Annotated in this window: 109 protein-coding genes and 2 riboswitches (1 of these 111 cut by a window edge); of the genes, 60 read left to right on the top strand and 49 right to left on the bottom strand. The window is 71.6% G+C overall.

The genetic code is table 11. From position 1 onward, the window contains the following. Positions 1–55: 55 nt before the first annotated feature. Entirely contained in the window at positions 56–877 is an 822-nt protein-coding gene (locus tag AB0B33_RS35975) for a maleylpyruvate isomerase family mycothiol-dependent enzyme (protein ID WP_360780221.1), read from the bottom strand. 82 nt (positions 878–959) lie between these two features. Here AB0B33_RS35975 and AB0B33_RS35970 point away from each other — a divergent pair, with 82 nt between their 5' ends. The 8 genes from AB0B33_RS35970 to AB0B33_RS35935 all read left to right on the top strand — a co-directional run bounded on the left by AB0B33_RS35970 (position 960) and on the right by AB0B33_RS35935 (position 12,604). Continuing rightward, on the top strand, positions 960–1,751 hold the full coding sequence (locus tag AB0B33_RS35970) for an Abi-alpha family protein (RefSeq protein ID WP_247017725.1): 792 nt from the start codon (positions 960–962) through the stop codon (positions 1,749–1,751). Between the two features lie 3 nt (positions 1,752–1,754). Beyond that, complete coding sequence (locus tag AB0B33_RS35965; RefSeq protein ID WP_247017727.1) at positions 1,755–2,990, top strand: DUF445 domain-containing protein; 1,236 nt, start codon at positions 1,755–1,757, stop codon at positions 2,988–2,990. 91 nt (positions 2,991–3,081) lie between these two features. After that, a complete protein-coding gene (locus AB0B33_RS35960; RefSeq protein WP_360780216.1) occupies positions 3,082–6,111 on the top strand; it encodes a patatin-like protein in 3,030 nt (1,009 codons plus the stop codon). Between the two features lie 217 nt (positions 6,112–6,328). Continuing rightward, entirely contained in the window at positions 6,329–6,838 is a 510-nt protein-coding gene (gene ectA / locus AB0B33_RS35955; RefSeq protein ID WP_360780213.1) for a diaminobutyrate acetyltransferase, read from the top strand. Positions 6,839–6,853: 15 nt separating this feature from the next. After that, positions 6,854–8,107 (top strand): diaminobutyrate--2-oxoglutarate transaminase, encoded by a 1,254-nt coding sequence (gene ectB, locus AB0B33_RS35950; RefSeq protein ID WP_360780210.1) that lies wholly within the window; start codon positions 6,854–6,856, stop codon positions 8,105–8,107. A gap of 13 nt (positions 8,108–8,120) precedes the next feature. Beyond that, positions 8,121–8,513, top strand: coding sequence for an ectoine synthase (locus tag AB0B33_RS35945; protein ID WP_003071625.1), 393 nt, complete (start codon positions 8,121–8,123; stop codon positions 8,511–8,513). A gap of 31 nt (positions 8,514–8,544) precedes the next feature. Continuing rightward, the gene (gene thpD / locus AB0B33_RS35940) at positions 8,545–9,447 is read left to right on the top strand and encodes an ectoine hydroxylase (protein ID WP_360780207.1); all 903 of its coding nucleotides are present in this window, start codon (positions 8,545–8,547) and stop codon (positions 9,445–9,447) included. Between the two features lie 388 nt (positions 9,448–9,835). Then, complete coding sequence (locus AB0B33_RS35935; protein WP_360780204.1) at positions 9,836–12,604, top strand: BTAD domain-containing putative transcriptional regulator; 2,769 nt, start codon at positions 9,836–9,838, stop codon at positions 12,602–12,604. A gap of 304 nt (positions 12,605–12,908) precedes the next feature. On the opposite strand, the gene AB0B33_RS35930 is transcribed toward AB0B33_RS35935, so the two are convergent. The 6 genes from AB0B33_RS35930 to AB0B33_RS35905 all read right to left on the bottom strand — a co-directional run bounded on the left by AB0B33_RS35930 (position 12,909) and on the right by AB0B33_RS35905 (position 17,627). Continuing rightward, the gene (locus tag AB0B33_RS35930; RefSeq protein ID WP_247017739.1) at positions 12,909–13,574 is read right to left on the bottom strand and encodes a DUF4190 domain-containing protein; all 666 of its coding nucleotides are present in this window, start codon (positions 13,572–13,574) and stop codon (positions 12,909–12,911) included. Between the two features lie 250 nt (positions 13,575–13,824). After that, positions 13,825–14,706: a hypothetical protein gene (locus AB0B33_RS35925; protein WP_247017741.1), complete on the bottom strand. Its 882-nt coding sequence runs from the start codon at positions 14,704–14,706 to the stop codon at positions 13,825–13,827. Then, a complete protein-coding gene (locus AB0B33_RS35920) occupies positions 14,703–15,179 on the bottom strand; it encodes a hypothetical protein (RefSeq protein WP_247017743.1) in 477 nt (158 codons plus the stop codon). The genes AB0B33_RS35925 and AB0B33_RS35920 overlap by 4 nt, the downstream gene beginning before the upstream one ends. A gap of 56 nt (positions 15,180–15,235) precedes the next feature. Beyond that, a complete protein-coding gene (locus AB0B33_RS35915) occupies positions 15,236–15,631 on the bottom strand; it encodes a hypothetical protein (protein WP_360780199.1) in 396 nt (131 codons plus the stop codon). A 13-nt stretch (positions 15,632–15,644) separates the two neighbouring features. Beyond that, positions 15,645–16,385, bottom strand: coding sequence for an OmpA family protein (locus AB0B33_RS35910; RefSeq protein WP_360780197.1), 741 nt, complete (start codon positions 16,383–16,385; stop codon positions 15,645–15,647). 414 nt (positions 16,386–16,799) lie between these two features. Further along, complete coding sequence (locus tag AB0B33_RS35905; protein ID WP_360780194.1) at positions 16,800–17,627, bottom strand: SGNH/GDSL hydrolase family protein; 828 nt, start codon at positions 17,625–17,627, stop codon at positions 16,800–16,802. Between the two features lie 270 nt (positions 17,628–17,897). Here AB0B33_RS35905 and AB0B33_RS35900 point away from each other — a divergent pair, with 270 nt between their 5' ends. Then, the gene (locus AB0B33_RS35900) at positions 17,898–18,557 is read left to right on the top strand and encodes a DUF3159 domain-containing protein (RefSeq protein ID WP_360780192.1); all 660 of its coding nucleotides are present in this window, start codon (positions 17,898–17,900) and stop codon (positions 18,555–18,557) included. Between the two features lie 101 nt (positions 18,558–18,658). On the opposite strand, the gene AB0B33_RS35895 is transcribed toward AB0B33_RS35900, so the two are convergent. Together AB0B33_RS35895 and AB0B33_RS35890 are read right to left on the bottom strand one after the other, a co-directional pair. Beyond that, on the bottom strand, positions 18,659–19,624 hold the full coding sequence (locus tag AB0B33_RS35895; protein ID WP_360780189.1) for a BadF/BadG/BcrA/BcrD ATPase family protein: 966 nt from the start codon (positions 19,622–19,624) through the stop codon (positions 18,659–18,661). Next, a complete protein-coding gene (locus tag AB0B33_RS35890) occupies positions 19,621–20,667 on the bottom strand; it encodes an SIS domain-containing protein (protein WP_247017756.1) in 1,047 nt (348 codons plus the stop codon). Before AB0B33_RS35890 ends, AB0B33_RS35895 begins: the two co-directional genes overlap by 4 nt. A 148-nt stretch (positions 20,668–20,815) precedes the next feature. Between AB0B33_RS35890 and AB0B33_RS35885 the strand changes: the two genes are divergently transcribed. Then, positions 20,816–21,571 (top strand): GntR family transcriptional regulator, encoded by a 756-nt coding sequence (locus tag AB0B33_RS35885; protein WP_247017758.1) that lies wholly within the window; start codon positions 20,816–20,818, stop codon positions 21,569–21,571. A gap of 42 nt (positions 21,572–21,613) precedes the next feature. After that, positions 21,614–23,146, top strand: coding sequence for an MFS transporter (locus AB0B33_RS35880; protein WP_360780184.1), 1,533 nt, complete (start codon positions 21,614–21,616; stop codon positions 23,144–23,146). Here the strand turns inward: AB0B33_RS35880 and AB0B33_RS35875 are convergent. Continuing rightward, positions 23,143–24,093, bottom strand: a complete 951-nt coding sequence (locus tag AB0B33_RS35875) for a threonine/serine dehydratase (protein ID WP_360780181.1) — start codon at positions 24,091–24,093, stop codon at positions 23,143–23,145. The two genes, AB0B33_RS35880 and AB0B33_RS35875, sit on opposite strands and share 4 nt — an antisense overlap. Before the next feature lie 148 nt (positions 24,094–24,241). Between AB0B33_RS35875 and AB0B33_RS35870 the strand changes: the two genes are divergently transcribed. Further along, entirely contained in the window at positions 24,242–24,988 is a 747-nt protein-coding gene (locus AB0B33_RS35870) for a hypothetical protein (RefSeq protein ID WP_360780178.1), read from the top strand. A gap of 387 nt (positions 24,989–25,375) precedes the next feature. Here AB0B33_RS35870 and thiE read toward each other — a convergent pair whose 3' ends face one another. Beyond that, positions 25,376–26,041 (bottom strand): thiamine phosphate synthase, encoded by a 666-nt coding sequence (gene thiE, locus AB0B33_RS35865; protein WP_360780175.1) that lies wholly within the window; start codon positions 26,039–26,041, stop codon positions 25,376–25,378. 31 nt (positions 26,042–26,072) lie between these two features. Next, positions 26,073–26,178, top strand: a riboswitch (TPP riboswitch). Between thiE and thiO the strand changes: the two genes are divergently transcribed. The 4 genes from thiO (at position 26,172) to AB0B33_RS35845 (ending at position 28,795) form a co-directional block, all read left to right on the top strand. After that, positions 26,172–27,245 (top strand): glycine oxidase ThiO, encoded by a 1,074-nt coding sequence (thiO, locus tag AB0B33_RS35860; RefSeq protein ID WP_360780171.1) that lies wholly within the window; start codon positions 26,172–26,174, stop codon positions 27,243–27,245. (Overlaps the previous riboswitch by 7 nt.) Further along, complete coding sequence (thiS, locus tag AB0B33_RS35855) at positions 27,245–27,445, top strand: sulfur carrier protein ThiS (RefSeq protein WP_247017772.1); 201 nt, start codon at positions 27,245–27,247, stop codon at positions 27,443–27,445. The genes thiO and thiS overlap by 1 nt, the downstream gene beginning before the upstream one ends. A gap of 1 nt (position 27,446) precedes the next feature. Then, a complete protein-coding gene (locus AB0B33_RS35850; protein ID WP_247017774.1) occupies positions 27,447–28,205 on the top strand; it encodes a thiazole synthase in 759 nt (252 codons plus the stop codon). A 161-nt stretch (positions 28,206–28,366) separates the two neighbouring features. After that, the gene (locus AB0B33_RS35845) at positions 28,367–28,795 is read left to right on the top strand and encodes a MarR family transcriptional regulator (protein WP_247017776.1); all 429 of its coding nucleotides are present in this window, start codon (positions 28,367–28,369) and stop codon (positions 28,793–28,795) included. Position 28,796: 1 nt separating this feature from the next. Here the strand turns inward: AB0B33_RS35845 and AB0B33_RS35840 are convergent, their stop codons facing one another. Further along, positions 28,797–29,156 carry a helix-turn-helix domain-containing protein gene (locus AB0B33_RS35840; RefSeq protein ID WP_360780166.1) on the bottom strand — a complete coding sequence of 120 codons (360 nt, stop codon included), beginning with the start codon at positions 29,154–29,156 and terminating at the stop codon, positions 28,797–28,799. A gap of 94 nt (positions 29,157–29,250) precedes the next feature. Between AB0B33_RS35840 and AB0B33_RS35835 the strand changes: the two genes are divergently transcribed. Next, complete coding sequence (locus AB0B33_RS35835; protein ID WP_360780163.1) at positions 29,251–30,090, top strand: NAD(P)H-binding protein; 840 nt, start codon at positions 29,251–29,253, stop codon at positions 30,088–30,090. Here AB0B33_RS35835 and AB0B33_RS35830 read toward each other — a convergent pair. After that, positions 30,087–30,890, bottom strand: coding sequence for an ion transporter (locus tag AB0B33_RS35830; RefSeq protein WP_247017782.1), 804 nt, complete (start codon positions 30,888–30,890; stop codon positions 30,087–30,089). The genes AB0B33_RS35835 and AB0B33_RS35830 overlap by 4 nt on opposite strands. Positions 30,891–30,976: 86 nt before the next feature. After that, complete coding sequence (gene thiD, locus AB0B33_RS35825) at positions 30,977–31,804, bottom strand: bifunctional hydroxymethylpyrimidine kinase/phosphomethylpyrimidine kinase (RefSeq protein ID WP_360780159.1); 828 nt, start codon at positions 31,802–31,804, stop codon at positions 30,977–30,979. A 114-nt stretch (positions 31,805–31,918) separates the two neighbouring features. Here thiD (AB0B33_RS35825) and AB0B33_RS35820 point away from each other — a divergent pair, with 114 nt between their 5' ends. After that, entirely contained in the window at positions 31,919–32,929 is a 1,011-nt protein-coding gene (locus AB0B33_RS35820; RefSeq protein WP_360780156.1) for a phosphatidylinositol-specific phospholipase C domain-containing protein, read from the top strand. Here the strand turns inward: AB0B33_RS35820 and AB0B33_RS35815 are convergent. Further along, positions 32,926–33,849: an NADP-dependent oxidoreductase gene (locus AB0B33_RS35815; protein WP_247017788.1), complete on the bottom strand. Its 924-nt coding sequence runs from the start codon at positions 33,847–33,849 to the stop codon at positions 32,926–32,928. The genes AB0B33_RS35820 and AB0B33_RS35815 overlap by 4 nt on opposite strands. 91 nt (positions 33,850–33,940) lie before the next feature. Between AB0B33_RS35815 and AB0B33_RS35810 the strand changes: the two genes are divergently transcribed. The 3 genes from AB0B33_RS35810 (at position 33,941) to AB0B33_RS35800 (ending at position 35,320) form a co-directional block, all read left to right on the top strand. Continuing rightward, complete coding sequence (locus AB0B33_RS35810; RefSeq protein WP_360780153.1) at positions 33,941–34,336, top strand: helix-turn-helix domain-containing protein; 396 nt, start codon at positions 33,941–33,943, stop codon at positions 34,334–34,336. 91 nt (positions 34,337–34,427) lie between these two features. After that, positions 34,428–34,592: a hypothetical protein gene (locus tag AB0B33_RS35805; RefSeq protein WP_360780151.1), complete on the top strand. Its 165-nt coding sequence runs from the start codon at positions 34,428–34,430 to the stop codon at positions 34,590–34,592. Beyond that, a complete protein-coding gene (locus AB0B33_RS35800) occupies positions 34,589–35,320 on the top strand; it encodes a DUF6338 family protein (RefSeq protein WP_360780148.1) in 732 nt (243 codons plus the stop codon). Before AB0B33_RS35805 ends, AB0B33_RS35800 begins: the two co-directional genes overlap by 4 nt. Here the strand turns inward: AB0B33_RS35800 and thiD (AB0B33_RS35795) are convergent. The 3 genes from thiD (AB0B33_RS35795) to AB0B33_RS35785 all read right to left on the bottom strand — a co-directional run bounded on the left by thiD (AB0B33_RS35795) (position 35,263) and on the right by AB0B33_RS35785 (position 38,759). Then, entirely contained in the window at positions 35,263–36,063 is an 801-nt protein-coding gene (gene thiD, locus AB0B33_RS35795) for a bifunctional hydroxymethylpyrimidine kinase/phosphomethylpyrimidine kinase (protein WP_360780145.1), read from the bottom strand. The two genes, AB0B33_RS35800 and thiD (AB0B33_RS35795), sit on opposite strands and share 58 nt — an antisense overlap. After that, positions 36,060–37,694, bottom strand: coding sequence for a phosphomethylpyrimidine synthase ThiC (gene thiC, locus AB0B33_RS35790; RefSeq protein WP_281506218.1), 1,635 nt, complete (start codon positions 37,692–37,694; stop codon positions 36,060–36,062). Before thiC ends, thiD (AB0B33_RS35795) begins: the two co-directional genes overlap by 4 nt. Then, positions 37,688–37,809, bottom strand: a riboswitch (TPP riboswitch). Its footprint overlaps the gene before it by 7 nt. A 38-nt stretch (positions 37,810–37,847) precedes the next feature. Continuing rightward, entirely contained in the window at positions 37,848–38,759 is a 912-nt protein-coding gene (locus AB0B33_RS35785) for a trypsin-like peptidase domain-containing protein (protein ID WP_360780142.1), read from the bottom strand. Between the two features lie 203 nt (positions 38,760–38,962). Here AB0B33_RS35785 and AB0B33_RS35780 point away from each other — a divergent pair, with 203 nt between their 5' ends. Next, positions 38,963–41,128: a glycoside hydrolase family 15 protein gene (locus AB0B33_RS35780; RefSeq protein WP_360780139.1), complete on the top strand. Its 2,166-nt coding sequence runs from the start codon at positions 38,963–38,965 to the stop codon at positions 41,126–41,128. Between the two features lie 42 nt (positions 41,129–41,170). On the opposite strand, the gene AB0B33_RS35775 is transcribed toward AB0B33_RS35780, so the two are convergent. Then, the gene (locus AB0B33_RS35775; protein ID WP_247017800.1) at positions 41,171–41,749 is read right to left on the bottom strand and encodes a peptide deformylase; all 579 of its coding nucleotides are present in this window, start codon (positions 41,747–41,749) and stop codon (positions 41,171–41,173) included. Between the two features lie 154 nt (positions 41,750–41,903). Here AB0B33_RS35775 and AB0B33_RS35770 point away from each other — a divergent pair, with 154 nt between their 5' ends. Both AB0B33_RS35770 and AB0B33_RS35765 read left to right on the top strand, forming a co-directional pair. Further along, complete coding sequence (locus tag AB0B33_RS35770) at positions 41,904–42,212, top strand: DUF3263 domain-containing protein (protein ID WP_003101701.1); 309 nt, start codon at positions 41,904–41,906, stop codon at positions 42,210–42,212. After that, on the top strand, positions 42,209–42,847 hold the full coding sequence (locus AB0B33_RS35765; RefSeq protein WP_360780135.1) for a LytR C-terminal domain-containing protein: 639 nt from the start codon (positions 42,209–42,211) through the stop codon (positions 42,845–42,847). Before AB0B33_RS35770 ends, AB0B33_RS35765 begins: the two co-directional genes overlap by 4 nt. Before the next feature lie 70 nt (positions 42,848–42,917). Here AB0B33_RS35765 and AB0B33_RS35760 read toward each other — a convergent pair whose 3' ends face one another. Continuing rightward, positions 42,918–45,185, bottom strand: a complete 2,268-nt coding sequence (locus AB0B33_RS35760; protein ID WP_360780131.1) for an AAA family ATPase — start codon at positions 45,183–45,185, stop codon at positions 42,918–42,920. A gap of 5 nt (positions 45,186–45,190) precedes the next feature. After that, positions 45,191–45,592: a nitroreductase family protein gene (locus AB0B33_RS35755; protein WP_360780129.1), complete on the bottom strand. Its 402-nt coding sequence runs from the start codon at positions 45,590–45,592 to the stop codon at positions 45,191–45,193. Positions 45,593–45,792: 200 nt separating this feature from the next. Here AB0B33_RS35755 and AB0B33_RS35750 point away from each other — a divergent pair, with 200 nt between their 5' ends. Then, the gene (locus tag AB0B33_RS35750) at positions 45,793–45,951 is read left to right on the top strand and encodes a hypothetical protein (protein ID WP_360780127.1); all 159 of its coding nucleotides are present in this window, start codon (positions 45,793–45,795) and stop codon (positions 45,949–45,951) included. Positions 45,952–45,959: 8 nt separating this feature from the next. On the opposite strand, the gene pssA is transcribed toward AB0B33_RS35750, so the two are convergent. Both pssA and AB0B33_RS35740 read right to left on the bottom strand, forming a co-directional pair. Next, on the bottom strand, positions 45,960–46,916 hold the full coding sequence (gene pssA / locus AB0B33_RS35745) for a CDP-diacylglycerol--serine O-phosphatidyltransferase (RefSeq protein ID WP_360780124.1): 957 nt from the start codon (positions 46,914–46,916) through the stop codon (positions 45,960–45,962). 3 nt (positions 46,917–46,919) lie between these two features. After that, positions 46,920–47,645, bottom strand: a complete 726-nt coding sequence (locus AB0B33_RS35740) for a phosphatidylserine decarboxylase (protein ID WP_360780121.1) — start codon at positions 47,643–47,645, stop codon at positions 46,920–46,922. Positions 47,646–47,905: 260 nt separating this feature from the next. Here AB0B33_RS35740 and AB0B33_RS35735 point away from each other — a divergent pair, with 260 nt between their 5' ends. Then, a complete protein-coding gene (locus AB0B33_RS35735) occupies positions 47,906–48,121 on the top strand; it encodes a hypothetical protein (protein WP_360780118.1) in 216 nt (71 codons plus the stop codon). Between the two features lie 39 nt (positions 48,122–48,160). Here the strand turns inward: AB0B33_RS35735 and AB0B33_RS35730 are convergent, their stop codons facing one another. Continuing rightward, positions 48,161–48,445 carry a GlsB/YeaQ/YmgE family stress response membrane protein gene (locus AB0B33_RS35730; protein WP_360780115.1) on the bottom strand — a complete coding sequence of 95 codons (285 nt, stop codon included), beginning with the start codon at positions 48,443–48,445 and terminating at the stop codon, positions 48,161–48,163. A 72-nt stretch (positions 48,446–48,517) separates the two neighbouring features. Here AB0B33_RS35730 and AB0B33_RS35725 point away from each other — a divergent pair, with 72 nt between their 5' ends. Then, positions 48,518–49,078, top strand: a complete 561-nt coding sequence (locus AB0B33_RS35725; protein WP_247017817.1) for a helix-turn-helix domain-containing protein — start codon at positions 48,518–48,520, stop codon at positions 49,076–49,078. Then, positions 49,075–50,328 carry an MFS transporter gene (locus tag AB0B33_RS35720; RefSeq protein ID WP_360780112.1) on the top strand — a complete coding sequence of 418 codons (1,254 nt, stop codon included), beginning with the start codon at positions 49,075–49,077 and terminating at the stop codon, positions 50,326–50,328. The genes AB0B33_RS35725 and AB0B33_RS35720 overlap by 4 nt, the downstream gene beginning before the upstream one ends. Here AB0B33_RS35720 and glp read toward each other — a convergent pair. Continuing rightward, on the bottom strand, positions 50,282–51,475 hold the full coding sequence (glp, locus tag AB0B33_RS35715; RefSeq protein WP_247017819.1) for a gephyrin-like molybdotransferase Glp: 1,194 nt from the start codon (positions 51,473–51,475) through the stop codon (positions 50,282–50,284). The genes AB0B33_RS35720 and glp overlap by 47 nt on opposite strands. A gap of 73 nt (positions 51,476–51,548) precedes the next feature. On the opposite strand from glp, the gene AB0B33_RS35710 reads away from it, so the two are divergent. The 5 genes from AB0B33_RS35710 to groL all read left to right on the top strand — a co-directional run bounded on the left by AB0B33_RS35710 (position 51,549) and on the right by groL (position 56,648). Then, positions 51,549–52,226, top strand: a complete 678-nt coding sequence (locus AB0B33_RS35710) for a TIGR00266 family protein (RefSeq protein WP_160700589.1) — start codon at positions 51,549–51,551, stop codon at positions 52,224–52,226. After that, the gene (locus AB0B33_RS35705; protein ID WP_247017821.1) at positions 52,226–52,849 is read left to right on the top strand and encodes an AIM24 family protein; all 624 of its coding nucleotides are present in this window, start codon (positions 52,226–52,228) and stop codon (positions 52,847–52,849) included. The genes AB0B33_RS35710 and AB0B33_RS35705 overlap by 1 nt, the downstream gene beginning before the upstream one ends. A 112-nt stretch (positions 52,850–52,961) precedes the next feature. Continuing rightward, entirely contained in the window at positions 52,962–53,168 is a 207-nt protein-coding gene (locus AB0B33_RS35700; RefSeq protein ID WP_003085446.1) for a cold-shock protein, read from the top strand. Between the two features lie 64 nt (positions 53,169–53,232). Continuing rightward, complete coding sequence (locus tag AB0B33_RS35695; RefSeq protein ID WP_360780107.1) at positions 53,233–54,738, top strand: serine/threonine-protein kinase; 1,506 nt, start codon at positions 53,233–53,235, stop codon at positions 54,736–54,738. A gap of 281 nt (positions 54,739–55,019) precedes the next feature. Continuing rightward, positions 55,020–56,648: a chaperonin GroEL gene (gene groL / locus AB0B33_RS35690; RefSeq protein ID WP_043776303.1), complete on the top strand. Its 1,629-nt coding sequence runs from the start codon at positions 55,020–55,022 to the stop codon at positions 56,646–56,648. 53 nt (positions 56,649–56,701) lie between these two features. On the opposite strand, the gene AB0B33_RS35685 is transcribed toward groL, so the two are convergent. The 3 genes from AB0B33_RS35685 to AB0B33_RS35675 all read right to left on the bottom strand — a co-directional run bounded on the left by AB0B33_RS35685 (position 56,702) and on the right by AB0B33_RS35675 (position 58,644). Continuing rightward, the gene (locus tag AB0B33_RS35685; RefSeq protein ID WP_247017825.1) at positions 56,702–57,025 is read right to left on the bottom strand and encodes a hypothetical protein; all 324 of its coding nucleotides are present in this window, start codon (positions 57,023–57,025) and stop codon (positions 56,702–56,704) included. Between the two features lie 128 nt (positions 57,026–57,153). Next, entirely contained in the window at positions 57,154–57,366 is a 213-nt protein-coding gene (locus AB0B33_RS35680; protein ID WP_247017827.1) for a PspC domain-containing protein, read from the bottom strand. Positions 57,367–57,714: 348 nt separating this feature from the next. Next, entirely contained in the window at positions 57,715–58,644 is a 930-nt protein-coding gene (locus tag AB0B33_RS35675; RefSeq protein ID WP_360780102.1) for an o-succinylbenzoate synthase, read from the bottom strand. Between the two features lie 75 nt (positions 58,645–58,719). Here AB0B33_RS35675 and AB0B33_RS35670 point away from each other — a divergent pair, with 75 nt between their 5' ends. Continuing rightward, the gene (locus AB0B33_RS35670; protein ID WP_360780099.1) at positions 58,720–61,509 is read left to right on the top strand and encodes a BTAD domain-containing putative transcriptional regulator; all 2,790 of its coding nucleotides are present in this window, start codon (positions 58,720–58,722) and stop codon (positions 61,507–61,509) included. A 98-nt stretch (positions 61,510–61,607) separates the two neighbouring features. Here the strand turns inward: AB0B33_RS35670 and AB0B33_RS35665 are convergent, their stop codons facing one another. Together AB0B33_RS35665 and AB0B33_RS35660 are read right to left on the bottom strand one after the other, a co-directional pair. Next, the gene (locus AB0B33_RS35665) at positions 61,608–62,444 is read right to left on the bottom strand and encodes a DUF72 domain-containing protein (RefSeq protein ID WP_360780096.1); all 837 of its coding nucleotides are present in this window, start codon (positions 62,442–62,444) and stop codon (positions 61,608–61,610) included. Positions 62,445–62,745: 301 nt separating this feature from the next. Then, complete coding sequence (locus AB0B33_RS35660; protein WP_247017837.1) at positions 62,746–63,507, bottom strand: DUF4253 domain-containing protein; 762 nt, start codon at positions 63,505–63,507, stop codon at positions 62,746–62,748. A gap of 251 nt (positions 63,508–63,758) precedes the next feature. Here AB0B33_RS35660 and AB0B33_RS35655 point away from each other — a divergent pair, with 251 nt between their 5' ends. Then, the gene (locus AB0B33_RS35655; RefSeq protein ID WP_360780094.1) at positions 63,759–64,391 is read left to right on the top strand and encodes a hypothetical protein; all 633 of its coding nucleotides are present in this window, start codon (positions 63,759–63,761) and stop codon (positions 64,389–64,391) included. 142 nt (positions 64,392–64,533) lie between these two features. After that, on the top strand, positions 64,534–65,664 hold the full coding sequence (locus AB0B33_RS35650; protein WP_360780090.1) for a PrsW family intramembrane metalloprotease: 1,131 nt from the start codon (positions 64,534–64,536) through the stop codon (positions 65,662–65,664). Here the strand turns inward: AB0B33_RS35650 and AB0B33_RS35645 are convergent. Both AB0B33_RS35645 and AB0B33_RS35640 read right to left on the bottom strand, forming a co-directional pair. Further along, positions 65,661–66,224 (bottom strand): TIGR03086 family metal-binding protein, encoded by a 564-nt coding sequence (locus tag AB0B33_RS35645; RefSeq protein WP_360780087.1) that lies wholly within the window; start codon positions 66,222–66,224, stop codon positions 65,661–65,663. The two genes, AB0B33_RS35650 and AB0B33_RS35645, sit on opposite strands and share 4 nt — an antisense overlap. Then, positions 66,221–67,867, bottom strand: a complete 1,647-nt coding sequence (locus AB0B33_RS35640) for a DNA repair helicase XPB (protein ID WP_247017845.1) — start codon at positions 67,865–67,867, stop codon at positions 66,221–66,223. The genes AB0B33_RS35645 and AB0B33_RS35640 overlap by 4 nt, the downstream gene beginning before the upstream one ends. 75 nt (positions 67,868–67,942) lie before the next feature. Here AB0B33_RS35640 and AB0B33_RS35635 point away from each other — a divergent pair, with 75 nt between their 5' ends. Then, positions 67,943–68,560 (top strand): hypothetical protein, encoded by a 618-nt coding sequence (locus AB0B33_RS35635; RefSeq protein WP_247017847.1) that lies wholly within the window; start codon positions 67,943–67,945, stop codon positions 68,558–68,560. 3 nt (positions 68,561–68,563) lie between these two features. Here AB0B33_RS35635 and AB0B33_RS35630 read toward each other — a convergent pair whose 3' ends face one another. Next, a complete protein-coding gene (locus tag AB0B33_RS35630) occupies positions 68,564–69,529 on the bottom strand; it encodes an ABC transporter substrate-binding protein (protein WP_247017849.1) in 966 nt (321 codons plus the stop codon). Between the two features lie 185 nt (positions 69,530–69,714). On the opposite strand from AB0B33_RS35630, the gene AB0B33_RS35625 reads away from it, so the two are divergent. The 6 genes from AB0B33_RS35625 (at position 69,715) to mdlC (ending at position 78,259) form a co-directional block, all read left to right on the top strand. Next, a complete protein-coding gene (locus AB0B33_RS35625; RefSeq protein WP_360780083.1) occupies positions 69,715–72,453 on the top strand; it encodes a nitrate- and nitrite sensing domain-containing protein in 2,739 nt (912 codons plus the stop codon). A gap of 13 nt (positions 72,454–72,466) precedes the next feature. Beyond that, positions 72,467–73,144 carry a copper homeostasis protein CutC gene (locus tag AB0B33_RS35620; RefSeq protein ID WP_360780080.1) on the top strand — a complete coding sequence of 226 codons (678 nt, stop codon included), beginning with the start codon at positions 72,467–72,469 and terminating at the stop codon, positions 73,142–73,144. A gap of 88 nt (positions 73,145–73,232) precedes the next feature. Then, the gene (locus AB0B33_RS35615; protein ID WP_360780077.1) at positions 73,233–73,778 is read left to right on the top strand and encodes a hypothetical protein; all 546 of its coding nucleotides are present in this window, start codon (positions 73,233–73,235) and stop codon (positions 73,776–73,778) included. A gap of 46 nt (positions 73,779–73,824) precedes the next feature. After that, positions 73,825–74,787 carry a hypothetical protein gene (locus AB0B33_RS35610; protein WP_360780074.1) on the top strand — a complete coding sequence of 321 codons (963 nt, stop codon included), beginning with the start codon at positions 73,825–73,827 and terminating at the stop codon, positions 74,785–74,787. Between the two features lie 166 nt (positions 74,788–74,953). Next, positions 74,954–76,600, top strand: coding sequence for a S53 family serine peptidase (locus tag AB0B33_RS35605; protein ID WP_360780071.1), 1,647 nt, complete (start codon positions 74,954–74,956; stop codon positions 76,598–76,600). A gap of 72 nt (positions 76,601–76,672) precedes the next feature. After that, positions 76,673–78,259, top strand: a complete 1,587-nt coding sequence (mdlC, locus tag AB0B33_RS35600; protein ID WP_360780069.1) for a benzoylformate decarboxylase — start codon at positions 76,673–76,675, stop codon at positions 78,257–78,259. Between the two features lie 78 nt (positions 78,260–78,337). Here mdlC and AB0B33_RS35595 read toward each other — a convergent pair whose 3' ends face one another. The 4 genes from AB0B33_RS35595 to AB0B33_RS35580 are packed head-to-tail and all read right to left on the bottom strand — an operon-like array spanning position 78,338 to position 81,828. After that, positions 78,338–79,198 carry an ABC transporter ATP-binding protein gene (locus tag AB0B33_RS35595; protein WP_247017862.1) on the bottom strand — a complete coding sequence of 287 codons (861 nt, stop codon included), beginning with the start codon at positions 79,196–79,198 and terminating at the stop codon, positions 78,338–78,340. 20 nt (positions 79,199–79,218) lie between these two features. Then, positions 79,219–80,052: an ABC transporter permease gene (locus tag AB0B33_RS35590; protein ID WP_247017864.1), complete on the bottom strand. Its 834-nt coding sequence runs from the start codon at positions 80,050–80,052 to the stop codon at positions 79,219–79,221. Further along, positions 80,049–80,819 (bottom strand): ABC transporter permease, encoded by a 771-nt coding sequence (locus AB0B33_RS35585; protein WP_247017866.1) that lies wholly within the window; start codon positions 80,817–80,819, stop codon positions 80,049–80,051. The genes AB0B33_RS35590 and AB0B33_RS35585 overlap by 4 nt, the downstream gene beginning before the upstream one ends. Before the next feature lies 1 nt (position 80,820). Beyond that, positions 80,821–81,828, bottom strand: a complete 1,008-nt coding sequence (locus AB0B33_RS35580; protein ID WP_360780064.1) for an ABC transporter substrate-binding protein — start codon at positions 81,826–81,828, stop codon at positions 80,821–80,823. Between the two features lie 717 nt (positions 81,829–82,545). Between AB0B33_RS35580 and AB0B33_RS35575 the strand changes: the two genes are divergently transcribed. From AB0B33_RS35575 to AB0B33_RS35550, 6 genes are all read left to right on the top strand, one after another. Continuing rightward, entirely contained in the window at positions 82,546–85,713 is a 3,168-nt protein-coding gene (locus tag AB0B33_RS35575; protein WP_360780242.1) for a nitrate- and nitrite sensing domain-containing protein, read from the top strand. Between the two features lie 20 nt (positions 85,714–85,733). Continuing rightward, a complete protein-coding gene (locus tag AB0B33_RS35570; RefSeq protein ID WP_103355284.1) occupies positions 85,734–86,195 on the top strand; it encodes a roadblock/LC7 domain-containing protein in 462 nt (153 codons plus the stop codon). A 25-nt stretch (positions 86,196–86,220) separates the two neighbouring features. Further along, positions 86,221–87,000: a DUF742 domain-containing protein gene (locus AB0B33_RS35565; protein WP_247017869.1), complete on the top strand. Its 780-nt coding sequence runs from the start codon at positions 86,221–86,223 to the stop codon at positions 86,998–87,000. Then, on the top strand, positions 86,981–87,589 hold the full coding sequence (locus tag AB0B33_RS35560; protein WP_247017872.1) for an ATP/GTP-binding protein: 609 nt from the start codon (positions 86,981–86,983) through the stop codon (positions 87,587–87,589). Before AB0B33_RS35565 ends, AB0B33_RS35560 begins: the two co-directional genes overlap by 20 nt. Positions 87,590–87,991: 402 nt before the next feature. Continuing rightward, complete coding sequence (locus AB0B33_RS35555; protein WP_247017874.1) at positions 87,992–88,408, top strand: roadblock/LC7 domain-containing protein; 417 nt, start codon at positions 87,992–87,994, stop codon at positions 88,406–88,408. 6 nt (positions 88,409–88,414) lie between these two features. Then, positions 88,415–89,638 (top strand): DUF742 domain-containing protein, encoded by a 1,224-nt coding sequence (locus AB0B33_RS35550; protein ID WP_360780060.1) that lies wholly within the window; start codon positions 88,415–88,417, stop codon positions 89,636–89,638. Here the strand turns inward: AB0B33_RS35550 and AB0B33_RS35545 are convergent. Both AB0B33_RS35545 and AB0B33_RS35540 read right to left on the bottom strand, forming a co-directional pair. After that, positions 89,635–90,222: a hypothetical protein gene (locus AB0B33_RS35545; protein WP_360780057.1), complete on the bottom strand. Its 588-nt coding sequence runs from the start codon at positions 90,220–90,222 to the stop codon at positions 89,635–89,637. The genes AB0B33_RS35550 and AB0B33_RS35545 overlap by 4 nt on opposite strands. 49 nt (positions 90,223–90,271) lie before the next feature. Beyond that, positions 90,272–92,509 (bottom strand): helicase-associated domain-containing protein, encoded by a 2,238-nt coding sequence (locus AB0B33_RS35540; protein ID WP_360780054.1) that lies wholly within the window; start codon positions 92,507–92,509, stop codon positions 90,272–90,274. A gap of 89 nt (positions 92,510–92,598) precedes the next feature. Here AB0B33_RS35540 and AB0B33_RS35535 point away from each other — a divergent pair, with 89 nt between their 5' ends. Together AB0B33_RS35535 and AB0B33_RS35530 are read left to right on the top strand one after the other, a co-directional pair. Further along, positions 92,599–92,784: a hypothetical protein gene (locus AB0B33_RS35535; RefSeq protein ID WP_247017882.1), complete on the top strand. Its 186-nt coding sequence runs from the start codon at positions 92,599–92,601 to the stop codon at positions 92,782–92,784. 98 nt (positions 92,785–92,882) lie between these two features. Beyond that, positions 92,883–94,271, top strand: a complete 1,389-nt coding sequence (locus tag AB0B33_RS35530; protein WP_360780051.1) for an NAD-dependent malic enzyme — start codon at positions 92,883–92,885, stop codon at positions 94,269–94,271. A gap of 265 nt (positions 94,272–94,536) precedes the next feature. Here AB0B33_RS35530 and AB0B33_RS35525 read toward each other — a convergent pair whose 3' ends face one another. Further along, positions 94,537–94,947: a PIN domain-containing protein gene (locus tag AB0B33_RS35525; RefSeq protein WP_360780048.1), complete on the bottom strand. Its 411-nt coding sequence runs from the start codon at positions 94,945–94,947 to the stop codon at positions 94,537–94,539. Next, positions 94,935–95,063 carry a hypothetical protein gene (locus AB0B33_RS35520; RefSeq protein WP_360780045.1) on the bottom strand — a complete coding sequence of 43 codons (129 nt, stop codon included), beginning with the start codon at positions 95,061–95,063 and terminating at the stop codon, positions 94,935–94,937. The genes AB0B33_RS35525 and AB0B33_RS35520 overlap by 13 nt, the downstream gene beginning before the upstream one ends. A gap of 62 nt (positions 95,064–95,125) precedes the next feature. On the opposite strand from AB0B33_RS35520, the gene moaC reads away from it, so the two are divergent. Together moaC and AB0B33_RS35510 are read left to right on the top strand one after the other, a co-directional pair. Continuing rightward, positions 95,126–95,596 (top strand): cyclic pyranopterin monophosphate synthase MoaC, encoded by a 471-nt coding sequence (moaC, locus tag AB0B33_RS35515; RefSeq protein ID WP_247017887.1) that lies wholly within the window; start codon positions 95,126–95,128, stop codon positions 95,594–95,596. Beyond that, the gene (locus tag AB0B33_RS35510; protein WP_360780042.1) at positions 95,593–96,513 is read left to right on the top strand and encodes a molybdenum cofactor biosynthesis protein MoaE; all 921 of its coding nucleotides are present in this window, start codon (positions 95,593–95,595) and stop codon (positions 96,511–96,513) included. The genes moaC and AB0B33_RS35510 overlap by 4 nt, the downstream gene beginning before the upstream one ends. Before the next feature lie 368 nt (positions 96,514–96,881). On the opposite strand, the gene AB0B33_RS35505 is transcribed toward AB0B33_RS35510, so the two are convergent. From AB0B33_RS35505 to moaA, 3 genes are all read right to left on the bottom strand, one after another. Continuing rightward, entirely contained in the window at positions 96,882–97,520 is a 639-nt protein-coding gene (locus AB0B33_RS35505; protein ID WP_281506219.1) for a transglycosylase family protein, read from the bottom strand. Positions 97,521–99,006: 1,486 nt separating this feature from the next. Next, complete coding sequence (locus AB0B33_RS35500; protein WP_360780037.1) at positions 99,007–99,267, bottom strand: MoaD/ThiS family protein; 261 nt, start codon at positions 99,265–99,267, stop codon at positions 99,007–99,009. A gap of 1 nt (position 99,268) precedes the next feature. Further along, positions 99,269–100,276: a GTP 3',8-cyclase MoaA gene (moaA, locus tag AB0B33_RS35495; RefSeq protein ID WP_360780034.1), complete on the bottom strand. Its 1,008-nt coding sequence runs from the start codon at positions 100,274–100,276 to the stop codon at positions 99,269–99,271. Between the two features lie 149 nt (positions 100,277–100,425). On the opposite strand from moaA, the gene AB0B33_RS35490 reads away from it, so the two are divergent. From AB0B33_RS35490 to AB0B33_RS35470, 5 genes are read left to right on the top strand one after another with little or no spacing between them, the layout of a single operon-like run. Continuing rightward, positions 100,426–100,905 (top strand): MarR family transcriptional regulator, encoded by a 480-nt coding sequence (locus AB0B33_RS35490; protein ID WP_247025486.1) that lies wholly within the window; start codon positions 100,426–100,428, stop codon positions 100,903–100,905. Positions 100,906–100,938: 33 nt separating this feature from the next. After that, positions 100,939–101,343: a helix-turn-helix transcriptional regulator gene (locus AB0B33_RS35485; protein WP_285476866.1), complete on the top strand. Its 405-nt coding sequence runs from the start codon at positions 100,939–100,941 to the stop codon at positions 101,341–101,343. After that, on the top strand, positions 101,340–102,149 hold the full coding sequence (gene modA, locus AB0B33_RS35480) for a molybdate ABC transporter substrate-binding protein (protein ID WP_360780030.1): 810 nt from the start codon (positions 101,340–101,342) through the stop codon (positions 102,147–102,149). Before AB0B33_RS35485 ends, modA begins: the two co-directional genes overlap by 4 nt. Positions 102,150–102,207: 58 nt before the next feature. After that, positions 102,208–102,975 (top strand): ABC transporter permease, encoded by a 768-nt coding sequence (locus AB0B33_RS35475; protein WP_360780027.1) that lies wholly within the window; start codon positions 102,208–102,210, stop codon positions 102,973–102,975. After that, entirely contained in the window at positions 102,972–104,039 is a 1,068-nt protein-coding gene (locus tag AB0B33_RS35470; protein ID WP_360780024.1) for an ABC transporter ATP-binding protein, read from the top strand. The genes AB0B33_RS35475 and AB0B33_RS35470 overlap by 4 nt, the downstream gene beginning before the upstream one ends. 10 nt (positions 104,040–104,049) lie before the next feature. On the opposite strand, the gene AB0B33_RS35465 is transcribed toward AB0B33_RS35470, so the two are convergent. Next, the gene (locus AB0B33_RS35465; RefSeq protein WP_360780021.1) at positions 104,050–105,831 is read right to left on the bottom strand and encodes a multicopper oxidase domain-containing protein; all 1,782 of its coding nucleotides are present in this window, start codon (positions 105,829–105,831) and stop codon (positions 104,050–104,052) included. A 194-nt stretch (positions 105,832–106,025) separates the two neighbouring features. Between AB0B33_RS35465 and AB0B33_RS35460 the strand changes: the two genes are divergently transcribed. Both AB0B33_RS35460 and AB0B33_RS35455 read left to right on the top strand, forming a co-directional pair. Further along, positions 106,026–106,820 (top strand): HAD-IIA family hydrolase, encoded by a 795-nt coding sequence (locus tag AB0B33_RS35460; RefSeq protein ID WP_247017896.1) that lies wholly within the window; start codon positions 106,026–106,028, stop codon positions 106,818–106,820. A 37-nt stretch (positions 106,821–106,857) separates the two neighbouring features. Continuing rightward, positions 106,858–107,658 carry a metallophosphoesterase gene (locus AB0B33_RS35455; RefSeq protein WP_360780017.1) on the top strand — a complete coding sequence of 267 codons (801 nt, stop codon included), beginning with the start codon at positions 106,858–106,860 and terminating at the stop codon, positions 107,656–107,658. Here the strand turns inward: AB0B33_RS35455 and AB0B33_RS35450 are convergent, their stop codons facing one another. The 4 genes from AB0B33_RS35450 to AB0B33_RS35435 all read right to left on the bottom strand — a co-directional run. Then, complete coding sequence (locus AB0B33_RS35450) at positions 107,659–108,033, bottom strand: YccF domain-containing protein (RefSeq protein ID WP_360780014.1); 375 nt, start codon at positions 108,031–108,033, stop codon at positions 107,659–107,661. Then, a complete protein-coding gene (locus tag AB0B33_RS35445; RefSeq protein ID WP_360780011.1) occupies positions 108,033–108,785 on the bottom strand; it encodes a PhzF family phenazine biosynthesis protein in 753 nt (250 codons plus the stop codon). Before AB0B33_RS35445 ends, AB0B33_RS35450 begins: the two co-directional genes overlap by 1 nt. A gap of 61 nt (positions 108,786–108,846) precedes the next feature. Next, complete coding sequence (locus AB0B33_RS35440) at positions 108,847–110,256, bottom strand: hypothetical protein (protein ID WP_360780009.1); 1,410 nt, start codon at positions 110,254–110,256, stop codon at positions 108,847–108,849. A gap of 14 nt (positions 110,257–110,270) precedes the next feature. After that, positions 110,271–110,776, bottom strand: the 3' portion of a protein-coding gene (locus AB0B33_RS35435; protein WP_360780006.1) for a hypothetical protein. It continues 46 nt past the right edge of the window; the window shows 506 of its 552 coding nt (coding positions 47–552); its start codon lies off the right edge, out of view — the gene reads right to left on this strand; its stop codon occupies positions 110,271–110,273.

The following is a 110,776-nucleotide window of genomic DNA, read 5'->3' as shown; positions in this document are numbered from 1 at the left end:
ATTTCCAGTTTAAAGTGCGGCCCCCAGGTGCGCACTTTCACGTGAAAGTGCGCGGTCAGGCGATGATCGATGTCATCGTCAGCATCTGGGCGCAAACGTTTTCGTCGCCGGTTGTGCGGACGCGGCCGGTGTCGGCGGGGGTGCGGGTGCAGAGCCGCCAGAACGTGTCCAGGTCCGTCGTCACCGTGGCCAGCGGGGTGCGGGACGGCGGTGCGCCGCGGTCGAGGACCCAGCCGTCGCGCTCGCGGCGGGCGTGCCACTTGCCGGCGCCGGTGACCGTGTAGCCGACCTGCTTGCCGACGCGGGCCTCGACGTCCCGCAGCGTGTGCGGCAGCGCGCGGACGAACGTGTCGGCGATCGGCTCGGCGTACTCGGCCTCCAGCGGCGTGTGTTCCAGCGCCTCGCGGATCTGCACGTGGTGGACCCAGAACTCCGAGTAGTCGCGGGCCGCGTCCAGCCAGCGCGGCGCCGGCTCGGCACCCGCCCAGCTCACCGGCTCACCGAGGACGTCGAGGTCGAGCTTCGCCCAGTGCTCGGTGGTCTGGCCCATGAACTCGTACATCATCGTGAGCAGGACGTCCGTCGAGAGCCGGCGGCAGGCGACGACCCATTCTTCGTTGATCCGGTCGACGAAGCGGGGGAAGGACTCACCCGCGCGGGGGCTTTCCGCGGTGTGCCCGTCGCGGCTCCGGGAGAGCCGGCCGACCTTGTCTCCCAGCAGGTGGGCGGCGATGTCCTTGACCGTCCAGCCGGCGCACGGGGTCGGGCGCTCCCAGTCTTCCTCGGTCAGCGCGCCGAGCAGCGTCATCAGCGCTTGCTCTTCCTTCGAGAAGTACGGGAGGACGTCGATCGGCGGGCCCCAGCGCGTCGGACTCATGGCGCACATCATGCCGGTGGTCACACCACCATCCGGCCTACCCACAGGTAGCATCACCGCGTAAGCAGAGGGGAGTGGGCTCGTGAACGCAGAGCGACCGAACGGCCGGGGCACCGGCGACGAGGTGGCCGACCTGGCCCGCCGCGCCGGTCAGCTGGCCGGCTGGGCCGCGCGCACCGGGTTCGCGCTCGGCCGCAAGCTCCCCGGCGTCGAGACCGCCGAACGCGGGGTCCGGCAGGTGGAGCGGCAGCTGCTCACCGAGCTGCGCCGCCGGCTCGACGAGGTCGACGACCCGTACCACGCGGCGCTGACGGCGGCGTCGGCGATGAACCGCCCCTCGGTGCCCGGGACGGTCGAGGCCACCGTGACGATCGTGCCCGCGCGCGACAACGCCGCCGAGCCGCTGCGCGCCGCGATGGCCGAGCTGCTCAACCACTCCATCGGCTTCGGCCGCGAGCGCGCCCGCGAGTACTTCTACGCGATCATCCTGCGCCAGCTGACCCCGGACGAGGCCCGCATCCTTTCCGCGTTGTCGGACGGCTCGCCGTTCCCCGCGGTCGACGTCGTCGAGCGCACCGGCATCGGCGGCACCGGCCGGGTCGCGCTGCGCAACGCGTCGACGGTCGGCAAGGCGGCCGGGGTGTCGCTGCCCGACCAGGTCCCCGGCTACGTGACGCGGCTGATCGGGCTGGGCCTGGTCGACCTCGACGAAGAGGTGCCGTCGCTGGAGACGCAGTACGAGATCCTGCTGACCGACGAGACCGTGCGCGACGCCGAGAAGCACGTCAAGCGCGCGAAGTTCGTCCGGCGGACGATCCACATCTCGCGCCTCGGCGCGCAGTTCTGGCAAGCCTGCGACCCGAGTCTCGGGTAGCGCATGGGGGCCTTCCTCAGCGGCATCGTCGCCGACTTCGCGCAGCACTGGCCCCTCTACGTCTCGATCCCGGTCGTCGCCGCGCTGATCGGCTACGGCACCAAGCTCGTCGCGATCCGGATGATGTTCCAGCCGGTGGAGTTCATCGGCGTCAAGCCGTTCCTCGGCTGGCAGGGCATCGTGCCCAAGCGCGCCGCGCGGATGGCGAGCATCGCATGCGACACGATGACCGAGCAGCTGATCAAGCCGGCCGAGGTCGTCGCGCGGCTGGACGCGTCCCGCATCGCCCAGGAGATCGAGAAACCGCTGCTCGCGGGCGTCGAGGACATCGTCCGCGAGGTGGCGGGGCACTACCAGCCGGGCCTGTGGGAGTCCCTGCCGGTGCGCGTGCAGCGCCTGGTGATCGAGCGCGTCCAGCACGAGTCGCCGCGGATGGTCGCGGCGGTGCTCGACCTGATCAAGTCCGATGTGGACAGTGTGTTCGACCTCAAGGGCATGGTGGTCACCAGCCTGGTCAAGGACAAGCGCCTGCTCAACCGCATCTTCCAGGAGGCGGGCGCGAAGGAGTTCAAGTTCATCGCGCGCTCGGGCCTGGTGTTCGGCGGCGCGATCGGCGTGATCCAGATGGTGGCGTGGGTGCTGTTCAAGTTCCCGCCGATCATGCCGATCTTCGGCTTGTTCACCGGCTGGTTCACGGACTGGCTGGCCCTGCGGATGATCTTCTACCCGATCGAGCCGCGCCGGTATTTCGGAGTCCAGTGGCAGGGCCTGTTCCTGAAGCGGCGGGCGGAAGTCGCGGAGGCGTACGGGTCGCTGATCGCGAAGGAGATCATCACCCCGCACAACGTCATCGAGGCCATCCTGCACGGCCCGCTGTCGGACCGGGTGCTGGCCCTGATCCAGCGCCAGCTCGACCGCGAACTCGGGAGCGTCGCGAAGCCGCTGCTGGTGTTCGCGGTGGGGAGCCGCAAGTACCAGGACGTGAAGCTGGCGATCGCTTCGCAGATCATGTCCCGGCTGCCGGAGACGATGCGCTACATCGAGGACTACGCGACGGACGCGATGGACATCCGCAACGTGCTGGTGTCGAAGATGAAGCAGCTGTCCCCGAAGGAGTTCGAGCGCCTCCTGCGCCCGGCCTTCGAGCAGGACGAGTGGATCCTGATCGCGACCGGCGCGGTGCTGGGCTTCGCGGTCGGTGAGGCGCAGGTGCTGGTGCTGGAGCACCTGGCCGCCTGATTCCACCCGAACGGCCGTACACCCGGACGTATCCCGGTGCTCACTTCGAGCCTCTACTCTGCGTCAGGACCACGACCGGGCGGGGGAGCCCATGACTGCCGAACCTTGGCCGCAGGAGATCCGGCTGGCGGTGACCATGGTCGGGGGCTCCAGCCTCGCGATCTGGATGGGCGGGGTCGCCACCGAGACCTCGCAGCTGCTCCGGGAATCGCGCGGGGACGCCGAACCCGGGCGGTACCGCAAGCTGCTCGACGTCCTGCGCGCGACCGTTTCGCTCGACGTCCTGACCGGGACCAGCGCCGGCGGGGTCAACGCCGCCTGCCTGGGCCTCGCGGAAGCTTTCCGTTCCACGCCCGGGGTTCTGCGCGACACCTGGATCACCACCGCCTCGCTGGAGAACCTGATCCGGGACGCGCGCGAGCCGGCGCCGCGGTCGGTGCTCGACGGGGACCGCGTGCTGCTCGGTGACCTCGAAGCGGTGCTGCGCGAGATCACCGCGAACGGCGTGCCGCCCGCCGAGGAACCGGACGTCACCGTGCTGCTCACCGGCACGATGATCGACGGGGAGACCACCCGGTTCGACGACGCGCTCGGGAACCTGGTGCGGGACACCGAACACCGGATGCTCTTCCGGTTCTGCGGTCCACTGTGGACGAACGGGGTGGAGGCGCCGCTCGCGCTGGCGGCGCGCTCCACCGCGTCCTTCCCCGGCGCGTTCGAACTCTCGCGGCTGCCGATCGGCACCGCGGGCACCGACCGGCTGCACCCCGACATGACGCCCTACACCGAGCTGACCCGCTCGCACTGGCTGACCGACGGCGGGGTGCTGCTGAACAAGCCGTTGCGGCCGGCGCTGCGCGAGATCTTCGAACGCCCGTCGCAGACGGACGTCCGGCGGCTGCTGCTCTACGTCGTGCCGACCGGCGAACGGGACGCCGACGCCGTCGCGTGCGACCCGGCGAACCCGCCGCTGCTGTCGAACGCGCTGGCCAAGGTCGTCAACACCGTGATGAGCCAGTCGATCAGCGCCGAGCTGGACGACCTGACCCGGCACAACGACGCCGTGCTGCGCGCCAGGGACACCCGGGTTTCGCTGGCCGCGCTGGGGTTGCGCGGCGGGCCCGGCTGCCTGGTCGACGCGCGGATCGCCACCGCCTACCTCGAGCGGCGGACCGCCGAAGACGCCGCCGAGCTGGTCCGGGTCGCCGCGCGGCGGTACGCGCTGTCCGAAGCGGACACCCCCGACCGCGACTGGGCGTCCGGGATGTCGCGGCAGCTGCGCGCGATCGCCGTCGCCGGGCTGAGCAGCGGCGTTCCGGCCGGGCCGCCGGCCGAGAGCCTCGCGGTCGCCGATCTGGTCGGGTACCGGACGACCGCGCTCGACGACGCCGTCGCGACCGGGTTGCAGCTGGTCAACGCCGGGTTCCGGCTCCAGCCGGACGCCGCTCGCGCGCAGGAGCTCAACGACGCTCGCGCCCAGCTGCACGCCGCTCGCGCGACCGCCGGGCGCGGGGTGCGGCTCGGGCAGTGGGTGGCCGCGCACACCGGGCCCGGCGCGAGCAGCACCCTCGAGGTGTGGATCCGCGAGCTGGCCGAGGAGTGGGCCGGGCTGGGCCGCTCGGCCGCCGTCGCCGAGGCCTGGCCGAAGGTGGTCGCGGGCTTGCGCGCGGCCGCGCCGACGCTGCGGGAGCTGACCGCCGCCGGGGACGACGCCGGCACGGTGACCACCCTGCTGGACTGGCTCGAGCTGCGGCCCGACGTGGCCGACGACGTGGTCCAGGCCCGGCTGGTGGCACTGCACGTGGCCACGCGCGGGCTGCTCGCGCAGGCGCCGTCGGTCGACCAGCGGGTCGACCTGGTGCAGGTCAGCGCCGATTCTCGGACGTTGCTGGATATGACGCGCAGCCGGTCCGGGGACAAGCTGACCGGGATGCAGGCGAGCTACTTCGGCGCGTTCTACAAGGCGTCGTGGCGGGCCAGCGACTGGATGTGGGGCCGCGTCGACGGCGCCGGCTGGCTCGTCCAGTGCCTGCTCGACCCGGGCCGCCTCGAGACGCTGCGGGACGTCCTCGGGCGGGAGCGGTTCCGCGACGAGCTCGTCGCCGCGTTCGGCCCGGACTGGCGCCCGCCCGGCGAGCAGGACCGCTGCACGCCGGCCGAAGCGGCGCAGCTGCGCGACCAGCTGACCGCCGAGCTGGCGTTCCTCGGCCTCGACGCCGACCTGAAGCCGGCCGAGTTCGGCGCCGAACGGCCGGTCAGCCTGCCGGTCACGGCGATGGTGCTGGCCCGGCCGCGGCAGGCCGAGATCGCGGCGGAGGAGCTGCCGGTCGTCACGCTCACCTCGCGCTGCGACGCCGACGACCGCCGGGACATCGGCGACGCGCTGGCGAAGGAGCGGACCCCGCTCGACGTCGGCGGCGCGCAGGCGCAGTTCCAGGCCTGCCGCGTCTCGGCGGAGCGGCTCGCCGGCGAACAGGGCACCGCGCGGCTCACCCGCACGCTGGTCGCCCTCGGCGCGGCGACGGTGAACGCGGGGACGGTCGCGTTCCGCCTGCCCGGTGGCTGGCCGCGCACGGTCGCGGGCATCCTGCGCACGGTGGCCAGGAGCACGGCGAAGGTCTCGCAGGGCGCGTCCCGGCTCGGCACCGCGGGCTCGCTCGCCGCCGGCGTCCTCGCGCTGCTGGCCGGCCTGGTGCTCGGCAACGACGGCGGCGCGGTGCTGCAGTGGATCGGCCTCCCGGTGCTGGCCGGCGCAGTCGTCTACCTGGCGACGGCGCTGCTCACGATGGGCCACCTCGCGCGGAAGCTGTTCGCCGTGCTCGGGGTGCTGGTGGTGGCGGCACTGCTGCTGGCCGCGTTCCTGCCCCCGCTGGCCCAGCCGTTCTTCGGCTGGCTCGGCAGCGTCGTCGCGGGCTGGCGGCGCGGGGAGGGCGCGGTGTGGTGGCTGGTGGTGTCGGGTCTGCTGATCCTGCCCGCGGTGGTGATGCCGCTGAGCGGGATCGTGCGACGGCTGCCGCACCGGCGGGCGGCGCGGCAGCTGCCGGTGGCCGCGTCGAGCGGGCGGCACAGCGGGGGCGACCGGCGCCGCCGCCTGACCGTTCGCGGTCGCGCGGACACCTGATCCGGCCCGTCGCCTTGCGATCACCCGGCTTTGGGTTCATGGTGCGACTAGGTCGCCGGCACGCACCGGCGGCCCAGGCGCGCGTGTGCCCCGGGACCGTCCACTTCAAACATGTTTGTGGGACTCCTCACCGGGTACCCCGCGTCGTCGCAGGTCATACGGGGGTCGTGAGCTGCGTCGCTGGCGAGGCGAAAATTCTCTGTTACGTTTCCTGAGTATGTCCGTAACGCACTTGATCGAATCCCCGACCAAGGCGGACGGCGCGCAGCTGTGGCGAATCGCGCGCGATTCCGCCAAGCTCGATCTCAACTCGCCGTACGCATACATGCTGTGGTGCCGCGATTTCGCCGAGTCCTCGGTGGTCGCGCGTGAAGACGGCAAGGCGGTCGGATTCGTCATCGCCTACCGCAGGCCGGACGAGCCCGACGCCGCGCTCGTCTGGCAGGTCGCGGTCGACGCGTCGCAGCGCGGAAAGGGCCTGGCCGGGGCCCTGCTCGACGCGCTCTACACGAGACTCGTCGCCGACGGCGTGCGTTACCTCGAGACCACCATCACCCCGGACAACGAGGCGTCCATCCGGCTCTTCGCGTCGTTCGCGAAGCGGTGGAACGCCGCGATGGAAACCAGTGTGCTGTTCGCCGGGGAAGATTTCCCCGAAGCCGGGCACCTGGCCGAAGAGCTTTACCGCATCGGTCCGCTGACGCCACGCAAAGATCCGGGCGAGTAGGAGAAAAGAAACGTCATGAGCATCTTCGAAGAGCTCGAATCCGAAGTACGCAGCTACAGCCGCGGCTGGCCGGTCGTGTTCGACCGCGCGCAGGGCAGCCACCTCTACGACGAGAACGGCAAGGCCTACCTGGACTTCTTCGCCGGGGCTGGCGCGCTGAACTACGGGCACAACAACCCGCGGCTCAAGCAGGCGCTGATCGACTACATCCAGCGCGACGGCGTCACCCACGCGCTGGACATGTTCACCGTGGCCAAGCGGGACTTCCTGCAGACCTTCCGCGACAAGATCCTCGACCCGCGCGACCTGAACTACAAGGTCGTGTTCCCCGGTCCGGGTGGCGCGAACGCCGTCGAAGCCGCGCTGAAGCTGGCGCGCAAGGTGACCGGCAAGGAATCGGTCATCAACTTCACGAACGCCTTCCACGGCATGACGCTGGGCGCGTTGTCGGTCACCGGCAACTCGATGAAGCGCGGCGGCGCCGGCGTTCCGCTGGTGCACGCCACCCCGATGCCGTACGACGCCTACTTCGACGGCGCGATGCCGGACTTCCTGTACTTCGAGAAGCTCCTCGAAGACTCCGGCAGCGGGCTCAACGAGCCGGCCGCGGTGATCGTCGAGGGCGTGCAGGGCGAAGGCGGCATCAACGCCGCGCGCCTGGAGTGGCTGAAGGGTCTCGACGACCTCTGCAAGCGCCACAACATCCTGCTGATCCTCGACGACGTCCAGATGGGCTGCGGCCGCACCGGACCGTTCTTCAGCTTCGAGGACGCCGGGATCAAGCCGGACATCGTCTGCCTGTCGAAGTCCATCGGCGGCTACGGCATCCCGATGGCGCTGACGCTGATCAAGCCGGAGCTCGACGTCTGGGAGCCGGGCGAGCACAACGGCACCTTCCGCGGCATCAGCCCCGCGTTCGTCACCGCGACCGAGGCGATCAACGCCTACTGGAGCGACGACGAGCTCGAGAAGTCCACCAAGGCGAAGGGCGAGCGCATCGCCGCCGCGTTCTCGGGCATCGTCGAGGCGTACCCGGACGCGAACCTGGTCGCCAAGGGCCGCGGCCTCGCGCGCGGCCTGGAGTTCGAGAACGGAGACCTCGCCGGCCGCGTCTGCGCGGAAGCGTTTGCGCGCGGCCTGCTGATGGAAACCTCCGGTCCCGGCGGCGAAGTCATGAAGCTCCTGCCGCCGCTGACCCTGACCGACGACGAACTGACCCAGGGCCTGTCGATCATCGACGAGTCCATCAAGGCCGTCCTGAAGAAGTAGAGGAGCCACGCCCGTGCTCGTTCGCACGCTCGACGAAATCACCGACACCGACGCCGACATCAAGACCGAGAACTGGCGCAGCAAGCGGATCATCCTGGCCAAGGAGGGCGTCGGTTTCTCGGTGCACGAGACCACGCTGTACGCGGGAACGGTGAACGACTTCTGGTACGCCAACCACATCGAGGCGGTGTTCATCACCTCCGGTGAAGGCGAGATCGAAGACCTGGCCACCGGCAAGGTGTACGAGCTCAAGCCAGGAACGCTGTACCTGCTCAACGACCACGACAAGCACCAGGTCCGGCCGAAGACCGAGATCAAGTGCGTCTGCGTGTTCAACCCCCCGGTGACCGGCCGCGAGGTGCACGACGAAAACGGCGTATACCCGCTGATCACCGAGGACGCGTAAAACACCGGAGAGGAAACTGGAGGCGAAGCCCGTGACGCTGATGGACACCCGGGTCGACGACACCTACCCGACCCGGATCACCGGTACTCCGGCGCACCTGCCGCGCGTGCACCCCACGGTGTGGGGTACCGAAGCCGACGGCCCGATCGACGCCGCCACGCTGGCGAACCACGAGACCAACGGCTACACCGTGGTCGAGGACATGCTCTCCGTCGGGGAGGTCCAGGCGTACTGGCAGGAGCTGGTCCGGCTGTCTTCCGATTCGGAGCTCGCCAGGGACGAGCGGGTGATCACCGAGGCGAAGACCGGTGAAGTCCGGTCGATCTTCGACGTCCACGAGATCTCCGCCCTGATCGCCGAACTGGTGCGCGACCCGCGCGTGCTGGACCGGGCCCGGCAGCTGCTCGGCTCCGAGGTGTACATCCACCAGAGCCGCGTCAACTACATGCCGGGGTTCAAGGGCACGGGCTTCTACTGGCACTCGGACTTCGAAACCTGGCACGCGGAGGACGGCATGCCGTCCCCGCGCGCGGTCAGCTGCTCCATCGCGCTGACCGACAACTACCCGTTCAACGGCGGCCTGATGATCATGCCGGGCTCGCACCGGACGTTCGTCCAGTGCGCCGGTGAGACGCCGGAGGCGAACTACAAGGCCTCGCTCAAGGACCAGCGGGTGGGCGTGCCGAACGAGGACGACATCACCCGGATGGCGGCCGAGCACGGCATCGACCAGTTCACCGGCCAGGCGGGCTCGGCCCTGTGGTTCGACTCGAACATCATGCACGGCTCCGGGAACAACATCACCCCGTACCCGCGCTCGAACATCTTCCTGGTGTTCAACAGCGTGGAGAACGCGTTGCAGGAGCCGTTCGCGGCGAGCGCCCCGAGGCCGGCCTTCATCGCCGGCCGCGACTCGACGCCGATCTCGCGGTAGGCACAGCCCGCCGGTGACCGGCCCGGTGCGCTTTGTTACCGTGTCGCCACCGCGCGGGCGTGTGGTCCGCGCAACAGACGTCTTCGACGGCGAACGGCGGCGGGTGCTTCGCTCGGGGTGAGCACACCCGCCCGATCGCCGGCGAAGACGACGGGCGGACCGCGCCCCCTGGCGGCCCGGCCGGAGGTTTAACACGACCCCGTACCAACGGATCGGGACCGTTGGTACGGGGTCGTTCCACGTCCGGGGGATGTCGCAGGACGTGGACACCCGCGCTGCGGAATCCGCAGAACCGCCAAAACTCCTGGTACCGGACCTGCTCGGCACCCTGTCACCACGGTAAGTTGATTTCCGCGGCAAGGCGGAACCCGGGGAGGTGGGCGCGAGCATGGCCCCGATCCGGTTCCGGCTGCTCGGGCCCGTGCAGCTCCTCCACGGCGACCAGCCCGTCCCGATCGGCGGCCCCGGTGTCCGCGGCCTGCTCGCGCTGCTGGCCCTCAAGCCCGGGAAGGTCGTCGGGCTCGACGACATCATCGACGCGCTCTGGGGCCACGACCCGCCCGCGACCGTGCGCACGATCATCCACGGCAACGTCTCGCACCTGCGGCGGATCCTGCGGGAGCTCGACGGCCCCAGCATCCTCACCACCCCGCCGGGCTACCGGCTCGACGTCGACCCCGACCGGATCGACGTGCACCGCGCGCACGCGCTGCTGGACCGGGCTTCGGCGGCCACCCCCGAGGTCGCGGCCGGGCTGCTGGCCGAGGCGCTCGCGCTGTGGCAGGGGCCCGCGCTCGGCGGCGTGCCCGACTCGCTGCGGGCCCCCGAGCTGGAGGACCTCCGCCGCGCCGTGCACGGCGCCCGCGTCGACGCCGACCTCGAACTCGGCCGCCACGCCGAGCTGATCGTCGAGCTCAGCCCCATCGTGCGGGCCCACCCGCTGGCCGAGCGGACGGCGGGGCAGCTGATGCGGGCGCTCTACCACGCCGGCCGCCGCGGGGACGCGCTCGAGCTGTACCGGACCGTCTCGCGCGCCACCCTCGGCACCATGGGCGTCGAGCCCGGCACCGAGCTGCGCTGGCTGCACACGCGGGTGCTCAACGACGACCTCCCCGCACTTTCACGTGAAAGTGCGGACTCCAGGTGGGCACTTTCACGTGAAAGTGCGGACGCCGCGAAGCCGATTTCGCAGCTGCCCGCCGCCGTTCCGAGCCTGGCCGGGCGCGGGGAAGAGCTGGCCTGGCTCGATGGCCTGGTCTCCCGCGCCGAGGCGGGCGAGACCACGATCGCCGTGGTCACCGGCACCGCCGGCGTCGGCAAGAGCACGCTCGTCGTCTGGTGGGCGCACCGCGCCGCGCGGAAGTTCCCGGATGGGGTCCTGTTCGCGTCGCTGCGCGGCTTCGACCCGCACCACCCGCCGCTGGAGCCCGCCGAGCTGCTCACCCAGTTCCTGCTCGGCCTCGGCGTCGAAACCGCGAAGATCCCCGAGCTGCTCCACGAACGCGTCGCGCTGTACCGGTCGCTGATCGCCGGGCGGCGGATGCTGGTGCTGCTCGACGACGCCCGCACGGCCGAGCAGGTGCGCCCGCTGCTGCCGCCGAGCGCGCGGACGATGACGGTGGTGACCAGCCGTTCGCGCCTCGACGGGCTCGCCGTGTCGAACGCGGCCCGGCAGCGCGTGCTCGGCACGCTCGCGCCCGAGGACGCCGTGCAGCTGATCGAGGAGCTCGCCGGGCCGGCGAGCCTCAACCACGCTCTCGCGCGGCTCTGCGGCTACCTGCCGCTCGCGCTGCGGATCGCGGGCGCGCGGCTTTCGGCGAGCGCGCAGCGGACCGCCGAGGAGCTGGTCGACGAGCTCGGCAACGAGCGGACGCGGCTGGCGGCCCTGCAGGTCGAGGGCGCCGACGACGGCGTGCGCGCCGCGTTCGACGTCTCCTTCCGCGGCCTGCCCGGCGAGATCGCCGAGACGTTCCTGCAGCTGGGCACGGTGCCCGGGGTGCTGGTCGGGCCGCACGTGATGGCCGCGGTCGCGCAGATCCCGGTGCCCGAAGCCCGGCGACGGCTGCGCGCGCTGGCCGCGCACAACCTCATCGCCGAGACCGCGCGGGACGTCTTCGTCCCGCACGACCTGGTCTGGCTCTACCTGCGGGAGCTCGTCGAGCAGGAGCTGGGCGAGAAGGAGCGCGAAGAAGCGCTCGGCTGGACGGTCCGCTACTACCAGGCCGCCGCCGACCGGGCGCGGCGCCGGCTGGGGCCGGTCGCGGACCCGCTCGACTTCACCGGGGTGCTCGCCGACGACGCGATGCCCCCGCTGACCGGCTTCGCCGAGGCGCACGACTGGTTCGTGGCGGAGTGGCCGAACCTCCTCGCGGTCCTCGACGCCGCGGCCGCCGCGGGCCGCCACGACGACGTCTGGCGGCTGGCGCGGCTCGGGCACAGCTACCGCGTCGCCTGCCCGCTGCTGGACGAGTGGACGCGGATGGCCGACCTCGGCGTCGCCGCCGCCGAAGCCGCGGGCGACGTCGCCGGGCAGTGCTGGCTGCGGCTCGCGCGGTCCGAAATCGCGCTGGTCTTCGAGCTGCCCGGGTTCGGCCTCGCGGACGCCGAGCGGGCGGCGGAGCTGGCCACCGGCCTCGCCGACGAGCGGCTGACGACGTCGGCCGACCTGCACCTCGGCCGCGCGCTCAGCCGGCTCGGCGAGCACGAGCGGGCCATCGAGCGGCTCGGCAAGGCCGTCGCGGAGGCCGGCGACGTCACGCTGCGCGGGCAGGCGCTCAGCAGCTGCGCGCAGGCGGAGAAGCGGGCGGGCCTGCTCGCCGAGGCCATCGCCCACCAGCTCGCCGGGCTGCGCATCGACCGCGAACTCGGCGACGACGACCGGGTCGTCGTCTCGCTCGACAAGCTGGCCGACCTCAGCCTGCGGGTGGGCGACCTCGAGGCGGCCGAGCGGTACGTCTGGGAGGCGATCGACCTCGCGATCAGCCGCGAGTTCGTCGCGCGCGAGGGTTCGCTGCGGCTGACGCTGGGCCGCGTGCTGCGCGCCGGTGGCGACCTCGACGGCGCGCGCGAACAACTCGCGCTGTCGGTGCGCATTTACGAGCGGGTGCACCCGAAGCTCGTCGGCGAGGTGCGCACCGAACTCGCCGAACTGCAGTGAAGATTCGCCCGCGCTTTCGAACTGCGACAACTCGGTGTCGGCTCGGCGCATTCATGGCGATGATTCGGTTGCGAACGGGTCACGGCCGGGTTCGCACCGTGAATCCTTAGTGGATTCTTAGTGGGCGCGGGCGGCGTCCGCGTAGGTTCGGCGGTGCCGGCTGAGCCCTAGGGGAGGGGCAGGCTGAGACGCCGGCGCCGGGCCCCGCGCGGGAAACCGCGGCGGGGCCGGGAGCCGCCAGGAGCGGCTCGTGGCGACCCGGCCGGCCGAGGTGGGGGTAGGCCGGCCGGTCGCCAGGCAGGGGTCAGCCCACGTTGGCGGTGCACAGCGCGATGGTCGTCCCGCTGTTTTCCGCGACCTTCTTGCCGTCGACCAGAATGGCGCACTTGATGTCGTTGCTCGCGCTTGAATTGCTGGTGTCCGCGGTGAGCGTCAACAAGTACGAGCCATTGTTGTAGGAAGCCTCGCCCTGCCACGCGTCGGTGCTCGCCGGCGCGTTTTCGGTGCGCTGGTCGCTGAGGCTGCCGTAGCGGACGGTCGCGCCGCCCGCCGAGGTGACCTCGAAGACCACCGCGTGCTTGTCGCCCGCGACCGCGGGCAGGTGCAGCCCGGTCTCGCCGCCGCCGAGGAAGGTCGAGTAGAGCAGCACGCCCGCCGTCGACAGCAGCGCCGCGACCGAAACGACGGTGGCGGTGATCGCGACCCCGCGGTCGCCCGTGGTGCCCTTCTTGACCTGGACCAGCCCGGCGATCGCGAGGATCAGCCCGAGCCCGGCCAGTGGCCACGCCACGAACCCGATGTCGGGGACGAACGCGACACCGAGTGCCGCCAGGCCGAGCAGCAGGCCGACGATCGCCAGGATGTTGCGCCCTGGTTTGGCGTTCGCTTGACGACGCTCCGTGGCCGTCACCGGCGGCGCGGGTCTGCCGTGGCGCGCGGTGGTCGGCGGGTACTGCGGGTCGGTCATCATGCGGGCCCCTTCGGGTGGGAGTGCGACGACGTTAACCCATAAGAGTGCCCGCGAACGAAATTGTTACATTCTGGAAAAAGTCATTGTCCCACCATTTTGCCGTGAGTATCGGTATTTCCTGACATCACGCGCAGGGTGTGGCGATGTGATCAATGCGAAGAATATCGGTGTTCCCACTGTTTTCGTGGCCGTACGGCCTACGACGACCGTCGGTTCCGGTGTTCAAGACGAAAGTCGCGAGCTGGACTTTTCAGTCGAAAAGGCTCACTTCGGGGGTGATTTCGAGGAGCTCGAACACGGGACGCCCGCGGCGGCCGTCGATCGTCGTCGTGCGCACGACGCGCAACCGGGCGGTCACCGGGCGGTCGAGGTTCTCCTTGATCTCGTCGAGCAGATCCGGCGCCACGGCGCCCTGGATTGTCCCGCCGGACTCGCGGTCGAGGTAGAAGATGCGCCGCCGGGTGCGGACGCCGTCGAGCCGCCCGCGCACCGTCTCGTAGCCGACCGCCTCGCGGGATTCGCGGAGGCTGCCCTGGAGGATCCGGGCCTGCTCGGTGGTCATGCTGCGGGTGACCTGCTCGCCCGCGGTCGGCGTCAGGGCCATCCCGATGCCGGCGTTCTTCGCGACGGCGTTGACGATGTCGCTCACCGCGTTGCGGACGGTGTCGCGCTGCAGCAGCACGGCGTCGAGCGCGCCGTCGTCCGAGCCGTTGGCCGGCAGGAAGTCACACAGTTCCTTGACGGCGCGCTCGGAAAGCGTCTCGATGCCGTCGACGATGAGCGCGTCGTCCGGCGCGGGCTCGGGGAAGCCGAAGAAGATCGCGTTGCCCGCCTGGCCGCGCTGGATCAGCGGCGCCTTGTCGCGGTCGGCCTGCTGGACCTGGGTGACCTCGCCGGACGGGTTCCGGATGATGTGCCCGATCTTCGCGGTCGCGTCCTGCAGCGCCCGGCTGATGTCGGAGAAGGTGTAGGCGTCGATGCTCTGCTCGCCGATGACCGAGACGTGCAGCAGCGGCGAGCGGGACGTCCGCTCGAACTTGGCGTTGGCCGCCATCGCCGAGGCGCGCGCGAGGTCGTCGAGCCACGTGCCGCCGGGGATCTCGTCGGCGATGCGCCGGAACTCGTTCCTCACCAGATCATCTCCGGGTAGCCCCTGCCGCCTTCGGCCCAGACCTCGGCCCAGGTGTCCTCGTCGCCGGGGCGGCACAGGAAGCCGTCCAGCATGCCGCCGACCGGCTGCACCTGGTCGAGGTACATGGCGGGCTGCCCGACGATGACGCCGCGCAGCGTGAGCAGGCCGTACAGCGCTGAGCGGCCGGCGTCGTCGAGCCGCTTCAGCGCGCCCCACTCGTCCGGGATGAGGACGACGTCGAGGCTGCGCGGCGGGTGCGCGGTGCGGATGATCAGCTCGCCGCCGATCCAGGCGCGGCCGGACGGCATGATCCGGCGGGCCACGCCGAGGTAGCTGTTGAGCGCGCTGAAGAGGATCTCGCGCTCGTTCTGGTGCGGCGCGTCGAAGACCAGGCGCTCGTAGACGTCGGCGAGGTCGCCCGCGTGGCGGCCCGGCGGCAGGACCTGTTGCGCAGTCCAATGGGGGAGCGCCACGCCACTCCCTCCTCAGCCTCGCTCACAGTGCGTAGCCGAATTTACCAGGATGGGTGTCAGCCACCGCGCCCAGGCTGCTGCGGCCACCGCGGGGCGGCCTCCTCGCTCTCGGGCCAGGCCGGTTCTTCCTCGGTCGGCCAGTCCTCGGCCTCGGCCCCGCGCTGCGGCGGCAGCGGCAGGTGCCCTTCGCGGTGGCCGACGGGCTCGGGCTCGTCGTCGGCCTCGTGGTGCTCCTGGGGCGGGCCCTGCGTCCAGGCGGCCGGGATGAACTGCGTCTGCTCGGCCGCGAGCGGTTCGTCGTACCGCGGCTCGGGTTCCGGCTCGTACGGCGCTTCGACGGCTTCCCGTGCTTCGGCGCGCTTCGGGATCCGCAGGACGAGCCACGAGGTGAGCGCGCCGAGCGCGAAGGCGACGATCAGCCACAGCCAGATCTGCCCGAACAGCCACAACATCGGCACCACCCCTTCAGATGACCGTGATTTCGACCCGCCGGTCCTCTTCGCCGCCGTCGGCCGGCCGGGTGTCGCCGAGGCCCCGGTAGGTCACGCGCTTGGTCGTGAGGCCGTTGGTGGTGAGGATCCGGGCGACGGCCCGGGCCCGGTCCCGGGACAGCTTCAGCGCGGCGCTCTCCCCACCGGGTCCGCGGCCGACGTGCCCGGTGACGCGGTAGCGGAAGGTCTCCGGCGACTTGGCGAGCGCGACGGCGATGCCGCGGGCGGCCTGTTCCCCTTCGGGTGTGAGCCGGGCGGTGTCCGGCACGAAGGTCACGGGCGCCTCGGCGAGCATCCGGTCGATCTCGGCCTGCACCCCGGCCTTGTCGGTCGGCGGCGGCGCGGTGGTCGTCGTGGTGGGCGGCGGCGGGGTGCTGCTGCTGGGGGCCGCGCTCGGCGGCGGTGCTGGGCTCGTGCTCGGGGCGACCGGCACGACGTCGCCCTCGAACTTGGCGGCGCGGACCCCGTCGACCCCTTGGACGACTTCGAGCGCGCGGAGGGCCTGGCCGGGCGCGAAGCCGGTGAGGGTGGCGTCCCGGCCGTCGAAGGTGACGCTCCCGGCGGGCAATCCGGCGGCGGCGAGCGCGGCTTGCGAGCGGGAGGTGAGATCACGCTGGACGCTCCCGGCCTGAGCCCAGGTCACGATCCCCGCGAGCAGCGCCGTGACCAGCACCGCGATCGGGACCAGCAGGATCCAGCGACGCCGACCGGACATAAGGGGAGGGTAGGCCCGGTGCGGCGGGTTGGCGAGTCGGCCGGGGCGGTCCGTCCACAAGTTGTCCCCAGGCAAGTCGACATGTGGACAACTTCGGGGTTCGTGATCGAGTGAGCACTTTCCGTCGGAAGCGGCGGATAGGCTGACGACGGGGTGGCCCCCAGGGAGGGCGGGCTGTGCTGGGGCGGGTTCTGCTGGGGCGGGCTGTGCTGGGGCGGGTTCTGCTGGGGCGGGCTGTGCTTGGGCGGGCTGTGCTGGCCGAGACCCGGGCGCGTCCCGCGCGACGCTAGAGAGGTCCCGAACGACTCATTCGGGACCCCAGGCGCCCCCCCAAAGAGTCATTCGCGACCTCCGGGCCACCCCGAAAACCCGCCCAGGAAGCCTGGCCCGCCCCACAGGCAAACCGAGAACCCCTCAGCTGGCCTGCTGAGCGTTGTCCGGCACCTCGAGCACGTCCATCTGGGGCAGCGGCGTCAGCGGAGCCAACGGCGCGAGCTGCGGCCGCTTCGGTGACAGCCCGTCCCCCATCGACTCGCCGCGCAGCTGGCGGCGGATCCACGGGAGCAGGTGCACCTTCGTCCACGTCAGGTCCGAGCGCCGCGAGTCGATCCAGCGGCTCGGGACCGCCTCCGCCGGCCACGGCTCTCGCCAATCACCCTCCACGGGGATGCCCAGGACCTCCGCGGACTTCCACGCGATGCGGCGGTGGGCGTCCGGGGAGAAGTGGAGGCGGTCGTCGCTCCAGGCTCGGCGGTCGTGCAGCGGGGCCATCGCCCACAGGTCGACCATGCGGGCGCCGTGGCGCTCGGCGATGGCCCACAGGTGGGTGTTGTAGATCGCCACCTTGCCGCGCAGGACCGACATCACCGACAGGACCTTCGTGTCCGGGCCGTTGAACATCAGCACCGGGATGCCCGCCTCGCGCAGCTTGGCGACGCCCTCCTCCAGGCGCTCCGCCACCGCGTCGACGTCCGCGCCCGGCACGATGATGTCGTTGCCGCCCGCGCAGAGGGTGACCAGGTCGGGCTTCAGTTCCAGGGCGATCGGGAGTTGCTCGTCCATGATCTCGTCGAGCATCTTGCCCCGCAGCGACAGGTTCGCGTACCGGAAGTCCGCCCGGCCCGCCGCCAGGATCTCCGCGAGCCGGTCGGCCCAGCCGCGGAACGAGCCGTCCGGCAAGGCGTCGTTGAGGCCCTCGGTGAAGCTGTCTCCTAGGGCTACATAGCTGTCGATTCCGTACACGTTGGGTCCCCTTCCCCATCCCTGCGACCGACTCCCCGACATGTAGTTGTACACCACAACTAACCATCGGGGTCCAACCCCCGCGCCACCCCCGGCTGTTCAGCCCGGGGTAACAGTGTCTTATCTTGTCGGCCTTCTCCGCTCCCTTATTACGCAGTCTTCACCTTCGGCATGCCGTGAAACAGCACACCAAGAGGCAAACCCGGCACCCGATGTGGCGAAGATCTCCCTGCTTGCGGCGTCCCGGGGGCTTTCCGGCAGGCTGGAGAGGTGTCCGGAGAACCCCGTGAGTCGCTCGCGCAGATCCTCGGCGGCCGCCGGGGTGCGCTCGACGCCAGCGTCCCGCCCGCCGGTTTCGTCGTCGGCTGGCTCGTGGCCGGGCAGTCCGTCGCCTGGGGTGCCGGGGCCGCCATCGCGGTCGCCCTCGCGCTCGGGGTCTACCGGGTCGTCCGGGGCGGCAAGATCCGCGCGCTCGTGGTCAGCCTGGCCGCCGTCGTCGCGGCCGCGCTGATCGCCCTGCACACCGGACGCGCGCAGGACTTCTTCCTGCTGCAGCTGATGTCCAATGTGGCCAGCGCCCTGCTGTGGGCGGCCAGCATCGTGGTGCGCTGGCCGCTGCTCGGCGTCGTCGTCGGGCTGCTGCTCGGGCAGAAGGCGCGCTGGCGCCGGGACGCGGTGCTGCTCAAGGCGTATTCACTGGCCAGCTGGGTGTGGGTGCTCCAGTACGTGCTGCGCGTGGTCGTCTACGGCCTGCTGTGGTGGGCCGGCCAGGTCGTCGCGCTCGGCGTGGCCCGCACGGTGCTGTCGTGGCCGCTGGTCGCGCTGACCGTCGCGGTGAGCGGGTGGGTGCTCTACCGGGCGTTGCCACCGGAGCACCCCGGCCTGCGCCTGACGCCGGAGACCAGCTCGGACGACGTACCCAGGGCATAAGGCGGCCCCCGGCGAGGGGGGAGGGTCCGGGGGCCACTGCCTACGGTACCCGGCCGACCCGGGTTCAGTCGACGTTTTCGCGGTTTCGGCCCGCGTTTCGCTCAATCCGCTGGTGGAGCGGGTCTCGGCGCGCCTTCGCCGAAGGCGTCCACGGCGGCCAGCCACGCCGCACCGAGCACGCCATCGGAGCTGGTCAGCACCTCGAGGCCGGCCAACCCGCGGCGGACGAGCGCGCCGACCGGGCTGTCCCCGGTGAGCACCGAGCCGACGAGCACGACCGGAGTCGACTCGCCGGGCTCGCGCGCGGCCAGGGCGTTCGCGACGAGCAACTCGGCCGCGCGGCCGACGATCTCCCGGGCCGCGGGCTCGCCGGCGTCGTGCGCCGCGCTCACCAACGGCGCGAAGCGGGCGAGCCGCACCGGCGCCTCGGCGTTGGCGGCCGTGATGAGCGCGCGCGACGCGGCGAGCCGCCCGGCGTCGGTCCGGACGTCCAAACCGGACGGTCCGAGCGCGGTGGCGAGCACCGCCGACGGCAGTCCTTCGAGGGGACGGCCGCGGCCGAGAGCCTCCAAAGTGGAACGGACGGCTTCGCGGCCGAGCCAGAACGCCGAACCCTCGTCGCCGAGCAGCCAGCCGTAGCCACCCGCGGTGCCGGCGAAGCGCCGCTTGCGGATCCGGCCCGCGATCGAACCGGTGCCGGCGACCAGGACCGTCCCGTCGGGGGCCGACGTCGCCGACGCGTACGCCACTTCGGCGTCGGTGACGGTCCGCACCACGCCGGTGAGCCCGATCCGCGCCCACGCCGCTTCGAACACCGACGCCACCGCCGGATCGCTCAGCTTGCTGACCCCGGCCATGCCGACGACGCACGCCCGCACGGTGCCGGGGTCGCGGTCGCCGAGCGCCGCGGTGATCGCGCCGGCGATCCGGCCCGCGGCGACCTCCGGCGCGTGCGCGTTGGGGTTGGCGCCTTCGCCGCGCCCGGTGCCGAGCACGACGCCGGCGGCGTCGACCAGTGCGGCCCTGGTCGACGTGCCGCCGGCGTCGACGCCGATCGCGGAGGTCACCGGGTCTTGGTCACCTTGAGCAGGCCGCGCGGGTTGTCCGGGTCGCCGCCGCGCGCCAGCGAGAGGCCCAGCGCGATCTGCTGGATCGGCAGGATCTCCAGGATCGGCGCCAGCTCTTCGACGGTCTGCGGGACGTCGATCCGCAGCGCCGCGGGGGTGTCCGCGGACGCCGAACCGACCGCGACGACGTCCGCGCCGCGCTTGCCGACCGCGTCGACGACGTCGCGCATGGCTTCGGCGCCGTGCCCGGCGCTGGTCACCGCCAGCACCGCGGTCTGGTCGTCGACCGCCGCCACCGGGCCGTGCAGCAGGTCGGCCCCGCTGTACGCGCGCGCCGCGAGGTAGCTCGTCTCGGCGAGCTTGAGCGACCCCTCCAGCGCGGTCGCGTAGGAGTAGCCGCGGGCGGCGGTGAGGACCCGGTTCACGAACCGGTACCGGTCGACCGCTCGCTGCACGCCCTCGGTGGCGCCCTCGAGGGTCTGCTGCGCGAGTTCGCCGATCTTCTCGGCGTCGGCCGCCTTGCCGCCGCGCACCGCGTCGACGAGCAGGTAGAGCGCCATCAGCGTCGCGGAGTACGTCTTGGTCGCCGCGACGGCCTGCTCGACACCCGCGCCGATGTCGATGCCGAGTTCGGACGCCGCCCGCAGCGGCGAGTCCGGGGTGTTGGTCACGGAAACGGTCAGCGCGCCCTGTCGCCTCGCCGTTTCGGTGACCTCGATCAGGTCAGGCGACCCACCGCTTTGGCTGACGGTGACGAACAGCACGTCCCGCAAATCGGGTCGCGCGCCGTACAGCGTCGCCGTGGACGGGGAAACCAGACCGGCCGGAAGGCCGAGGAGTACCTCGATCAGGTACTTCGCGTACAACGCTGCGTGGTCGCTCGATCCACGCGCGGCGAGCAAAGCGAACCGCGGGGGCCGTTGTGAGATCTTTTCCGCCACTTCGGCGATTTCCGACTGACGCTGCACCAGACCGGCCAGGACGTCCGGCTGCTGGGCGATCTCCGCGGCCATGTGCTCGCCGGGCCGTTGTTGGGTCATCATTTTCCTCTCCACCTCCGGCATTATGTACCGGACTCAGGCGGCGTCGGTCAGGTCTAGACCAATGTTAGTGGGGCGGGCCGTCGGTGGAAAAGGGTACGTTTCATACGGGGACGTGGCGTGTGATGAGGGAAGGCATAGGGAGTCGGGCATGTTGGAGACCACCACCACGGGCGAGGCGGGCACCGTCGCCGGGATGCGCGGGCAGCGCGAGCCCAAGTATTGGGCATTGAAACAGCACCTCCTCGACCTTTTGGACGTCCTCCCGCCGGGGTCGCCGATCCCGACCGAACGCGCGCTCGCGGGGGAGTTCACGGTCTCCCGCACCACCGTGCGCCAGGCGCTGGCGGACCTGACCGCCGAGGGCCGCCTGCACCGTGTGCAGGGAAAAGGCACCTTCGCGGCCGAGCCGAAGCTCGCGCAGCGGCTGCAGTTGTCGTCCTACACCGAGGACATGCGCAAGCAGGGCCTGAAGCCTTCTTCGAAGCTCCTCGAAGTCGAAGAGCTGCCGGTGGAGGGTGACCTCGCGAAGCTCCTCGGAATCCGCACCGGCGCGAAAATCCTTCGCCTTCGACGCCTTCGACTCGCGGACTCCCAGCCGATGGCGCTGGAGACGACCCACCTCCCGCTCGGCCGTTTCCGCGGACTGCGCAAGCACGTCTCCGCGGGCGGTTCGTTGTACGCCGTTCTGCGCGAGCACTACGGGGTCGAACTCGAACGTGCCGAAGAGACGATCGAGACCTCGCTCGCCGGGCCGCAGGAAGCGGAAATGCTCGGCGCGGACGTCGGCATGCCGGTGCTGATGCTGACCCGGCACTCGTTCGCCACGGACGGCAAGCCGGTCGAGTTCGCCCGCTCGGTCTACCGCGGCGACCGGTACAAGTTCGTCACGACGCTGCTGCCGTAGGGCCCGGTTGACGGGGGATCACCGGCGCGGTGGAGTGAGCACGTGACTGCCACCGAAGACACCGGGATCCGGTGGGGGACGCACGCCGCGCGCGGCGTCCTCGCCACCACCATCCTCGGGTCGGGCATGGCGATGCTCGACGGCACCATCGTCAACGTCGCCCTGCCCCGCATCGGCACCGAGCTCAACGCCTCGGTCGCCGGGCTCCAATGGATCCTCGACGGGTACCTGCTGGCGCTCGCCGCGCTCATCCTCGTCGCCGGCTCGCTCGGCGACCGGTACGGGCGGCGGCGCACGTACCTCGTCGGCGTCGTCTGGTTCGGCGTCGCCTCCGGGCTGTGCGCCGCCGCGCAGTCCACCGAGATGCTCGTCGCGACCCGGATCCTGCAGGGCATCGGCGGCGCGCTGCTGACGCCGGGGTCGCTCGCGATCCTCCAGTCGTCCTTCGCGCACGACGCCCGCGCCCGCGCGATCGGCGCCTGGTCGGGGCTCGGCGGCATCGCGGCCGCCGCCGGCCCGCTGCTCGGCGGGTTCCTCGTGCAGGTCTGGTCGTGGCGGCTGGCGTTCCTCATCAACGTGCCCATCGCCATCGCCGTGGTCCTGATGGCGCGGAAGTTCGTCCCCGAATCGCGTGACCCGGAGGCCACCGGCCACCCCGACTTCGGGGCGGCCGCGCTCGGCGCCGTCGGCCTCGCCGGGGTGACCGGCGCGCTGGTGGAGGCGCCGGGACGCGGGATCGGCGACCCGATCGTGCTGATCGCGGGCCTGCTCGGGATCGCGGGGCTGGCCGCGTTCGTCCTCCTCCAGCACCGCTCGGCGGAACCGCTCGTGCCGCCGTCGCTGTTCCGCGACCGGACGTTCACGCTCTCGAACGCGCTGACGTTCGTCGTCTACGCGGCGCTCGGCGGGGTGATGATGCTGCTGGTCATGCAACTGCAGGTGTCGCTCGGCTATTCGCCGACCGCGGCCGGGCTGGCGGGGCTGCCGCTCACGGTCGTCATGCTGCTGCTGTCGGGGCGCTCCGGCGCGCTCGCGCAGCGCATCGGCCCGCGCACGCAGCTGGTCGTCGGCCCGATCGTCGTCGGCGTCGGCATGCTGCTGATGCTGCGCATCGCGCCCGGGGCGTCCTACTTCGGCACGGTGCTGCCCGCGGTCGTGGTGTTCGGGCTCGGCCTGGCGACGGTGGTGGCGCCGGTGACCGCGACGGTGCTCGCCGCGGCCCCGGACCGCTTCGCCGGCGTCGCCTCCGGCGTCAACAACGCGATCGCCCGCTCCGGCGGGCTTTTGGCGGTGGCGGTGCTGCCCGCGGCGGCCGGGCTGACCGGCGAGGCGTACGCCGACCCGGTGGCGCTGACGGCGGGCTGGCGGACGGCGCTGGTCATCTGCGCGGCGCTGGCCGTCGCGGGCGGGCTGATCGCGCTGGGCATCCACAACGGCGTCCTGGAGCCACCGGCTTCGCCGTCGCCGCCCAAGCCCGACGACGAGTGCCCCCACCTGGGTGAGTGCTACCACTGCGGCGTCGAGGGCCCGCCGACGCACGTCCGCGGCGGCGGGACCCCGGTCGCCGGTTCCTAGCCCGCGAGGATCTCCGCGAACATCGCCGGGTCGGCGTTGCCGCCGGAGACCAGGACGACCGTCTTGCCGGCCGGCAGCTCGCCGGCGTGGAAGAGGTACGCGGCCGTCGTCACCGCGCCGCTGGGCTCGGCGACCAGGCGGGCCTGGCGGGCCAGGACGCGCACGGCCTCGCGGATCTCGTCTTCGGTGACCGTGACCATCTGGTCCACGACCTCGCGCAGGTGGGCGAAGGTCAGCTCGGACGGCTGCGAGCGCAGGCCGTCGGCGATCGTGCGGGCGCGGTCGGCCTGCGGCCAGCGGACCAGCTCACCACGCTGGAGGCTGTCGGCGGCATCCGCGGCCAGCGCCGGCTCGACGCCGATCACGCGCGCCCGCGGGCAGCGGGCCTTCAGCGCGGTGCCGACGCCGGCCGCCAGCCCGCCGCCGCTGACCGGGACGAGCACGACGTCGACGTCCGGCAGGTCTTCGGCGATCTCCAGGCCCGCGGTGCCCTGCCCGGCGATGATGGCCGCGTCGTCGAAGGGCGGGACGAGGGTCAGCCCGCGTTCGGCGGCCAGTTCACGCGCTTTCCCCTCGTGCTCGCCGATCGGCACCTCGATCACCTCGGCGCCGTACGCGAGGGTGGCCTCGACCTTGATCCGCGGCGCGACGTCCGGCACGACGATCACCGCGGGTACGCCGTAGCGTTGCGCGGCGTACGCGACCGCCTGCGCGTGGTTGCCGCTCGAGTACGCGACGACACCGCGTTCGCGCGCTTCGTCGTCGAGGGCCCCGATCGCGTTGAACGCACCGCGCACCTTGAACGCGCCGATCGGTTGCAGGCTTTCGGGTTTGAGCCACAGGGTGCCGCGGGGATCCCACGTCTGGACCAACAGGGGCGTGCGCACGGCGACACCTTCGACGCGCTTCGCGGCGGCCTCGATGTCGGAGATCGTCACCAGTTCCATGTGCCGAGTATGTCAAGAAATCGTTCGGATGGGAGTGTCTACTGTGGACAGACGGAGTGGTACTCCTCACGCCGCGGCAACGCGGGGAGTTCCTCGCGCGCCTTAACCGTTGGACAAGGGGAGAACACGGACTACTCGGATCGGGATCATGACGAAGGAGAACGAAGCGGCTTCCGAAGGAAAGACGGAGGAAAAGCCGGGCCTGCGGATCGTGCAGGTGCTGGCGGCGGCGCTCGCGGCGGTGACCGCCGCGCTGCTGGGCTCGACGCTCGGCGTGGCGGGCACGGTGGTCGGCGCGGGCGTGGCGAGCGTGGTGTCGACGGTCGGCGGCGAGCTGTACTTGCGCTCGCTGCAACGCACGCGCGAGGCGGCGGCGAAGGCCCGCGTGCTGGCGACGTCGGGGATCCGGCGGCGGGGACCCGCGCCGGACGTGCCGGCCGAGGTGGAAATTCCGATTACCGACCAGCCGACGGTGCAGCTGGAGAAGCCCGCCGAGGACGGGCCCTCGCGGCTGCGGAAACTGCGCTGGCCCTTGATCATCGGCACCAGCGTGGCGGCGTTCGCGGTGGCGATCCTGGCGATCGTCGGCCTCGAGTCGGCGACGGGCGCCCGGATCGGCGGCGGCACGGGCACGAGCATCGGCAAGATCTTCGGCGGCGGTGGCGGCCACACCGACACCACACCGTCGACGACGCCGACCACCGGGACCAGCGACACCCAGGTGTCCCCGACGGAGACGACCACGACCCCGCCGGAAACGTCGACGACCCCGACGACCTCGTCGGAGACGCCGACGACCACGCCGAGCACGTCGACGCAGCAGCCGTCGACCTCGGCCCCGGCGACGACGGCCCCGCCCACCAGCCAGGGGGCGGCGACCACGCCGACGCCGTGACTGTGGTCAGGCCAGGTGGGAGCGAAGGGCGCGGGTGGCTTCGGTGGTCGCGCGGCCGACGTTGCGGGAGGCCCTCGCGTCGAGTACCGAAGGCAGTCGGTCGTCGTTGACCTCGGCCACGCCGACGCCGTGACTGCGGTCGGACCGCGTGGGTGCGGAGGGCTCGGGTGGCTTCGGTGGTCGCGCGGCCGACGATGCGGGAGGCCCTCGCGTCGAGTACCGAAGGCAGTGGGTCGTCGTTGACCCGGCCACGACGACCCCGCCCACCAGCCAGGGGGCGGCGACCACGCCGACGCCGTGACTGTGGTCAGGCCAGCTGGGAGCGAAGGGCGCGAGTGGTTGACGACGATGCGGGACGCCCTCGCGTCGAGCACCGCGTGACTGCGGTCAGACCAGGTGGGAGCGGAGCGCTCGGGCGGCCTCGGCGGGGTCCTCGGCCTCGGTGATCGCGCGGACGACGACGATGCGGGACGCCCCCGCGTCGAGCACCGAAGGCAGCCGGTCGCCGTCGATGCCGCCGATTGCGAACCACGGGCGTTCCGGGGCCCAGCCGGCCACCGCGCGCACCAGGTCCAGGCCCGGTGCGTCGCGGCCCGGCTTGGTCGGCGTCGGCCAGCACGGGCCCGTGCAGAAGTAATCCACGCCGGGCTCCGCCGACGCCGACAGCGCCTGGTCGAGGGAGTGGGTCGAGCGGCCGATCACGACGTCGTCGCCGAGGATGCGGCGGGCCAGCGGGACCGGGATGTCGTCCTGGCCCAGGTGGAGCACGTCCGCGCCGACCGCCAGCGCCACGTCCGCGCGGTCGTTCACCGACAGCAGCGCGCCGTGGCGCTCGCACGCCTCCGCCAGCACCTCCAGCGCCGCGATTTCGGCCGCGGCCTCCAGTGGCGCACCGCCGGTCTTGTCGCGCAGCTGGATGACGTCGACGCCGCCGGCGAGGGCCGCGTCGGCGAACGCGGCCAAGTCGCCGCGGGAGGTGCGGGCGTCCGTGCACAGGTACAGGCGCGCGGCGTCGAGGCGGGCGCGGATCTTGTCACCGGAGAGGGCGGGCATAGCGGCGACCGTACCCCGGGAGTTAGGGTGGACGGGTCCGCACGGGAGCCCGAGGCACGGGCTGAGAGGGAGCTGCCGCTCCGACCGTGGAACCTGATCCGGGTCATGCCGGCGCAGGGAGCGTGATCCCATGACGAACCTGGCAGTGGTGGGCGGCGGCGTGATCGGCCTGTCCGCGGCGTGGCGGGCCGCGAAGGCGGGCCACGACGTCACCGTGCACGATCCCGAGCCCGCTCGCGGCGGCGCGTCCTGGCTGGCCGGTGGCATGCTCGCCCCGGTCACCGAGGCCTGGCCCGGCGAAGAAGACGTGCTCAGCCTCGGTGAAGCGTCGCTGAAACGCTGGCCGGGCTTCGCGAGCGACCTCGGACAAGAGGGCGTCGACCCCGGTCTCACCGGGCACGGGACGCTCGTCGTCGCGTTCGACAGCGCCGACGCCGGGCACCTCGACATCCTCGCCGGCTACCTGCACTCGATCGGCCGCGCGGCCGAGCGCCTCACCGGGCGGGAGACCAAGCGGCTCGAACCCGGCGTCGGGTCCGTCCGAAGTGGACTCCACGTGCCCGGCGACCTGGCCGTGGACAACCGGAAACTGCTCAACGCGCTCTACGCGGCGTGCGTCAACCACGACGTCCGGTTCGTGCGCGAGCGCGTCGAGAGCCTGCCGGACGCCGAAGCCGTCGTGCTCGCCGCGGGCGCGTGGACCGGGCGGCTGCACCCGCGGCTGGCCGGCGCCGTCCGGCCGCTCAAGGGCGAGATCCTGCGGCTGAAGCCCCGCCGCGGCTGCCTGCCGCCGCCCGCGCACACCGTGCGGGCCGTCGTCGAGGGCCGGCCGATCTACCTCGTGCCGCGCGGCGACCAGGAGCTCGTCCTCGGCGCCACGCAGTACGAAGCGGGCTTCGACCGGGCCGTCACCGCGCGGGGCGTGCGCGAGCTGCTCGAAGGCGCCGAACGCGTCTTCCCCGCGATCACCGAGTACGAGCTGGTCGAGACCGCCGCCGGCCTGCGCGCCGCCAGCCGGGACGTGCTGCCCTACATCGGTGTCCTGGACGACGGCGTCTTCGCCGCCACCGGGCACCACCGCAACGGCCTGCTGATGGCCCCCGTGACCGCGGCCGCCGTGGTCGCCTGGCTCGAGGGGGAGGAGCCGCCCGAAGGCGTCGAAGCGGCTTCGCCCGCCCGGCTGCAGAAGAAGGAGCACGTGTGATGGAGATCAAGCTCAACGGCCAGTGGACGGAGTTCCCGGACGGCGCGACCGTCGCCGACGTCCTCGACGCGTCCGGTGGCCCGCGGCCCGGGATCGCCGTCGCGGTCGACGGCGTCGTCGTCCGCCGGGGCGACTGGGCGGCCACCGTCGTGCCCAAGGGCGCGGGCGTCGACGTGCTCACCGCCGTCCAGGGAGGCTGAAGTGGACGAAGAACCGCTGGTCATCGGCACCGCCAAGCTGTCGTCCCGGCTGATCATCGGCACCGGCGGCGCGGCCAACCTGGCCGTGCTCGAACGCGCGCTGGTCGCCTCCGGCACCGAGCTGACCACCGTCGCGATGCGCCGCGCCGACGCCGAGGGCGGCTCCGGTGTCCTCGAACTGCTGAAGAAGCTCGGCATCGAGCTGCTGCCGAACACCGCGGGCTGCCGGACGGCCGCCGAAGCCGTGCTCACCGCGCAGCTCGCGCGGGAAGCGCTGGAGACCGATCTCATCAAGCTCGAAGTGCACGCCGACGACCGGACGCTGCTCCCGGACCCGTTCGAGACCCTCGACGCGGCCGAACGGCTGGCCGCCGACGGGTTCACCGTGTTCGCCTACACGAACGACGACCCGGTGCTCGCGCTGCGCCTGGAAGAGGCGGGCTGCGCCGCGGTGATGCCGCTGGGCGCGCCGATCGGCACCGGCCTCGGCATCCGGAATCCGCACAACATCGAGCTGATCGTTTCGCGGGCGGGCGTGCCGGTGATCCTGGACGCCGGAATCGGCACGGCGTCGGACGCGACGCTGGCGATGGAGCTCGGCTGCGACGCCGTCCTGCTGTCCACCGCCGTCACCCGGGCGGCCGATCCGGAACGGATGGCTTCGGCGATGCGTGCGGCCGTCGTCGCCGGTCACCTGGCCCGCGCGGCGGGGCGGGTGCCGCAGCGCTTCTGGGCGAAAGCGTCGAGTCCACCCCGGTGAACTGCTGCTTTCGGGGGCTCCGGGTGGCGGCGCCCCCGGGCCCGGGGCGAAGCCCCGGTACAACACCAGAGTGGCTTCACGCCGAACGCGCACCGCGAGCCCGTAAGGTGGACGGCACTTTCCGGCGCACCCGCGGCGGGGCAGGGCAGAAGGAGCCAGCCGTGACGAGCACATCGGTCCAGGACGTCTCGGGCAGGTTGTACCTGGCCGTCGGCAGGCTGTCGCGGTCCCTGCGGCAGGCGGGTGTGCCGGGACCGGGCCACGGTGCCATCTCGGCGCTGGCGACGCTCGTGAACTCCGGCCAGCTCCGCCTCGGCGACCTCGCGGCCAAGGAGGGCGTCGCCGCGGCGACGATGTCGCGGATCATCGCGTCCCTGGTCGAGGCCGGCTACGTCAGCCGCGAGTCCGACCCGGTCGACCGCCGGGCGTGGCTGGCGAAGGCGACCGAGGAGGGCGAGCGGCTCGTCTCCGGCGTCCGGTCGACCCGCGTCCAGGAGCTGAACCGGCGCCTCGACCGGCTCTCGCCCGAGCACCGCGAAGCCTTGACGACGGCGATCCCGGCGCTCGAGGCCCTGATCGCGGACGACTGAGCTAGTCCGCGAGCCGGCGCGTGATCCGGTCGAACAGCTCCGTCAGCGGCTCGCCGACGTCCCGGCCGAACTCGGTCAGCCCGTAGGTGACCTGCGGCGGCGTGGTCGGCTCGACCCGCCGCCAGACCAGGCCGTCCTGGACCAGCGCGCGCAGCGACTGGGCCAGCATCTTTTCGCTGATGCCCTGGATGCTCTCGCGCAGCTCGAAGAACCTGAGGTCGGTGCGCCGCAGGGAGATCAGCACCCAGATGCCCCACCGGCTGGTGACGTGGTCGACGACGTCGCGCGCGACGCAGTCGGTGTGAAACACCTCATACCGAGCCTCGGCGCCGGCCGGGGTGAGCTGTGGGCCTCCGGTCATGTCATGAGCTTACCCAGAGGTATGTACTTACCAGAAGTTAGCTCGGCTCCTAGCGTCCCCCGAACACAGCGGGGATCGGACGAAGGAGCTGTTCATGATCGTGGTGACCGGGGCTACCGGGAACGTGGGCCGGCCGTTGGTGCGGGCGCTGGCCGGAGCGGGACAGCAGGTGACGGCGGTGTCGCGGCACGCCGCGGCCGTGCCGGACGGCGTCCGGCACGTGGTGGCCGACCTGGCGGAGCCCGCCGGTCTCGAGCCCGTGCTGGCCGGGGCGAAGGCGTTGTTCCTGCTGCTGTCCGGCGACCTGCACGCCATCGGGGCGAATCCTGCCGACGTCGTCGAGCGGGCCGCGCGCGCCGGGGTCGGCCGGATCGTCCTGCTGTCCACCCTGGGGGTGGTGACCAGGCCCTTCGGCACGACGCGGGTCGCGATGCGCGAGCTGGAGGACGCGGTGCGGGCGGCCGGGCCGGACTGGGCCGTCCTGCGGCCGGGCGGCTTCGCGTCGAATGCCCTGTGGTGGGCCGAAAGCGTCCGCACCCAGCGGACAGTCGCCGCACCCTTCGGCGACACGGGGGTGCCCGTCATCGACCCGGCGGACATCGCCGACGTCGCCGCGGCCTGCCTGCTGGACGAGGTGCACACCGGCGGCGTGTACGAGCTGACCGGGCCGGAAGCGATCACGCCGCGGCAGCAGACGGCGGCCATCGCCGCCGCGCTGGGCTCGCCGGTGCGGTTCCACGAGCAGACCCGCGAGGAGGCCAAGGCGGGCATGACGCGGAGCATGCCGGCCGAGCTCGCCGACGACACCCTGGACATCCTCGGCTCGCCGAGCCCGGCCGAAGTGCGCGTCAGCCCCGACGTCGAGCGGGTCCTCGGCCGGGCTCCCCGCTCCTTCGCCGACTGGGCCGCGCGCACCGTCGCCGCGTTCCGCTAAGCGGCCTTCTGCCGCAGCTCGGCGAGCTCCGCACGCAGGGCGCGGAGCTCGTCGAGGATCTCCTGGTTCGCCGCCGCCTGGGTTTCGGCCTGCTTCGCCTCCTCCTCGCGGATGTCCTGGCGCAGCTCGTCCTCCATGCCGCTGACCACGACGGCGATGAAGAGGTTCAGCACCGCGAAGCTGGACACCAGGATGTAGACGACGAAGAAGATCCAGGCCATCGGCGCCTGTTCCATGATCGTCTTGGCGATGTCGGGCCAGGCCTCGCCGGTCATCACCTGGAACAGGGTGAACAGCGACGTGCCGAGGTCGCCGAAGTCGCCGGGGTCGATGGCGCCGAACAGCTTCGTCGCCATCACCCCGGCCACGAAGATGATCAGCGCGAGCAACGCGGCGATCGAGGCCATGCCGGGGATGGCGGCGAGCAGCCCGGAGACGACCTTCCGCATCGACGGCACGACGGAGATCAGCCGCAGCACCCGGAGCACGCGCAAGGACCGCAGCACCGCGAACGGCCCGGTCGCCGGGATCACCGCGATGCCGACCACCAGCAGGTCGAAGACGTTCCAGTTGTCGCGGAAGAAGCCGCCGCGGTAGGCGTAGAACTTCGCCAGCAGCTCGGTGACGAAGATGCCGAGCGCGATGTGGTCGAGCACGTGCAGCAGCCCGGCGTACCCGGCCATGATCGACGTCGACGTCTCCATCCCGAGCGTGACCGCGTTGAACACGATGACGGCGATGATGAAGTTCTGGAAGCGGCGGTCTTCGAGGACCTTCGCCACCCGCTCGCGTCCGGTCAAGGCCGCCCCCCGCTTGGGTCAAGGATCAGTAAACGCAGGGATGGTAACGGTCGCGGTGACGCACCTCGCCGGCCAGTCGCCGGACTTCAGCGCTCCTCGGGAGCCAGCCTCCAGAAGGCCGACACCGGTCCGACCTTGGCACCCATCGGGTACGCGTGCTCGACCGCCTGCGAAACGAACCACTTGCCGTACCGCGCGGCCTCGACCACCGGCATGCCCTTCGCGAGCCCGGCCGTCAGCGCCGACGCCATCGTGTCGCCCGCGCCGTGCGTGTGCGGGGTCGAGTAGCGCTTGCCCGGCAGCTCCACGAACGTCGAGCCGTCGAACAGCAGGTCCACGCACTCCGGGTCCGACTGCAGGTGGCCGCTCTTCACCAGGACGTACCGCGGGCCCATCCGGTGCAGCACGACCGCCGCCGTGTGCATGCCTTCGCGGTCGGTCACCGTCATGCCGGTCAGGAGCCGGACTTCGTCGAGGTTCGGGGTCAGCACCGTCGCGCGCGGCAGCAGCTCGTCGCGCAGCGCGTGCAGGCCGGCCTCGTCGAACAGCGGCTGGCCGTGCATCGACGCCGCCACCGGGTCGACCACGAACGGGATCCGGGCGTCCCGGCCGATCTCCGCGTTGTCGCACGCGACCGCGACCGCCTCGATGATCCCGGCCGACGCCAGCATGCCCGTCTTGGCCGCGCCGACGCCCATGTCCGCCGCCACGGCCTCGATCTGCCCGGCCACGATGTGCGGCGGCAGGTCGGCGCGGTCGTGCACGCCGAGGGTGTTCTGGACGGTGACGGCGGTGACCGCGACCAGGCCGTGCACGCCGCAGGTCAGGAACGTGCGCAGGTCCGCCTGCAGCCCGGCGGCGCCGCCGGAGTCCGACCCGGCGATGGTCAACGCGGTCGGAAGGCTCGTTGGCATGGTGTTTTCCCGACTTCTGGTCTAGGCCAATCGGCCGCTTTTCCTTCATCAAGAGTCAACCACGGTGGCACATTGTGTGGGCTACTCACCAGTTCACGGGGCGAAGGAGCCTGGATGAAGCTCTCCTCGGTGGTACTCCTCACGGCTGCGCTCGTGCTCTCCGGAGCGACCGCGGCCCACGCGGACAGCCCGAAGCTTTCCCACGTCACGACCGTCGGCGTGCACAACACCTACGACCCGGCGGCCTACGGCTACCTCGCCCAGGCGCTCGACGCCGGCTCGTCGCTGATCGAGCTCGACGTCTGGCCGGACTTCTTCACCCACGAGTGGAAGGTCAGCCACTCGAACCCGCTGGGGAACAACAACAACTGCGTCGCGGCCACCTCGGCGTCGCAGCTCTACAGCGGCGGCAAGAACAAGAACCTCGAGTACTGCCTCGACGACATCCGGATCTGGCTCGCGGCCCACCCCGGGCATGCGCCGCTCACGCTCAAGCTCGAAATGAAGACCGGCTTCTCGGACAACACCGGCATGGGCCCGGACGAGCTGGACGCGACGTTCCGCTCGCACCTCGGCAGCGTCGCCTTCCGCCCGGCCGAGCTGCTGGGCGGTTACGCCACGCTCGACGACGCGGCCAAGGCGGACAACTGGCCGTCGGTGGACGCGTTGCGGGGCCGGGTGATCACCGAGATCATCCCGGGCACGGTCGAAGAGGGGAACCCGACCGACACGCTGAAGACCGACGTCGAGTACGCGCGGTACCTGGTCGGGCTCAAGAACGCCGGCAAGCTCGGCGACGCGAACATCTTCCCGACCGTGCACGGCGCGGCCGGCGGTGACCCGCGGGACAAGTACACCGCCGACCTCAAGCCGTGGTTCGTGGTGTTCGACGGCGACGCGAACGCGTGGGTCACGCAGACCGGGCCGTGGTGGTACGACGCGAACCACTACTACGTCGTGATGACCGACGCGCAGAACGTCGCGCCGGCCATCGACGCCCACAACCCGACGGTCGAGCAGGCCAACCAGCGCGTGGCCGACCTGGCGAAGCAGCACGCGTCGGTCGTCACCGCGGACTGGACCGGGCTCACGACGGTGCTGCCGCAGGTGGTCGCCCGGGGTTAGAGGGTCAGCACGAGCTTCCCGGACACCCGCCCGGATTCGCCGAGCTCGTGCGCCTTGGCGACGTCTTCCAGCGGGAAGGTCTGTTCGACGCGGACCTTCAGCTGACCGGCCTCGATGAGTTCGACGAGGCCGGTCAGCCCGCCGCGGTCCGGCTCGACGAGGATCCGGCTCGTGCGGACTTCCCGTGCGGCGGCGGCCTTTTCGACGCGGTCCGCGACGCCGCTGGGGACGCCGATCAGCAGGCCGCCCGCCTTGATCGCGGGGAGCCAGCGCAGGTCGCTGTCTTCGCCGACGAGTCCGAAGTAGACGTCCACATCGGACGCCGTGGCGTTCTCGTCGTGGTAGTCGATCGGTTCGTCGACGCCGAGTTCGCGCAGCAGGTCGTGCTTGCCGGCGCTGGCCGTGCCGATGACGTGCGCCCCGCGCGCCTTGGCGATCTGCACGGCGAGGTGCCCGACCCCGCCGGCGGCGGCGTCGACGAACACCCGCTGTCCTTTCCGGACGTCCGCGACGTCGACCAGGCCCTGCCAGGCGGTCAGCCCGGCCAGCGGCAGCGCGGCGGCCTCGGCGAACGACAGCCCGGCGGGCTTGCGCACGAAGTGCCGCGACGGCGCGGTGACGTACTCCGCGTACGCGTTGCCCGGGCGCGGGAACCACGGCATGCCGAGGACTTCGTCGCCTTCCCGGACGCCGGTGGCGCCGAAACCGGCCGCTTCGACGACGCCGGCGACGTCCCACCCGACGGTGAACGGCGGCTCGCCGAGGAACCCGCCGCCGGCCCGCACCTTCCAGTCGACGGGGTTGATCCCGGCGGCCCGCACCCGCACCAGGACCTCCGTCGGCCCGGGTTCCGGGCGCGGTGCTTCGGTGACGCGGAGCACCTCCGGCCCGCCGAGGGTCTCCTGGGTCACGATGCGCATTGCTCCACTCCTTCAGTTCGAGGTCGCCTCCTATACTCGGACGGGTAGGCACTTTTCGCTAGAAGGCACTTATCCGTAAAGTAGGTACCTGATGGAAACCACCTGTGACCAGGACGGACCCTGGGACGTCTACCTCCGGAGCTGTCCCTGCCGGGACGTGCTGGACCTGCTGGCCAACAAGTGGACGGCCCTGGTGCTGGGCGCGCTGTCCCGCGGCCCGCACCGCTTCGGCGAGCTGCGCCGGGCCGTGGACGGCATCAGCCAGAAGATGCTGACCCAGAACCTCCGGCAGCTGGAGCGCGACGGCTTCCTGACCCGCACGGTGTACCCGACCACGCCGCCGACGGTCGAGTACGCGCTGACGGAGATGGGCGCGGAGGTGGGGGCGCACCTGGTGGCGCTGAGCACGTGGTCCCAGGCGAACTTCGATCGGATCCGGTCGTCCCGCGAGGAGTACGACGGCCGGGAGCTGCAGCCGGTCCGCTGACGAGCCGGAAGCCGCTCGGTAACGGCCGTCGCCGGTGCCGCGACTCCAGGGAGGCCGAGGTGGCGAACCCCGTCGTGAAAGGTGGCCGGACGTGACCGATTGGTTCTCCCGGTGGCGCGTGGACGAGGTCGCGCGGGCGATGGACGAGCCACCCCAGCTGATCATGAGCAGCGAGCCTCCGACGGACGGCGCGGTGGACGAAGGTGTCCCGGGCGACGGCGACGGTGACCGGCATCCGGCCGACTACCCCGGATGATCCCCGGCACGTGGCTCGCAGCCGTGCTGTTCCTGCTCGTCGTCGCGCCCGGCTTGTTCTTCGACCTGCTGGGCGCGCGCCGCCGGGTGGCGGTGGCCGAATCGGCGTTCCGCGAGATCGGCCGGGTCGCGCTGGGCAGCTTGGGGTTCACCCTGGTCACCGTCGTGCTCCTGCAGGCGGCGCAGTGGCTCTTCCCCCGGCTGTTCTTCGACCCCCGGGCCCTGATCCTCGGCGGGAACGCCTACCTGGCGGACCACTACGGCGCGGTGGTGCTGACGCTCGTCGTGGCGGCCGCGACCTCCCACGCGCTGGCGTTCGGGCTGCACAAGTGGCTGGCCCGGCGCCACGGGGAGACGATCCGCGTCATCAGCCTCTGGGGCAAGGCCTTCCGGCACGGCGTGCCGGCCGGGCACGCGGTGTTCGCCCGGGTCCGGCTGGCCGGCGGGCTGGTGTACACCGGGCAGGTCGAGAACTTCACGGCCGATCTGCCGATGGGTGATCGCGAGCTGCTGCTCACCAAACCCCTGGCCGCCAAGCCGGACGCCGACAGCCCGCTCCGGCCGCTGCCGGACTCCTACCGCCGGGTCATCATCCCCGGGGACCGGATCGAGGTGATCAGCGTGGAGTACCGGCCGGTGCCGCCGGGCGCCGTCACCGCGAAGAAGCGGCTTCAGCGGCCCAGCACCCAGAACGGCGACACCGGGCCCACGCCCGCGCCCAGCGGGTAGGACTCCGCCACGCAGCGTTCGATGAACTTCTTCCCCTCCGCCACCGCGTCCGGGACCGAGGAGCCCTTCGCCAGGGACGCCGTGATCGCCGACGCCAGGGTGTCGCCGCCGCCGTGGGTGTTCTCCGTGAGGTACCTCGGGCCGCTCAGTTCCCGGAACTCGCGGCCGTCCGACAGCAGGTCCACGCAGTCCTCCGTGCCCTGCATGTGGCCGCCCTTGACCAGGACCCAGCGGGAACCGAACTCCAGCAACGCCTCCGCCGCCGCGCGCTGGGTGGCCGCGTCGACGACCGAAACCCCGGTCAGGAGGCGGACTTCGTCCAGGTTCGGCGTGATCAGCGTGGCGCGGGGGAACAACTCGGTGCGGATCGCCTCCAGCGCGTCTTCGCGCAGGAGGGCGTGTCCCGTCATCGACGCCGCCACCGGGTCGACGACCAGGGGGAAGTCCATCCCGAGTTCGTCCAGGGTCTTCGCCACCGAGCGGATGATCTCCGCGGTGGCGAGCATGCCCGTCTTCGCCGCGTCGACGCCCATGTCGGACGCCACCGCCTTGATCTGCGCCGTCACCACGTCGGCCGGGATCTCGGTGAAACCCTGCACGCCCAGCGAGTTCTGCACGGTGACCGCGGTCAGCGCCACGAGCCCGTGGACGCCGTTGGCGAAGAACGTCCGCAGGTCGGCCTGGATGCCCGCACCACCGCCGGAGTCCGATCCGGCGATGGTGAGGGCGGTGGGCGGTGTCACTGCTGCACCACGGGCAGGTAGACCTTGTTGCCCTGCTCGCCGAACTCCGCCGACTTCTCCGCCATGCCGGCCTCGATGGCCTCCACAGTGGACAGGCCGTGCTCTTCGGCGTACTTGCGGACGTCCTGCGTGATCCGCATCGAGCAGAACTTCGGGCCGCACATCGAACAGAAGTGCGCGGTCTTGGCCGGCTCGGCGGGCAGCGTCTCGTCGTGGAACGAGCGTGCGGTGTCGGGGTCGAGCGAGAGGTTGAACTGGTCGTGCCAGCGGAACTCGAAGCGCGCCTTCGACAGCTCGTCGTCCCACTCCTGCGCGTACGGGTGCCCCTTGGCGAGGTCCGCGGCGTGCGCGGCGATCTTGTACGTGATCACGCCGGTCTTGACGTCGTCGCGGTTCGGCAGGCCGAGGTGCTCCTTCGGCGTGACGTAGCACAGCATCGCCGTGCCGTACCAGCCGATCTGGGCCGCGCCGATGGCCGAGGTGATGTGGTCGTACCCCGGCGCGATGTCCGTCGCGAGTGGACCGAGGGTGTAGAACGGCGCCTCGCCGCAGAGCTTCTCTTCGAGCTCCACGTTCTCCTTGATCTTGTGCATCGGCACGTGGCCGGGGCCTTCGATCATCACCTGGACGTCGTGCGAGCGCGCGATGTGCGTCAGCTCGCCGAGGGTTTCCAGCTCGGCGAACTGCGCGCGGTCGTTGGCGTCGGCGATCGAGCCCGGGCGCAGGCCGTCGCCCAGGGAGAACGTGACGTCGTACTGGCGCAGGAGTTCGCAGAGCTCCTCGAAGTGCGTGTACAAAAAGGACTCCTGGTGGTGCGCGAGGCACCACGCGGCCATGATCGAGCCGCCGCGGCTGACGATGCCGGTGACGCGCCGCGCGGTCAGCGGGATGTAGCGCAGCAGCACGCCGGCGTGCACGGTGACGTAGTCGACGCCCTGTTCGCACTGCTCGACGATCGTGTCGCGGTACACCTCCCACGACAGCTTTTCGGGCTCCCCGTTGACCTTTTCGAGCGCCTGGTAGATCGGCACGGTGCCGACCGGGACCGGCGAGTTGCGGATGATCCACTCCCGCGTCTCGTGGATCCGCTTGCCGGTGGAGAGGTCCATGATCGTGTCGGCGCCCCAGCGGGTCGCCCACACCATCTTGTCGACCTCTTCCTCGACCGACGACCAGACGGCCGAGTTGCCCATGTTGGCGTTGATCTTCACCAGGAAGTTCTTGCCGATGATCATCGGCTCGGACTCGGGGTGCTTCCGGTTGGCCGGGATCACCGCGCGGCCGCTCGCGACCTCGGCGCGCACGAACTCGGGGGAAACCCGTTCTCGCGCGGCGATGTACTCCATCTCGCGGGTGATCACGCCCTGCTTGGCCCAGCCGAGCTGGGTGTTGTGCTCACGCCCGTCGGCCCAGCCGGCACGCAGCCGGTGCAGTCCACTGTGGACGTCGATCGAGGCTTCCGGGTCCGTGTACGGGCCGGAAGTGTCGTAGACGTCGAAGTGTTCGCCGTTCGAGAGGTCGATCCGGCGCGCGGGAACGCGCAGTCCGGATTCCGTCTGGTGGAAGACTTTGTGCGAGCCGGTGATCGGACCCGTGGTGACGGAGACGTCTTTGTTTTCCAGCGTCGTCAACGACTTTCACTCCCTACGCCGGCATTACCCGGTCAGGTTCATGCGGTCGGTGACGCCTGCGAAACGCAAGTCACCCTCTCAGCCCGCCATGGCGCGAGCTCCCGCGTTGGTGTTGTGCCACCGACCATGCCACGCCGGGGCGCGATACTCAAGTCACCCGGCCAACTCGGCCGGAGTGGCGTAGACGTCGACCATGGCTCCGTTGCGCAGCACGGTGATCGGCAGTGCGGTGCCGATCACTTCCGCGAAGAGCCGGCGCTGGATGCCCTGGGCGTCCGACACCCGGGTGCGCCCGACGGTCAGCACGAGGTCGCCCGCCTTGAGGCCGGCCTGGTCCGCGGGGCCGCCGGAGACGACTTCGCGCACCCGCAGCCCGGCGCTCTGCCCGGTGCGCCCGGCGACGTCGTCCGGCAGCGGCGCGGGCACGCCGACGATGCCGAGGTACGCGCGCCGCACCCGGCCTTCGACGACGAGCGTGTCGATGATCCGCCGCGTCGTCGCGTTGATCGGCACCGCGAGCCCGAGCCCGACGCCGGCGACGGCGGTGTTGACGCCGACGACCCGGCCGGCCGAATCGGCGAGCGCGCCGCCGGAGTTGCCGGGGTTGAGCGCCGCGTCGGTCTGGATGACGTCTTCGATCACGCGGGTGGTGCGCCCCTGCCGCACCGGCAGCGCCCGGCCGAGCGCGCTGACCACCCCGGCGGTGACCGTCCCGGCGAACCCGAGCGGGTTCCCGACGGCGACGACGAGCTGCCCGACGACCAGCCGGTCGGCGTCCCCGAGCGTGGCGGCCGGCGGCGTTTCCCCGCGCGCCCGCAGGACAGCGAGATCGGACAGCGGATCGGCGCCCACGACGTCGAAGGGCACCTCGCTGCCGTCGGCGAAGGTGGCGACCCCGCGCCGGTGGTCGCTGACGACGTGGGCGTTGGTGAGCAGGTGGCCGTCCTCGGCGAAGACGACCGCGGACCCGCTCCCGCGCTCGAGCTGCACCCCGGCGACGTGCGGGGTCACGGTCTCGGCGACCGTGCTCACCGCGCGAGAGTAGGCGTCCATCGCGTCGTCCACGTCTCCACCTCGATTACACCGTTGCACCTACAACAAGTGTGCGCTTTCGAGGCCGTGAAGTCCGTTCGCTGGTCGTGAACCGCCGACCGGACCAGTGACGGTCAGTGGTTCACCGGATCGGACCACGCGCCGGTGAAGATCCGGCGGGCAGACTCCCCAAGCGCTTCTGTAACGGTGCAGAAGCGATCTTCTGTGGGGTTGATATGCGCAAACTCATGTTCGGCGCCCTCGCCGGGCTGCTGGTCACCGGGCTGATCCCGGGGATCGCGGCGGCCCAGGGGGATGCTCCCGGCGCCCCGGGCGCCCATCCCAGCTGGCTGCCCGCGAACAAGACCGGCTTCGGCACCGCTCACGACCGCTCGAGCAACGTCTGGTTCACCCTCCAGGGCGGGCAGCTGTCCGAGGTCTACTACCCGGACCTGTCGACGCCCAGCGTCCGCTCGCTGAACTTCGTCGTCACCGACGGCCGCAGCTTCGCCGACCTCGACCACGCGGCGAAGTCGCAGCAGGTCCGGCGGACCGACGACGACAGCCTGACCTACGAGCAGACCATCACCGACGACCAGCACCGCTGGCGCCTCCGCAAGACCTACGTCACCGACCCGGCCGCCACGACCGTGCTGGTGGACGTGGACTTCCAGTCGCTCACCGGGCGGCCGTACCAGCTTTACGCGATCGCCGACCCGGACCTCACCAACGACGGCTCCGACGACTCGGCCGCGCGCAAGGGCGACGTGCTCACCGCGCAGGACGCCGCGAACGCCGCCGCGCTCACCGCGAAGCCCGCGTTCACGAAGACCAGCGTCGGCTACGCGGGCAACTCCGACGGCACCACGCAGCTCACGAAGACCTTCAAGCTGAAGAGCTACGACACCGCCGCGAAGGGCAACGTCGTGCTGACCGGGCAGACGAGCGCCGACGGCCTCCGGAACCGGCACGTCACCCTCGCGCTCGGCATGGGCGCGAAGGCGCCGGACGCGCTCGGCAGCGCGCAGGCGTCGCAGCGCCGCGGTGTCCGCGACATCACGCGCGCGTACGACCGCGGCTGGGAGCAGTACCTGCGCGGGGTGAGCAAGCCGCCGTCGTCGCTGAAGACCGACGCCGAGCGCGACCTCTACAAGGCGTCGATGCTGACGCTGGCCGCGAGCGAGGACAAGCACCACCCGGGCGCCTTCATCGCGTCGCCGAGCATGCCCTGGCGGTTCGGGAACAACGACCCGGAGTGGTCGCCGTCCGGGACCTACCACCTGGTCTGGCCGCGTGACCTCTACCAGATCGCGACCGGGCTGGCCGCCGGCGGCGACCGGGGTGCCGCGAACCGCGCGGTGAGCTACATGTTCGGCACGCAGCAGCAGGCCGACGGGCACATGCCGCAGAACAGCCGGGTCGACGGCGTGCCGTACTGGACGTCGATCCAGCTCGACGAAACCGCTTTCCCGATCGTGCTGGCCCAGCAGCTCGGCCGCAACGACCTGTGGCCCGGCGTCCGGAAGGCCGCCGACTTCATCATCGGCTACGTCGGCCCGAACGGGCAGCCGGCGCCGTACACCCAGCAGGAGCGCTGGGAGGAGCAGGACGGCTGGTCCCCGTCGACCATCGCGTCGGTGATCGCCGGGCTGGTCTGCGCCGCGGATCTGGCTTCGCACAACGGAGCTCCGGCCGACGCCGCCCGCTACCTCGCCGCGGCCGACAAGTTCAAGGCCGACCTGCCGAAGCAGACGATCACCACGAACGGGCCGCTGTCGAAGGACCCGTACTTCGTCCGGCTGACCAAGGACGCCGACGCCAACGCGGGGACGACGTACAACCTCGGCAACTCGAGCGTCACGATGGACCAGCGCGCGGTCACCGACGCGGGCTTCCTCGACCTCGTCCGGCTCGGCGTCTACCGGGCCGACGACCCGGTGATCGAGAACAGCATTCGCGTCACGGACAAGGACATCGCGTTCACGACGCCCACCGGGCAGTTCTGGCACCGGTACACGAAGGACGGCTACGGCGAGCAGGCCGACGGTTCGCCGTGGGACTACACGTTCCCGGCCGGGAGCCGCACCACGTTCGGGCGGCTGTGGCCGCTGCTCGCCGGCGAGCGCGGCGAGTACGAGCTGACGCTCGGCGACCCGGCGTCGGCCGCGCGGCGGCTGCGTGACCTCGGCCGGGTGAGCAGCTCGGCGGAGACCATGCCGGAGCAGGTGTGGGACGAGAACCCGCCGTCGGGACAGACCGGGTTCCCGGTCGGCACGCCCAACGCGTCGGCGACCCCGCTGGCCTGGACGCACGCCCAGTACGTCCGGCTCGCCCAGGACGTCAAGGCGGGCTCGGTGCTGGAGACGCCGCGGGTGGTCCGCTGCCACTTCCTCGGCTGCTGAACCGGCGAAGGGCCCCTCGGAACCGAGGGGCCCTTCGCGGTCTCAGATGACGGCGCCGTCGTCCTCGGGGGTCTTCGGGGGCAGCCACTTGTTGCCCGGGACGCCCCACTTGTTGTGCTTGAGCATCTTCTTCGCCGCGCGGGCGTGCCGCCCGACCAGGCGGTCGAGGTAGATGTAGCCGTCGAGGTGGTCGGTCTCGTGCTGCAGGCAGCGCGCGAAGTAGCCGGTGCCCTCGACCTCGATCGGGTTGCCCTCGATGTCGGAGCCGGTCACCTTCGCCCACTTCGCGCGGCCCGTCGGGTACGACTCGCCGGGCGCCGAGAGGCAGCCCTCCCAGTCGTCGTCCGGGTCCGGCATGGTCTCCGGGATCTCCGACGTTTCGAGCTTCGGGTTGACGACGACGCCCTTGTGCCGCACGCCCTCGTCGTCCGGGCAGTCGTAGACGAACACCCGCAGGTCGAGGCCGATCTGGTTGGCCGCGAGACCGACGCCTTCGGCGGCGTACATCGTCTCGAACATGTCGTCGACGAGCGTGCTCAGCTTGCCGTCGAACTCGGTGATCTCCCGAGTCGGCTGGTGCAGCACGGGTTCGCCGGCGATAACGATGGGGTGGATGGTCACGACGACGCAGTTTAGTCGGACCCCTCTGGTAGACCTGCATCAGACCGTGACGCGCCGGGGTCGATGCCCACGTCGGCGGCCGCTTCCGTGGTTGAATGGCGCCCGCGGAAGAGCTAGGTCTGATTCGCCATACGCCCGATTGAGAGGGACTCGGATGGACGCCGCGGAGTCGATGGCTGAGCCGCAGCCGTCGCCGCCGAAGCCCGTGCCCGGCCTGACCGAACGCGAGGTCGAGATCCTCGCCTTCGAACGTCAGTGGTGGCGACACGCCGGGGCGAAGGAGAACGCCATCCGCGAACGCTTCGATTTGTCCGCCACGCGCTACTACCAGCTGCTCAACAAGCTGCTGGAGAAGCCGGAGGCGATCGAGGCGGACCCGATGCTGGTGAAGCGGCTGCGCAAGACGCGCGCCGCCCGGCAGCGCAAGCGAGGCGCCCGGCGACTGGGGATCGAGCTGAAATGAGTGTGTTTTCGGGTATGTCCCGGCCGATGAAGGCCGCGGGCGTCGCGTTGATCGGCGTGGCCATCGTGGCCGCCGTCGTCGGCGGGATCTCCGCGTTGAGTGGTGACGGTTCCAACGAAGCCGGGCCGAGCGGCACGTCGTCGGCGAACCCGCCGGGTACCTCGGGCGGGACGTCGGCGCCGCCGGCCACGTCGTCGACGGCCACCCCGCCGTCGACGTCGGCGAACCCCACGTCCCCGGCGCCGCCGACCACCCCGCCCGGCGGCCAGCCCACGCAGGGCCAGCCGGGGCAGGGCCAGCCGGGGCAACCGGGTGGTGACCAGCAGGCGTCCAACAAGTGGGTCACCGTCCGGGTGTTCAACAACTCGACGATCAAGGGCCTCGCCGCCCGCGCGAAGGACGACTTCGCCGGCGCGGGCTGGAACGTCACCGAGGTCAGCAACTATTCGCAGGGCGTCATCCCGGCGACCACGGCGTACTTCCGCCCGGGCACCGACGAGGAAGCGGCGGCCAAGCAGCTCGCCCAGGAGTTCGGCTTCAAGGCCGAGCCCCGCTTCGCCGGGATACAGGATGCGACGCCGGGCGTGATCGTCATCGTGACGAACAACTACGAGTCGGGCCACAAGGGCAGCTGACCCGCTCACTTTGCCACGCAAAGCGGCACTTTCATGACGAAAGTGCCGCTTTGTGGCGCAAAGTGAGCGGTCAGTCCGCGACCTGGGTTTTCGCGTAGGCCTCGAGCGCCGCGAGCTGGGCCGGGTCGAGGCTGGGCCGGACCGTCCTGCGGGCCGCGTCCAGGTGCGCCGCCGTCACTTCGCGGGCCTCCAGCGACTCGCGCATCGCGGTCAGGGCCGCTTCGCGGATCAGCGCGGCGCAGTCGGCCGCCGAGTAACCGTCCAGAGTGGACGCCACCTCGGCGAGGTCCACATCGGAGGCCAGCGGCGTGTTCTTCGAGCTGGCGGCGAGGATCGCGGCGCGGGATTCGCTGTCCGGCGGCGGGACGTAGACGCGGCGCTCCAGCCGGCCCGGCCGCAGCAGCGCCGGGTCGACCAGCTCGGGCCGGTTCGTCGCGCCCAGCACGACGACCTCGCGCATCGGCTCGACGCCGTCGAGCTCGGTGAGCAGGGCCGCGACCACGCGGTCGGCGACGCCGGAGTCCGACGACTGGCCGCGGCGCGGGGCCAGCGCGTCGATCTCGTCCAGGAAGATCAGCGACGGCGCGGCCTCGGCGGCCCGGCGGAACAGCTCCCGCACCGCGCGTTCGGACTCGCCGACCCACTTGTCCATCAGCTCGGCGCCCTTGACCGCGAAGACGTTCAGCGCGCCGGTGCCCGCGAGCGCCCGCACGAGGAACGTCTTGCCGCCGCCGGGCGGCCCGTAGAGCAGCACGCCACGCGGCGGTTCGACGCCGAGGCGCGCGAACGAGTCCGGGTACCGCAGCGGCCACAGCACGGCTTCGGTGAGGGACTGCTTGACGTCGACCATGTTCCCGACGTCGTCCAGCGTCAGCCCGCCGGTGGCCAGGTTGTCCGAAGTGGACATCGACACCGGGCGGACGGTGGCCAGCGCGTCCAGCAGGTCCTGCTGCGAGATCCGCGGCTCGTCGGTGTCGCGCTGGCGCAGCGCGGCCCGCAGCGCCGCGTCCCGGCGCAGGGCGATCAGGTCCGCGGCGACGAACCCCGGCGTCCGCTCGGCGAGGACGCCGCAGTCGATGCCGGTGTCGAGCGGGACGTCGCGCAGCAGCACGTTCAGCAGCTCGCGCCGGGTCTTCGCGTCCGGCAGGGCCAGGCCGAGCTCGCGGTCGAGCAGGTCGGCGGCGCGCAGCCGCGGGTCGGCGGACTCCGCGCGGGCGGTGGTCGCGACGACGGCGAACCGCCCGCGCCGCAGCGCCGTCCGCAGCTCTTCGAGCACGACCGTGGCGACCGGCGGCGGGGAAGCGGCGGGCAGCAGCGCGTCGACGTCGGTGAGCAGCAGCACCGCGGGTCCGTCGGCGGAGCGGACCGCCTCGCGCAGGCGCGCGACGGCGACGTTGGGGTCCAGCACGGCGAGGTTCGGCGCGGCCAGCGGCACCACGCGGATGTCCGCCTCGCTCGCGACCGACCGCACGAGCGTCGCCTTGCCGACGCCTTCGGGCCCGGACAGCAGGACGCCGAGGTGGGCGGGCGCGCCGAGCCGCGCGAGCAGCTCGGGCCGGTGGAAGGCCAGGTCGAACCACTCGCCGAGCTTGCGCGCGGCGGCTTCGGCGCCGATCAGGTCCGCGAGCGGGACGGCCGGCTCGACGACCTCCTCGACGCTGATCTCGTCTTCGACGATCTCGGCGTCGATCCACTCCTCGGCCGCGGTGACGGCGGAGGTGCGCACCAGCGCGGTCGCCGTCCGGGGCGCGGCGGGCTCGGCGGCCGGCCGCGCGCCGTCGCGCCAGACGACCACTGTGGACGGTCCGACCGCGACGGTGCCGGCCGGCTCGGTCGCGGTGACGGTGAGCAGCTCGTTGGTCCAGGTCGCGCCGATCGCCCGCGACAGCTGGCCGCGCAGCCCGGCGGGGTCGGACCCCGGCGTCGGCGCGAGGTCCTGCGGCAGCAGCGAAACGGCGTCGCCGACGGTGAGCACCTTGCCGATGAGCGCGAGCCGCAGCATGTGCGGGCTGACCGAGACGCTGGCGAGCCGCGACCCGGCCACGGTCACGGTCCGCGCCGCGGCGACCTCGGCCGGCGCGACGACGACCTCCGAGCCCTCGGTGACCCCGAGGTTCGACATGGTGACGTCATCGGTGAGCAGCACCCCGGGCACCCCGGCCGCGTCGGCGGGCGCGGCGAGCGCGGCACTGACCCGCGCCCCGGTGAGGTGCACGGCGTCCCAGGCCCGCAGGCCCAGCGCATCGAGGACTTCGGGGTGCAACCGCACGACGCCGCGGCGGGTGTCCAGCGCGGACGGGGTGTGCCGGACGGTCAGCGTGATCTGGGGGTGGCTCACGCCGTTCACCCTAGCGAGCCGGTGCGCTCCCAGGCGTCGAAGTAGGTGATGTCCCGCACGGCCGGGCGAGCGGCGGGCCGGAAGTCGCGCTGGGTCGTGTACGCGACGGCGAGCAGGCTGATCTGCGTGACGTCGTCGGGGATGCCGAGCAGCGCGGCGACGTCGGATTCGTGGTCTTGCAGGTGGTAGCCGCAGCTGGAGCTGCCGAGACCGCGAGCGCGCAGGGCGAGCCGGAAGCTCCAGACGGCGGCCTGGGCGGAGCCGAAGTCGGCGGTCTTCAGGGCCCCTTCCTCGACGAGGTGGTCGTACTCCGCCCAGGCCGCTTCGGCCGTCTCGTGGTTGTACGCGGCGATCTCAGCTTTCGCCGCCGGATCCCGGACGAGCAGCCAGCGGAACCGCGCGGCCATGCTGCCCGCGGCCGGCGTCGAGGCGATGTCGCTCTACAACCACGTCGAGAACAAGGGCGACCTGCTGGACGGGCTCACCGCGCGGGTCTTCGAAGAGGTGCCCATCCCGGACCCTTCGCAGCCTTGGGACACCCGGCTGCGGGCGCTCGCCGCGGGGCTCCACGCGAGCTTCACCCGGCACCGCCGTGGTGGTGCGGGCCTTGGCGGCGCAGGCCGCGAACCGCCGCTCGGCCGGGGCGTTGCGGGTGATCGACGCGCTGCTCGGCGCGGTGCTCGACGCGGGGTTGGCCGAGGAAGCCGCGGCCCGCAGCTACCGGTCGCTCGACCTGCTGATCGGCGGGCTGCGGCCGACGCCGTGAAGGCCACGCTACTTGCGGCGCAGGCCGATCTGGCGCCAGGACCGACGCCGCTGGCCGTTGCCGTTCTCCGACGTGCTGCGCGGTACGCGGACCGTCTCGCCCGTGCGGGGGAGCCGGACCGCGCGCATCGCCGCTCCCGCGACCCGGCGGCGCAGCGGGGGACGCAGCCCCAGCCGGCGTGGGGAGCGGGCGCGGCGGATCGCGCGGCGCTCGCGCGGCGGGACCGTCCACGCCTCCGGGTGCGCCGCCAGCCAGCGGTGCCGGTAGACCGAGTACGGGATGTGCGCCAGGTACAGGATCATCGCCACGAGCAGCGCGACCAGCGGGAACTGGATGATCGCCGCGGCCAGCAGCGCCACCCCGAGCAGCAGGGGGGCGATCGCCTTGGCCGGGGCCTTGACCGTCTTCAGCGACAGCGTCGGGATGCGGCTGATCAGCAGGGCCGCGATGGCGATCGTCCACGCCCACACGACGTACTGCGAAGACCACCACCCCCCGCCCCACTGCAGGTACGCCACCAGCGGCAGCATCGCCAGCAGGCCGCCCGCCGGGGCCGGGACGCCGACGAAGAACTCGCTCGCGTACGCCGGCTGCTCGGTGTCGTCCAGCAGCGTGTTGAACCGGGCCAGCCGCAGGATCATGCAGACGGCGAAGATCAGCGACGCCACCCAGCCGATCCGGTCCGCGCCGGTCTGCCAGACGTAGATCACCAGCGCCGGGGCCACGCCGAACGAGATGCCGTCGGACAGCGAGTCCAGCTCCGCGCCCATCTTCGACGTCGCGTCGAGGAGGCGGGCGATCCGGCCGTCCAGGCTGTCGAGCACCGCGGCGATGCCGATCGAGGCGATCGCCATCGCGTAGTTCTTCGTCAGCGCGAACTGCACGGCCGAGAGGCCCGCGCACAGCGCCAGCACCGTGATGGCGTTCGGCAGCAGCCGGACACCGGGGGTGGTCACGCGGACCATCGATCAGCCTTTCGCAGGCGCGGCAGGGAGTTCGGCGATCACGGTCTCGCCGCCGACCGTGCGCTGGCCCTTGCTGACCAGCACGGTCGAGCCCGGCGGGAGGTAGAGGTCGACCCGCGAGCCGAAGCGGATGATGCCGTACGTCGCGGCGGCGCCGACCTTGTCGCCCTCGCGGATCTCGCAGAGGATGCGGCGCGCGACCAGCCCGGCGATCTGCACGACGACGAGCTCGTGGCCGTCTTCGGTGCGCATCAGCACGGAGTTCCGTTCGTTGTCGTCGCTCGCCTTGTCCAGGTCGGCGGACAGGAACTTGCCCGGCCGGTAGGCGACGCGCTCGATCACGCCGTTCGCCGGCACGCGCTGGACGTGCACGTCGAACACCGAGAGGAACACCGACACGCGCATCCGCGGCTCGGCGGGCAGGCCCAGCTCGGCGGGCGGGACGGCTTCCTCGATCAGCGACACGAGACCGTCGGCCGAGGCCAGCGCGACGCCGTCACGCGGCGGCGGGACCCGCTTCGGCTCGCGGAAGAACGCGGCCATCGCCACGGTCGTGAGCGCGCCGAGGACGCCGAGGCGCTTGGAGAACCGGCGGGCGACCAGCGTCGCGACCGCGCCGCCCGCCACGAACGGGCGACCGGCCGGGTGCATCGGCGGCAGCGTCTCGCGGGCCAGCTGGAGGGCGTGGGCGACGGGATTGCCGGCGGATTCCGGCCGGGTGCCGCTCATGGTCGGGTCCCCTGGTTTCGTGTCGGAAGATCGGGTCGGCGCCGGGGTCCGGCCGCCGCGTACGGGCGCCCCCACGCTACCGCTGCCCCAGGTGAGCGTGTCCGAGTCCCCCTCGGTGGCTCCTCCGCGAGGGGGTCACCGCGAAGGGTGGGAGCGACCACATCCCGGTAACGGAAGGTCGATTTCACCGATGACTCTGGGTAGTTGATGCCGTTCGGGGCGCTGCCGCGCGGCCCCGTGGACCCAGTGAGGAGGGGATGATGACCGACCACCGCGATCCGGCCGACGTCCGCCTCGCCGAGCTGTTCGGCGCGTGGCGCGCGGAGATCGACGAAGTGCCGCTGCCGTCCTTGGTGGACCCCATGCACGCCGTCGACGTCGTCATCGAAGCGAAGAGAAATGGGGGCCGGGTGCATCCGCCCCCCGACGGCGCATGCACCCGGCCACCGGGCAATGCGCGTGACGAAGCAGTTTAGCGGCTGAGGGCCGGACGATCACGATTCGTCCGGCAAAAGTTACCAACGGTCACTCGGACGACGGCCGAGCCCGCTCACGAGCCGCAGGATCGCCAGCAGGACGACGGCGCCGAGGACGGCCACGCCGAAGCTGGGGAAGTCGAAGTCGAACGTCTTCGACTGGCCCGTCGCGAGCCGGTAGACCAGCCCGCCGAGCGCCGCGCCGACCACCCCGACGAGCACGCTGACCAGGCAACCCTGCCGGCGCCGCTCCCGGCCGCCGACGACCAGGTTCGCGGCCCAGCCGACGATCGCGCCGAAGATGACCCATGCGACGAAACCCATGGCGCGAGCTTACGCGAGCGGATGTACAAGAGTCATTGCACAAGAGCTCTTGTACAACTACTCTTGTGCGTCATGACCGAAGACATCCGGGAAATCCGGGATTCGAAGGTGCTGGCGGCCATGTCGCACCAGCTGCGCCGCCGGCTCCTGGAACTGCTCCACCTCGACGGCCCGGCGACCGCGTCGATGCTGGCCGCGAAGACCGGCCAGGCGGTCGGCAACGTGAGTCACCACATGAAGGTCCTGGCCGCGGCGAAGCTCGTCGAGGTGGCCCCGGAACTGGCCCGAGACCAGCGGGAACGGTGGTGGAAGCGCAGCGCGAAGACGCTGCGGTGGGCCGCGGCCGACTTCCCCGGCGACCCGGTCGCCGAAGCCGCCGAGGTCCTCGTGCTCGACCACCAGACCGCGGTCGCCCGCGAGTGGATCGCGAGCCGCGAGTCCTACCCCGAACAGTGGCGCGGGGCGCCGTTCAGCATCGACACCTGGGTGCGGCTGTCGAAGGAGGAGCTCGACGAGCTCAACGAGCGGATCTTCCTGCTGATCGGCGAGTTCGAGAACCGCACCGAACCCGGCGACGGCGTCGAGCGCCGTCCGGTCTTCTTCGCCGCGCGGGCGTCGCTGGGCAAGCCGTGAAGGGGCTCTGGGGGAACAGGGACTTCCGGCTGCTCTGGACCGGCGAAACGACCAGCATGCTCGGCAGCATGGTCGCGAGCACGGCGTTGCCGCTGGTCGCGGTGGTCACGCTGCAGGCGAGCACGTTTCAGGTCGCGCTCCTGACCGCGGTCGCCTGGCTGCCGTGGCTCGTGGTGGGCCTGCCCGCCGGTGCCTGGGTCGACCGGCTGCCGAAGCGCCCGGTCATGCTGCTCTGCAACACGGTGTCGATGGCGGTGTTCGGCAGCGTCCCGCTCGCGGCCGCCTTCGGCGCGCTGACCATGCCGTACCTGCTCGCGGCCGCGCTGCTCGGCGGCATCGCGAAGGTCTTCTTCACCCTCGCCTACCGGGCCTACCTCCCGGCGCTGGTCGGGCCCGGCGAGCTCCTCGGCGCCAACGCCAAGCTGCAGGGCAGCGAATCCGCGACGCAGGTCGCCGGCCCGGGCGTGGCCGGGCTGCTGGCGCAGGCGTTCGGCCCGGTCAGCGGGATCCTCGCGGACGCGGTCAGCTTCGGTGTCTCCGTGCTGTGCGTGCGGGCGATCAAGGTGCGCGAGACCGTCGTCCCGCCCGTCCGGACGCCGCTGCGCCGCCAGATCGCCGAAGGGCTGCGGTTCGTCGTCCACGACCGGTACCTGCGGTCGCTGATGACCTTCGGCGCCGTCTCGAACCTCGCCCTCACCGGCTACCAGGCCATCCAGATCGTGTACCTGTCCCGCACGCTCGGCGCCGCACCCGGCCTGGTCGGGCTGGTGCTGGCGGTGGCCGCCTCCGGTGGGGTGCTCGGCGCGGTACTGGCCGGACGGCTCGCCGCCCGCTTCGGCGCCGCGCGCGCGTGGCTGCTGTGCGAGGTCGTCGCGGCACCGATGCTGCTGTTCGGGCCGTTGAGCGGCACCGGCTGGGGCCTGGCGCTGTTCGTGCTCGCCGAGTTCGGCGTCTGCACCGGGGTCGTCGCCGGGAACGTGCTGACCACGACGTTCCGCCAGCAGTACACCCCGCCCGAGCTGTTCAGCCGGGTCAACTCCAGCACGTCGATCGTCAACTACGGGACGATCCCGCTGGCCGGGGTGCTCGGCGGCGTGCTGGGCGAGACGATCGGCATCCGCGAGACGCTCTGGTGCGCCGCGGCCATGTCGATCGTCGCGTTGCCGTTGCTGGCGCCCTACGGGAAGCTGCGCGACTTCCCGGTCAGAGCAGCAGCACGTCCACCTCTTGACCTTCCGCTGCCGACGTGACGTCTTCCGGCAGCACGATCAGGCAGTTGGCCTGCGTGAACGCGGCCAGCAGGTGCGAGCCCGGCCCGCCGCGCGGCCCGACGACGCCGGTGACCTCGCGGTCGGACGGCGTGAACACGCCCCGGCGGTACTGGCGGCGGCCGGCGGGCGAGGACATCTCCTCGGTCAGCCGGGCCCGCACGCGCCGCCGCGAAACGTCGGTGTGGCCCATGGCCGTCAGCAGCGCCGGGCGCAGGAACGCCTCGAACGACACCAGCACGCTGACCGGGTTGCCGGGCAGCGTCACCACCGGCACGCCCTGCCAGCGCCCGCAGCCCTGCGGCCCGCCCGGCTGCATCGCGATCTTCGCGAATTCGACGCCCTGGCCGGTCAGCGCGTCCTTCACCACTTCGTAGGCGCCCGCGCTGACCCCGCCGGACGTCACCAGCAGGTCGGCGTCGGCCAGCTTCGGCTCGATGACCTTGCGGAACTCCTCGACGTCGTCGACGACGCTGCGGACGACGTCGGCCTCGCAGCCGAGTTCGCGGATCGCCGCGGCGAGCATCACGCTGTTGGACTCGTAGATCTGGCCGTGGCGCAGCGGGGCGGGTGCGTCGATCAGCTCGGTGCCGGTCGAGGCGATCAGCACGCGCAGCGGCCGGTGCACCCGGAGTTCGGCCAGCCCGACGGCGGCCGCGAGGCCGAGCTGCGAGTGGCCGAGCACGGTCCCGGCGTGCAGCGCGACGCTGCCGGCGACGACGTCTTCACCGGTCCGCCGGATGTGCGCGCCCTCGCGGGCGGGCGCCGAGATCGTCACGGTTTCCGTGCCGCCGTCGGTGTCCTCGACCATCACGACGGCGTCCGCGCCGGGCGGCAGCGGGGCGCCGGTCATGATCCGGTGCGCGGTGCCCGGTTCGAGGGTTCCGACGTCGACCCGGCCCGCCGGGATGTCGTCGGCCACCGGCAGGGTCACCGGCGCCGTGGCGACGTCGGCGGCGCGGACCGCGTAGCCGTCCATGGCGGAGTTGTCGAAGGGCGGCAGGGAGACGCCGGCCCGCACGTCCTCGGCCAGCACGAGGCCGGCCGCGGCGGCGAGGGGCAGCGTGGCCGCGGGGGCGGTGCCGAGGAGCTCGGCGACGCGGTCGCGGTAGTCGTCGACGGAGATCACCGGACCATCCTCCCCGCCTTCGGGGGTCGTGCAAGACTCTGCCCCGTCACGAGCACGCCGATGGGGAGCAAGCATGCAGGTTCAGGTCCGTCAACAGCCTTCGTTCGCCGTCGCCCGGCTGATGCTGGCGCCCGGGGAGCCGTGCCAGGTGGAATCCGGCGCGATGATGGCCACCAGCTACGGCGTGCAGGTCCAGTCGCAGGCGCAGGGCGGGATCATGAAGGGCCTGGGGCGCGCGTTCCTCGGCGGCGAGTCCTTCTTCATCTCCACCTTCACCGCGCCGCAGAACGGCGGCTGGGTCGACGTCGCGGCCAACCTGCCCGGCGACATCCAGGTGGTCCCCCTCGACGGCCGCACCGGCTGGGCCGTCACCCGCGGCTGCTGGCTCGCGTCGTCGCACGGCGTGCAGACCGAGACCAAGTGGGGCGGGATGAAGAACCTGATGGGCGGCGAGGGCGGCTTCCTGACCCACGCCACCGGCCAGGGCCAGCTGCTCGTCTCCTGCTACGGCGCGGTCGAGACCATCACGCTGCAGCAGGGCGAGATGGTGACCATCGACACCGGGCACGTCGTCGCGTACGCCGACACCGTGCAGTACCAGATCCGGAAGGTCGCGACGGGCATCATCCAGTCCATGAAGAGCGGCGAAGGCCTGGTGTTCGACTTCGTCGGCCCCGGCCAGATCATGACGCAGACGCGCAACCCGTCCGCACTGGTCAGCTGGATCATCTCGCACGTCCCGTCCCGCTGATGCGCGTCCAGACCCGGCACACGCCCGGTTTCGGCGTCGCCCGCGTCCTGCTGGACCCGGGCGAGGCCGTGCAGGCGTCGCCCGAAACGTTGCTCGCCAGCCGGTTCGGGGTCACCGAGACGCCGGTGGGCCGGGGCGGTGTCCGCGCGAGCAAGGCGACGACGGTGGTCTACACCGCGCCGTCCGACGGCGGCTGGATCGACTTCGCGCCGTTGCGCCCCGGCGACGTCTACCCGCTGGAAGTCGGCGGTGGCACGGGCTGGTCGGTGCACCGCGACGCGGTGCTGGTGCGGCCCTCGACGGTCCGGCACGACCCGAACTGGACGCCGTTGCAGCAGCTCTTCGGCGCCGACTCGGGGTTCCTCGAGCACTACAGCGGAACCGGGCCGCTCGTGCTCGCCGCGCCCGGCCCGGTCGACGCGTTCGAACTCGGCAAGGGCGAGCTGGTCACGGTCCGGCCGGACTACCTGCTGGCCTACCCGGACAGCGTCCAGTGCCGGTTGCGCGCGCTCGACCCGGGCGGTCCGCAGTCGCTGCGCACGGGCGAAGGGCTCGCCGTCGACTTCGCGGGTCCGGGGACCGTGCTCGTGCACGCGCGGAACAGACGCCTTTCGGGCACGTGATCTTCGGACGAATTGCCCATTGCCGAGGGGAATAATTCCGGTAGCGTGATTGGCACTTCCGCCGCTGGCCCCCGCTCGGGCCAGCGGATCCTTTGTGCTGAGGGAGGGCGCCGTGGCTGTCGGCACCGTCAAATGGTTCAACTCGGAAAAGGGCTACGGCTTCATCGAATCGACGGAGGGCCCGGACGTCTTCGTCCACTATTCGGCCATCCAGTCCGAAGGATTCCGCACTTTGGACGAAGGCGATCGCGTCGAGTTCGAAGTGCAGTCGGGCCGCGACGGTCGTAGCCAGGCAGCCGACGTGCGGAAGGTTTCGTAGCGACTCGCTCACCTGATCGGCGAACCCCCGGGAAGCGCTGAACCTGGGGCGTTAGGCTGCGGGCGTGACAGGCGATGTGTCGGGGGACCTCACCGGTCGCCGGCTGGGCAACTACCGCATCGACGGTGTGCTCGGCAAGGGCGGCATGAGCGTCACCTACAAGGCCACGGACGTGCGTCTCGGCCGCAAGGTGGCGCTGAAGGTCATCGGTGACCACCTCGGGGCCGACGCCGAGTTCCGCGAGCGGTTCGTCGACGAGGCGCGCAACACCTCCGCGATCGACCACGCCAATGTCGTGCCGCTGTACGACTTCGGCGAGCTCGAAGGCATGTTGTACATCGCCATGCGGATGGTCGACGGCGGTGACCTCGCCGGCCTGATCGCCGGCGGCCCGATCGCGCCCGCGCGCACCCTGACGATGCTCGACCAGGTCGCCGACGCCCTCGACACCCTGCACAACCGTGGTCTGGTCCACCTGGACGTCAAGCCGGCGAACGTGCTCGTGACGAAGAAGGAGACGTCGCGCGAGCACGTGTACGTCGCCGACTTCGGCCTGACGCGCCGCGGCGCGACCGGCCACCGCACGCGCGGCGGCGACTTCCTCGGCTCGCCGACGTACGCGGCGCCGGAGCACCTGCGCGGCGAGCCGCTGGACGGGCGCACCGACCAGTACGCGCTGACGTGCGTCCTCTACGCGTGCCTCACCGGCAGCCCGCCGTTCAAGGGCGACGTGCCGACGGTGATCAAGGGGCACCTCAACGGCGAACCGCCCGCGATCTCGCGCGCCGTCGCGCTGCCGCCGTCGATCGACGAGGTCATCCGCAAGGGGATGGCGAAGAGCCCGGCCGACCGCTACCCGAGCTGCGTCGAGATGGTCGCGGCCGCCCGCCGCGCGCTCGGCCCGCTGGCCACCTCCGACACCCCGCCGGGCCCGCCCGGGTCCCATTCGGGCGGAATCCCCGCGCCGCACCGTGCTGGTCAGGTACAACAGGAGCCGCACCAGAACAGCGCACCGCAGGGAGAGGGGGCCCCCGTGCACCCGTACGGAGGACAGCAGCAGCCCGGCTACGGCCAGCAGCCCGGGCCGCAGGGGCCGCCCCAGGGCATGCCGCCGCAGGGCCCGCAGCAGCCGGGCATGCCGCCGCAGGGCCCGCCGCCCGGGTACGGCTACCCCCAGCAGGGCCCGCCGGGGATGCCGCCGCAGGGCATGCCCCCGCAGGGTTACGGCTACCCGCAGCAGCCGGGCATGCCCCCGCAGGGCCCGCCGCCCGGCTACGGCCAGGACCCGATGCGCCTGCGCCCGCCGATGCCCGCGGGCGGCGCGGGCGCGTTCCACCAGCCGAAGAGCAGCGGCGGCAAGAAGTGGATCTTCATCGTCCTCGGGCTGGTCGTGGTGGCCGGCCTGGTGGTGGGCGCGATCTTCCTGTTCGGCGGCGACGACAACGGCGGCGGTGGCGGCCAGACGACGGCCCCGAACATCCCGGTCGGCCCGGGCGGGGACTCGCAGAGCAACCCGACGTCCTCGCTGAACGCGCCCCCGACGTCGATCAGCATCAAGCCGAGCAACTGAGCGCGGCCCGGACGCCGTGAACGGGTCGTTCACGGCTTCGGTGGCTCGCGAGATCGTGCGGCGCTGAGCAGGTCTTCTTGCACTCTCCCCCTGAGAGTGCTAAACACGGTATTGGCACTCGACGCCGTCGAGTGCCAAAGGTCGGGACGGTGAGGCTGACCCCCACCCGGGTCCAGTCGTCCGTCGCGGGCACCGAGCCTGGCCGAGGAAAGAGTCCTGCTGCCGCCGCTGCAAGAACCACAGCGCGGCGGTGGCGCCCAATACCGGAGGACCACACCGCAATGGCCAAACTGATCGCGTTCGACGAGGACGCCCGCCGCGGTCTTGAGCGCGGCTTGAACACCCTCGCCGAAGCCGTCAAGGTGACCCTCGGCCCGCGGGGCCGGAACGTCGTGCTCGAGAAGAAGTGGGGCGCGCCGACCATCACCAACGACGGTGTCTCCATCGCCAAGGAGATCGAGCTCGAAGACCCGTGGGAGAAGATCGGGGCCGAGCTCGTCAAGGAGGTCGCCAAGAAGACGGACGACGTCGCGGGTGACGGCACCACCACCGCCACCGTGCTCGCGCAGGCCCTCGTCAAGGAAGGCCTCCGCAACGTCGCCGCCGGCGCCGACCCCATCAGCCTGAAGCGCGGCATCGAGGCGGCCGTCGAGGCCATCACCGAGCAGCTGCACAAGGCCGCCGTCCAGATCGAGACCAAGGAGCAGATCGCTGCTACCGCCTCGATCTCGGCCGCTGACCGCACCATCGGCGAGCTGATCGCCGAGGCGCTGGACAAGGTCGGCAAGGAAGGCGTCGTCACCGTCGAGGAGAGCAACACCTTCGGTCTCGAGCTCGAGCTCACCGAGGGCATGCGCTTCGACAAGGGCTACATCTCCGGTTACTTCGTGACCGACCCGGAGCGTCAGGAAGCCGAGCTCGAGGACCCGTACATCCTCCTCTTCGGCTCCAAGATCTCCACCGTCAAGGACGTCCTGCCGCTGCTGGAGAAGGTCATCCAGTCCGGCAAGCCGCTGCTGATCATCGCCGAGGACGTCGAGGGCGAGGCCCTGGCCACCCTCATCGTCAACAAGATGCGCGGCACCTTCAAGTCCGTGGCCGTCAAGGCCCCGGGCTTCGGTGACCGCCGCAAGGCGATCCTGCAGGACATCGCGATCCTGACCGGTGGCCAGGTCATCTCCGAGGACGTCGGCCTCAAGCTGGAGAACGCGGACCTGTCCCTGCTGGGCAAGGCCCGCAAGGCCGTCATCACCAAGGACGAGACGACCATCGTCGAGGGTGCGGGCGACGCCGACCAGATCCAGGGTCGCGTCAACCAGATCCGCGCCGAGATCGAGAACTCGGACTCGGACTACGACCGCGAGAAGCTGCAGGAGCGGCTCGCGAAGCTGGCCGGCGGCGTGGCCGTCATCAAGGCCGGCGCCGCGACCGAGGTCGAGCTCAAGGAGCGCAAGCACCGCATCGAGGACGCGGTGCGCAACGCGAAGGCCGCCGTGGAAGAGGGCATCGTCGCCGGTGGTGGCGTGGCCCTGATCCAGGCCGCCGAAGCCGCGTTCGCGGGCCTGAAGCTCGAGGGCGACGAGGCCACTGGTGCCAACATCGTCAAGGTGGCCGTCGAGGCCCCGCTCAAGCAGATCGCGATCAACGCCGGCCTCGAAGGCGGCGTCGTGGTGGAGAAGGTCAAGGGCCTGCCGCAGGGTCACGGCCTCAACGCCGCCACGGGTGTCTACGAGGACCTGCTCGCCGCCGGCGTGCCGGACCCGACGAAGGTCACCCGCTCCGCGCTGCAGAACGCCGCTTCCATCGCGGCGCTGTTCCTGACCACCGAGGCCGTCGTGGCGGACAAGCCGGAGAAGGCTTCGGCCGCTCCCGCCGACCCGTCCGGTGGCATGGGTGGCATGGACTTCTGAGTCCGGTCGCTTAACTGGGAAAGCCCGGTCCGCTTCGGCGGGCCGGGCTTTTCTCATGGCTTGGTGAAGAACCAGATGGCGTAGGCACCCAGGATGACGACGCCGAGCGCGAGCACGCCGAGGCCCCCGAGCCAGGCGGTGCTCGCTTCTTCCGCTTCCAGCGCGACGACGATCGCGCCGATCCCGGTGAGCAGGATCCAGATCGCCAGCCCGGCGGCGGTGTAGAGCACGGTCTTGGTGACCGTCGTGCTGCCGGTGTCGTTGAACGCGAGTGCGAAGAACGCGGCGAAGGCGGTCAGTCCCAGCCCGGCAAGCAGGTACAGCCCACCGAGGATCCCGACGACGACCTTCGCGGCCGTTCTGCTCCCTTGATCCACGAGCGCGAACCCTAACCCCTCGCACGGGATTCGCGCGGGCCTTTTGCGCTGCTCGGCTTACGGTGCTCGGCCGAACAGCGCACCCCCGGCGGGCCCCGGTTCCCCCTGCGAACCGGCGCCCGCCACGATCAGGAGTCCTCTTCCGGCGTCAGGATGGCGGCGGCGACGTAGATCGGGATCGCGATGCCGACCGACAGGAACACGGCGGCGACCAGACCGATGCGCAGGACGTTGGCGTCGATGCCGAGGTAGGTGGACCAGCCACCGCAGACGCCCGTGAGCATCTTGTCGGAGCGGCTGCGGCGGAGCTTCTTGGCGGGGGTGTACACGCTGTTCGTCATGGCTCAATACTGGCTCCCGGCCCACCCCGGCCACATCCGGAACGGCCCGGACCCCGACCCTGAACTTCGCCCTCGGGGAAGACCAGGTGCTCACCGGGAATCTGCGCGCGAACGCCGCGAGGATCGTGTCCCGCCTGGCGGGGCCGAGGTTCGCGGGCTACCTGCGGACCCGATCGCCGAACCCCGGCTGACCTGGCTGCGTGACCTGCGGCGCGGCAAGCACACCCCGGAAGAGGCCATGGCGGCCGCCGCCGAGCTGGAGGATCGGCTCGACCGGCTGGCGCGGGGTGCGTCGCCGCTGCCGGAGCAGCCCGATCGTGCGTGGGCCGACCGGTGGCTCGTGCGGGCCTACGACAGCGCGCGCACCCGGGCCAGACGGGCTTCCCACGCGGCCTGGACGTCGGCTGGGGCCGGGTAGGCGTCCGTGGGCTCCGGTGCCTGGCGCAGCACCGGCAGGAAACCGTCCACAGGGGACAGTGGTTCGGCGGAGACGTCCCCCGCCAGCAAGGAAATCGTGCCGAGTCCACAAGCGAATTCGAGTTCCGGGAGCGCGCCCGCCAGCGCGAGTCCCGCCGCCAGGCCGACGCTCGTCTCCACCGCCGACGACACCACGCACGGCAGCCCGCACGCCTCCGCGACCTCGAGCGCCCGGCGGACGCCCCCGAGGGGAGCGACCTTCAGCACCGCGATGTCCGCCGCCCCGGCGACCGCGACCTTCAGCGGGTCTTCCGCGCGGCGGATCGACTCGTCGGCGGCGATCCGGACGCCCACCTTGCGGCGCACCTCGGCCAGGTCGTCGATCGTCGGGCACGGCTGCTCCGCGTACTCCAGCCCGCCCGCCGCCTTGTCGAGGTCGGTGATCGCGCGGACCGCCGTGGCGACGTCCCACGCCGTGTTGGCGTCGACGCGGATCGCGCCGTCCGGGCCCAGCGCGTCGCGGACCGCCTCGACCCGGGCGCAGTCGTCGGCCAGGGAGACGCGCGGGTCCGCGACCTTCACCTTGGCCGTGCGGCAGCCGGACGCACGCACGAGTTCGTACGCCTTTTCGGGCGCGACCACCGGCACGGTCGTGTTCACCTCGACCCGGTCGCGGACCGGGGCCGGCCAGCCGGTTTCGCTCGCTTCGAGGGCCGCCCGCAGCCACGGCGCGCTCTCGGCGTCCGAGTAGTCGGCGAACGGGCAGAACTCGCCCCAGCCCGCCGGGCCGCGCAGCAGCACGCCTTCACGGACGGTGATGCCGCGGAACCGGGTGCGCAGGGGAATCGCGTAGACCTTCATCAGGGCCGATCATGCCACCGTCCCAGGTTCGGCGAACGGGTGCAGAACCGCGCATTCGGAGGAGAGAATGATCCGGTGGCCCTCGACTTCCGCGTGCTGGGTCCGGCCGAGGTCACGGCCGACGGCCGCCCGGTACCGCTCGGGGGCAGCCGGCCGTTGATCGTGCTGGCCGGCCTGCTGCTGCGCGCGAACCGGGTGGTGCCGGTCGAGGAGCTGGGCCGCTGGCTGTGGGACGACGACCGCCGACGCTCCAAGGGCGCGCTCCAGACGTACGTGCTGCGGCTGCGCCGGGCGCTCGGCGACCAGGTGGCGATCCGCACCGAAAGCGGCGGTTACCGGATCGAACTCGACGACGGCCTGCTCGACCTGTCCCGGTTCCGCGCGCTCGCCGCCCGCGGCAAGGTCGCGCTCGACCGGGGCGAGAGCCGCCAGGCGGCCGCCCACTTCGCCGAGGCGCTCGAACAGTGGCGGGGGCCCGCGCTGCTCAACGTCGAGTCGGACGCGCTCCACCGCGACGAAGCCGGCCAGCTGGCCGAGGAACGGCTGCGGGTCCGCGAGCAGTGGGCGGACGCGCTGCTCGACGTCGGCGAGTACGGCACCGTCGTTCCCGAACTCACCCGGCTGACCAGGGAAAACCCGTTGCGGGAGCGGCTGCACGAGCAGCTGATGGCCGCGCTGTACCGCTCAGGACGGCAAGCCGACGCGCTCGAGGTGTACGGCCGGATCAGCGGGGTGCTCGCCGACGAGCTCGGGCTCGATCCCGGCCCGTCGCTGCAGCGCACCCGGCAGGCGATCCTGACCGGCGCCGACGAGCCCGCCGGGCTGGCGCGCTACCGGCTCGGCGCCGAACCGCAGGTGCCGCACCAGCTGCCCGCCGACCTGCGGACCTTCTCCGGGCGCGAGTGCGACCTCAAGGCGTTGCACGCGCTGCTGCCGGAGGCGGTCGACGCCGGTGCGTCCACGCCGATCGCGTCCGTCGAAGGCATGGGCGGTCTGGGGAAGACGACGCTGGCCGTGCACTTCGCGCACGAGATCGCCGACCGGTTCCCCGGCGGGCAGGTCTACCTCAACCTGCGCGGCTACGGCCCCGGCGAACCGGTCGAGCCGTCGACGGCGCTGGAGGCGATGCTCACCGCGCTCGGCGTGCCGTGCGACCAGATCCCGGCCGACCTCGACGGCCGCGCGGCGAGCTGGCGGACGCACACCGCGGGACGGCGGCTGCTCGTCCTGCTCGACAACGCCAACCGCACCGAGCAGGTGCGGCCGCTGCTGCCCGGGCCGGGCTGCCTGGTCGTGGTCACCAGTCGCTGGCAGCTGCGCGCGCTGGTCGCGACGCACGGCGCGCGGCGGATCGCGCTGGAGGAACTCGGCGACGAGGACGCGGTCGAGCTGCTCGCGGCCACCATCGGCGTCGAGCGGGTGGCCCGCGACCCGGCGGCGGCCGAGCGGTTCGTGCGCCACTGCGGCGGGTTGCCGCTGGCCATCCGGATCCTCGCGGTGCGGGCGGCGCAGTTCCCCGACCTGGCGCTCGACGAGTTCGCCGGCTCGATCGAAGACGACCTGCTCGGTTCGTTCGACCTCGCCGACGGCGAAGGGACGAACATCCGCTCGGTGCTGTCGTACTCCTACCAGGCACTGGACCCCTCGGCGGCGCGGCTGCTGCGGCTGCTCGGCCTGGCCACCGGCGCCGACTTCACCGCCCCGGTGGCGGCCGCGGTCGCCGGCCTGGACCTCGCGATGGCCCGGGCGGGCCTGGAAACCCTGGCGTCCGCGCACTTGCTGGCCCAGCCGCGGCCGGGCCGCTACCAGTTCCACGACTTGATCCGGGCGTACGCCGGCGAAGTCGCTTCGCAGGTCGATACTGCTTCGCAGCGCTCCGCGGCGTTGGACCGGCTGCTGGGCTGGTACCTGGCGTCGGCACTGGACGCGTCCCGCCGGATGCGCCCGGAGCGCTACTACCGGCTGCTGGAACCGGACGACCTCGAAGGCGGTCTCACCTTCGACTCCCACCACGACGCGCTGGACTGGTTCGTCGAAGAGTCCGCCAACCTCATCGCCGCGGTGCACCTGGCGCGGCGCCTCGGCCGCGACGACGCCTGCTGGAAGCTGGCTTGGCTGCTGCAGAGCTACTTCGTGACGCGCTCGCGGCTGGACGATTGGCGTTCGGTGTTCACGGTGGCGCTCGAAGCGGCCCGCGCGAGCGGCCACCGCCCCGGCGAGGCGGGCATCCTCAGCGGCCTCGGCGTCGTCAACGGCGTCGCCCGGCAGTACGCGGACTCGCGGCGCTACCTGGAGCAGGTGCTGGCGATCCAGCGCGAGCTCGGCGCGCGGGAGGGCGAGGCGCGGGCGCAGTACAACCTGGCGCTGGCTTCGCACAACCTCGACGAGTACGCCTCGGCGTACGAGCACGGCAAGCAGGCGCTGGAGATCGTGCGAGAGCTGGGGATGGGCCAGTTCGAAGCGAGCGTGCTGCGCGCGCTCGGCGACGTGTGCACGTCGATGGGCGACCACGAGCAAGCGTTGCGCCTGGCGGACGCGGCACTGGCCGTCGTCGGCCCGGACGGCCAGCCGGTGGACACGCGTTTCACCCAGCACACGCGGGGCTTGGCCCTGATCGGCCTCGGCCGGCTCGACGAGGGCATCGCGTGCATCCGCGAGTCCGTCTCGATGTTCTTCGAGATGGGCGAGCTGTACGAGGCCGCGGACGTGCTCGCCCAGCTGGGCACCATCTATTCGAGGTACGGCGACGAGGCTCTGGCTCGCGAGTGCTGGCTCCGCTCGGTCCGCCTGCTGACGGAGCTGGGCCACCCCGACGCCGACGACGTCCGCGCCAAACTGGCGGCGCTGGTCAGCGCGGGCGGCTGAAAGACGTGCGGCGGACCGCCCGCGTGCCGACCCCCAGCGACAGCACGCAAGCGGGTCCGCCTGCCCGACGAGTCAAGCGGACCCCGCTCACTGTCCACTCACTGCGGCCCGATCCCGAGCAGGTCGGCGAGGCATTCGGCGTTGCGCGGCGCTTCGACTTTGACGTCGTTGTCGAAGTAGACGTAGACGTCTCGCCGCCCGCCGTCGTGCCAGGTGCGGATCTTGTCGGCCCAGGTGCGCAGGGCTTGGTCGGAGTAGCCGCTGACGTAGAGCTCCTCGTCGCCGTGCAGCCGGACGTAGGCGAAGTCCGAGGTCTGCTCTTCGAGGAACGGCCACTTTCCCGCGGTGTCGGCGACCACGAGGGCGATGTCGTGTTCGCGCAGCAGGTGCGTGGCGGCGGGCTGGGCGAAACTGGGGTGCCGGACTTCGAGCGCGTGCTTCAGCGGTTTTTTCGGGCCGGGTTTCAGGTAGGGATCGCCTTTGAGCTTGTCGTCGTGCTTCTTGGCCAGCGCGGCGGCTTCGGTGGTGGTGCGGGGCAGGAGCGCGAAGAAGTTCGCGAGCCGGTCCGGGTCGAACGCGAGCCGGGGCGGGAGCTGCCAGAGGAACGGGCCCAGTTTCGCGCCGAGCGCGAGGACCCCGGAGGCGTAGAAGTTCGCGAGGGCGGTCTCGACGTCGCGGAGCTGCTTCATGTGCGTGATGAAGCGCCCGCCTTTGACGGCGAAGAGGAAGCCCGCCGGCGTCTCGTCGAACCAGGCGCGGTACCGCTCGGGGCGCTGGAGCGAGTAGAAGGAGGCGTTGATCTCGACGGAGTTCATCCGCCGCGAGAGGTGTTCGAGTTCCCGCCGCTGAGCGAGCCCGGACGGGTAGAAGACACCGCGCCAGGGCGGATAACGCCAGCCGGACGTCCCGATCCGGATTTCGGCGATCGCCCTCACCCCCTTTCCGTTCCCGCGAAAGGTGATTCCCGGCGTCCGTCGTGGTGAAACGCGGCGACGACCGGACGGTTGGACCGCGGGTCGGGACAAGTGACCTGAGTTCGGGGACGGCCGTCTCAGTGGGCCTTTGAAGCGTTTGCTCACAGCACCGCCGGGGTGGAGTCGGACGTGGTTGTGGTGCGCGGCCGAGGAGTTCGGCAGCGCCGGCCAGGCAGTGCGAATACGCGGTTCGACTGCCCGGCCGCAGCCCCGGCATCGACCGCCGGCCGTGCCGCACCGATCCCGTGGCTCTACGTTCGTGCTAGGCCCAGGAGAACCTCCAGTGCCGCGACTGCACCAGCCCCGACGCGTACTCCCGCAGGTTCCCCGGCTGCCCGGCGAACGTCGGCAAGCTGAACGCCCGGTGCTCCGCCGCCACCGTGAGCGCCCTCGCCTGGTTTCGGGGTGGGGCCGACACCGACAGCTCGATCGCGTCGAAGCCCAGCACCACCAGCGTCGCCCCGAAGCGGTCCTCCCAGCTGCGTAGCACCGCCGACAGCTCGGCCACCTGGTCCGTGCACTTGATCATCCCCGTCCAGCCCAGCAGGGCCGGGATGTCGGCGGGGCGCTCGGTCTGGACCAACCCCAGCCGGTGCGGGGCTCGGGTGGCCAGGATCGAACCCGTGTTGCCCGCTTCCGCCAGCGGGTCCGACTTGCGTGGGCTGCGCTTCGCCAACCCCGGGAAGCGGGCGCCGAAGGGGCGGAGGCAGGCGCCGTCGCAGCAGGACGTGTCCCACCAGCGGGCCAGCGCCGCCGCCGGGTCGGCGGAGGACACCCGGTGGCCGGCGGGGGCGAGGCGGCCGCGGTCGTCGATCCAGTCTTCGCCGTTCGCCGCGAAGCGCTGGTCGTGGGGGATCAGCACCGGCCACAACCCCGACCGCTCGAACTCGGCCACGCAGCCGAGGAACCGCTCGGGCCGGGTCAAGGGCAGGTCGGACACCCACAGCCGGCCGTGCCACGACCCCGGTGGCAGGGTCTGGACCGGCGGCGCGGGCGTACCGGGGCGGAGCGGTGCGATCGTCATGGACGTCCCCTCGAACTTGTGTTCGGCTACTGCATCTCGAACAGTAGTTCGAGGGTCCGACAATTTCCAGCGATTCCCCCGCTCATCCGTTCGAGTGAATCCACAAATCCGCAGGTCAGGGGCATGTGCGAGGCTTGTGAGGTGAAAGTTGCTCCTGTGACGATTCGCTGGGCCGAAGGGGTGGCCGAGGCGTAGAAGGTGCGAACGGGGCGAAGCCTGCTTACGGTCATCACGGAGGAGAGGAGCAGCCGGTGACCGACCACGTACCCGAGCCGCCGCGGGGCTGGGTGCCCGTGGAGCACCGGTTCGCCGGGCTCGACCGGCGGACCTTCGCACCCGCTCTGCTGGTCCTCGGCATCGCGCTCCTGCTCGGCTACGGCCTGCCCGCGCTCAACGCCGCCATCCCGTGGCACAACGAGGTCCGGGCCGGTGACGTCCTCGACCTCGGCGCCGGCGCGACGGCCGTCCCGCCGGTCGGCTGGCAGCTCGAGAGCGGCACGCTGACCGGCACCGCCGCACCGGCGAGCGCCACCACCCTGCGGGTCGCCCTGGCCACCGGCGGCGCGAGCATCGACCTGCGCGGCGCGCCCTTCACCGGGTCGGCGGACGCCTTCCTCGACCAGGTCGAACGATCCGAAGGCGACGCGCCGGGCGTCGACGGGGCCCGGGGCACCGTCACGACCGCCGCCGGGCTGACCGGGGTCGCCCGGGCCGGTACCGGGCCGGTCGGCGACGCGCTGGACGTCGCCTTCAAGGTCGGGCAGCCCGCCGCCGACGCGCCCGCGCTGCTGGTCCGGGTGCGCACCGCGCCGGACCAGTTCGAGCGCTACCGCGACGAAGTGACGGCTTTCTTGCGCAGCATCACGCCGGGCGCGGCCCGGTGAGCGGCGGGGCGCGCGGGGTGTTCCGGTGTCACCGAGACGAGGTGGAGGCGGTCATCGTGGGCGTGGCTCGGCCGGACCGGTTCGAGTGCGATCGCGGCGAACTGGCGGCGGTCCTGCGCAGCAGCACCCCGGGTGCGGTCCGATGAGCGGCGAGGCGGCCCAGCTGGCCGCGATCGAGGAGTCGGGCTGGGGTGTGCCGTTCCGGCTCTTCCAGCCGCACAACCTGGCTTTCTGGGTGTATTCGCTCGGCCTGGGCGGTGGTGCGCTGGCGATCGTGCGGTACTTCGGCACCGGCGGTTTCTACACGCCGGCGCTGACCGGTGGTGTGCTGCTGTTCGCGCTTTACCTCGTGCCGTGGTTGCTGTTGCTGCGCCGCCAGAACCGCTACACGGCGCAACCGGGCGGGCTTCTCGCGGCGGGTTTCGCCTGGGGTGGCGTCGCCGCGGCGTTCTGGATCGCGCTTCCGGCCAACACCGCGCTGCTGGAGATCTGGACGAAGGCCGGCGGCACCGCCTTCGCCGGCAACTGGGCCGCCGGGCTCACCGCTCCGATCAACGAGGAGTGGGGCAAGGCGCTCGGGCTCGTCCTGCTGATCGGGCTCGCCCCGCGGCTGGTCCGCAGCGCCTACGACGGGTTCATCATCGGCGCGTTCATCGGCCTGGGCTTCCAGGTGTTCGAGGACGTGCTTTACGTCTACAACGGCGCCGCGCAGACCTTCGGCGCGAACCAGCTCGGGACGTCGCTGCAGGTGTTCCTCATCCGCGGCGCGTCCGGGATCGTGTCGCACGCGCTGTTCAGCGCCCTCTTCTGCACGGGTCTGATGTGGGTGCTGGGCCGCGCGCGTGGCGAGCGCCAGGTGCTGCTCGGCGTGGTGACCATGCTGCTGGCCATGGTGTTCCACTTCGCCTGGGACGACATGGGCGGCCTCGGCGGCGGTGGCCCGCTGGTCCCGGTGCTGCCGTTCGCGATCGCGGCCGTCGAGCTCGCCACCCTGTTCGCCGTGCTGCGCCGCGCCGCGCGCCGCGAGCGGAGCTGGATGCGGGACCTGCTCGGGCCGGAAGCCGAGGCCGGAGTGGTCGGACCCGCGTTGCTGGACGCGGTCAGCGGGCTGCGCGAGGACCGCAGGAAATTCCGCAAGCAGGTGCACAGCCGGCGCCGGGCCCGCCACCTCCTCGACGCGGCGGGCGACCTCGCGCGAGAGATCTCCCGCGCCGGAGGCAGCGAAACCGCCCGCGTGGCGCACGCACGGGCCGAGCTGGAACGACTCGCCTAGCGGCCGGCGCGCCAAAGCACAGCACGCCCGGTGAACGCCGCCAGCCGGTCCAGAGCCGGCGCGCCGGCGTCGATCGGGTGCGGCTCGCCGAACCGGCTGCCGCGGTCCTGTGCGGGCAGCTGAGCCCGCACGAACGCCAGCGCCTGCTCGACGAGGTGGTCCGGCGCGGCCGCCGGAACGCCGGTGGCCTGCGCCAGGTCCCAGGAGTGCGTGAGCAGGTCCGCGATCCGCCACCGCAGCCGTTCGGCGCCGGTCGTCGTGCCCAGCGGCGTCTCCTGGACGCGGTCGAGCGCGCCCGGCTCAGCCGCGGCCGCCTGCAGGGCCGCGGACGAGCGCCGGAACGCCCCCGCGGGGTCCGCGCCGAGGTGGTCGGCCGCGCGGTCGGGCGGCGGGGCGTTCGAGAACATCGCCGTCAGCACGAGGTCCAAGCCGACGAGGTGGCCCGTCAGGTCCCGCACAGTCCACTCGTCGCACGGCGTCGGCGCGCTCCACTGGCCGGGCGCGACCCGGTCGAGCAGGCCGCTCGCGGTCGCGGCCGCGCGGGCGAGGTCTTCGATCACAACGGCCGGAGCAGGTCGTCGGCGTCCACGATGTGGTACGCGTACCCCTGCTCCGCGAGGAAACGCTGCCGGTGCGCCGCGTACTCCGTGTCGACCGTGTCGCGCGAGACGATCGAGTAGAAGTGCGCCTGGCGCCCGTCGCCCTTCGGCCGCAGCAGCCGGCCCAGGCGCTGGGCTTCCTCCTGCCGCGAGCCGAACGTGCCCGAGATCTGGATCGCCACCGACGCCTCGGGCAGGTCGATCGAGAAGTTCGCGACCTTCGACACCACCAGCGTCCGGATCTCGCCGCGGCGGAACTTGTCGAACAGCTCCTCGCGCTCCTTGTTGCGGGTCGCGCCCTGGATGACCGGCGCGTCGAGCTCGTCGCCGAGCATCTCCAGCTGGTCGAGGTAGGCGCCGATGACCAGGGTCGGCTCGCCGGCGTGCTTCTGCACGATCGACTTGATCACCGGGGTCTTCGTCATCGCCGTCGCGGCCAGCTTGTAGCGCTCGTCGGCCTCGGCCGTGGCGTACCCGAGGCGCTCGGCGTCGGTCAGCGTCACACGGACCTCGGTGCACTCCGCCGGTGCGATCCAGCCCTGCGCCTCGATGTCGCGCCACGGGACGTCGTAGCGCTTCGGCCCGATCAGCGAGAAGACGTCGCCCTCGCGGCCGTCCTCGCGCACCAGCGTCGCCGTCAGGCCCAGCCGCCGCCGGGACTGCAGGTCCGCCGTCATCCGGAACACCGGCGCCGGCAGCAGGTGGACCTCGTCGTAGACGACCAGGCCCCAGTCGCGCGAGTCGAACAGTTCCAGGTGCCGGTACTCGCCCTTGGTCTTGCGGGTGACGACCTGGTAGGTCGCGATGGTGACGGGCCGGATCTCCTTCTTCTCGCCGGAGTACTCGCCGATCTCCTCCTCGGTCAGCGACGTCCGCGCGATCAGCTCGCGCTTCCACTGCCGCCCGGCGACCGTGTTCGTCACCAGGATCAGCGTGGTCGCCGCCGCCTTCGCCATGGCCGCCGCGCCGACCATCGTCTTGCCCGCGCCGCAGGGCAGCACGACGACGCCGGAGCCGCCCGCCCAGAACGCCTCCGCGGCCTGGCGCTGGTAGTCGCGCAGCTGCCAGTCCGTCTCGTCGAGGGCGATCGGGTGCGCCTCGCCGTCGACGTACCCGGCGAGGTCCTCGGCCGGCCAGCCGACCTTCAGCAGCGCCTGCTTGAGCCGCCCGCGCTCGGACGGGTGCACGATGACCGTGTCCTCGTCGATCCGGGCGCCGAGCATCGGGCTGATCTTCTTGTTCCGGCTCACCTCGGTCAGCACCGCGCGGTCGGTGGTCGACATGACCAGCCCGTGCGCCGGGTGGTTGGCGATCTGCAGCCGCCCGAACCGGCCCATCACGTCGACGACGTCGATCAGCAGCGGCTGCGGCACCGGGAAGCGCGAGTACGTCGTCAGCGCGTCGACGACCTGCTCGGCGTCGTGGCCGGCGGCACGCGCGTTCCACAACGCCAGCGGCGTGATCCGGTAGGTGTGCACGTGCTCCGGCGCCCGTTCGAGCTCGGCGAACGGCGCGATGGAGATCCGCGCGTCGTCGGCCTGGGGGTGGTCGACCTCCAGGAGCACGGTCTTGTCGGACTGGACGATCAGCGGGCCATCAGTCACAACTACTGTTATACGTGCCTCGCTCGCGGCCGGCTGCGACGGGACGAGGTGCCGAGGGGATCACTGGAGGGCACGTTGACCACACCACCGTCCGACGACAACCCGTTCCGGACGCCCGACTACGCGACGCCGTACGCGCCGATGCCGCCCGTGCAGGGGCAGCCGGCCATCCCGCACTGGTTCACCGTGAAGGTGCGGATCACGCTCGCCGCCTGCGTGGTGCTGGCGCTGGGCCTGGGCTCGCTGGCCGCGCTGGGCATCAACTCGCTCGGCGGCAGCGGCACGCCGTCGTACGGTGACTGCCTGTACCTGACGCGGGAGAGCGGCGACCGGACCGCCTACCACCGCGTGGGGTGCGGCGCGGACAGCGCGACCTACAAGGTCGAGAACGTCTACCGCGGGGCCATCTCGTGCGCGTCCGGCGACTACGTGCGGTTCCGGGTCGGCTCCGGCTCGAGCCAGACGCTCTGCCTGGCGCTGAACGTCAAGTCCGGCGACTGCGTGCGCGGCGTCGAGGACGAGACGACGATCACCAAGGTGAGCTGCACCGACCCGGCGGCGCAGGACCGCGTCCAGGTCGTCTCCGGCTTCGGTGACGAAGACGCGTGCGGCGAGAACGCGGACAAGGTCCTGATGTACCAGGGCCCGCCGCGGCGCACGGTCTGCCTGGTGAAGACCGGCGAGAACATCTAGCCGCTAGGAGCCGTTCTGGCCGGGCAGCAGCGCCTGGACGTCGAGGCGGTTCGCGAGCAGGCCGGAGTTGTGCATCAGGTCGGCCACCCGCTGCAACCGGATGCCGTTGAGCGACGCCGGGTACGAGCCGAGCGAGATGAGCGCGGCCGTCGTCGAGTCGATGTCGGAGAACTTCGGGAGCGCGTCGCGGACCACCGCCGGGTCCGTCGCGCTCTGCTGGGCCGCGCCCAGCGCCGTCCGGAACGCCGCCAGGGTCCGGGGGTTGGCCTGCGCGAACGGCTTGGCCGACGCGTAGCCGGACAGCGGGAAGCCGAGCGTCGAACCGCGGGCGCCGTCGGCCAGGATGTGCGCGCCCAGGTCCTTCTCGGCGCGGGTGATGTACGGCTCGATCATCAGCGCCGCGTCCGCGTCACCGGCCTGGAGCGCCTGCGGCATCCCGTCGAACCCGACCTGCCGGAACTTGATCTTGGCCGCGTCCACGCCCGCCGTGACCAGCACCGACCGCGCGACGAGCGCGCCGATGTCGTCGAGCATGTTGACCGCGATCTCGGGTGACTTCTTCGCCGTCGGCACCGTGTAGTCGGAGCCGGGCAGGGTGACCAGCGCCATCGTGTTGGGCCCGGAGGTGTACGCCTCGCCCTGCAACTGCAGGGCCGACCCGCCCGCCGCCGCGCGGAACATCGCAATGTCGGAGGCGAAGGTGACGTCGAGGTCGCCGGCGGCCACCTTGGCCAGTCCGTCCTCGCCGCCGAGTTCCACCAGTTGGACGTTCAGCCCGCCGGACCCGAACTTCCCGCTCGCCACGGCGATCCGCAACGGGGCCGTGTCGATGGCGTTGCCCACACCGACGCGCAGGGTGGTCCGTTCCAGCGCTGGTGGGGGCGCCGGGGTGCCCGAAGAGAACACGCTGCACCCGGCGGTCGCCAGAAGCGCCGCCACCAGCGGAATCGTCCGTCCGCGTCTGATCATGAACCTTCACCTACCGCGAGAATCTGGTTCTCGTGCTGGATCGTATGGTCCGCGCCCCATACGATCGCGGGCAGGGCCGGATCGCGCCAGCACGGCTTTCGGATCTCCACGGTGGGGGCTACCGTTCAGTAGGTTCGACTGCAGTCAGATCCGCGGGTTCCGCCCGCGGCGGAAAAGGAAACCAGGTGACCCGTCGCGACAAGCGTCCCCGCAAGGGCGGCGACGCGGCGGATCCGCGTCCGGCCGGCGGCCGCTGGCGATTGCGCAACTGGCGCCTCGGCACGAAGCTCTTCGCCGTCCTGCTGATCCCGGCGCTCGCCGTGATCGCCCTCGTCGGCCTGCGGATCAGCTCAGACCTGCGCGACGCGCGGCAGCTCGCCGAGTTCGCCACGCGCGGCCGCGTCGACAGCACGGTGGCCGAGGCCGTCCACGAGCTGCAGCGCGAGCGCGACCTCACGGTCCGGTTCGTCGCGCAGAACCGCCAGGGCGACACCGCCGACCTCACCGCCCAGCGCAACCGCGTCGACCAGGCCATCGGCACGTTCGAACGGACCCTCGCCGACAGCAAGCCGCGGCTCGACGCGAAGGCCGCGGACAGCCTCCAGCAGACCGACGACCGGCTGCGCGTGCTCGGCGGCCTCCGCTTTTCCGCAGAGCACTCGGCGTTCCCCGCCGACGCCGTCCTGCGCTCCTACAGCGAGCTCGTTTCCGGCATGCTCGACATCAGCGACGCGGCCGCCGCCGACGTCTCCGACCCCGAGCTCGCGCGGCTGCGGCTGGCCGGGAACGCGCTGGCGCGGATCAAGGACCAGATGTCGGTCAAGCGGGCGGTGATGGCCGAGGCGCTCGCCGCGGGCACGCTGGACCGCGACCGCACGCGCGCGCTGCTCGGCGCCGAAGCCGAGCTCGCCGCCGCGCGCAACGACTACCGCACCTTCGCGACGCCCGACCAGCAGCGGATGTACGACGACACGGTGATCGGCCTGGTCGTCGACATCGGCAACGACATGGTCGAGTCCGCGCTGACCCGCACCGAGAACGGCCAGAACCTCTCGGGCCTCGACCCGAACCAGTGGGACACCTCGGCGACCCACACGGTCAACCTCGCCCACCAGGTGCAGCAGGCGCTGCTGGTCCAGTTGCAGGAACGCACCGACGCGCTGGCGGCGCAGGCCCGCACGGCGGCGTTGTGGGACGGCGGCGTGGTGCTCGGCGTCCTCCTCGTCGCGGGCGTGCTTTCGGTGGTCATCGCGCGGTCCCTGTTGCGCCCCTTGCGGATCCTGCGCCGGACGGCCCTCGAGGTGGCCGAGCACCGGCTGCCCGCGGCCGTGCAGAACCTGCTCACCGACCCCGAGCCCGCCCCGGAGAACCTGCGGAAGCGGCTCGCCGTCGCGCCCGTGCCGGTGTTCACCCGCGAAGAGGTCGGCCAGGTGGCGCGCGCGTTCGACGCGGTGCACGGCGAGGCCGTCCGGCTCGCCGGCGAGCAGGCGATGCTGCGCGAGAACGTCAACGCGATGTTCGTCAACCTCTCGCAGCGCAGCCAGGACCTCGTCGAGCGGCAGCTGTCGGTGCTCGACCGGATGGAGGCCGACGAGCAGGACCCGGACACCCTCGCCGGGCTGTTCGAGCTCGACCACCTCGCCACGCGGATGCGGCGCAACAGCGAGAACCTGCTGGTGCTCTCCGGCCAGGACTCCGCGCGCGAAGACGCCGGTGCGGTGTCGGCCGACGAGATCGTCGGTGCCGCGCTCTCGGAGGTCGAGCACTACCAGCGGATCGAGCTCGGCCCGGCGCCGCAGGTCGCGGTGCGCGGCGAGGCCGTCAACGACCTCGTGCACGTCGTTTCGGAGCTGCTGGAGAACGCGACCCGCTACTCCGGCGGCGAGACGGTCACCGTGGCGAGCGCCGAAACCCACGACGGCGACTGGCAGATCGAGATCATCGACCACGGCGCCGGCATGCCGCAGGCGGAGATCGACCGCACCAACGCGCGGCTCGCGCACCCGCCGGACGTCGACGTCGAGGTGTCGCGCCGGATGGGGCTGTTCGTGGTGGCGACGCTGGCCACCCGCCACCACATCGACGTCAGCCTGAGCGCCGGTGCGCCCTCCGGGCTGGTGGCGACCGTGCTGGTGCCCTCGGCCCTGATCGTCGAGCTGCCGCCGATGCCGGCGCCGCCCCAGCCCGCGGAGCCGGCCGCCGCCCCGGAACCCGAACTGCTGGCGCCGCTCGCCCCGCTCACGCCGCCGGAACCCGAGCCGGAGCCGGAACCGGAAGAGCTGACGCCGCCGTCGATCGAGGCCGGCCCGCCGCGCCGGGCCCCCGTGGTGGCCCGCGAGCAGGCGCCCGAGTGGCCGGTCGCGGACGACGACACGCACCTCGACTTCGACGCGCCGACCGAGCGGATGCCCGCCTACCGCGACGTCCTGTCCCGGTGGTTCGACGCGGCCGCGGCGCCCGAACAGCCGCGCCGCCCGGTGGAACCGCGTCCGGTCGCCGAAGAGCCGCGTCCGGTCGAGCCGGAGCCGCGGCACGCACTCGCCGCAGGCCCCCCACCCCCGCCGCCACTTTCCCGTGAAAGTGGCGGTGGGGGCGGCAAAGCCGCACTTTCACGTGAAAGTGCGGCTCTGCCGAACCCGGACGACGAGGACACCGAACCGCAGCTGCGCCCGGTGGCCCCGCCGGCCGCGATCGAGCCGACGTACGAGTGGCCGACTTCGGCCGAGCTGGAACAAGAAGACGGCGCGGAAGACACCTGGCCGTTCCTCCAGCCCGCGGATTCGGCGGCCAGCCCGGGAGCGGTGCCGGAACAGCGGCCGATACTCTCACTTTCCCCGGAAGCGGTGCGCGAGCGGATGACGAGCCTTCAAGGCGGCTTCCGGCGAGGGCGGCACGCGAGGGGAGACGACACCCGGAACCAGTGAAACGGATTGAGGCATGAGCTCGAAGACGCCCCTGCTGGAAGTGATCGCGCTGGACGTGGCGGACGCCGAAGGCGCGCAGGCGGGCGGGGCGGACCGCCTCGAACTGGTCGCTGACATGGCTCAGGACGGCCTGACGCCGTCGATCGAGACGTTCCGGGACGTGCGGTCGGCGACCGACCTCCCGATCCGGGTCATGCTGCGGGACAACGGGTCCTTCGCCGTCGGCGACCTCGAAGGGCTGCGCGCGGACACCGGACGGCTGATCGACGCGGGCGCGCGCGAGTTCGTCTTCGGCTTCCTCACCGTCGACAGCGAGATCGACGTGGACGCCTGCGAAGCGCTGATCAAGGAGATCGACGGCCTGCCGTGGACGTTCCACCGCGCCATCGACCGGACGCGCGATCCGCTGCGCGCGTACGACCAGCTGGCCGCGCTCGGCTGCGACACCGTGCTCGCCGCCGGCCACCCCGACGGCGTCGGGAGCGGGCTTTCGGTGCTGCAGCGGCTGGCGCAGCGGGAGAGCGGGCCGGAGCTGCTCGTCGGCGGGGGTCTGCGGGCGCAGCAGGTGCACCTGTTGCGCGCGGGCGGGGTGCGCGGGTTCCATGTCGGGAGTGCGGTGCGACCGGGCGGGTGGCAGGCGCCGGTGGCCGCGGAAACCGTGCGCGACTGGGTGGATCTCGTCAAATCCTGATCCACTGCGAAACCCGCACGGGCGCCGCCGCCCGGACCGGAAATCCGCAGCCGGTCCTACCGGTATTCGATTTCCTTGAATCGGACCGATGAAATTGCATTCGGTTCTTGCGAATGCCGGTCGGCGGTCGGTCGTGCAGCTGCACGTGCAATTCCGCCAGTTCGCCTGCTTGGGGGCTGATGCCGGGGCGGGCGCTGGCTATCGTGAACGGGAAGCCGGTCCGTCCGGATGGTGCCAAGAATTGTTCGGCCAGTACAGGAGGCGGCGCTGTGAGCGCGCGTATTCGGTTCGCGGTCAATTCAATGAGAAGCCATCAAGAAACCAGGATGTCGACCATCCGGTGGATTTCCGCCGCCCGGGCGCGGCTGATTACCCGCGGGGATCGCGCGAGCGCTTCCGGTACGGGCCGGAAGGCCGAATCGTGACCGGCGCGCTGCCGCGGCAACGCGGAACCGAAACCTCCGAAGACGAGTTCGCCCGACTGGGGCTCGGCGGCTCGCTCGCCCTCACCGGCCTCCTGGCCGCCGTCAAGATCGCGGAAACCGCCACCGGCGTGGTGCTGACCGCCACCGGGGTGCTCCCCGGTGCCAACACCCCGAAGGAGAAGGCACCGGCCTGGCCCGGCGGGGAATGACCCGGGGCTGCCCACGGCGGCGGCTCTCTTCGGACGGAGGGCCACCATGACCGGCAGCGACGGGCAGGAGGACCTCCGCGGTACGCGTGTGGGGATCGCCGACGTGCGGCGGTTGGAAGACGCGGTCGCGGAGCTCCGGGCGCTGGACTACCGCTACGGCGGCGGCGCCTGCAGAGCGGCCGTCGAAGCGCAGCTCCCGGCCGCCGTCGCGCTGCTGGACGGCGTGACCAAGACCGTGGTGCTGGCGCGGCTGTGCACCGCCGTCGCCGACCTCTACAACCTGGCCGGCTGGACGAACTTCGACCAGGACCGCCCGGCCGCCGCGCTGGCGGCGTTCAAGCGGGCGCTGGAGCTCGCCGGGCAGGCGGGCAACGACGACCTCCAGGCCAACATCCACTACCGCACCGGGCGGCTGCACCTGCACTACGGCGCCGTCGACGCGGCGCTGGCGGAGTTCGAGCGGGGCCGGGACGCGGCGCGGCTGGCGCACTCCAAGCTCGCGCAGTCGATCCTCTCGGCCAACCAGGCCTGGGCCTACGCCAAGAAGGCCGACGTCGCCGGCGCGCTGACCTACCTGCGCCGCGCCCGCGAGGAGTTCGCGGACGCCGCGGACCGCGAGCCTTCGCCGTGGGCGGAGTTCTTCGGCTCCACCGACCTGGCGGCGATGATCGGCACGGTGCACGCGGAACTGGCGCAGGTGGTGGACATCCGGCACGGCCGGGACGGGATCCCCGCGCTCACCGACGCGATCGCCGGGTACGGCCGCGGGATGACCCGCAGCCGGTCGCTGACCCTGATCTGGCTGGCCACGGTGCACGCGCTGGACGGCGACCTCGACGTCGCCTCGGCCGTCGGCGAGGAGGCGATCGAGCTGGCGGCCGCCCTGCGGTCCCCGCGGACCCGGCAGCGGCTGCACTCGCTGTCCTCGGCGGCCCGGCGGTTTTCCGGCAATGCGGACGCGCGGGATATCGCCGACCGCGTCGACGTTCTCCGGCAATCCGGACGCTAATCGGGTGATCATGGAAGGGTAAACCGTTCGGAAAGGGAAAAGGGCAGCCGCGGAACGGCAGACAAAAGTAGGTTCCTCGGCGCGATAGCGATTTCTTATGCTTCTCGGCAACCTGCAGCGAGCATTCCGCGCAGGCCCGGTCCCCACCGCCGAGAGGAATTCCCCCATGCGCTTGCGCAAGCTCGTCGCGGCCGCTGTGCCGTTGCCTGCGTTGCTCGGCCTCGCCGTGGCCGTCCCGGCCGCCGCGGCGTCGGAACCCCTGGTCACCCTGGCCGACAACGCCGCTCCGCTGGCCGGCAGCGTCCGCGCCGGCGACGTCGCGGCCGGCCAGCCGATCACCGCGGCGCTCTCGCTGAAACTGCACGACCGGGCGGGGCTGGAAAAGTTCCTCGCCGACGTGCAGAACCCCGATTCGCCGCAATACCACCGGTTTTTGACGCCGGCTCAGTTCGCGGCCCGGTTCGGTCCGACGCAGGCCGACGTCGACAAGGCCGTCTCATTCCTCGGGAAAGCGGGTGCCACCGGGATCGAGGTTTCCGGTAACCGGCAGGCGATCACGTTCACCGGCTCGGCGGCGCAGCTCGAATCGGCGTTCCGCACCCGGATCGGGACCTACCGCGACACCACCTCCGGCCGCGACTTCTTCGCCAACGACGTCGCACCCGCCGTCCCCGCCGGCGTCTCGGACGTCGTGAGCGGCGTCGTGGGCCTCGACAACCACGCGGTGCGCAGGCATTCGTCGCAGGCCGCCGCCAAGCCCAACGTCGTCAAGGCCGTGACGCCGCCGGTGCTCAAGACCGCCTACGGCACCAGCGGTCTGCCGGCGACCGGCAGCGGCGTCAAGGTCGGCTTCGTCGAGTTCGACGGCTACCAGAAGGCCAACATCAGCAAGTACGACAGCACGTACGGTCTCTCGGCGGGCCCGGTCACCACGGTGCCGGTCAGCGGCGCGAACTACGACTCCGCACCGGGTGACGGCCAGATCGAGGTCGAGCTCGACATCGAGGTCGTGCACGCGCTGGCCGCCGCGGCGAGCGACTACGTCTACGAAGCGCCGAACACCAGCGCGGGCGAGCTCGCGATGTACCAGAAGATCGCGTCGGACCACACGGTGAACGTCGTCTCGATCTCTTGGGGCGCCTGCGAATCCGCCGAGGGTTCGAGCGCGGCGAAGAGCGTCAGCAACGCGATCGCGACCGGCACGGCGGAGGGCATCTCCTACTTCGCAGCCGCGGGCGACGACGGCACGACCGACTGCTACCGCCAGACCGGTTCGACGGCGAAGGCGGTGGACTTCCCGGCGTCGAGCCCGAACGTCACCGGCGTCGGCGGCACGCAGCTGACGGTCACGTCGTCGAACGCCTACAGCAGCGAGAAGGCCTGGAACGACGGGGCGAACGGCTCGACCGGCGGCGGCATCTCGACGGTCTTCACGGCGCCGTCGTGGCAGTCCTCGCAGAGCACGACCTACCGCAAGGTGCCGGACGTCTCCGCGGACGCGGCGAGCGGTTCGGGCTACTACATCTACACGGCGGGCTCGTGGGAAACGGTCTGGGGCACGTCGGGCGCGGCCCCGCTGTGGGCGGCCTTCGCGACGCTGCAGAACCAGATCCACGGCGGCGGCCTCGGCAACCTGAACCCGAAGTTCTACTCGATCGGCAACGGGTCTTCCTACGCCACGGGCTTCCACGACGTGACGACGGGCAACAACACCCTGCACGGCACGACCGGCTTCACCGCCGGCACGAAGTACGACCAGGTGACGGGCTGGGGCTCCTTCAAGGGCACCGGGCTCTCGGGCCTGATCGGCTGAGCACCCCCCGAGCGCCCCACATTGGGGCGCTCGGGGGCTTTTCTTCGCAACGCTAAGCGTTAGCCTGGTGGCATGATCAAGCGCACGGTGCTGGACGCCACCAGGGAACTGCTCCGCGAACTGGGCCTCACAACGGTGTTCGGCAACCCCGGCACCACCGAGGTCCCCTTCCTCACCGACTGGCCGGACGACTTCGACTACGTCCTCGGGCTGCAGGAGTCCGCCGTGGTGGCGATGGCCGACGCGTACTCGCAGGCCACCCGCCAGGCCGTGCTGGTGAACCTGCACTCCGCGGGCGGCGTCGGGCACGGCCTCGGCAGCCTCTTCAACGCCTACCGCAACCGGACGCCGCTGATCATCGTCGCCGGCCAGCAGAACCGGTCGCTCCTGCCGCACGACCCGTTCCTCGGCGCGATGGACGCCCCGGACTTCCCGAAGCCGTACGTGAAGTGGTCGATCGAGCCCGCCTGCGCCGAGGACGTCCCGGCCGCGCTGGCCCGCGCCTACCACGTCGCGACGCAGGCGCCGTCCGGTCCGGTGTTCGTGTCCGTCCCGGCCGACGACTGGACCGCCACCACCGAGCGGCCCATCGTCTCCCGGCCGCGCATCCGCGGGTTCGCGCCGGACCCCGAAGCCATCGACGAGCTCGTCGCCGCGCTCGAGGCCGCCGAACGGCCCGCGCTCGTCGTCGGGGGAGCCGTCGACCAGGACGGCGCGGTCGTGGAAACCGTCGCGCTCGCCGAGCGGCTCAACGCCGGCGTGTGGGTCGCGCCGATGTCCTACCGCTGCTCGTTCCCCGAGGACCACCCGCTGTTCCAGGGGTTCCTGGATCCCGAACGTGGCGCGGTCTCGGACAAGCTCGCGGCGCACGACCTCGTCGTCGTGCTCGGCGCGCCCGCTTTCACCTACCACGTCGAACGCGGGCGCGGGGAAGCTCCGCTGCCGCCGTTGTTCATCGTCAGCGACGACGAGCAGATCCTCGCGCGCGCCTTCGAAGGCACCGGGATCCGCGCCACGCCGAAGCTCGGCATCCGCGCGCTGCTCAACGTCGTCGAGCGGAGCACGCGGTCCGCGCCGGCACCGCTGGAGCGCCCCGCGAAGCCGGGCGGCGAGCAGCTCACCGGCGAGCTCGTCTACTCGACGCTCGCGGAGTTGTTGCCGGACAACGCGATCGTCGTCGAGGAGACGCCGAGCCACCGCGGCATCCTGCACGACCACCTGCCGATCACGGCCACGGACACGGGTTTCCTGACGATGGCCAGCGGCACGCTCGGCTACGGCGTCCCGGGCGCGGTCGGCGCGGCACTGGCCCGCCCGGACCGCCCGGTGGTCGGCGTCGTCGGCGACGGCTCCAGCATGTACGGCATCCAGGCCCTCTGGACGGCCGCGCGCCAGGAACTCCCGGTGACGATCCTGATCATGGACAACACGGAGTACGCGGCGGTCCGCATCCTCGGCGAAACGATCGGCGGCGCGAAGCTCCCGGGCACGGAACTGGGCGGCATCGACTTCGCGGCACTGGCGGCGAGCATGGGCTGCCAGGGCGTGACGATCACCGAGCCGGCCGGCCTGGCCCCCGGCCTGACGGCGGCACTGGCCGACCCGCGCCCGACCCTGGTGCACGTCAAGGTGGCACCGTCGGAGCGCACGCTGTACTGACGTCGTCGTGAGTGAGAAACAGGGTGCTAACCCTGTTTCTCACTCACGACCGCCGGCTGCAGGCGTCCAAAGTGGACTTCAGCTCCCGGTCTTGGTCTCCGTCACGTCCGAAGCGTGCTCGGCCAGTTCCCATTCCGCGGCGTCCGACGCGGCCGTGGCGGCCTCGGCCGGGGTACCGCCGTGCAGCAGCCGGGCCACTTCACCGCGCAGCGTCACGAACTCCGCCGACTCGCGGGTGGTGATCTGGTTGCGCTCGGCCGGCAGGCCGACCGGCAGGTCCGCCACGATCGAGGCCGGCGACTTCGACAGCACCAGCACCCGGTCGGACAGGTAGACGCTCTCGTCGATGTCGTGCGTGACGACGAGGATCGTGCTGCCCTGCTCGCGCTGCACGCGCCGGGTCAGGTCCTCGAGCTCGAACCGGGTCTGCGCGTCGACCGACGCGAACGGCTCGTCCATCAGCAGCAGCGCCGGGCGGCTGGCCAGGGCGCGGGCGATCGACACCCGCTGCTGCATGCCGCCGGAGAGCTGCCACGGGTACTTCCCGCCGACCGCGGACAGGCCGACCTGCTCCAGCGCCTCGGCCGCCAGCTTCCGCCGCTCGGCCCGCGAGATCGGCCGCCAGCGCAGGGGGAATTCGACGTTCTTCTGCACCGAAAGCCACGGGAACAGCGAACGGCTGTAATCCTGGAACACGACGGCGAGGTCGTCCGGGACGCCGTCGACGCGGTCGCCGTGCAGGCTGACCGTGCCGTCGGTCGGCGGGGTCAGCCCGGCGATGCAGCGCAGCAACGTCGACTTCCCGCAGCCCGACGGGCCGACGATGCTGGCCAGCTGCCCGGCTTCGACGGTGAACGACAGCTCGTTCACCGCGGTGTGCGCCTTGGCACCGGAGCCGTACCGGTGACTGAGGCCGGAAACTTCGAGCATGGTGGACATGGGGAGAGGCCTTTCCAGCGTCAGTCGCGGCCGAGGCGGGTCGGCTGCCAGGCCAGCACCCGCCGTTCCGCGACCAGGAAGATCGTGTTGAAGACGTAGCCGAGGATGCCCAGCAGCACCAGCCAGGACCACATGATGGGGAAGTCGAAGTCCTGCTGGGCGTTCAGCAGCGACCGGCCGATCCCGTTGTACGCGCCGATCAGTTCCGAGACCACCATCAGCAGCAGCGAAATCGACAGGCTCACCCGCAGGCCGGCGAAGATCTTCGGCGCCGCGGCGGGCAGGACGACCAGGCCCAGCCAGTACCGGCGGGGCGTGCGGAACGACCGTGCCGTCTCCACCTTCACCTGGTCGACCGAGCGGACGCCGTCGACCGCGTTGAGCAGCACCGGCCAGATCGCGCCGAAGATGATCGACCCGATCTGCATGCCCGAGCTCAGCCCGAACAGCACCGCGAACACCGGGATCAGCGTGGGCGGCGGGATCGAGCGGAAGAACGCGAACAGCGGGCCGAGGTAGTCCATCCCCTTGGCGGACCGGCCGACCAGCACCCCGAGCGCCACGCCCACGACGGCCGCCAGCACCCAGCCGCCGAGCATCCGGCCGAGGCTGGGGAAGACGTTGTCGAAGACGGCGTCGGTGAGGAAGAGGTGCGACGCGGGACCGGTGAACCACAGCTTCGCGGCGGCGACCGCGATCTCCGTCGGTGGCGGGAAGAACTTGCTGCCGCCCGCGCGGGCGGCGAACTCCCAGCCGACGACCAGGATCGCGAAGAGCAGCCAGTTGCGGACGACGGCGGCGGCGCCCCGGGCGGCCCGGCGGCCCACCCGGCCGGAAAGAGTTGCCGCGGTCACGCGATCGCCTCCCGGTCGACGCTGCTCCAGCGGAACAGCCGCTTGCCCAGTTGTTCGAGGCCCTCGTTGATGAGGTAGCCGAGCACCCCGGCGACCACGGTACCGGCCAGCACCAGGTCGAACCGGACCGAACCGGTGCTGGCGATCAGGATGAAGCTGCCGAGCCCGACCTGGGAGCCGGCCAGGAACTCCACGCTCACGACGGCGATCAGCGAGATGGTCGCCGACAGCCGGACGCCGGTGAAGACGAACGGCGCGGTCTGCGGCAGCGCGACCGAAGTCAGGATGCGGAACCGGCTGGTCCCGCACGCCCGCGCGGTCTCCATCAGCACCGGGTCGATCTCGCCCATGCCGTAGATGGTGTTGAACATGATCGGCCACAGCGACGCGTACACCGCGAGGGTGATCTTCGCGTCGGGGCCGGAGCCGATCACCAGCAGCACCAGCGGCACGAGTGCAGTGACCGGGATCGGGCGGAGGAATTCGACGATCGCGGCGGTGGCGGTGCGCAGCACCGGGATGCTGCCGAGCAGCAGGCCGGCGGGTACGCCGATGACGATGGCGATCGCGATGGCGATCAGCCAGGCCAGCATCGTCGCGATGATGTCGCGGATGAATTCGGGGTCGCCCAGCAGGTCGCCGACGGTGACCAGGACGACGCTCGGTGGCGGGGTGAACGTCTTACTGACCAGGCCGACCTGGACGACGACCTCCCAGAGCAGGAGGAAGCCGACCAGACCGGCCAGGCCGCGGAGCAGTTTCTTCACGTCAGCTGGTCGCCTGCGGCGCGATCATCGGCGCGGCTTCGACCTTGCTGGTGATGACGCCCATCTGCAGCAGCAGGTCGGGCACCCGCTGCAGGCGCCGGGCGTCCAGGGTGGAGCCGTAGCCGGGCAGGGTGAGCAGTTTGGCCGTGTCTTCGTCGATCTTCGCGTACTTGACCAGCAGCGGCTCGACCTTCGAGCGGTCGTTGATCGCGTCGCTGGTGGCCTTCTTCATGGCGCGCTGGAAGGCCGCGAGGGTCTTCGGGTTGCCCTGGACCCACTTCGTCGTCGAGCCGTAGCCGGTCAGGGGGAAGTCCTGGCTGGCGCCGGTGTTGATGTCGATGACCGGCGTCGCGCCGACGGTCTTCGCCGACTGCGAGAGCATCGGCTCCGGCATGTAGGCCGCGTCCACCTGGTTGTCCTTCAGCGCCGCCGCCATGTTCGGCAGCGGGACCAGGGTCCACTTGACCGTGCTGAAGTCGACGCCGTGGTCCTTCATGACGGACTTGGTGAGGATGTCCGACGCGGTGTTCATCGCCGTGATGGCGATTCGCTTGCCGGCCAGGTCGTTGACCGTCTTGACGTTCGAGGTCGGCACGGTCACGATCGCGTTGCTCTTCGCGTTGACCGACGTTCCGTCGGCGACGAGCTGCACGTCCGCGGCGCCCTTGCTCTTGGCGACGAAGAACGGCGTGTAGGTCGAGAGCGCGATGTCGGCTTCTCCGTTGAGCGCCTTCGTCATCGACTCCTGGCCGCTCTTGGCGACGATCTGCTCGACGTCGAGGCCCTCGGACTTGAAGTAGCCGCCGTCCAAGGCCAGCCAGAACGGCGCGAGGTCCGTCGTCGGCATGATCGAGACCTTGATCTTCGACTTCTCCAGGCCGCCCCCGTTCGACGAGGCGTTCGAGTCGTCCGAGCCGAGGGCGCTGCAGCCCGTGAGGGCTGTCGCCGCCGCGACGGTGAGGGCGAGCCCGAGCGCGGCGCGGCGAGTGCGAACCCGGCCACTGCTCATGGCGTTTCCAAGCAAGGCCTGCTCCTTGGGTGAAGAAAGTGACGGTTGATGGACCGAATCCCGGGGAAGTAGGTAACTCATTCTCGGGAGTACGCGGGCCACTGTAGAGAACGTGACAGGTTGCTCACAACGGGTGGGATCAATACCCGAGAGGGTGGCGCACGTCACTCTTTCGGCCTCTGGTCTAGACCCACTGCTCCACTCGCCGTAAGCGTTCACCCAGCGTAGGGCCCAGTTCCTGAATAAGGGATGTCCAGCTGTGTGCCGACTGAGCGAACGCTGTGCAACATCGAGCGCGTCCTGTCGGGAGGGTTACATCTTCTCCGGGCGTTCGCTACCCTCTGCACCTGCGGGGAGGTATCAACCTCCGATGTAGTGAGAGAGAGTGCCTGGATGGCCGATCAAGTCGATCCCCGGTTTACCAGGGCACGCTGTGCTTTTCCTGAGAGATTCGTCCCCGTAGAGGCCACTGCCTGGCCGGGCACAGCCGCCGCGCCGGTGGGCTAGGCCGAACCAACAGACCGATGCGAGACCAGCGCAGGGACCCGACCGTGATGCTCGAGCTGAACCGATTCCGTCCGGCCGGACGGGGTTCAGGAACACCCACCGAAGACGATCTTTTCACCCGTACGGGTAGCGTCTCGCGCTGGGCTCGTTCCGACCTGCCGCTGCGCTTGAGCGCCGGGAGCGTGCAGACGAGTGGCTGACGAGAACGCGATGCGCCCAGGCGGGCGCTGGACCGACCAAGGTTTCACGAGCACGAACGATGATGGTGGTGCGGCGGTGCCGAACGAAGACGCCGCGGGGGTAGGAGGGGCCCCCGCGCAGTCGCCCGGAGACAGTCCGGGCCGGAAGGCCGGGTTCTTTTCCGGCATGCGCGACTGGCGGCTGCGCTCCAAGCTGGCCGCGGTCCTGATCATCCCCACCCTGACCGCCGCGGTGCTGGGGGCACTGCGCGTGGTCGACGACGCCGGCGAAGCGGCGGAGTTCCAGCGCACGGCCGACCAGGTGGCGTTCGCCGTCAAGGTCACGACCGTGGTCCACGAGCTGCAGAACGAACGCGGCCTGGCCGTCGCACGGATCTCCTCGAACAACCCGCTGCTGCAGACCGGCCTCGACTCCCAGATCGCGAAGGTCGACCGCGAGGTCGCGGACCTGCGCTCGGCGGCGTCGACGCTCAACTACGACGACCCGGCGACCAAGGACCGCTACACCCGCGGTCTCCAGCGCCTCGACGCCCTGCGCCCGCTGCGGGCGGCGTTCAACACCGCGAACGGCCTGCCCGACATCACGGTGATGACCGCCTACTCGGGCATCCTCGACTCGCTCATCGAGCTCGGCCGCGAGGTGACCACCGCGGTCACCGACCGGGACGTGCTCCGGCTGGGCACGAGCACGCAGGCGGTCAGCGAGGCCAAGGAGTTCACCACCCGCTCCGACGCCGAGCTGCAGATCGCCGCGTTCCGCGGCAGCTTCCCCGGCGACCTCCTGGACCAGACGCGCGCGTCGGCGTCCAGTGCCGACGCCTCGGTGCAGGCCTTCCTCGCGAACGCCGACGACGACCAGCGCCAGCTCTACAACGACACCTACTCCGGGCCGGAGGTCGACGACCGCCGCCGGATCCAGACGGCGGCCTTCGCCTTCGCCCAGCAGGGTGACGCGCCGAGCATCGACACGACGGCGCTCGGCAAGGACAGCACCGTGTCGGCGGACAAGCTGCACGCGGTCGAGTCGAACCTGCTGGCCCAGCTCAAGACCCGCGCCGACAGCCTCGCCACCCAGGCGGTCAACTCGGCCTGGATCGGCGGTGCCGTCGTGCTCGCCGCGCTGGCCGCCGCGATCGCGCTGATGCTCATCGTCGCCCGCCTGATGCTGCGCCCGCTGCGGGTGCTGCGCCGGAGCGCGCTGGACGTCGCCTACACCCGGCTGCCGGAAACCGTGCAGGCGATCCTCGACGACCCGGACCCGGTCGGCGCCTCGAAGCGGGCCGTCCAGCCGGTGCCCGTCAACACCCGCGACGAGATCGGCGAAGTCGCGCGGTCGTTCGACATCGTCCACGAACAGGCCGTCAAGATGGCCGCCGAGCAGGCCCTCCTGCGCGAGAACGTCAACGGCATCTTCGTGAACCTCTCCCGGCGGTCGCAGCGGCTGGTGGAGCGCCAGCTCGGCGTCATCGACCGCCTCGAGGCCGACGAGCAGGACCCGGACCACTTGGCGAGCCTGTTCGAGCTCGACCACCTGGCCACCCGGCTCCGGCGCAACGGTGAGTCCCTGCTGGTGCTCTCCGGCGCCGGCCTGGCCAAGTCCGTGCCCAAGCCGGTGCCCGCCGCCGACGTCATCGGCGCCGCGGTCTCCGAGATCGAGCAGTACGCCCGGATCGAGGTCGGTATCGTGCCCGACGTCGCGGTCCAGGGCCTCGCGATCCACGACCTCGTGCACGTCCTCGCGGAGCTGCTCGACAACGCGACCTACTTCTCCGAGCCGGAGACGAAGGTCATCGTCCGGGCCGTGGTGACCCGCCGGAAGGCCCTCGCCATCCAGGTCACCGACCACGGTGTCGGGATGAGCGACGAGCGGCTGGCCGAGGTCAACGCGCGGCTCGCCGAGCCGCCGGACCTGGACGTGTCGGTGACCCGGCGGATGGGTCTGTACGTGGTCTCGCGCCTGGCCAAGCGCCACGGCATCGAGGTCCGGCTGCGCGAGAACGAGGACATCGAGGGTGGCGTGATCGCCCGCGTCGTCGTCCCGGCGGAGCTGCTCACCCACCTGCGCCCCGGCATGCAGCGGCAGACCCCGCTGCCGCCGAACCGGTCCGAGACGTCCATGTCGATGCCGAGCATCCCGATCCCGGCCGCGCGCTCGGACTTCGACCAGACGCAGGCGTTCTCGCCGAACCCGCCGCAGCACTCGGCACCCCCGCCGCCGCCACCGCCGGCCCCGCCGAAGCACGAGCCGGTGGCGAACCAGGGCGGGCTGGTCCCGCTCGACCAGCCGATCAGCCTGGACGACCTGGTCAGCGGCGGCCGCGCGGCGGGCCCGTTCCTGTCGCCCGAGCTGCCCAAGCCCGACGTGCCGGCCTGGCCGACCGCCGAGGACCTGGCGCCGCTGGCGCCGTCCTCGAACGGCGACGGGGCCAGCTCGCGGGCCGGTGACACGCAGTTCGCGCCGCTGGTGCTGCCCAAGCGCGAGCCGAAGTTCGTGCCGCCGGAGGAACCGCCACCGGCACCGCCGCCCGCGGCGGAGCTCGGCTCGTCGGCGCTCGAAGACGATGTACCCACCCGGCGGCTGCCCATCTACCAGTCGGTGCTGTCACGCTGGTTCAGTGAGGGCGACGACGCGGCTGCCGACCCGGTCCCGCCGCAGCAGAGCGACGGGGGCCACCACCGCAGCCACCAGCCGAGTGCGCCGGAAGAGGTCGAGGTCGAGGTCGAGGACCAGAACCTGCCGCCGCTCACCGGTCGCGACGAGCCCGCCCCGGAACCCGTGGACGAGCTGCTGCCGACGGCGGCCACCCGGCACCCGCTCCTCCCGCCCGACGACGGCTGGCACAGCGCCTCCGACGACGGCTGGCAGGCGGCGCAGTCGCTGCTCGAGTCCAAGAACGAGGAGATCACCACGGCCGGGCTGCCCAAGCGCATCCCGAACGCCTACCTGGTGCCGGGGTCGATCAGCAGCGCGGCGCCCGATGCGCCGGCCCAGAACAACTTCGCCGACGCCACCGCGGGCATGCCCGGAACGGGTGCGATCACCCGCTCGGCGTCCGCGGCGCGGAACCGGATGGCAAGCTTCCAACGTGGGTACACCTCGGGGCGCCATGCGCTGAAGGAGCGACCGGGCGACGAGGTTCCGGTGAGTGGCAACACCACAGACAGCAGTGAGGAGTGAAAGTGACACGGGCGGGTGCAATGCAGCCGGGTGGCTCCGCGCAGCCGAACGGCCAAGCGCATGCCAAGGCGAACAATGCCGGCAGCTTCGCTTGGCTGATCACGGATTTCGTGCACCGGGTGCCCGGCGCGGCCCACGCGGTCGTGGTGTCGGCGGACGGCCTGCTCCTGGCGGCCTCGCGCGGGCTGCCGAAGGACCGGGCGGACCAGCTGGCGGCGGTGGCGTCGGGGCTCACCAGCCTCGCGCGCGGCGCGGCCAAGGTGTTCGAGGGCGGCACGGTGGCGCAGACGGTGGTCGAGATGGCCAACGGCTTCCTCTTCCTCATGTCGGTTTCCGACGGTTCGTGTCTGGCGGTGCTGGGATCGCCGGAGAGTGACATCGGCTTGGTCGTCTACGAGATGACCTTGCTGGTGGAGCGGGTCGGCCAGCAGCTGACTCCGGAGATGCGGGCGCAACTGCAGGGCGCGACCGTCCGCCGCTGAGGACCTGGGAACCGAGGAGAGAGCCGTGGACGACGGGCGCTTGAGGGGTGATGGCCGGCTCGGTGACGACTTCTCCGGTGGTTGGTCCGAGCAACCGGACGACGGCCGGGAGGACTGGCAGTCGTTCCGGGACCGCGTCGACCGCGAATGGCGGGCGAGGCGGGTGCAGGCATCCGACAGCGACCCCGTGCGGGAGCCGCCGAACTGGCTGACCGACAGCAATGCCGGGCAGGAACCGATCCGGCCGATCGCGGGTGGCACCGAATACCGCGACCGGCTGCTCGGCGGGCCGGGCGCGGAGCTGTTCGGCGGTTCGAGCGGACCGCTGTACGACGCGCACGAGTTCGCGGCGTACAGCACCGAGCGGGACTTCGGGTCGGGACCGGATTCCGGTGAACTGGCCGCGGCGCTGCCGCGCCAGGCCCACCAGGAGTACGTGGACGAGCCGGCGCCGACGGAGATGGAGACGTCCGGGCTGGTCCGGCCGTACTTCCGGACCCGCGGGCGGACGAAGGCGACGCTGGACCTGGCCATCGAGGCGCTGATCTCGACCAGTGAGCAGGGCCGGATGCTCGACCGGGTCCGGGTCCCCGAGCACCGGTCGATCTGTGACCTGTGCATCGACACGAGGTCGGTGGCCGAGGTGGCGGCGCTGCTGCGGCTGCCGCTCGGTGTGGTGCGGGTGTTGATTGGTGACGTGGCGGGCCTCGGGCTGGTGCTGGTGCACTCCAGCAGCACGACCGTGGGTGACCGCCCGAGTATCGAGTTCATGGAAAGGGTGCTCAGTGGGCTTCGGAGAATTTGACTCCGACGCGAACGCGCCGCAGGTGACGGGTCCGACCTCGTCGGCCAAGATCGTGGTCGCCGGCGGGTTCGGTTCGGGGAAGACGACCATGGTCGGGGCGATCTCGGAGATCGACCCGTTGACCACCGAGGCCATGATGACCGAGGCGAGCGTCGGGCACGACGACACCTCGGCCACGCCGAACAAGACCACCACCACCGTGGCGATGGACTTCGGGCGCATCTCGCTGGACTCGGACCTGGTGCTGTACGTCTTCGGCACCCCCGGTCAGCACCGGTTCTGGTTCATGTGGGACGACCTCGCGGTCGGTGCGATCGGCGCGGTCGTGCTGGTGGACACGCGGCGGCTGGCCGACGCGTTCCCCTCGATCGACTTCTTCGAGAACCGGAAGCTGCCCTACGTCGTGGCGATCAACTGCTTCGACCGGCTGCTGCACCACCAGATCGAGGACGTCCGGCACGCGCTGACCATCGCGCCGTCGGTCCCGATCATGGCGTGCGACGCGCGTGAGCGCGACTCCGCCAAGCAGGTGCTGATCTCCGTCGTCCAGCACGCGATCGCGCACGATTCGGCGTTGCGCGCGGGATAACCGATGACGCCCCGAACCGGATGCGGCCGTTGGAGTGAACTCCGCGTGCTTCACCCACTTCGGGGAGTGGTGCTGCCGTCCGGCGCAGCGACCGGCCACGCCGGTCCGCCGCGACCGGTGGCGGGGCCGCGTCTTCCGGCCACCGGAACCCCGGCTGACCTGCGCCGACACCTCGCGGTGGCGACACGGGGCCGGCGTCGCCGGGTGTCGCCCGGAAGCGTGACCCCGTCCGGGCCGGCGCGGAGTGCGGCCACGCGCACACGTAGGGTGCGCACCGGCCGGCCCGTGGTGGACTCGACACCACCGGCGGTGCGAATACGCTTTACGGTGGCGTCGTCGAACCGTCGTGCCGGGTGCTCCGGGGTGCGGCGCGCGATGCCGCACGAGCAAGGAGGGGCAGTAGTGACGGCTTCCGGCCAGGGCACATTCGGCTGGCTCATCACGGACTTCGTGCGCCGGGTACCGGGTGCGGCGCACGCCGTCCTGGTGTCCGCGGACGGCCTGCTCCTGGCGCCGTCGGAAGGACTGCCGCAGGAGCGCGCCGAACAGCTGTCCGCGGTGGCGTCCGGGCTGATCAGCCTGACGTTCGGGGCCGCGCGCTGCTTCGAGGCCGGTGGCGTCAACCAGACCGTGGTGGAGATGGAGCGCGGCTACTTGTTCTTGATGTCCGTTTCGGACGGCTCGTCGCTGGCGGTGCTGGCCGCACCGACGTGCGACATCGGCACGGTCGCCTACGAGATGACCCTGCTCGTCGAGCGGGTCGGCCAGCAGATCACCCCCGAGCTGCGCGCGCAGCTGCAGGGCGGCGTGCGTGGGTAGGGCGAGATGAGGATTTCGGGATTCGACGATCCGGACTCCAGCGGCTGGGACGCACTGCACCGCGGCACCGAGCGCGAGGGTTTTGATTCGCCCAGCAAGTTCGACATGTCGACGCTGTCGACGATCATGCCCAAGCGCAAGCCGGCGCGGCCGAAGGCTGACCCGCAGGGGTACACCGACGAGGACACCCGGGAGTGGGGCTCGTCGGCGGACGACGAGGAGTACGACGACCGCCAGGAGTACGAGGAGGCCGAGTACACGGGTGGGCACCGGCGCCTCGCCGAGGACGGCTACCCGCACCACGACCACCCGCGGCACGACCCCCCGGCCGAGCGCTCGCGCTACGCCGACAACGGCTACCCGCCCGCGCCGCCGCGTGAGTTCGTCGACAACGGTTATCCGCCCGCGTCGCCACGCGAGTTCGCGGACAACGGCTACCCGCCCCCGCCACCGCGCGAGTTCGCTGACAACGGCTACCCGCCCGCGCCACCGCGCGAGTTCGCGGACAACGGCTACCCGCCCGCGTCGCGCGAGTTCGCCCCGCAGGGCTACGCGGGCCCGCACTCGCCCCAGTACCCCGAAGACGGCTACGACCCCGCCGAGCCCGAGTGGCAGGACGGGCGGACCTACCGGCCGGAGCCCCCGCCGCTGGAACCGGCGTGGACCCCGCCGCGCGGCGCCCGTCCGCCCGCACCGCCGCGGCCCCCGGCCCCGGCCCAGCACCGGCCGCTCGCCCCGCGTCCGCCCGCCCCCCGGCCCCCGGTGGCGCCCCCGCCGTCGTGGACGCCCCCGCCGGACCCGGAGACCCGCTGGATCCCGCAGCCGGAACCGTGGGAGGACCCGGCCTGGAACGAGCCGGCCCGCGTCGCGAGCCCGGTGCCCGTCGCTTCGGCGAACTCGCGGGTCCGCCCGTACACCCGCACTGGCGGGCGCACGCGGTCCGACCACAACCTGGCGCTGGAGGCGCTGGTCTCGACGTCCGACGACGGCCGCCGCTACCGCGGGGTCCGCTCGGTCGAACACCGGCGGATCTGCGACCTGTGCCTGGACACCCGGTCGGTCGCGGAGATCGCCGCGCACCTGCGGCTGCCGCTGGGCGTGGTGAAGATCCTGGTCGGCGACATGGCCGACATCGGGCTCGTGCTGATCCACCAGACCGAGCTGATCCTCGGGGACCGCTCGTCCCGCGAGTTCATGGAACGCGTGCTGGCGGGCCTGCGCGCTCTCTAGCCCCAGGTGAGGTCGAGGGCCTGGGTGTTGCCCGGCCCCGGCACCGCCGCGTTGACGACCGGCGTCGCCGAGCCGCAGTTCGCGAACTCGCCGATCGTGTACGTCGAGTTCAGCCGGCCGCCCTTGCCGGTGACGAAGCCGTCCGGCACGAGCTCCGTCGTCACCGGCTGCGCGGTGCCGCAGGACGCGCCGACGTCGTACGGGACGCCGTTGACGCGCACGTCCGACACCTTGACCGGCCAGGTCGCCGAGCCGGTGAAGCTGCCGAACACCGAGCCCTCGGCGCTGCCCGGCCCGAGCGTGACGGTGCCGCTGACCTTGCCGATCCCCGGCACCGACTTGGTCACCTTCACCGGGGGCAGCGTGATCGTGCCGGAGAAGGTGTAGGACCCGATGAGCGTGTACATGTCGAACTGCCCCGGCCCCAGCGGCAGGTCGGCGCCCGGTTTCGCGATGTGCGTCGTCCCGGTGACGGTGTACTTCGAGTAGACCGGTGGCCCGGCCGCGCTCGCCGTGCCGGCGAACCCCACCCCGCTCACGATCGTCGCCGCCACCAGCGCCGTCACCCGCGTTCCCCGCTTCATGGACCAGGCTTACCACCTGCGAGGGCGCTTCGGTGGAGATTCACCGGAATCAGTCCTCGACGATGGCCGCCGAGGTGATCCGGTGCAGGGAGTACCGCTCGTTGTTCTCGCCTTCGAGGACCCCGCCGCCGACCCGCACCGGCCGGATCACGCGCTGGCTGGCGGTGCCGCGGGAGTCCACGAAGCCGATCCAGACCTCACGACGCTCCAGCGTCGCCCGGGACAGCAGCTCGAGGGTGGCCGAGGTGTCCGCGCCGCCGCCGACCGGCGCGCGCACCGCCGAGCCGCGGCGCCGGGCCGAAGCCGCGTCGCCAGCGCGCAGGTTGGACACGATCCGGGTGGCCTGGTCTTCGGTGAGGACCGCCTGCTCGCCGGGGTTCCGGCGGGCCGCGCGCGCCTTCGCGGGCAGCCGCCTGCCGCCCGGGCGGATGTCGACGACCCGGCCGTCGGGCCCCTCCGCCGCCGGGGCGAACCCGGCCGCGCGCAGCCCGGCGAGCACCTCGTGCAGCGGGTCGGGGCTGATCACGACGGTCGGCGCGATCAGCCGCAGGTCGTGTTCGGCCGCGACGGGGTGGGCCAGCACCTCGGCCAGCAGCGCCTCGTCGTCGCAGCGCAGGAACGACGCCGCGACCCCGCCGCGCAGCCTGCCGTGCCGCCGGGCGACGTCGTCGACCAGGTAGCTCAGCCCCTGCGGCACCGGCGTCGCCGACTTGGCCTTGAAGAGCGCGTGCAGCTCGTCGGCGGTGCGGCCGGTGTCCAGCGCGCGCCGCACGGACGTCTCGGTGATCCGGTAGACGGTCGCGTGCCCGGCCGATTCGACGTCGGCGACCGCGGTCATCTCCGCGGCCAGCTCCGGCTCCAGCGGGCCCGGCGCGACCACCGTCAGGTCGGCCTGCAGCAGCACGTGGCCGACCGGCGCGGGCAGCGCGTCCAGGATCGCCTCGACCGCACCCGGCCGGTCGTCGGCGAGCAGCGCGCGCGTCGCCGTCGTGACGCCGCCGAGCCCGACCAGGCCCAGCGCGCTCGCCTCGGCCATCGTCCAGCGGACGGTCTCGTCCCGCAGCCGCCCGCCGCGCCGGGGCGCCCGCCAGGCCAGCACGGCGACGAGCTCGTCGACGCTCTTCACCCCGGCGCCCTCGGGGAGGTCGGCCAGCGCCGCGAGGACCCGCCGCCGCGCGACCGGGGCGAGCGGGCGGCGCAGCTCCTCCGACAGCGGCGCGACCGGCTTGTCCTTGGCGTCGCGCCCGCCGGCCATGCCGGGCAGCCGCGGCAGCTCCAGCCACGCCTGGGCCAGCGTCATCCAGCGCTGCGCGGTCGGCGACGCGAGCCACGAGTCGGTCAGCGTCGTCGGCACCCACTCGGGCGCGGTCGCCTCGCTGTCGGCGACGAGTCCGGCGCCCACGGCCAGCTCGGCCAGCAGGGTCGCCTGCGTCTCGTCGATCTCCAGGTCCTTGGCGAGCTTCTTGAGCTCGCGCACGCCGAGACCGCCGGACTTCAGCACCGGCGGCGGCGCGGCCGACCACGCGCGCAGCAGCGATTCGGTGTGGCGCAGGAACTCCATCGCCTCACCGGCCGCGGCCTGGTCCACAGTGGACGGCTGGTGCGGGTGGACCGGCAGACCGGGCTCGGTGAGCGTCCCGGGCGCGAAGGCCCCGCCGCGCACCGCCATGCCGAGCTCGCGCGGCAGCTCGACGGTCTGGTCGTCGCGGCGCAGCAGCAGCCCGCGGGCCAGCAGCTTCTGCACCGGCGTCTCGGCCTTCTCGAGCGAGAGGTCGATCCCGGCGTCGCGGGTCCGGCCGATCGGCGGGCCGGCGGCGAGGGCGTTGAGCACCCCGCGTTCGTCGTCGGGCAGCTCGGCGAGCCGGGCATCGAGGTCCTCGCCCTCGAGCGACGGCGAGGGAGCGCCCAGTCCGGCGGGGAACGGCCCGAGGGCCTCCCGGACCGCGGGCGGCACGCGCACGGCGTCGTCGGAGCCCCAGGCCAGCGCCCGCTTGCGCAGCCGGGTCAGCGGCTCGGTGACGTCGGTGCCGACCAGCTTCGCGATGTCTTCGACCGGCACCGGGTCACGGTCCGCGCCGGCCAGCAAGCAGGCTTCGAGCACGGCGAGGGTGAAGCTGTCGAGGTCTTCGCAGGCGCGCGCGACCGAGCCCGGCGTGCCGGCCCGGGTGGCCAGCACCGTGCTGTCGGAGGGCGGGGGCGTGGACAGGTCGCGCCGCGTGCGGAGCAGTTCGGTGAGTGCGCCGTCGGACTCCGCGCGCAGCCAGTCCGCCAAGGAGGTCGCGGGCATAGAAGACCAGGGTACCGGGCGGGTGCGACAGCTCGCCCGGGCTCAGGCAGACTGTCCCCGGAACACTGAACACGGCTGTGGAGGACGTTGTGGCCAAGGGCGAGAAGAAGCACAAGGGCGTCGACCCGACCTGGCCGGGCGAGGCCGGCGAACACCCCGTGACCGAGCTCGCGTCCGACCGCCAGGGCTCGCTGTCGCCGTTCGGCGACATCACGTTCCCGCTCGACTCGGTGCCCTACGTGCACCCCGAGACCGAGATCAACACCCGGCCGTAACGTTACTGGTCAGTACCGGTATCGGCCCCTCGTGAGGGCGGTCACGGGAGTAGGTTCGCTCCCGTCCCAGCCACCATTCCCATGCGGGGGTAAGTGCCATGCCGGTTCCCGGTCCCGGATATTCGATCACCGTCCGGGTCGAGGCCCCGGCTTCGTCCAGCGCGGCCGGTGACCTCACCACCGCCGTCGGGCGGGTCGGCGGCGTGCTGACCGCGTTCGACGTCGTCGAGTCGCACTCGGACTCGATCGTGGTCGACATCAGCGCCAACGCGCTGTCGGAGAACCACGCGAACGACATCACCTCGGCGCTGGACTCGCTGCCCGGCGTCAAGGTCCGCAAGGTCTCCGACCGGACGTTCCTGATCCACCTCGGCGGCAAGATCGAGGTCACGCCCAAGGTCGCGCTCCGCAACCGTGACGACCTCTCCCGCGCGTACACCCCGGGTGTCGCCCGCGTGTGCCAGGCGATCGCGAACAACCCCGAAGACGCGCGCCGGCTGACCATCAAGCGCAACACCGTCGCCGTGCTCACCGACGGCTCCGCGGTGCTCGGCCTGGGCAACATCGGCCCGGCCGCCGCGCTGCCGGTGATGGAGGGCAAGGCGGCGCTGTTCAAGAAGTTCGCCGACGTCGACGCGTGGCCGGTCTGCCTGGACACCCAGGACACCGAAGAGATCATCATGATCGCGAAGGCGCTGGCCCCGGTGTACGCGGGCATCAACCTCGAGGACATCGCCGCCCCGCGCTGCTTCGAGATCGAGAAGCGCCTGCGCGAGCAGCTCGACATCCCGGTGTTCCACGACGACCAGCACGGCACCGCGATCGTCGTCGTCGCCGCGCTGCGCAACGCCCTGCGCGTGGTCGGGAAGAACATCGAGGACTGCAAGATCGTGGTCAGCGGCGTCGGCGCGGCCGGCTCGGCGATCATCCGGCTGCTGCTGCGCAAGAACCCGGGCGACATCGTCGCGGCGGACATCGACGGCATCGTCCACTCCGCGCGCGGCAACCTCGACGACAACCTCACCTGGATCGCGTCGCACACGAACAAGCAGCAGGTCAGCGGCACCCTGCACGAGGCGCTTTCCGGGGCCGACGTGTTCATCGGTGTCTCGGCGCCCAACCTGTTCGGTGCCGAGCAGGTGGCGACGATGAAGTCCGACGCGGTGGTCTTCGCGCTGGCCAACCCGGACCCGGAGATCGACCCGCTGGAGGCGCAGAAGCACGCCGCCGTCGTGGCGACCGGCCGCAGCGACTTCCCGAACCAGATCAACAACGTGCTGGCCTTCCCGGGCGTCTTCCGCGGTCTCCTCGACGCGCACGCGAACAACATCGACGACAACATGCTGCTGGCCGCGGCCGACGCGATCGCCGACGTCGTGGACAACGGCAAGCTCAACGCGTCGTTCATCGTCCCGAGCGTGTTCGACAGCGCGGTGGCCCCGGCGGTCGCCGACGCCGTCCGCAAGGCTGTGCGCGCCGAGCGCTGAGTCCTCACTTCGGAGGGCCCCGGGATCGTTCTTCGGAGGGACGACCGGGGTCTTCCCCTTCTCTAGGCTGAGACGCAACTCACCAGGGGGAGATCGCATGCTGAGGAGTTCGCTGGTCGCCGTGGGGCGCTCCGGCTGTAGTCAACCGTCTTCTGCCAGGGGCTGGCCTTCCAGCTCTCGCCCACTGCCGCCCGGGGTAGCTGGGCTGGCGCGCACCGAACCTGGAGCAGCGATGTCCCGGGCGGCGCCGGAAGTCCGGCCGACCTCACCGACTCCGCTGAAGCAACCGCACCTCGACATCCGGAAGGTCATCGAACCGGGAGCGCTCATCCGTGGTCACCAAAACCAGCCCAGTGGCCCGGGCAGTCGCGGCGATGATCAGGTCGTGGGCCCGGCGCACCTGCCCGCTCCGCTGCAGATGAGCCACCAGCTCGGCATGGTGCTCGACCACGCCCATCGAGTAATCGACGACCGGAGTAACAGCCAGCAGCTCAGCCAGAAACGCGTCATGAGCCGCCCGCCGAGCCGGGTTCGGGTCCAGCAGCAGCCCCACCCGATACTCCGCGACGACCAACGCCGGCACCGCGACGTCATCGTCATCGCCGATAGCCCCCGCCGGCAGCCGCTCCCGGGCCGCGTCGACCAGGACTCCCGTGTCGAGGATCAGTCGCGCCACGGATCACTGTCCAGCTCGGCCGACGCCGTCTCGCGGACCTTCGTCGCGTTCTCCGCGAACCGGTCGTCGACGTCGAGCTTGCCGGCCCAGCGGTGGGCGGGCACGATCAGCGCCACCCGCTTGCCGGATCAAGGGGTCGCGCCGACCCGCCCGGCCGCGCCGGAAGTAGCCTCGGCTTGTGAGTGAACTCAGCCACGTCGACGAAACCGGCGCCGCCCGGATGGTCGACGTCTCCGGCAAGACCGCCACCGCGCGCACCGCGCTCGCCGGCGGGACCGTGCGGACCACCGCCGAGGTGCTCCGGTTGCTCGCGACCGACGGCCTCCCCAAGGGCGACGCGCTCGCCACCGCGCGCATCGCCGGGATCATGGGGGCCAAGCGGGTGCCCGAGCTGATCCCGCTGTGCCACCAGATCGCGCTGTCCGGGGTCAAGGTCGAGTTCGAGCTGGGCGAGGCCGAGGTCCGGATCCTCGCGACCGCGAAGACCACCGACGTCACCGGCGTCGAGATGGAGGCGCTGACCGCCGTGGCCGTCGCCGGGCTGACCGTGCACGACATGATCAAGGCCGTCGACCCGGCGGCGACGCTGGACGAGGTCCGCCTGCTCCGCAAGGACGGCGGCAAGACCGGAACCTGGGAGCGGCCGTGAAGCGCAGCGCGCGCGTGATCGTGGCGTCCAACCGCGCCGCGAAGGGCGTCTACGAGGACAAGACCGGGCCGGTGCTCGTCGCCTGGCTGGCCGGACGCGGGTACGACGTGCCGGCGCCGGTCGTCGTCGAGGACGGCGAGCCGGTCGGGGTCGCGCTGCGGGCCGCGCTCGCGGACGGCGTCGCCGTCGTGCTCACCACCGGCGGCACCGGCATCTCGCCGACCGACCGCACCCCGGACGTCACCCGCGGGGTCCTGGACCACGAGCTGCCGGGTGTCGCGGACGCGATCCGCGCGGCCGGCCTGCCGAAGGTGCCGACGGCGGTGCTGTCGCGCGGTGTCGCGGGCGTGGCCGGGCGGACCCTGGTCGTCAACCTCCCGGGCTCCAGCGGCGGCGTGAAGGACGGTCTGGGCGTCCTGGACGGCATCCTGGACCACGCGGTCGACCAGCTGGCCGGCGGCGACCACCCACGGCCCGCGGCGGCCGGCCCGGCGGTGCGTGTGGCGCGGGCGCTCGTGACCGAAGACGTGCTGTCCGTCGACGAGCACGCCCGCCTGGTCGAGGACGACGCGGCGGGCGCGGTCGTGACCTTCTCGGGGGTCGTCCGCGACCACGACGGCGGCAAGGGCGTGCGCGACCTGACCTACGAAGGCCACCCGAGCGCGAACCAGGTGATCGAGGACGTCGTCGCGGACCTGGCGGTGCGCTGGACCGGCGTCCGCGCGGTGGCGGTGAGCCACCGAGTCGGGGCGCTGACGATCGGCGACGTCGCGCTGGCGTGCGCCGTGGCGGCCGAGCACCGCGGCCAGGCGTTCTCGGCCTGTGCGGAGCTCGTGGACGAGGTCAAGGCGCGGCTGCCGATCTGGAAGCACCAGCACTTCACCGACGGCACCGACGAGTGGGTCAACTCGCCCTGATCCGGAAGACGAGGCTCAGCTTCACGAACATCGGCACCTCGCGCGGGAACGCCCGCATGACCTGCTCGCGGACACCGGGGTCGGTCAGGACATGGATGGTGCCGGTGAGGCAAGGCAGAGCGGGTCCGCACGCGGCGTCGGACTTCGGCGCGGCGAACGAAGTGGTGGACGAAGCCGCGGCGGCGGGCGCGCTGACGGCGGGCCGGCTGGCCGCGGAGGCGAACTTGAGCCCTGCAGCGGGCGGAAGCCGCCTGAATCCGGGCTCGGTGAACCCGGGTAACCACTCAGCCCTCCACCGCCCGGGGGATCGGCGGTGGAGGGCTGGGCGGAGTCACGGCTCGAGGCCGTTACGCATCACTGCGCGATCGTCACTTGGTGGCGATCTTCTGCCCGACGAGGATCATGTCCGCGTTCGGGATGTACTTCGCGTTCAGGTCCTGCAGCTTGGCGTAGCCGCCCTGGACGTTGAACTGCTTGGCGATCTTGGACAGCGTGTCGCCCGCCACGACGGTGTAGTCACCGGCCGGGTTCGAGCTGCTGACACCGGACACCGCGGGGGCCGCCTTCGGAGCCGCCGCCGCCTTCGGGGCGGTCGTGCTCTTCTTCGGGGTCACCTTCTTGGTGGTGTTGGTCTTCGCGCTGGCCTTGGGGGCCGACGAGCCGCCGCCCTTCTTGCCGCAGACCGGCCAGGCGCCGATGCCCTGGCCCTGCAGGACGCGCTCGGCCACGGCGATCTGCTGGTCGCGGGACGCGTTCTGCGCGTTGCCGGTGCCGCCGTAGGCCTTCCAGGTGCTCTGCGTGAACTGCAGGCCGCCGTAGTAGCCGTTGCCGGTGTTGATGCTCCAGTTGCCGCCGCTTTCGCACTGCGCGATCGCGTCCCAGTTGGTCGCCGACGCGGGGGTCGCGGCGATCGCGAGGGGAGCGCCGACCGCAATGCCCGCGATGGCGACGCGAGCGACGGTGCGGGTGGCAGCGGACATCTTGCGGTGCTTGCCTCGGTAAGACATCTGAATGCTTCTCGGTTTCCCTGCGCCTACGAGCCTGTGCTGAGGGTCAGGATCGGGGTCCTGGCGCCGGCCGTCTCAGACCGGCAGACGAGTCCGACGCACGTCGCGTCTTCGTCGTCCCCTCGTCCCTGTCCGGAAATGCTTTCGCTCGGGGTATGGGTCCGGGGATCCGCTGGACAGGGCTAGGCGCTACGGATTCCCGGTCGTGCTGGCTGGTCGGGGCCAACCGAAAAGCGACGGTACGTAACGATGGCCGTGATCGGAAATTATTCGGGGCGTGACCTACGTCACAGTAACAGCACGCAACCCTGACCGATGCACATGTTTGTGCAGGTCAGCGGGCCGTTATCTGGCCGTTTCCTAGCCGAGATAAAACACGGATCGTGAGGCTTGCATCACGTGATTCGCGCGGCGAATGGACCATTCGCGCCCCCTGCCGAGCGAAAGAAGCGCGCATCTTATGGCTGGTGCGGGGAGCGCGCCAGACTTGACAATCCAGCCCCACTTGCCCCATGAGTCACACCAGTCCCACCTGTTAGTGGGGTTTCGAACCACGGCCGAAGCCACTTCCGTCGCCGGTGACGCTGGCTGAGGGCCACGCACCGCGACCGACCAGGCGAAACGGGTCACCGGATGGCGTTGCGGCGGGCTGGGATCAGCTTCTCGCGAACACCCGGATTTGATGACGCGCCACGCCGAGGGCGCGCAAGAGCGGTCGGCGAGCGGTCGGCTGCCGTACCCGAGCGGCGACGAAAAGAACGGGAGGGGCGAACTCGCACCGGCGGGTGGACGGCGTGTCGGGGGCGGGCAACCGGTCTAGACGGCGGGGAGAGGGGCGCCGAGAGGCCCGGGCTGGGGTGGCCGGGTGGGGAGGAGGGGCTCGCCGGGCATGGCTCGGCTGGGTGGGGCAGGCGGGCAGGTTCGCTGAGGGCTTCGGCTGGGTTGGGTTGGGAGGTCTCGCTGGGAGAGGTCCGGCTGGGCGCGGGAGGGCTTGCCGGGGTGGCCTGGCTGGGTTGGCCGGGCGGGCCGGGCGGGGAGGGGCTCGCCCGGCATGGCCTGGCTGGGTTGGGCAGGCGGGCAGGGCTCGCCGGGGGCTTCGACTGGGCTGGGAGGGCTTGCTGGGAGAGGTCCGGCTGGGTCGGCGGGGCAGGGCGGGCTTGGCGGGATGGTCCGGCTGGGTTGGCCAGGCGGGCAGGGCTCGCCGGGGCTCCAGCTGGGCTGGCTGGGCCGGCCGGGTGGGGAGGGGTTCGCCGGAGTTGCCCGGCTGGATTGGCCAGGGGGCGGGCTACCTGGAGGCTTCAGCTGGGCTGGGAAGGGCTTGCCGGAGGCCCGGGCTGAGCTGGCCAGGCGAGTAGGGCTCGCCGGGAGGGGCTTGCCGTGCGGGGGAAGGCGCGCCGAACCGACGCACGCCAGGTCGCAGGGCGCCGGAGGGAAAGCCCCCACATGCGCAGGCAACCCCGCGCATGTCAGTACTAGTAGAGAAGCCTCAGCCGCCGGCGAAGGGCGGCAGGACGTCCAGTTCGGCCCCGTCGGTCAGCAGCCGGCCGACGTCGCGGACCGCGATCCCGTCCAGCAGGTAACTGACCGCGTCCAGCACCCGCGGCAGGCCCTCCGGGTGCAGCCGGCGGAGCTCGGTCACCGCGTCGGCGACCGAGGCTCCCGTTGTCAGCTGCACCTTCTCCTCGTCGACGCCCGCCGCGGCTCGTGCTGCCGCGAAGTACCGGACCACGATGGTCAGGGTTGTCATCTCAACCGCCGATCGCGCTCATCGGCCGGATCGGCTGGGCGAATCCGGCGTCGTTGATCTCGTGGCCGGCGAGCTTGCCCCACATCGTGGCCCGCCAGGCGTCCGCCACCTCCTCATCGCGCGCGCCCGCGCGCACGAGGGAGCGGAGGTCCGTCTCGTCGTTGCTGAAGAGGCAGGAGCGGACCGCGCCGTCGGCCGTCAGGCGGGTGCGCTCGCACGCCGCGCAGAACGGCCTGGTCACCGACGCGATCACGCCGACGTCGCCGGGGCCGCCGTCGACCAGCCAGCGCTCGGCCGGTGCGCCGCCGCGGGCGACCGGGAACGGGGTCAGCTCGAACGCGGTGCCCAGCTTCTCCAGGATCTCCGCCGCGGTGATCATCTCGCCGCGGTTCCAGCCGTGCTGGGCGTCCAGCGGCATCTGCTCGATGAAGCGCAGGTGGTAGCCCTCGGCCAGGCAGAACTTCAGCAGCGGCACGGCTTCGGCCTCGTTGACGCCGCGCATCAGCACCGAGTTGACCTTCACCGGCGACATCCCGGCGTCCCGCGCGGCCGCCATGCCGGCCAGCACGTGCGAAAGCCGGTCGCGGCGGGTGATCTTCTCGAACAGCTCCGGGTCGATCGTGTCGAGCGAGACGTTGATCCGGTTCAGGCCGGCCTCGGCGAGCGCCTTGGCGCGCCGGGCCAGGCCGATCCCGTTGGTCGTCATGGACAGCTTCGGCCGCGGCGAAAGGGCCGTTACCCGCGCGACGAGGTCTTCGAGGCCCGGCCGCAGCAGGGGTTCGCCGCCGGTGAGCCGGATGTCGGTGATGCCGAGCCGCTCGACGGCGATCCGCATCAGGCGGACCAGTTCGTCGTCGGTCAGCACCTGATCGCCCGGCATCCAGTCGAGGCCTTCCGCGGGCATGCAGTAGGTGCAGCGCAGGTTGCACCGATCCGTCAGGGAAACCCGGAGATCGGTGGCCACCCGGCCGAAGGTGTCGATGAGTTGCGGGTTCTCGGGCCTGGGCACGCGAGAAGACCCTCGTGTACCGGGGACGCGAGGAAACCCGAGATCCACTGCCGTCATTACGCCCAGAGTAGCTCCGGAACGCGCGAAGTGAGCGGCTCGCTACGATACTTTGACGAGTGAGTGGTTCAGTTGCCGAACTAAGAGGGCCTGTGACGGAAAAGACTTACCCGGTCACCGACGATGAGCTCTTCCGCTTCGCGGAATTGGGTCGCCAGGGCAGCACCCTGACGGTCCTCCGGCACGCCAGGATCGCCGAGCGGATGGGCCTGTCCGGCACCGACCACAAGACGTTCGACCTGGTCATCCAATCGGGCGGACCGTTGACCGCGGGGCGGATCGCGGAGCTGACGGGCCTCTCGACCGGCGCTGTGACCGGCGTCATCGACCGGCTCGAGAAGGTCGGGCTGGTGAGTCGCGTCCGCGATCCCGAGGACCGCCGCAAGGTCCTCGTGGCGGTCGTGCCGGGGGCCGAGGAGCGCTTCGCACCGCTCTTCGAGTCGGCCTTCGACGCCCTTCGCGAGACCTTGGCGCAGTTCTCCCCGGTCGAGCGAAAAGCCATCGAGCGTTATCAGAACGTCATGCTCGAACAGCTCCGCGCGGAAATCCTCGACAATGGCCGCCCCGCGTAGCTTTTCCTCAACTGCGGAGATAATGTCTGCGGCATGCCGCAATTTCGGTTGTCCGAGGCCGCGCGCCTGCTCGGCGTCAGTGACGACACCGTCCGGAGGTGGGTGCGCGCGGGGCAGCTGACCGCGACCGACGACGCCGCCGGGCGCAAGGTCGTCGACGGCGCCCAGCTGGCCGGGTTCGCCCGGGCCCAGGCCTCCGGCCCCGAAGACCCCTCCACCGTCGGCCGCTCCGCCCGCAACAGGTTCGTCGGGCTGGTGACCGAGGTCGTCGCCGACAAGGTGATGGCCCAGGTGGAGCTGCAGTGCGGGGCACACCGGGTGGTGTCCCTGATGAGTACCGAAGCCGTTCGCGAGCTGGGCCTGCGCCCGGGCGTGCTCGCGGTTGCCGTGGTCAAAGCGACCACTGTCGTGGTGGAAACACCGGAAGGAAGTCGATGAAGAAACTTGCTCTCGCCGTCGCGGCCGTCGCGTTGTTCGCCGGCGCGTGCAGCAGTTCGGACCAGCCCAGCACGCAGACCGGCGGGTCGTCGGCGAGCGCCCCCGCGCCGAAGGGCAGCGGCGACGCCGGCACCGGCACGCTCACCGTGTTCGCCGCCGCGTCCCTCACCGAGTCGTTCACCGCGCTCGGCAAGGAGTTCGAGGCCCAGCACCCCGGCGTCACCGTGAAGTTCAGCTTCGCGGGCTCGTCCGGCCTGGTCCAGCAGCTGACCAACGGCGCGAAGGCCGACGTCTTTGCCTCGGCCGACCAGGCCAACATGGACAAGGCCGTCCAGGGCGGCGTGATCGACGGCCAGCCGACGGTCTTCGCGACCAACAAGCTCGCCATCGCCGTCGCGCCGGGCAATCCCAAGGGCATCAAGTCCTTCGCCGACCTGAACAAGGCCGGTCTGACCGTCGTCACGTGCGCCCCGCAGGTGCCGTGCGGCTCGGCCACCAAGAAGGTCGAGACCGCCACCGGCGTCACGCTCAAGCCGAAGAGCGAAGAGCAGGATGTCAAGCAGGTGCTGAACAAGGTCGCTTCCGGCGACGCCGACGCGGGCCTGGTCTACGTCACCGACGCCACCTCGGCCGCGGGCAAGGTCGAGAAGGTCGATTTCCCCGAGGCGGGCGGCGCGGTCAACAACTACCCGATCGCCGCGGTCAAGGGTGGGCAGGCCGCGCTGGCCAAGGAGTTCGACGACTTCGTCCTCGGCACCGAGGGCAAGACCGAGCTGAGCAAGGTGGGGTTCGGCCCTGCGCAGTAGCCGGTCCGCGAACGGCCGGCCGGGATCCGTCCCGGCCGGCCGTTCGCGCGTCCCGTGGGTGCTCGCGATCCCGGCCACGCTCGCGCTGGCCCTGGTCGTGCTGCCGGTCGTCGGCCTGCTGGTCCGCTCGGACCTGACGCGGCTGCCGTCGCTGGTCGCCACGCCGTCGTCGTGGCACGCGCTGCGGCTGTCGCTGATCACCGCCGCACTGTCCACCGTGGCCTGCGTGCTGCTCGGCGTGCCGCTGGCCGTCGTGCTCGCGCGCGCCCGGTTCCGCGGGGTCCGGCTGCTGCGCTCGATCGTGCTGCTGCCGCTGGTGCTGCCCCCGGTGGTCGGCGGTCTCGCGCTGCTCTACCTGCTCGGCCGCAAGGGTTTCCTCGGCATGCTGATCACCACGCTGACCGGCGAGCCGGTGCCGTTCACGACGACCGCGGTGGTGATCGCGCAGACGTTCGTCGCGATGCCGTTCCTCGTCGTCAGCCTCGAAGGCGCGCTGCGGAGCTCCGGCGACCGCTACGAGCAGGTGGCCGCGACGCTGGGCGCGCGCCCGTGGACGGTCTTCCGCCGGGTCACGCTGCCGCTGCTGCTGCCCGCGCTCGGCTCCGGCGTCGTCCTCAGCTTCGCCCGCGCGCTCGGTGAGTTCGGCGCCACGATCACGTTCGCCGGCAGCCTCGAAGACGTCACCCGCACGCTGCCGCTGGAGGTCTACACGCAGGCCGAAGTGGACATCGACAGCGCCGTGGCGCTGTCCCTGCTGCTCATCGTGGTGGCGATCCTGGTCATCGCCGTCGCGCGGCCGCGGTCGTGGGAAGGCGGCCTGCGGTGAGCCTGACCGCCCGGATCGAGGCCGTGCGCGGCTCGTTCACGTTGGACGTCGACCTCGACGTGCCGACCGGGTCGGTGCTGGCGCTGCTCGGCCCGAACGGCTCGGGCAAGTCGACGGTGCTGGGCTGCCTCGCGGGCTTGATCACCCCGGCGTCGGCGGAGATCGCGGTGGCCGGGCGGGAGCTGTCCGGGGTGGCGCCGCACCGCCGCGGGATCGGGCTGCTGTCCCAGGACGCGCTGCTCTTCCCGCACCTGTCCGCGGTGGACAACGTCGCGTTCGCCCCGCGCTCGACCGGCGCCGGCCGCCACGCCGCCCGCGAGCGCGCCTACTACTGGCTGGCCGAGGTGGACGCCGTCGGGCTCGCCGACCGGCGGCCCGGGCAGCTGTCCGGCGGCCAGGCCCAGCGCGTCGCGATCGCCAGGGCGCTGGCCGCGGAACCGGACCTGCTGCTGCTCGACGAGCCGTTCGCCGCCCTCGACGTCGACGCCGCGCCCGCGATCCGCGGTCTGCTGCGGCGGGTGCTGAAGACCGGGCCGACGACGGTGCTCGTCACCCACGACCCCCTGGACGCGCTCGCGCTCGCCGACCACGTCGCGGTGATGAACGGCGGTCGCGTCGTCGAACGCGGCCCGACCCGCGAAGTGCTTTCAGCCCCACGGACGGCGTTCACCGCGCGGATCGCCGGGCTCAACCTCGTCGCCGGGACCGCCGTTCCCGAAGGGCTGCGGACGGCGTCCGGCGAAGTCGTCAGCGGGATCCCGGCGGCCGACGTGGTGCCGGGCGAGCCCGCCGTGGCGGTGTTCCCGCCGAACGCCGTCGCCGTCTACCCGCACGACGGCGAGCACCGCGGGAGCCCGCGCAACACCGCCGACGCCGTCGTCGCGGCGCTGGAACCGCACGGGCCGGTGATCCGGGTCCGCGCTGAAGGCGACGGCTGGGCGCACGGCCTGACCGCCGACCTCACGCCGGCCGCCGTGGCCGAGCTCGCGCTGGAGCCCGGCTCGGCGGTGACGCTCTCGGTTAAGGCCGCGACCGTGGTGGTGCACCCGGCCGCGGCCTCCTGACCGGCGCGGGTCAGCCGTCGTGGTGGTGGCCGCCGCCCGGGTGGACGTGGAACTTCGCCACCTCCGGCGGGTGCACCACGAACGGCCGCATCATGCCTTCGTCCTCGTGGTCGAGGATGTGGCAGTGGTACATGAACTGGCCGGTGCCGCCGCCGAACTGGCCGGCCACGCTCACCCACTGGCCGGGGTTCACGATGATCGTGTCCTTCCAGCCCTCCTCGTACTTCTCCAGCGGGACGTCGGTGAAGCCGTCGATCGGCGTCGTCGTCCGCTCGGTGGCCTGGTCGAACGTCGTGGTGAACTTCCGCCGGAAGAGCGCCTGGAACTCGGTCAGGTGGATGTGGACCGGGTGTGCCGGCGGCCCGCCGGCGACGTGCACGATGTTCCACACCGCCCACCGGTCGTGGTCGATGAAGATGCCGGTCGTGTCGTCGAAGAGCCGGCCGACCATCCGGAACGTCTTCAGCCCGCCGTTCGGGTCCTGGACCTGGATGATCCCCTCGCCGCCCGGGTCCGCCTCGACCTGTTCGAGGTCCCACATCTCCGGGTGCCCCGCCTTGTTGAGCAGCAGCGCGATCCAGACGTGGTCGTGGTCCTCCGGCAGCGTCGAGCCGTGCCGCAGCCGGACGTAGGACGTCGAGATCTTCTCCGGCAGCCGGAACGGGTCGTGCTTGGCCCCGGCGTCGACCCGGAACTCCATCAGGTCCGGCTCGACCGTGCCCAGCCGCGGGTCGGCGTTGCGCAGCTTGAGCTTGCGCCCCTTGAAGCGGCTGAAGTCGATCAGGACGTCGAACCGCTCGGCCGGGGCGACGGTCAGCCCGCCGCCCGGCAACGGCGCCGGCGCGGGCAGCAGGCCGCCGTCGGTGCCGATCAGGCGGACGGCGTCGTTGACCGGCACGTTGTTCTCGTCGACCAGGTTGAGCGTGAAGAACCGCGAGTTGGCCGCGTTGAGCAGCCGGAAGCGGTACCACCGCGCGTCCACGTCGAGGTGCGGCCAGATCACGCCGTTGACCAGGGTGAACGGCCCGGTGAACGGGATCATCGGGCCGTTCGGCACCACCGGGACCTTGAACAGCAGCTGCCCGGTGAGCGCGCCGGTCGCCGGGTCGGTGTCGAGGTTGCGGTCGGTGATGACCAGCGGGATTTCGTGGTCGCCGTGCGGCAGGTCGAGCGCGTCCTCCTCGTCGTCGCGGACCAGGTACATCCCCGCCAGGCCGGTGTGGACGGTGAAGCGCGTGATCGCCATGGCGTGGTCGTGGTACCAGAGCGGCATCGCCGGCTGGCGGTTCTGGTACTCGGTCAGCTGCGAAGTGCCGTTGAGCCCGGCGTTGTGCGCCCAGCCGTCGTTGCCGGCGTTCGTGCGGGCGCCGTGGAGGTGCACGACCGTCCAGGCCGGCAGGTCCGCGACGCCGTCGATGACCGAGTAGCCGGGCCGGTCGAGTTCCCGGCCCGGACGGCTGGTCGGCGCGTCGGCGATCGGGCCCTGAACGGCGACGAGCGGAAACTCGCCGTCGATTTCGTTCGACCACGAAATCCGCAGTTGTTTGCCGCTGCGCACTTCGATCGTCGGACCCGGGAAATGCCCGGCGTACGTCCACAACACACTCGGCGGCAATTGCGAGTGCAGCCGCTGGCGCTTCGTGATCATCGGAATGGTGATGGTGTCGTGGCCGCCCCACGAATGCGGCCGGTACACCGGCGGGACCCGGAGCGGGTCCAGGAATTTGGTGAGCCCCCAGTTCGGCGCGGCGATCGGCGCGGTGGCGACCGGGCGCTCGATGATTTCGGTCATGCGATCTCCCCTTTTCGCGTGCAGGGGGCAGGAAGAATCGCGCCGACACGGATCGCGCCGGCGACGTCGAATGGTATTCCCCCGAACCCCCTCGGTGACCGGCTCGCGAACTCCCCTCGCAATACCGGCAATTTCAACTGTAGCCTTTTTCGGCACGCACCGCAGGCGCCTCGCGCGCGTGATAGGTTCCGCGCATGAGCGAACGCCGGTGGACGTACCTCTCCGACATGGACGGCGTCCTGGTGAAGGAGGAGCACCTCGTCCCCGGGGCCGACGAGTTCCTCGCCGAGTTGAAGGCGAACGGCATCGACTTCCTGGTGCTGACGAACAACTCGATCTACACCCCGCGCGACCTGCGGGCCCGGCTCGAGCGCACCGGGCTCGACATCCCGGAGGAGTCGATCTGGACCTCGGCGCTGGCGACCGCGAAGTTCCTCTCGTCGCAGCGGCCGAACGGCTCGGCGTACGTCATCGGCGAGGCCGGGCTCACGACGGCGCTGCACGAGGTCGGCTACGTGCTGACCGAGCGCGACCCCGACTACGTCGTGCTGGGCGAGACCCGCACGTACAGCTTCAGCGCCATCACGCGCGCGATCCGGCTGATCGAGGGCGGCGCGAAGTTCATCGCGACGAACCCCGACGCGACCGGCCCGAGCGTCGAGGGCTCGATGCCGGCCACCGGGTCCGTCGCGGCGCTGATCGAGAAGGCCACCGGGCGCTCGCCGTACTACGTCGGCAAGCCGAACCCGCTGATGATGCGCTCGGCGCTGCGCCGGCTCGGCGCACACTCGGAGTCGACGCTGATGATCGGCGACCGGATGGACACCGACGTGCACTCGGGCATCGAGGCCGGCCTGCAGACCATCCTGGTGCTCACCGGCATCTCCACGCAGGAGTCGGCCGAGCGCTATCCGTACCGGCCCACACTGGTGATCGACTCGGTCGCTGACCTGATCGGGCGTACCCAGGACCCGTTCGGCGAAGGCTGACCACCGGGCAGGCGGGAGAAGGGCTTATCGTCACCGGATGAGCAAGTCGACGTACGTGGTCGGCGACGTCCACGGGCACAGGGACGAGCTGGCCGACGCGCTGAGAGCCGAGGGCCTGGTCGACGACGAGGACAACTGGTCGGGCGAAGAAGACCAGCTGTGGTTCCTCGGCGACTTCGTCGACCGCGGCCCGGACGGAGTCGGCGCGATCGACCTGGTCATGCGCCTGGAGGCGCAGGCGGCCGAGGCCGGCGGCCAGGTGCAGACGCTGCTGGGCAACCACGAGATCCTCGCGCTGGGCATGTACCACTTCGGCGACGAGCCGGTGCCGTCCGACTTCGGCCCGCGCAGCTTCGCCCGGAGCTGGGAGATCAACGGCGGCCTGCTGTCGGACCAGGACCGGCTGACCCCGGAGCACATCGAGTGGCTCGCCGCGCGCCCGCTGGCCGCGCTCGCCGCCGACCACCTCCTGCTGCACTCGGACACGCTGGAGTACCTCGACTGGGGCTCGTCGATCGAGGAGATCAACGAGTCCGCGAGCGAGATCCTCACGGGTTCGGACCTCGAAGCCTGGTGGGACGTCTGGCGCCGGATGACGACGCGCTACGCCTTCCGCGGCCCGGACGGCGAGGAGAACGCCCAGAAGCTGATGGACGTGCTCGGCGGGTCCCGCATCGTGCACGGCCACAGCGTCATCGCCGACCAGCTGGGCATCCACCCGACGCAGATCGAGGGCCCGTTCCTGTACGCGGGCGGCAAGGCGCTCGGCGTGGACGGCGGCCTGTTCGTCGGCGGGCCGTGCCTGGTGGTGCGGCTGCCGTACGAACCGGAGTCGTGATCAGGGGAGCTCGACGATCTCCTTGCCGAGCGGCACCAGCGACACCGGGATCATCTTGAAGTTCGCGACGCCGAGCGGGATGCCGACGATCGTGATGCACAGCGCGACACCCGTGAAGATGTGCCCGAGCGCCAGCCACCACCCGGCGAAGACGAACCAGACGACGTTGCCCAGGCAGGACGCGGCGCCCGCGTCCCGCCGGTCGACGACCGTGCGGCCGAACGGCCAGAGCGCGTAGCTGGCGATCCGGAACGACGCCAGCCCGAACGGGATGGTGACGACGAGGATGCAGCAGATCACGCCGGCGAGCAGGTAGCCCAGCGCCATCCAGAAGCCGCACAGGACGAGCCAGATGATGTTCAGCAGCGTGCGCATCAGACGTGCAGCTCCCCGCTGAGGACGGTCACGGCCTGGCCGGAGAGGTGCACGCGGTCGCCGTCCTGGCGCGTCCGGACGATCCCGCCGCGTGGCGACACCTGTTCGCCGACGAGTTCGGTGCGCTGGAGCCGCTCGGACCAGTACGGCGACAGGATGCAGTGCGCCGAGCCCGTGACGGGGTCTTCGTCGATGCCGACGCCCGGCCCGAAGAAGCGGCTGACGTAGTCCGTTTCGTCGCCCTTCGCGGTGACGAGCAGCCGTCCGGTCCAGGTGTTCTTGAGCTTGGCCAGGTCGGGTTCGAGGTTCTTGACCGTTTCGGCGTCGGGGAGGACGGCGAAGAGGTTGTCGACGCCGCGTCCGACGTACTCGATCCCGACCCCGGGGAGGATGCCGGACAGGTCGTCGTCGGTGGGCGTCGGCGGGTCGGAGGGGAAGTCGAGCTCGACCCAGCCGTCCTGTCCGGTGGCGCGCAGTTCGCCGCTGAGGGTGGTGTAGACCTGCTCGCCGCCGAGGACGTGCGTGGTGGCGAGGGTGGCGTGCCCGCAGAGGGCGACCTCGACCTCGGGGGTGAACCACCGGAGCGACTTGGGGCCTTCGGTGGTGACGACGAAGGCGGTCTCGGCGTGCTTCATCTCGGCGGCGACGGCCTGCATCCAGCCGGGGTCGGCGGGCTCGTCCAGCAGGACGACCCCGGCGGGGTTCCCGGCGAAGGCCCGGTCGGTGAAGGCGTCGACGATGAAGAAGCGCATGCCCCCAATGTAGCCAGACCGCGTCCGCCGCTTCCGGTCCCGCGCGGCGAATGGGGGAAATCTAAGGGGTTTCCCCGATGGTCGGCCGCACGATCTTCTCGCCGTCGGGCCCGGTCTCGGGCTTGAGGTCGAAGACGTCCTCGTCGGCGGCGTACTTGTTCTTGTGCTCCTTGTCGTCTTCCTTCTTCTTGCCGGCGCCTGCCGCACCGGCGGCACCGGCGCCCCCCTTGCCCTTGGCGGCCGCGGCGGCGGTGGCCCCGCGTTCGAGCCGCTCACCGGTCTTGCCGGCGCCGCTGCCCTTGCCTTCCCCGGGCATCTCCTTGGGCGCGCTCCCGGCACTGCCGGACACTCGCGCCCCGGCGAAGCCGCTCCCGGCGCGGCCCGGTTTGCTGCCGCGGGTGATGTCTCCGCCTCCGCCGGTGGTGCCGCCTGAGGTGGTGCCGGGCATGGCGAGCCCGTCGGGAGTCATGCGCGTGAAGGAGCCGGCGGCGGGGGTGGCGCGGAAGCTGGTGTTGCCGGCGAAGTTCCCCGGGCCGCCGGTTCCGCTGGTGGTACCGGGTGGGACGTAGGAGGCGCCCGGCGGTGTGGTGCCGCCGGGGGCGAAGGTGCCGCTGGTCCCGCCGGGTCCGGTGCCTGTTCCGGTGAAGCCCGTTCCGCCGGTGCCGCCGATCCCGCCAGTGCCACCGGTCCCGCCGGTCCCGCTCGTCCCGTGGAACCCGCTGACCGAGGTGGAGTCCCCTTGCCCGAGCTGCGGCGGCGGCGCGTAGGTGGGCTGCGAGCTGGCGGTCTCGTGGTAGGTGCCGTCGAGGTTTTGCAGCACCTGCACGGCTTGCTGGTGCGCGGCGTCGGCTTGTTGCTGCTTGGCCTGGATCCCGGCCATGGTGCCGCTCATGCCGACGAGATCACCGGAGTTGTACTGCTGCTTCGCCTTGTCGAGCTCGGCTTGCTGGTTGAAGCCGGTGGGCTCGGGCATGTTGGTCTTGGCGTAATGGGCGGCCGCGGACTGCTGGGAGTAGTGGTTCGACGCCAGCTGCATCGCGTTGCCGGTTTGTTCGGTGTGCCCGGCCGTGCTTTGGAAGAACCCGTTCGCCTGGTCGGCCGCCGGTCCCTGCCACGAGCCGCCCGCCGCGGTGGCGGCGTCGCGGAACTGGTTCGAGGCATCGGCGAGCCAGTTCCCGTAGACGTTGGCCACGCGGCTGCGGTCGTTCAGGTCTTCGAGGTCCAGGTTCTCGTGGACCATGTTGTACAGCACTTCGTGCGGCTGGTTCGCGTAGTTCTCGTCGGGGGCCGGAGCCCCGGAACGGAGGGTTTGCCCTTCCTGCAGCAGCTTTCCCTGGGCGACCGAGTAGTCCGAGGCGGCCTGCTGGGTGACCCGTTGACCGTCGGCGCCGTGACCGTGGAGCTTCTGGGCGGTTTCCGCGTAGTAGTCACCCTCGGACTGGCGATGCTGCGCCCGGTGCGGCTGACTCATGGCTGGACTCCGTATCAGTTGTTCTTCGGCAGCAGAGGCTCGACCTTCGGAGCGAGGTCTTCGATCTGGTGACAGGCGCCGGCGGTGTCCGAGCCGAAGGCGAGCGACAGCAGGGCACGCGAGTCTCGCACCTGGAACCGGACGGCGCATTGTCCCTTGACGTTCAAGGGTTCCTGTTCCTCGATCGCCGGGCGCTCGTTGACCTTGCCTTCGCTGGCCTTGCCCGGGTTGTTGACGTTGTCCTTGTAGTTCCCACCGGCCTGCAGGAACAGACCGACATCCACCGCCGGTGTGTCGCCGGCCCTGGGTTTCTTTGCGTGGCAGCCGTGAGCCGGGTCCGCGACCGTCTTCTCGGCTTGGGGAAAACCTTGCCCGGCAAGAGCTTGGTCGAGAATGGTGCAAGAGCTCAGGCCCGCGAAGGGATCGCCCGAATCAGCCGGCGAGCTGTTCGTGGCGGAAACCTGCGAGCTGGGGTTCGCCTGTCCGCCGACCTCGCTCGTGCAGGCGACGAGGCCGAGCC

It is taken from the genome of Amycolatopsis sp. NPDC049159 (assembly GCF_040648295.1).
GTDB lineage: Bacteria > Actinomycetota > Actinomycetes > Mycobacteriales > Pseudonocardiaceae > Amycolatopsis > Amycolatopsis pretoriensis_A.
This window is presented reverse-complemented; position numbering and strand designations above follow the sequence as displayed.

Coding starts and splice junctions, on each gene's coding strand:
- AB0B33_RS35975 (WP_360780221.1), bottom strand. CDS start 877: ATGAGTCCGACGCGCTGGGGCCCGCCGATCGACGTCCTCCCGTACTTC.
- AB0B33_RS35965 (WP_247017727.1), top strand. CDS start 1,755: ATGGGGGCCTTCCTCAGCGGCATCGTCGCCGACTTCGCGCAGCACTGG.
- AB0B33_RS35960 (WP_360780216.1), top strand. CDS start 3,082: ATGACTGCCGAACCTTGGCCGCAGGAGATCCGGCTGGCGGTGACCATG.
- ectA (WP_360780213.1), top strand. CDS start 6,329: ATGTCCGTAACGCACTTGATCGAATCCCCGACCAAGGCGGACGGCGCG.
- ectB (WP_360780210.1), top strand. CDS start 6,854: ATGAGCATCTTCGAAGAGCTCGAATCCGAAGTACGCAGCTACAGCCGC.
- AB0B33_RS35935 (WP_360780204.1), top strand. CDS start 9,836: ATGGCCCCGATCCGGTTCCGGCTGCTCGGGCCCGTGCAGCTCCTCCAC.
- AB0B33_RS35930 (WP_247017739.1), bottom strand. CDS start 13,574: ATGATGACCGACCCGCAGTACCCGCCGACCACCGCGCGCCACGGCAGA.
- AB0B33_RS35915 (WP_360780199.1), bottom strand. CDS start 15,631: ATGTTGTGGCTGTTCGGGCAGATCTGGCTGTGGCTGATCGTCGCCTTC.
- AB0B33_RS35910 (WP_360780197.1), bottom strand. CDS start 16,385: ATGTCCGGTCGGCGTCGCTGGATCCTGCTGGTCCCGATCGCGGTGCTG.
- AB0B33_RS35890 (WP_247017756.1), bottom strand. CDS start 20,667: ATGATGACCCAACAACGGCCCGGCGAGCACATGGCCGCGGAGATCGCC.
- AB0B33_RS35885 (WP_247017758.1), top strand. CDS start 20,816: ATGTTGGAGACCACCACCACGGGCGAGGCGGGCACCGTCGCCGGGATG.
- AB0B33_RS35875 (WP_360780181.1), bottom strand. CDS start 24,093: ATGGAACTGGTGACGATCTCCGACATCGAGGCCGCCGCGAAGCGCGTC.
- AB0B33_RS35870 (WP_360780178.1), top strand. CDS start 24,242: ATGACGAAGGAGAACGAAGCGGCTTCCGAAGGAAAGACGGAGGAAAAG.
- thiE (WP_360780175.1), bottom strand. CDS start 26,041: ATGCCCGCCCTCTCCGGTGACAAGATCCGCGCCCGCCTCGACGCCGCG.
- thiO (WP_360780171.1), top strand. CDS start 26,172: ATGACGAACCTGGCAGTGGTGGGCGGCGGCGTGATCGGCCTGTCCGCG.
- thiS (WP_247017772.1), top strand. CDS start 27,245: ATGGAGATCAAGCTCAACGGCCAGTGGACGGAGTTCCCGGACGGCGCG.
- AB0B33_RS35840 (WP_360780166.1), bottom strand. CDS start 29,156: ATGACCGGAGGCCCACAGCTCACCCCGGCCGGCGCCGAGGCTCGGTAT.
- AB0B33_RS35835 (WP_360780163.1), top strand. CDS start 29,251: ATGATCGTGGTGACCGGGGCTACCGGGAACGTGGGCCGGCCGTTGGTG.
- thiD (WP_360780159.1), bottom strand. CDS start 31,804: ATGCCAACGAGCCTTCCGACCGCGTTGACCATCGCCGGGTCGGACTCC.
- AB0B33_RS35820 (WP_360780156.1), top strand. CDS start 31,919: ATGAAGCTCTCCTCGGTGGTACTCCTCACGGCTGCGCTCGTGCTCTCC.
- AB0B33_RS35815 (WP_247017788.1), bottom strand. CDS start 33,849: ATGCGCATCGTGACCCAGGAGACCCTCGGCGGGCCGGAGGTGCTCCGC.
- AB0B33_RS35810 (WP_360780153.1), top strand. CDS start 33,941: ATGGAAACCACCTGTGACCAGGACGGACCCTGGGACGTCTACCTCCGG.
- AB0B33_RS35800 (WP_360780148.1), top strand. CDS start 34,589: ATGATCCCCGGCACGTGGCTCGCAGCCGTGCTGTTCCTGCTCGTCGTC.
- AB0B33_RS35780 (WP_360780139.1), top strand. CDS start 38,963: ATGCGCAAACTCATGTTCGGCGCCCTCGCCGGGCTGCTGGTCACCGGG.
- AB0B33_RS35770 (WP_003101701.1), top strand. CDS start 41,904: ATGGACGCCGCGGAGTCGATGGCTGAGCCGCAGCCGTCGCCGCCGAAG.
- AB0B33_RS35765 (WP_360780135.1), top strand. CDS start 42,209: ATGAGTGTGTTTTCGGGTATGTCCCGGCCGATGAAGGCCGCGGGCGTC.
- AB0B33_RS35755 (WP_360780129.1), bottom strand. CDS start 45,592: ATGGCCGCGCGGTTCCGCTGGCTGCTCGTCCGGGATCCGGCGGCGAAA.
- pssA (WP_360780124.1), bottom strand. CDS start 46,916: ATGGTCCGCGTGACCACCCCCGGTGTCCGGCTGCTGCCGAACGCCATC.
- AB0B33_RS35740 (WP_360780121.1), bottom strand. CDS start 47,645: ATGAGCGGCACCCGGCCGGAATCCGCCGGCAATCCCGTCGCCCACGCC.
- AB0B33_RS35735 (WP_360780118.1), top strand. CDS start 47,906: ATGACCGACCACCGCGATCCGGCCGACGTCCGCCTCGCCGAGCTGTTC.
- AB0B33_RS35730 (WP_360780115.1), bottom strand. CDS start 48,445: ATGGGTTTCGTCGCATGGGTCATCTTCGGCGCGATCGTCGGCTGGGCC.
- AB0B33_RS35725 (WP_247017817.1), top strand. CDS start 48,518: ATGACCGAAGACATCCGGGAAATCCGGGATTCGAAGGTGCTGGCGGCC.
- AB0B33_RS35710 (WP_160700589.1), top strand. CDS start 51,549: ATGCAGGTTCAGGTCCGTCAACAGCCTTCGTTCGCCGTCGCCCGGCTG.
- AB0B33_RS35705 (WP_247017821.1), top strand. CDS start 52,226: ATGCGCGTCCAGACCCGGCACACGCCCGGTTTCGGCGTCGCCCGCGTC.
- groL (WP_043776303.1), top strand. CDS start 55,020: ATGGCCAAACTGATCGCGTTCGACGAGGACGCCCGCCGCGGTCTTGAG.
- AB0B33_RS35680 (WP_247017827.1), bottom strand. CDS start 57,366: ATGACGAACAGCGTGTACACCCCCGCCAAGAAGCTCCGCCGCAGCCGC.
- AB0B33_RS35675 (WP_360780102.1), bottom strand. CDS start 58,644: ATGAAGGTCTACGCGATTCCCCTGCGCACCCGGTTCCGCGGCATCACC.
- AB0B33_RS35660 (WP_247017837.1), bottom strand. CDS start 63,507: ATGACGATCGCACCGCTCCGCCCCGGTACGCCCGCGCCGCCGGTCCAG.
- AB0B33_RS35650 (WP_360780090.1), top strand. CDS start 64,534: ATGAGCGGCGAGGCGGCCCAGCTGGCCGCGATCGAGGAGTCGGGCTGG.
- AB0B33_RS35630 (WP_247017849.1), bottom strand. CDS start 69,529: ATGATCAGACGCGGACGGACGATTCCGCTGGTGGCGGCGCTTCTGGCG.
- AB0B33_RS35620 (WP_360780080.1), top strand. CDS start 72,467: ATGAGCTCGAAGACGCCCCTGCTGGAAGTGATCGCGCTGGACGTGGCG.
- AB0B33_RS35615 (WP_360780077.1), top strand. CDS start 73,233: ATGAAATTGCATTCGGTTCTTGCGAATGCCGGTCGGCGGTCGGTCGTG.
- AB0B33_RS35610 (WP_360780074.1), top strand. CDS start 73,825: ATGACCGGCAGCGACGGGCAGGAGGACCTCCGCGGTACGCGTGTGGGG.
- AB0B33_RS35605 (WP_360780071.1), top strand. CDS start 74,954: ATGCGCTTGCGCAAGCTCGTCGCGGCCGCTGTGCCGTTGCCTGCGTTG.
- mdlC (WP_360780069.1), top strand. CDS start 76,673: ATGATCAAGCGCACGGTGCTGGACGCCACCAGGGAACTGCTCCGCGAA.
- AB0B33_RS35595 (WP_247017862.1), bottom strand. CDS start 79,198: ATGTCCACCATGCTCGAAGTTTCCGGCCTCAGTCACCGGTACGGCTCC.
- AB0B33_RS35580 (WP_360780064.1), bottom strand. CDS start 81,828: ATGAGCAGTGGCCGGGTTCGCACTCGCCGCGCCGCGCTCGGGCTCGCC.
- AB0B33_RS35575 (WP_360780242.1), top strand. CDS start 82,546: ATGCGCCCAGGCGGGCGCTGGACCGACCAAGGTTTCACGAGCACGAAC.
- AB0B33_RS35570 (WP_103355284.1), top strand. CDS start 85,734: ATGCAGCCGGGTGGCTCCGCGCAGCCGAACGGCCAAGCGCATGCCAAG.
- AB0B33_RS35550 (WP_360780060.1), top strand. CDS start 88,415: ATGAGGATTTCGGGATTCGACGATCCGGACTCCAGCGGCTGGGACGCA.
- AB0B33_RS35545 (WP_360780057.1), bottom strand. CDS start 90,222: ATGAAGCGGGGAACGCGGGTGACGGCGCTGGTGGCGGCGACGATCGTG.
- AB0B33_RS35540 (WP_360780054.1), bottom strand. CDS start 92,509: ATGCCCGCGACCTCCTTGGCGGACTGGCTGCGCGCGGAGTCCGACGGC.
- AB0B33_RS35530 (WP_360780051.1), top strand. CDS start 92,883: ATGCCGGTTCCCGGTCCCGGATATTCGATCACCGTCCGGGTCGAGGCC.
- AB0B33_RS35505 (WP_281506219.1), bottom strand. CDS start 97,520: ATGTCTTACCGAGGCAAGCACCGCAAGATGTCCGCTGCCACCCGCACC.
- AB0B33_RS35500 (WP_360780037.1), bottom strand. CDS start 99,267: ATGACAACCCTGACCATCGTGGTCCGGTACTTCGCGGCAGCACGAGCC.
- AB0B33_RS35485 (WP_285476866.1), top strand. CDS start 100,939: ATGCCGCAATTTCGGTTGTCCGAGGCCGCGCGCCTGCTCGGCGTCAGT.
- modA (WP_360780030.1), top strand. CDS start 101,340: ATGAAGAAACTTGCTCTCGCCGTCGCGGCCGTCGCGTTGTTCGCCGGC.
- AB0B33_RS35465 (WP_360780021.1), bottom strand. CDS start 105,831: ATGACCGAAATCATCGAGCGCCCGGTCGCCACCGCGCCGATCGCCGCG.
- AB0B33_RS35460 (WP_247017896.1), top strand. CDS start 106,026: ATGAGCGAACGCCGGTGGACGTACCTCTCCGACATGGACGGCGTCCTG.
- AB0B33_RS35455 (WP_360780017.1), top strand. CDS start 106,858: ATGAGCAAGTCGACGTACGTGGTCGGCGACGTCCACGGGCACAGGGAC.
- AB0B33_RS35450 (WP_360780014.1), bottom strand. CDS start 108,033: ATGCGCACGCTGCTGAACATCATCTGGCTCGTCCTGTGCGGCTTCTGG.
- AB0B33_RS35445 (WP_360780011.1), bottom strand. CDS start 108,785: ATGCGCTTCTTCATCGTCGACGCCTTCACCGACCGGGCCTTCGCCGGG.
- AB0B33_RS35440 (WP_360780009.1), bottom strand. CDS start 110,256: ATGAGTCAGCCGCACCGGGCGCAGCATCGCCAGTCCGAGGGTGACTAC.